Raw genomic sequence first — 84,550 nt, 5'->3', positions numbered from 1 at the left:
CTGCTCGCCGCGCCGGCCCCCGGTCCGCCCGCCGCCGCGCCCGCCTGGCCCGGCGGCACGCTGCCGACTCCGCCCCGCTGCACGCCGCTCGGGGCGCCCCGCTCGCCGAGTGGTCGCAAATGCCGGTCGTCGGCCGCACTTACCTGGAGAAGCGTGGGCGCTCTTGACCACTCGATGGCGGGTGTGCGCCGCGGCGAGCCGCCCAGCTCGCCGGGGCCCCCGTGGCGCCCCACCGAGCCAGCTCGCCCACTCGGGCTCCAGTCGGCCCGCTTCGGCAGCGCGCACCTCACCGCACGAGCGCCGCTCGGAGCGCCCCGCTCGCCGAGTGGTCGCAAATGCCGGTTCTCGGCGGCGGTGACCTGGGGAATTGTTGCCGTTCTTGACCACTCGACGGTTGACCGCGATGCCGTAGGGCCCGAGCGAGCCTCCGCAGCGCCGCTCCTCGGGACGGCGTGGCCCCACGATCGGGCGGCAACTGCCGCGCGACGAGCGGAAAGGCGTCAAGCGCTCCGCGTGGCCTGTGGACAACTCGGTGGGCTCTCCACAGATCGGCCGGTGGCTCTGGTCGGTGCGGTTCGTGAGCGACACGATCGGCGCATGGACTACTTCTTCGGAGACGGCGTCGGTGAACCGACGCAGTGGCAGGGCGAGCCCGACCTCACCCTCGGAATCGGCGCGCCGGACGCGCTGTGGCTGGACTTCGACGGCGACGGGTACGCCGATGACGCCCTCTGGGACTCGGACGTCGACGGCACCGCGGACCGTGTGGTGACCGACGTCGGCGCCGCCGGTCAGGTCGCCTACGCCGACGACGGCAACCGCGGCGTGTGGAACGTGCACGCGGGTGGCGTGGGGGCGCTCGCGGCGGGTTCTCTCGGCGCGGGAGCCGCGGGCGCCGGCTCGGTCGGCGCGGGCAGCGTCGGTGGTGGCTCGGTCGGCGCAGGCAGCGTCGGCGGTGGCTCGGTGGGTGCGGGCTCGGTCGGCGGTGGTTCGGTCGGTCTCGGCTCCGTCGGCGCCGGCTCCCTGGCGGCCGGGTCGATCGCGGCAGGGGTGCACGGGTCGGACGGCCTCGTCGACGGTGCGTTGGCCGCAGGGTCGGACGCGATCGCCGCGGGCTCGCAGTCGTTGGGGGCGCTGCCGGACTGGGGTTCGCTGCTGTCCGATGCGATCGGCGCGATCCATCACGGCTCCGCCGCGGCTGCGGACTCGTCCAGATGGTCGACTCCCCCGGTCACCGAGCCAGCCCCGGCCCCGCCCCCGCCGGTACAGGGTGGCACGGTCCCCGAGCCCGCGGCCCCGGTCGTCGAGGAGGACGGATCGATCACGGTCGACACGGGCGGCGGGTGGCTGTCGGTCGCGGACGTCGACGGCAACGGTCGCCTCGACACCGCCCTGCCGTTCGAACCCCCGCGCATCGAGCTGCCGCACTTCGAACCGCCCCGCATCGAGCTCCCCACCATCGAGCTCCCGCATGTCGAACTGCCGCACGTCGACGCGGGGTCGGTGGCCGGCTCGGTGGACGTCGGGGCCATCGACGCGGGCGCGCTCGGAGCCGGCTCCGCGGCCGCGGGTTCGGCCGCCGCAGGGTCCGCCGCGACCGGGTCGGCCGGCGCGGGCAGCGTCGGGGGCGGCTCTGCGGCCGGCGGCTCGGTCGGTGCCGGAAGCATCGGCGCCGGGTCGGTCGGTGCGGGTTCGGTGGGTGGGGGCTCTGTTGGTGGGGGCTCAGTGGGTGGCGGCTCGATCGCCGCGGGCTCGCTCGGTCTGGGCTCCTGATCGCGTGCCCACCACCAGCGCGATCACGGCCGCGGCGGCGTACAGCACCGCCGGGACCACCATCAGCGACACCGACCGGCCGTCCGCGGGCACGAGCGGAAGCACTACGAGCATGCCCACGACGAACGCCGAGTTGAACAGCGCGTCCTGGAGGGCGAACACCCCGCCCCGGCGGACATCGGGGACGTCGGTCTGCATGGCGTTGTCGGCGACGAGTTTGACCACCTGCGCCCCCAGGCCGATCGCCACCGCGCCGACCACCAGGGCCGTCGGGTCGAGGGTCGGTCCGACGACGAGCTGGGCGAGCGCGGACACACCGGCCCCGGCGGCGACGACGAGGACGCGTCGGGCTCGGGCGATGGCCCACGGTGTGACGACCGCGGCCAGACCCATGCCCGCGGCCACGGCCGCCGACATCAAGCCGAATCCGCCCATCCCGGCGACGACCGGGCCGCCCGACCCGCCGGACTCGGCATCGCGCAGGAGCAGGATCGCCAGCATCGTCGTGATCCCGAACGCGGCCCGCCCGAGCGTCACGCCGGTCAACGACACCCACACCAGGGCCGAGGAACGGGCGGCCCGGACGCCCTCGGCGAGTCCCCCGGCGAACGCCCGGGCGGCACGGCGGGTGACGGCCTCGACCGGGTGGGAGCGGACCTCGTCGTCGTCGGGTCCCAGGTGGCGCCGCGGCAGGGCGAGGATCGCCCACACCCCCGCCAACGCGGTGACCACGGACGGCACGAGGGTCCACGAGACCGCGGTGTCGCCCGCGCCCAGGACGGCGAGCACCGCGAACGCCGCGACCGCGCCCACCGCGGTGATGACCGAACCGACCGTGACCAGCACCGAGTTGGTGGCCGCGAGGAGGCGGTCGGGCACCACCTTGGGCATGGCCGCGGTCATCCCGGTGTTGATGAGCCGGCCCAGGCCGATCGCCACGAGGGACAGGACGAACAGCGCCGTCAGACCCGCGCCCGAGTGGACGGCGCCGGCGGCGATGAGCGCGATGGTCGCGACGATCGCGAGGGTCCGCACCAGGGCGGCGACGGCCACCACGACCCGGCGGTCCCACCGGTCCAGCGCGGCCGCGGCGAAGGGCCCGACGATCGAATAGGGCAGCAGCATCACTGCGAACCCGCCCACGATCGCCGCCGGAGTGGTGCCCGACTCGGGGCTGAACAGCACGATCCCGCCGAGGGCGGCCTGATGGATGCCCTCGCTGAGCAACGCCGCCAGCCGTGCCGTCGACAGCCGACCCAGACCATCGGATTCGCGCAGGGCGGCGGCCAGGCGGCCCCGGGTGGGAACGGCCGGGTCGGTGGGCGGTGAGGTCACGGGAGTCACGGTAGCGCTCGCGGCCGGGCCGCCGATCACCGCGGCGAGACCCGATCGAGGGGACGCGCGTGTGGCCCGGCGACGACGGGGGCATCATGGATACATGGACACGGGACCGGATGATCTGAGCGGCGGAGGCCTGTTCGGCGACCGCCTCTACGACGCCATGGACAAGCGGGATCCCGTCGCCGGTTCACTGCTCATCGCCGCGCCCGACATGCCCGACCCGAACTTCCGGCGCGCGATCATCTACATGATCGAACACGACCACTCCGGGTCGCTGGGCGTGGTGATCACCCGGCGCAGCGAGACCGATGTCGAGGAGATCCTGCCCGCCTGGTCCGAGTTGTGCGCTCCCCCGTCCGTGTTCCACATCGGAGGACCCGTCAAACCCGACACCGGCATCGCCCTGGTCGTGCTGAGCGCCGGCGTCGACGGCCACCGGTTCAGCGGGCTCCAGCAGATTGAGGGCCGCGTGCACGTCGTGGACCTGGACAGCGATCCCGACCTCCTGCGGGAGCACATCGACGGCATGCGGGTGTTCGTCGGGTACACCGGCTGGGCGCCCGGTCAGCTGCAGGACGAGCTCGACCGCGGCGACTGGTACGTCGCGCCCAGCCTGCCCAGCGATCTGCTCGCGCCCGCCCGCGTCGACGTATGGGGCGCGGTGCTGCGCCGCCAGGAGATGCCCCTGCCCCTGTACGCCACGTACCTGCAGGACGGCGACCTCAACTGACATCGCCGCCTCGCGCTGTCTCACAATGTGGTACGATGTTTCCGTATTCTGGGCAGTGACATATGCTCCTGCAGGTGGAGACGGTAGGCGGCGAGTCGACGACGGTGACGGCCCGGCACTGGCTGGTGCTGGCCGTGGCCACGTTCGTCGCCGCGTCCGGATCGGCGTTCGTGATCGGCGTCGGCTTCCTGCTCCCTCATCTCACGAGCGTCATGGGACTGTCCCTCTCGCAGGGCGGGATCCTGGTCGCGATGCCGCTGGTCGGCATGGCCGCGGCGTTGATCGCGTGGGGCTGGCTCGTCGACCGTGCCGGGGAGAAGGTCGTCCTGGTCGCCGGGTCGGTCGGTGCCGCCGTCACCCTCACCGCGGCACTGTTCGTGGAGTCGTTCGTGTTGCTGGCGGTATTGCTGCTGGTCACGGGCGCCTTCACCGCCTCGGGTAACTCGGCGAGCGGGCGACTGGTCGTGAGCTGGTTCCCCGCGCACCGCCGCGGGCTCGCCATGGGTGTCCGCCAGATGTCGCAGCCGGCCGGTTCCGCGGTCGCGGCCATGACCATGCCGCTGCTCGCGCAGTCGTACGGTCTGGGCGCGGCGTTCGCGCTCCCCCTGGCGATGGCCGCTGTCTCGGCGGTGGCGGCCCTCGTCGTCGTCACCGATCCGCCTCCACCCGAGGCCACGCGCGACGCGGGCGCCGAGGCGATGAGTGGCGCGGCGACAGGCGCCGACGGTGAGGCGGTGAGTGGCGCGGCGACGGACGGCTCGCCGTACCGCGGGTCCGGCTACCTGTACCGCGTCCACGGGGTGTCGGTGCTGCTCGTGCTGCCGCAGGGGATGCTGCAGGCGTTCCTGCTGACGTGGCTGGTGCTGGGGCACGGCTGGTCGGCGGTGTCCGCGGGCGTCGTGGTGACGGTGAGTCAGGTGCTCGGCGCGGTCGCGCGGATCGTGGCGGGCGCGGTCTCGGACCGGGTGGGGTCCCGCATGACGCCCATTCGCGGCGTGGCGATCTCGGTGACCGCCGGACTGGCCGCGCTGGCGGCCGCGGAAGCTCTGGGCGCGCCCGGGGTCATCGCGGTGACGCTCGGCGTGATCGCGACCGTGCTCTCGGTGTCCGACAACGGCCTGGCGTTCACCGCTGTCGCCGAGTTCGCCGGGCCCCGGTGGAGCGGCCGGGCGCTCGGGGTGCAGAACACCACCCAGTTCGTGGCGATCTCGGCGTCCACTCCCCTGGTCGCCGCGGTGATCGACGCCGTCGGCTACTGGCCGGTGTTCGCCGGCGCGGCCGTGATCGCGGCGCTGGCGATTCCGCTCGTACCCGCCGCCGACCAGCGCCGGGCCTGACCGCCGCATCGCGAGATCGTCAGGGCAGGGGCGCGCCCCGGTACTGCCCCACCGACCACACGTTGCCCTCCGGGTCCCGCACGGAAAAGGTGCGATCCCCGTAGTCGGTGTCCTGCAGCGCCAGCACCACCTCGGCTCCGGCGTCCACGGCCCTGCGGTACACCTTCTCCGCGTCGGCGGTCACGACGTAGGCCAGACCGGTGCCGGGTGGCGAGGCGTGCGGATCGTCCGCACCGCGCCCGCCCTCGCCCAGCATCACGCCCCCGCCCTCGGGCCACAGGAGCTCCGCGTGGGTCACCACGCCGTCCTCGGAGTAACACGCCGTTTCCACGAACCCCAGGGTCGCGACCAGCCAGTCGATCACCGTCCGGGCGTCGGAGCACCGGAAACAGTGCCACACCGTCGGCGCGGGTGGCGTGCCCGTCTGATGTGCGTCCATGGGTCGAGTCTGCGCCGGCCGGCCGGGCGGCGGTAGGCCTCTGTCGGGGGTGATGCGAAATCGTGGCTGGCTAGACTGCCCGGCGTGTCGACCAGCCCCTCCGCCAGCGCAGAGATCCGCGCAGAGATCCGCAAGGGTCTGGCCGACTGCTCGACGGTCGGGCTCGGACTGGTGCCGCTCGGACTGGCGTTCGGGGTGCTGATGACCCAGGCGGGGTTCGACTGGTGGTGGGCGCCCGTGTTCTCCCTGGTGATCTACGCCGGGTCGATGGAGTTCCTGGCGATCGGCCTGCTCACTGCCGTCACCCCCCTGTATTCGCTGGCCGCCGCGGCGTTCCTGGTGAACTTCCGCCACGTCTTCTACGGCCTGAGCTTCCCGCTCGAGGCTATCCGTTCACGGCTGGGTCGGCTGTACGCCGTGTACGCGCTCACCGACGAGGTCTACGCGATCACGTCGACCAAGCGGCGCGCGGAGATGAGCGGTCCGCGGACGCTGACCATCGCGATCACCTGCCAGTCCCTGTGGGTGATCCCGGGCGTGATCGGAGCGCTCGTCGGCACCGCCCTCCCCGAGGGGCTGGACGGACTGCAGTTCGCGCTGACCGGGCTGTTCGCCGTGCTGGCCGTGGACGCGTGGCGGTCGTCCGGCGACCTGCCCGCGCCGGTGATCGGCCTGGTGTGCGGGCTGGTCGCCGCCGTGGTGGCTCCCGACCAGATGCTCATCGTGGGTCTGTGCGCGTTCGTGGGCGTGCTGTTGGTGCGGTACGCGTGGCTGCAGCGGACCGGGCGGGCGAAGCACGCCGAACAGACGCAGCGCACCGGGGGTGATGTCGCGTGACCGCCGTCCCCGGGACCGCCTACCTGCTTGCCGGGTTGGGCGTGATGTTCCTCGTCACCGTGGCGCTGCGGGCCGCCCCGTTCCTCGCGCTCACCCGCCTCCGCGACTCGGGCGTCGTCCGCTATCTCGGCCGCACCATGCCGGCCGGCGTGATGGTGGTCCTGGTGGTCTACACCCTGCGCGACACCACCACGGCGCTCGGCTCGTGGCTGCCGGCGACCGTCGCGCTCGCGCTCACGTTGGGCGTGCACCTGGCGTTCCGGCGCGCCGCCGCGAGCATCGTGCTGGGCACGGCGACGTACATGGTGCTGCAGGCGTGGCTGGCCTGAGCGGGCTGGTCAGCTCGCCACGGGGCACACGCCCAGGTCGACCTTCCACTCGGTGAGGCCGTTGAGCCACCCGGAGCGCAGGCGCTTGGGATCGCCGAGCGCGGTGAGGTCCGGCAGGTGGTCGGCGACGGCGTTGAAGATCAGTTCGAGCTGCATCTTCGCGAGATTCGCGCCCAGGCAGTAGTGCGGGCCCTGGCCGCCGAAGGTCACGTGCGGGTTCGGGTCGCGGAGGATGGTGAACGTGAACGGGTCGTCGAAGACCTCCTCGTCGAAGTTCGCCGATCCGTAGCAAATCAGCACACGGTCGCCCTTGGCGATGGAGACGCCCCCGATCTCGGTGTCCTCCATGGCGGTGCGCTGGAACTGGGTGATCGGCGAGGCCCAGCGGAGGATCTCGTCGTAGGCGGTCTCGGGCCGCTCACGCTTGAACAGTTCCCACTGCTCGGGGTGTTCGAGCATCGCGACCATGCCGTGTGTGGTGGCGTTGCGGGTGGTCTCGTTCCCGGCCACGGCCAAGAGGGTGACGAACCAGCCGAACTCCTCGGCGGAGAGGTGTTCGCCGTCGACGTCGGCCTGGACGAGCTTGGTGACGATGTCGTCGCGCGGGTTGGCGGCACGGTCCTCGGCCATGGCGTTGGCGTACCCGATGAGCTCCATTGACGCGATGGCGGGCGCGTCGGGGTCTCCGCCGGCGTCGTAGCTGGTCATGATGTTGGACCACTCGAAGATCTTGTGGCGGTCCTCCTGCGGCACACCCAGCAGGTCGGCGATCGCCTGGAGTGGCAGCTCGGAGGCGATGGAGGTGACGAAGTCGTCGGCGTTGCTCTCGGCGGCGGCGGTGACGATCTTGCGCGCCCGGTCGGCGAGTTCGTCGCGCATGCCGGCGACGCCGCGGGGGGTGAAGCCGCGGGAGATGATCCGGCGGTGCTTCTTGTGGATCTCGCCGTCCTCGTTGACGAGCATCGCGCGCTGGGCCTCGATGATCTCGCGCGGGGTGCCCTCGGCGAACCGCGGGATCATCGTGTTCTCCCCCGCGGAGAAGATCTCGCCGGTCAGCCGGGAGATCTCCTTGACGTCGGCGTGCCTGGTGACGAGCCAGTAGTGGTCGTCGTCGAACCCGTCGGAGCCGGGGCGCTTGTCCACGCGGTGGATGGGTTGTGTCCGCCGGAGCTGGCGCCACTCGTCGTGCGGGAGCCGTTTCTCGAACAGGTCCGGGTCGGTGAAGTCGAAGCCCGCCGGGATGGTCACGTCCATGGTGTCTCCTGAGACTGGTCGCCCACCGGCCCCCGGCGGGGATGAAACCGTGAATAGTGGTAACTATATACACGTGGCACTATCGTCGAGGGAAGTTCTCGATCGCGCGTTGATGCTCTCCGAGCAGATGGCCGGGCACATCGCGCGCGCGGCGGCGAACTACGGGCTGACGGTGCCGCGGCTGGAGTTGCTGTTCGTGCTGGGCCTGCAGGGTGAGTGCAAGCAGGTGGAGCTGGCGACGTACCTCGATTGCTCACCGCGCCAGGTGACGGCGCTGGTGGACGGCCTGGTGGCGAGTGGTCACGTCGAGCGAACGATGCCGCCGGATGACCGCCGGGTGCGGTTGGTGAGCCTGACGGAGAAGTCGCGACGGATCGTTGATGAGGTGGTGACGGCGCGCGTCGGCCTCGCCGACTGGTTGTTCGAGGGATTCGACGACGACGAGCTGCAGGCGTTCGGGGCGGTCGCGGAGAAGCTGATCTCCCGGATGAGTGGGCGGGCGCTGAGCCGGCTTCCGGAGCAGTGAGCCGGGCCCGCTCGTTGGATCACGCAGTGCAGGCGTAGCAGCCAGTGCCGGCTCGGGCGTATTCGACGAACCCGCGGGCGAGGTAGTTGGGGATGGCGGCGGGGGAGTCGTCGTCGCAGGTGTGAAGCCACACTCGACGGCAGCCCGAAACGTTCCAGGCGATGCGGCAGACCTCGGAGAGGAACCAGCCGCCCAGGCCGCCGCCGGCGAAAGCGGGCAGGATGCCGAAGTAGACGATCTCCACGTCGACTCCGTCACCGGCGGGTCCGATCCCGGCTGCGGTGGCAGCGTCGGCTGCGCTGTCGCAGGGGCTCATGCGCAGTTCTGCGTAGCCGACGACCTCGTCGCCCAGTCTTGCTCGAAGGGTGCTGACGCACGGGTCGGAGCAGTAGGAGTCCCAGCGACCCTGCGACCAGTCGAGGCGGTCGCCCCACTTCCAGTCGCTGCCGATCTCGCGGTACATCCGCTCATTGAAGGTGGGCTCGGCGGGAAAGACGCGCGTGATGGTGAGGTCGACGGGATCGGCCGGCCGTAGCTGATCCGCGGTGGTCTGCTGAAGGTAGGTCACGCTGGTCACCGCCCAATTGAAACACTGTGGCCCCGCTGGATCCGATCTGAGTCGGGATCCGGCGGGGCCGAGCGCTGATCGGCGGGTCAGTTCACTTGAATGTGCACGCCGGGGATGTTGAGGCCGTTGACGGCACCCGCGACCGACCCGACCGCATCGTTGTACATCTGGGCGCCGGCGTTCTGGAGGCCGCCGGCCACATGGGGATTGGTACCGGCGGCGCCGGCACCGACGCCGAGCGCGCCGAGGCTGCCGGCACCGCCCAGCGCCGCCGCGGCAACGCCGGCGACCGCGGGCGGGCCGGCGGCGATGGCCGGCCCGGCCACGGACGCGGCAGCGGGTCCGAGACCGACGAGGGCGGCCGTGATCGTGGTCCCGATCGCGGCGATGGCGGCGAGGATTCCAGCGGGGATCATTGTGTTTTCTCCTTGATATTCCGATTTTTCTCTGGCGAGATTCAGCCGAGGGTGACGTGCCGCGGCTGGATGGGTGGCTGAGGATTGACGGGTAGTAGTGGAATGTTGATCGGAGGCAGCTCAGGCGCTGCTGGCACTATCGGTGCGGGCGCCGGCGCCCGCGCTGGTGCGGGTGGCGGCACAGGCTGCGGCGCGGGAGCCGGCGTGTACCGCGGCCGCACGGGTGGTTGTACGGGCGCCACTGGCACGCGGACGGCGGGCGCGGGTGCGGAAGCAGGCGCCGGCCCGGGCGAGGGCCCCTCGGATCTCGAAGACTCCGGCGATTTGGCATCTACGCGTGCTGTCGACGTCGCCGGAGTCGATGTGGCCGCTGTGGACGTCGGGCCGGTTGTCGTCGGAGAGACCAAACCCGCTTGCGCGACGGAAGGATCCGCGCGGTGGTTCGTGGATGCTGAGGCGGTAGCCCCAGTCATCCATGCGATTCCCGCCCCTGCCGAGAACCCCAGCAGTGCCAGACCGGTCAGGACGGTGAGTGGAGCAGTGCGACGGAGCAAGACGGGCTTTGTGGCCAACGAGAACTCCTTCAATGCACCGGGAGGGGCCCGGGTCACCCCTCGACTCGCGTGAGCCGCTCAGCTCATGCCGCGTGAACGCTAAGGGTCGCCCCACCGCTCTTCAACGTTTTGCTCCCTAAGCAGCCTCCCGGACCGCACCCGTCCTGACCTGCTGATATGTCGCCAATCGCTCGCGCGGCAGAAAGGTGCTGGTAGCGGGATCGCGAATGTCATCCTCTGTCACATGTGGTTCAGGTGAAGATGTATATATCTGTGGGCGAGGTCACGCGCGAGGTGACTCGGTGAGACCACTTGCGAGGCCGTCTCGGATCAGTAGGGTCGCGCTCATGGTGAACGTACTGATGATCCTGTCCGCAGCCGACCACTGGACTCTCAAGGACGGTTCCCAGCACCCGACCGGCTTCTGGGCCGAGGAGTTCGTGGCCCCCTACGAGGTGTTCTCCGACGCCGGATGGTCCATCACCGTGGCCACGCCGGGCGGCCGCACCCCCTCCGTCGACCAGGCGAGCCTCGACGAGGGCGCGGGCGACCCCGAGACCCTGCAGCACGTCCGTGCCTCCCTCGACCGTCTCGCTCAGGTTCTCGAGGCGCCGACCGACCTGGCGAGCGTCGACCACAACGAGTTCGACCTGGTGTTCTACCCGGGCGGCCACGGCCCGCTGGAGGACCTCGCCGTCGACAAGACCTCCGGGGCGATCCTCCGGGAGCGCGTCAGCGGGGGCAAGCACGTCGCGCTCCTGTGCCACGCGCCGGCCGCGGTGCTCGCCGCGTCCGATGACCCGGCCTCCTCTCCGTTCGCCGGCTACACGATGACCGGGTTCTCCAACGACGAGGAGGAGCAGGTGGGCTTGGCCGCCAACGCGCCCTGGCTGCTCGAGGACAAGCTCGTCGAGCTGGGAGCGAACTACTCCAAGGCCGCTGAGCCGTGGAGCTCGCACGTTGTCGTGGACCGAAACGTCTACACCGGCCAGAACCCGCAGTCTTCCGAGGAACTGGCCAAGCGCATCGTGTCCGACCTCGGCTGACCCGGTGCCGGTGCAGCACACCGTCGACCGCGACGCCGTCATCGGCCGGCCACCGGATCGAGTTCGGCGTCCACAGCGAGGGCGAACCCGTCGTCCTCAACCACAAAACGCCCTCGTCGTCGGACATCTAGCGGTCGTGGTGCCCGGTCGCACCGAGGCCGGGTACCGCACCCACGTCTTCGGGCTGCTGGGCTACGGACTGTCCGAGCACCGCGAGCACTTCCGCGACTGGCTACTGTCCACGCACGGCGACCCGGAGAACTTGCAACCCGACGCACTCCACGCCCACCGCGACTTCATCAGCGGACCGATCGGCCGGACGAGCTTTGTCCGGCACCGGGTCGCCCACTGTGACCCCCCCGGCACGCGCTCGAGATCACGATCGTTTAGTGGAGTTCGTCTCCGCCGGGCGCAGCTGGTCTGTCAGTGCTCCAGATCCGCGAGCATGGTGCCCTTCGGGGTCAGGGCGAACACCACGAACGCGAACGTCAGCAGGATCGCCCCGCCGATCAGTCCCGTCACCCCCAGTCCGGAGGTGAAGGCCTCGCCCGCGCGGACCGCAAGGTCCGGCAGTCGAGCGGCCTCGGCCACGGCCACGGCCCCGCCCAGCGAGTCGCGGGCAGCCTCCGTCGCCTCCTGGCCCAGGACCAGTGCCTCGGCCGGGGTGCCGAGCTCCCGACGGTAGAGGAACGAGGCCAGAGAGCCCAGGAGAGCGATGCCCAGGACGGCGCCGAACTCATACGCCGTGTCCTCCATGGCGGCGGCGTTTCCGGCCTTCGACCGCGGGACACCGCCCATGATCATGGAGGAGGCCAGCGCGAGCGCTCCGATCCCGGCCCCGATCAGGGCCAGGGCGATGGACACCGAGGTCAGGTCCAGGTCCTCGCCGCGGAGGCCGAGGAAGACCATGCCGGCGCCGGTGACGAACAGGGCGAGGAAGATCGTGGAGCGCATGCCGATCCGCTCCGAGGCCACCGGCGCCAGCAGCGAGGTGACGGCGGCGGCCAGCGCCAGCGGCATGAGCTGCAGGCCGGACTCGAACGCACTCGCGCCGTTGACCAGCTGCAACCACTGGGCCAGCAGCAACAGGCCGGCGGACATGGAGAAACTCGCGACGAGGGCAGCCAGGACGCCGGCCGAGAAGATGCGGTGGCGGAACATCGTCACGTCCAGCAGTGGCGAGTCCGAGCGCAGGCAGCGCCGGACGAACCAGGACAGCGCCCCCAGGCCCACGGCGAGGGCGATCCACGCCGGCACGTAGGTCATCGACGCCTCCTCACTGAACTTCTTGACGGCCCAGATAGTGGTCGACATCCCGATGAGGGTCAGCGCCGCGGCGAACGGGTCCCAGGGTCCGGGCTCGGGGACGCGGGATTCCGGGACGGTGACGACTGCGCTGACAAAGGCGATGACCATCATCGGCACGCTCACCAGGAACGCCGCCTGCCAGTGGAATGTCTCCAACAGGAACCCGCCGAGCAGCGGGCCCACGGCGGCGCCGATGCCGGCGACGGCAGCCCACACGGCTAACGCGGTGGCGCGTTCACGGGTGTCGGTGAAGGTCACTCGCAGCAGCGACAGCGTGGACGGCATGACCATGGCCGCGCCGACGCCCAGGAGAACGCGCAGCGCGATGACGTACCCGGGGGACTCGGCGAGCAGTACCAGGGCCGAGGCGAGCGCGATGAGCACGTACCCGGTCATGAGCATCCGCTTGCGGCCCCAGCGGTCGCCGATGGAGGACATGGAGATGAGCAGACCCGCCATGACCAGCGAGTAGGCGTCGATGATCCACAGCTGTTCCGAGGCGGTGGGTTGCAGGTCGGCCGACATCGCGGGGATCGCCACGTTGAGGATGGTCATGTCCGTGGTGATGGCCAGCAGGGAGAAGGCCAGCGTGGCCAGGCCGAGCCAGCGACGCGACGGGTCGTAGGAACCCACGATATGCGGGTCGGCGTGCATCGCGTCGCGCGTAGGGGCGGAGGTGCCGCTCATGCGGAGGGGTCCTCGTCGGGTGCGTCGGTGATGTCGGGCATGGTGGTCAGGGCACGGATCGTCGCCTCGAGGCGGACGGCATCGGGCGGGGTGACGGTGAGTGCGGTGTTGATGTAGACCCCGTCCAGGCACATGGCCAGCATCTCGGAGCGGGCGCGCCCGAAATAGGGGGCGAGGAGCTCGGTCAGGCCGGTGTACCAGCGCAGGGCGAGATCACGGAAGTCCTCCTCGAACAGGCCCGCGTACTCGAGCGAGCACTCCGCCAGCACCGTCTGATGATCGGAGAGGTCGGCGTGGGCGGCGGCGGCGAGGTAGGCGATGGGGTCGTCGGTGACGGCCAGCCCCTCGGCGAGCTCGGCGAGGTCGCGGTCGACCCGGTCGGCGAGGTACTCCAGAGCGTGGCGGCGCAGGTCGTCGATGGCCGCGAAGTAGCGGGTGGTGGTGCCCACGGCCACGCCGGCCCGGGCCGCCACCGCGCGGTGCGTGAGCGCCTCCACGCCGTTCTCGGCGATGAGGTCGGCGGCCGCGCGCCCGATGTCGCGGATGCGTTTTTCGGGGTCGCGGGTGCGTCCGGAGGCTGTCACGAGATCTCCCATCGTTGCCGTACAAAAGTACGCGTACGAATGTACAGCAGTCTCCCGCTGGCGTGAAGCCGGCAGAAGGGCCTGACAGACTGAATGGGCAGCGCGGCTCAGGCGGGCGTCGCCTCGGTCGCTCGCCCGTAGCGACCGGCCAGCCACGCACACACGATCAACTGGATCTGGTGGAAGAGCATGAGCGGCAGCACCATGAGGCCGATCGGCTGCCCGACGAACAGCACGGCGGCCATCGGCAGTCCGGTGGCCAGCGACTTCTTGGAACCGCAGAACTGCACGACGCGCTTGTCGCGGTCCTCGAAGCCCAGAGCGCGGGAGGCGAGCTCGGTCAGGCCCAGCACCACCGCGAGCAGGACGCAGCACGCGACGAGCAGCCACGCGAGCTCGGCGGCGCCGATGGTCGACCAGATACCGTCGGCCACCCCGTCGGAGAACGCCGCGTAGACCACCAGCACGATGACGGTCTTGTCGAACAGGGCGATCCGCGTGATCCTGCGGATGACCGGCAGAACCCACCGCCGCAGCAGCTGACCCACCACGAACGGTAGCAGCAGCTGCAGCGCGATCGACCCCACCGAGTCCCACGTGATGATCACCGACCCGTCCGTGGTCATGAGGGCGAACACCAGCAGGGGAGTGACGAATACGCCCAAGAGGTTGGACACGGACGCCGACACCACGGCGGCGCTGACGTGCCCGCGCGCGATCGCCACGAACGTGATGGAGGACTGCACGGTCGACGGGACCAGCGTGAGGAACAGGAACCCCGCTGCGAGCGCCGGGCCGAGTACGGGCGTCAGGATCCACTGCCCGAGGAGGCCGAGCAGGGGGAACAGCAGGAACGTCGCCACGAGAACCACCGAGTGCAGCCGCCAATGCGTGAGGCCGACCAGCAGTTCGCGGGGCTCGAGTCGCGCGCCGTAGAGGAAGAACAGCACGGCGATGCCGATGGTCGTCACCCAGTCGAGGGCGTCGGCCGCGCCGCCGGTGGCGGGCAGGAACGCGGCGACGACCACCGCGGCGAGGATCGCCAGGATGAACGGCTCGACCCGGAGACGACGCAGAAGGCCCATCCCCCTATTGCATCACTCGCGCCGCGCGAGGCGCCCGATAGGCTCGGGTCATGACGGAGCACGCCGGATGACGGAGCAGGGGTGGCGGCCCAGGGCGCTGCGGGACGGCGAGGAACCGGATCCTCGCTTCACGCTCGCCAACGAGCGCACGTTCCTGGCGTGGATCCGCACGAGCCTCGGGCTGACGGCAGGGGCGGTGGCGCTGGAGGCGTTCGCGGGTGACGAGATCCCGGAGATCATCCGCACCCCGCTCGCGTGCATCCTGTTGGTGCTGGCCGGGCTGCTGGCGATCGTGGCTTTCCGGCGCTGGATCCGGATCGAGGTGGCCATGCGGCACCAGCGGCCGCTGCCCATGCCACAGGCGTCGATCCTGCTGGTCCTGGGCATCGCGGCGGGTGCGGTGGTGCTCATGGTGGCGATCCTGAGCGGGACCTTCGGGTGACCTCGCCGCGCCCGCGCCGGATCGGCGTGGAGCCCGAGGCGGTGCCGCCGGACGCCGGGCTCCAATCCGAGCGCACCAGCCTGTCGTGGGCCCGCACCTGGGCCGTGGTGGCGGTGAACATCATCCTCGTCGCCAAACTGGTGGGGGAACTGTCGTGGGCATGGGCGGCCGCGTTCTCGGCGCTCGTGGTGGTCCCGCTGCTGGCCCTTCTGCGGGTGCAGCGTCGGCACGAGCAGCGGGTGGACCGGTTCGTCCGCGCGGGCGAGGTCGAGCAGACGCAGGCCCGCCACAACATCGGGCTGGTGGCCCTGGTGATCGTCATCGCCGCCTGCGGGTTGGCCGCGATCGTGGTGACGTCCCTCCGGTGACCCGGCCGGGCGTAGACCGCCGATCACCCTCGCCGGCGCCGTAGGGACAGACCTCCGCGGACGTGGACGCAGCCAGGCAGGGAATGGACGTAACCATGTAGGCGAAACGGCCGCCAGGCCGACATGGTTGCGTCCAAAACGCCCCTCGCTGCCCCGCGCCGCCTGCCGCCCCGCGCCGCCCCTCGCTGCCCGCGCCGGCGGCGCGGGCGTCAGGTGTTCTTCATCCGCCCGCTCAGCGCGTCACGCAGCCGGTCGACCATCCCGACGCCCGCGCCGATCGTCTTGTGGAACAGCTCGGAGTGGGGGGCGCTGGGGTGCGGCCGCGTGGGGGCGATCTGCTTGGCGGCCTCGACCTTGCGTCCCAGGTCGAGCAGCGTGTCCCTCGAGAGGTGCTCGCGCAGCTTGGGGAACTGGTCGGACTCCTCGTCGTCGGCGTGGTGGTCGAGCAGGCCCTTGAGCTCGCGGACGAGGCCCATGAACTCGGCCTCCTGCGCGTCGACGTTCTCGAGCTTCTTCATCACCACGACGATCTCGTCGTGCTCTTCCTTGTCGTGCTCGACCTCGTCCTTGCCGCCGGGGATCTCGCGTTCCATGACGGGGTAGACGAACATCTCCTCGGCCACGGAGTGGCGCATGACCTCGGCGGTGACGGCGTCGGCGAGGGCGCGACGCTCGGCGGGGTCGGTGGTGGCCTCGATCTGGTCGAGGAGCTCGATCATCTCGCGGTGATCGGCGGTGAGGATCTCGGTGACGTCCCGGGTCGTGTCTGTGGCGGCCATGTCGGTCTCCTTCCACGGTGGCGACTGATGTGTCCCACACCGTAGGGGCGACCGTGGGGCCGGGCCACCGGTCCGCTCAGCGGGTGGCGCTCTCCGTCTCGCACATGCCCTGGAGGGCGCACGAGCCGCATCCGCCGGTGACGCCGCAGTCGGCGGCGGGGTCGCCGGGGGCGCCGGGCCCCGCGTCGGTGGGGGAGCAGGCGCCGGCGGGGGAGTCGGCGGAGCCGTCCGCGCAGCCGGTGTCGGCGGCGTTCGTGCCGGAGTGACCGCCGCAACCGTCGGGGCCGCAGCCACATCCGGCCTGGTCACCGTCCTCGGCGGCGGCCCAGATCGCCGCCGCGCGTGCCCCGGCGAGGCCGGCGACGCTGAGCAGGGCGAGGGAACCGACGACGGAGACGACGACGACGAGGCCGCCCACCCATCCGCCGATCAGTCCCAGGGCGAGCGCACCGAGCAGGAGCACGAGACCGGAGCCGAGGAACGCGGGACCGGCGGCCCGGTTGGCGAGTTCCCACGCCTCGGGGGAGCGGCGGGTCTCCGGCGTGCGGACGCCCAGGACCCCGTTGCCGGGGAGCATGCCGACCAGGGCGGCGACGCCGGTCCCGGCGATGACGAGGGCGAGCCCCGCGAGGAGCACCATGACCACCACGGACACTGCGTTCACGCCCCTGAGGGTACGCCCGCGCCGGCGGATCGCCGAGTCGCCTCAGCCCCGTCGGCGCCCCGCACCTTGGCGAGCAGCCGGGCGAGCTCCCGCTTGTCGTCTTCGCCGAGGCGGTCGAGGAATTCCCGACGCACGGTGGCGACGTGGTCCGGGGCGGCCTGCTCGATGGCCCGCATCCCCTCGCCGGTAGCGGAGACGAACGCGCCCCGGCCGTCCTCGGGGCAGGTGGTCCGCTGCACGAGGCCGCGCTTGATCATCCGGCTCACCTGGTGGGAGAGGCGGCTGCGCTCCCACATGAGGACGTCGGCGAGGGCGGTCATGCGCTGCGGGCCGTCCGCCTCGCTCAGGTAGACGAGCACTTCGAACTCGGGTTCGGTCAGGTCGGACGAGGCCTTGAGGTCTCGCTGGATCTCCAGGTGGAGGCGGCCCTGGACGGCGAGGTAGTCCCGCCACAGGGCCTTCTCCTCGTTGTCCAGCCATCGCACCTGGTGATTCCGAGCCTGATCTGCCATAGCCCCACTATAGCGGCATAGTTGACACGACACGTAATGAGTCGGCGCCCCCGGGGCCACGGCCGCCACCGCCGTCGTCGGCGTGATCGAGCTCGTGGGAGGCATCCTGCTCATCCTGGGACTGCTCACCCCCCTGGTCGCCGTCCTCGTCGTCGTCGTCATGATCGGCGCGTTCTTCACCGTCCACCTCGGCTCCGGCGTCCACGTCTCCGACAACGGCCGGGAGCTCATCGCCGTGGTCGGACTCGCCGCCGCCGTCTTCGTGCTGGTCGGCCCCGGCCGCTACAGCGTCGACGCGGTCCTCGCCCGTGGGCGCGCGGACCGCGCCTGACCTGATCCGGCGCGGCACCCGACCCGATCCGGGGCGGCCACCACCTGATCCACGCCACCCGGCACGCGGCCGGACGCCGCCACGCGTCCGGCCGCGCGGGTCCGACGCTGACGCGGCCCCGCCCCGGCCAGGGTTTAGGCTGGACACGGCCTGCGTGCGGGCACCGGCGAGACCAGGGAGAGCAGACGACGTGAGCAGCAGCGACCAGAGCGCCACCGGCGCGCAGCCCGAGACCGCGGCGGCGTCCGGGAGCGGGACCCAGCCCGAGGGAGGGCCCGCCCACCGCTACGGCGCGGCGCTCGCCGGCGAGATCGAGTCCCGCTGGCAGCGCGAATGGTCCGAGCGCGGCACGTTCGAGGCCCCCAACCCCGTTGGTCCGCTGGCCGCGCCCGACGGCGAGCTGCCCGCGGACAAGCTCTTCGTCCAGGACATGTTCCCCTACCCGTCCGGCGCCGGGCTGCACGTCGGCCACCCGCTGGGCTACATCGCGACCGACGTGTTCGCCCGCTACAACCGGATGCTCGGCACCAACGTGCTGCACACCCTCGGCTACGACGCGTTCGGCCTGCCCGCCGAGCAGTACGCCGTCCAGACCGGACAGCACCCGCGCGTGACCACCGAGTCCAACATCGCCAACATGGAGCGCCAGCTCGGCCGCCTCGGCCTGGGCCACGACCGCCGCCGCGTCTTCGCCACCACCGACACCGACTTCTACCGCTGGACCCAGTGGATCTTCCTGCAGATCCACGGCTCCTGGTACGACCCCGACGCCCCCGCCCGGACGACCGACGGCGGCGACCACCCCACCCGCACCGGCCGCGCCCGGCCCATCGCCGAGCTCGTCGAGCAGTTCGCCTCCGGCGCCCGCCCGCTGGCCGCCGGACTGCCCGCCGATCTCGCCGCCGACCTCGCCGGCCGCACCTGGGGCGAGCTGACCCGCGCCGAGCAGGAGAAGGTCCTCGACGCGCACCGGCTCGTCTACCTCTCGGACTCCACGGTCAACTGGTGCCCCGGCCTGGGCACAGTCCTGGCCAACGAGGAGGTCACCGCCGAGGGCCGCTCCGAGCGCGGCAACTTCCCCGTCTTCCGCAAGAACCTGAGCCAGTGGATGATGCGGATCACCGCCTACGCCGACCGGCTCGTCGACGACCTCGACCGGCTCGACTGGACCGACAAGGTCAAGTCCATGCAGCGCAACTGGATCGGTCGCTCGCAGGGCGCCCGCGTCCGGTTCGCCGTGGCCGACCAGTCCATCGAGGTGTTCACCACCCGCCCCGACACCCTGTTCGGCGCCACCTACATGGTCCTGTCGCCCGAGCACCCGCTGGTCGACGAGCTCGCCGGGCCGTTCTGGCCCGAGGTCCCGGCCGGCGCGCCCGGCGCGGCCCCCGGCGAGTCGACCCCCGGCGCCCTCGACCCGCGCTGGACCGGCGGACACTCCTCGCCCGCCGAGGCCGTGTTCGCCTACCGGCGCGCCGCGTCCATGAAGTCCGAGCTCGAGCGCCAGGAGAACAAGGACAAGACCGGCGTCTTCACCGGCGCCTACGCCGTCAACCCGGTCAACGGCGAGCAGGTCCCGGTGTTCGTCGCCGACTACGTCCTCATGGGCTACGGCACCGGCGCCATCATGGCCGTGCCCGGCCACGACGCGCGCGACCACGAGTTTGCCCTGGCGTTCGGGCTGCCCATCCGGCAGGTCGTGGCGCCCGCCGACGGGCGCGAGCTCGACGTGCAGGCCGAGGCCTACGCCGGCGACGGCGTGGCCGTGAACTCCACCAACGACGAGGGGCTGTCCCTCGACGGCCTGGGCGTGGACGAGGCCAAGGCCGCCACCATCGCCTGGCTCGAGGGGGAGGGCACCGGCGAGGGCACCGTCCAGTACAAGCTCCGCGACTGGCTGTTCGCCCGGCAGCGCTACTGGGGCGAGCCGTTCCCCGTGGTCTACGACTCCGACGGCGTGCCCCACGCGCTGCCCGAGGAGATGCTGCCCGTCGAGCTGCCCGAGGTCGAGGACTACAAGCCCGTCTCGTTCGACCCCGACGACGCCGACTCGGTGCCGTCCCCGCCACTGGCCAAGGCGACCGAGTGGATGACCGTCGAGCTGGACCTCGGTGACGGGCTCAAGACCTACACCCGCGACGCCAACGTCATGCCCAACTGGGCCGGCTCCAGTTGGTACCAGCTGCGCTACATCGACCCCACCAACTCCGAGCAGCTCTGCGCGATCGAGAACGAGCGCTACTGGACCGGCCCGCGCCCCGAGATCCACGGCGCCGGCGACCCGGGCGGCGTGGACCTCTACGTGGGCGGCGTCGAGCACGCCGTGCTGCACCTGCTGTACTCGCGGTTCTGGCACAAGGTCCTGTTCGACCTCGGCCACGTCACCAGCGAGGAGCCCTACCGGCGCCTGTTCAACCAGGGGTACATCCAGGCCTTCGCCTACACCGACTCCCGCGGCGTCTACGTGCCCGCGGCCGAGGTGACCGAGCGCGACGGGAAGTACTACTGGACCGACGCCTCCGCCGGCGCGGACGCCACCGAGATCGAGGTGTTCCAGGAATACGGGAAGATGGGCAAGTCGCTCAAGAACTCCGTCTCCCCCGACGAGATCTGCGACTCCTACGGTGCCGACACGCTGCGCGTGTACGAGATGTCCATGGGCCCGCTCGACACCTCGCGCCCCTGGGCCACCAAGGACGTCGTGGGCGCGCACCGCTTCCTGCAGCGGCTGTGGCGCGTGGTGATCGACGAGTCCACCGGTGAGGTCCGCGTGACCGACACGGATTCGACCGACAGCGCACCCGGCGAGGACGTGCTCAAGGCGCTGCACCGCACCATCGCCGGGGTCCGCGACGACTACGCCGGCCTGCGCGACAACACCGCGATCGCCAAGCTCATCGAGTACGTCAACACCCTGACCAAGGCGTACCCCACCGAGGGGCCGGGTGCGCCCCGCTCGGTCGTGGAACCGCTCGTGCTCATGGTCGCGCCCGTCGCCCCGCACCTCGCCGAGGAGCTGTGGGCCCGGCTCGGTCACACCGGGTCGCTGGCCCACGGCCCCTTCCCGACCTTCGACGAGTCGTACCTGGTCGAGGACTCGGTCGAGTACCCGGTCCAGATCAAGGGCAAGGTGCGCTCGCGCATCACCGTGCCCGCCGACGCCTCGCCGGTCGACGTCGAGGCCGCCGCCCTGGCCGATGCCAAGGTGCAGGAGAACCTGGGCGGGGCCGCGCCCAAGAAGGTCATCGTGGTGCCGGGCAAGATGGTCAACATCGTGCCCTGACCTCGAATGCGAAGTCGGCGGTGACCGATGGGACGCTCTCCAGCGGCTAGTGTCGTGCGTGTGAAGTAGTTTTACAGTTGGGTTTGTGAAATCATGGGGCATGGCGAATCGACCTGCCCCGGCATTGATGTTGCGTCCCGGCGATCGCGAGAAGCTTGAGAGAATGACGCGCTCGCAGTCGATGTCGGCAGGCATGGTGCAGCGAGCTCGCATCGTGCTGCTGGCTTCGGAGGGCCGGCGTAATGCGGAGATCGCCGAGTTGGCCGGGGCGTCGCGGCCGAAGGTGAACCTCTGGCGGTCCAGGTACGAGGACAAGGGCATCGGGGGCCTGGCTGATGAGAAGCGTTCTGGTCGGCCGCGCACGATCGATCACGCGGAGATCGTGACGGCGACCTTGATGCCGCCGCCGAAGTCTCTGGGCGTGACCCACTGGTCGTCGCGGCTGCTGGCGTCCCGGTTGAAGGTCTCGGCCTCGACGGTGGTCACGGCGTGGCGTGCCTACGGGATCAAGCCGTGGCGCTCGGAGTCGTTCCGGTTCTCCACCGATCCTGAGCTGGTCGGCAAAGTCACCGACATCTGCGGCCTGTACCTGGCGCCGCCGGAGAACGCGATCGTGTTGTGCGTGGATGAGAAGTCCCAGATCCAGGCACTGGATCGTACTCAGCCGATCTTGCCGATGCAGCCCGGCCTGATCGAGCGGCGCAGCCACGACTACGTCCGGCACGGCACCAGCACCCTGTTCGCGGCGCTGGACATCGCCACCGGTCAGGTCACCGCCGCACTCAAACCGCGTCACCGGAACCAGGAGTTCCTGGCGTTTTTGAAGCAGATCGAGCGGGCGTACCGTCATGTCGTCGATGCCGACGGTCAGCCAGTTGAGCTGCACCTGGTGATGGACAACTACGCCGCCCACAAGCACGCAAACGTCAAGGCCTGGCTGGCCGAAAATCCCCGGTTCAAGGTCCACTTCACACCCACCCACGCGTCGTGGATGAACCTGGTCGAGGTGTGGTTCGGCATCGTCGAACGCCAGGCCATCCGCCGTGGGATCTTTACATCCGTCAAGGACCTCAACGCGAAGATCCGCGCCTTCATCGACGGCTGGAACCACCGATCCCACCCCTTCGTCTGGACGAAAACCGCCGACGAAGTCCTCAAGAAAGCCAACCGTAAGAAGACTTCAAATGCGGACCACTAGCTGGCGACTGTGAAGTTAGGCTGACACTCAGTAGCTAAGGGGATTCGGTACACCCGACGTCTCAAGCAGCGCGTCTATGGGGATGTAATCGCAGATCTGACGGTAGAGCTCGATCAGCGAACGCTCTTCCAGCTCTTTCTCCAACTTCGAGTGGAGGCGCTCTAAGTGCGCTACGTCGTCCAGAGCGTATCGAATCTGCGAATCGCTGAGTGACCTAGCCGACCAGTCACTCGTTCGGGCCTCGCCTTTTGTGATTTCGACCCCAAGCTTCCTGAGAAGCAACGCTCTCAGGCTATGTTGCTTTGGATCTAATTGCGGGTCTAACAGCTTAGAGGCCGTCTTGGTGCACCGGATGTTTTGGGCTTGCGCCACTCCTAGTTGGGTTATAAATCGAAGATCGAAAGGCGCGAAGTGGAAAATTTTGACTACATCTCGAGATTCGAGCAGGTCCTTTAGTAGGGGCGCTGCGCCGGCAGAAAGTCGGACAAGCGAGCCGCCGACTGACTGTGCCGACAGTTGTATGAGATTCAGTCGGTCGGCAGCCCACGAGAGTCCGCTCGTCTCTGTGTCGACCGCGATGCGCCCAGCGGATATATATGCCTCGAAGGTCGGTGCGTCTATATCGCCTTCGAGTATTTGGTGCGTGTGACTATCGCTCATCGGAATCCTCGCTACTACCAGCGGCGAAGTTCCAATCCGCCTCATCGAACACGTCGCGTTGGTCGGAATGGGCAATCATGCGCACAAGGAGTCTAAGGTGGGGCGGTGCGTCTGGTCCGTTTACTCTGAGAGCGCGGAACTCAATGCTCTCGCCCCGGTCGATTACTGATCGAACACCTCTTACGAGCACATCGGGGACATATCCGAGCGGTACATCATCGGATGAAGTCAAGATGGTCGCCTGAGGATTGCTCTTGTTTCCCGACTCAATGCGATGACCGAGTCTATCCCCTCCTTGAATGTTCCTAAGCGCTCTCTCGTGCTCTATGCCAGAGACACTGCGCGAGCCATCTTCAAAATTGAGAGGGCGCGTGGGGATGTGACGAACTCCGTGCGCCAAGAACGTTGACTCAATTGCGCCGTTCAATGCTCGCGGAACCTCGAGGAGTTGAATCGTGTCGGCGGCTCTTCTCCCACCTGAGTGCACGATTTGCTCAAGCGGTGTCGAAGCCTCGTCGAGACCGAGCTGTTCCAAGTGGCGAGTAAAGTCCGATCGCGCAGGATCAAGAGTCCGCTGCGAGAACACCTTGAAAAGACTCTCGGACCTATAAATCCGGCCCCGTGCGCGGAGCCCTGGCAGGCCGCGGAATCCGTTATCGAATGACTCCTCGGCGCTGTTGGTATATCCAAAGGTGTACGTCCGTCCATCGAATTGGAGGCGTCCAACGACTTTGATTGCGCGCGTCACTGGGTGCTGCCAGAGTACGAGGAGGTCCCGACCAGTAACCTTGTTTCCGCGGACGACAGTGCGCTCACAGGTTGGCGATGGCATCGCAGAACCTCCTCTGGTTGATCTCTAGCAGTCTGGTGATCATGGTAGGTACGAGGTCTGACACTTGCGGGCAGGCAGCCCCGTCAGCCTGGGGTATCGCGGGAGGAAGCTGCTGCGAGAAATCGGCGACGTCGAAGCTAGCCACGGCTTCTGACCAGTGGGTTCTGGCAGCCGGGGTCGCTAGTCTCAACGCCGTGACTGCTGCCTCTAAGAGGGTGAGAGGTCCAGGCGGTTTCCGGTGCTCTAGGCGGTACGCTGTGCCCCTCTCCACCCATCGCATCAGGCGGTCAGTGTCAGCAAGGAGACGCTGGCGCTGCTCGGACGTTAGGTTGTAGCCCAAAGCGCTTCCGTGGTCGAAAGACGGCGCAAGTTCTAAGTCTCCTCCAGTCAAGCGCGGCTCGAGGACCGCCCAGTTTTGCTCGTGCCGGTCTCTGTTGGCGACCAGTGCGTCGAGGCATATGTACCCGGCAAACACGTCGAAGGCCGAGAAGTCAGCTGGGCCTACGAAGGTGCTGGGCGGCCGAACACCGTTCAAGGCTGCTTTGATGTTCTCGAGTGAGTGCCCGGTTCGAACGAACGTCGAGCCGCCCGACTTGCGTGATTTCTGTACGTCTATGTTGAGAACATCGAGGAGCAAAAGAGTCCCCTCGATAAAGTCGTGAGTTTCTGGGTTGTTGACCTGCAATGAAATTGACCCGTTGACGCCCCTGCGGGAGCTAAGTCGTGTGCGGGCTGCGGGAACCGTAAGCCGATCCGCGACAGCTGTGGTCGCGACCTCTGCCCAGTCTTCGCCGTCTACATGGGTAGCGTGCGTACGAACCCTCTTGTGCAGCCACCGTCTGCCCGAGGGATCCACGAGCCATTCCCCAGCATCGCTGCCGAGGGTCTCCCGTGCGGAAATGCTCCAGTCGCTTACATCAATTCGGTCCCGAAGTGAATCGCTCAATTGGCTGGGCTTTCGGACACTCATCTACTGAGATTACTACCAGACGAATCGCGTGTTTTCGGTGCCGCCCTCAGCCCCGCTGGACGAACACCGCCGAGGACGAGATGAGCAGGTACGCGGTGGTGACCATCCACATCGCGTAGGTCGCGTACAGCCACGGCCGCCAGCGAATCCGCGCCTGCCACCGCCGGTACGTCTTCACTGCGGACGTGATGGCCAGCGCGATCGAGAGCAGCAGCGGGATGATGACCACCTCGACGCGGTCGGAGGTCAGGCACAGGGCACCCTCGTCAGCGCACTCGTCCCCGACGCCGCCGCGTATCAGCACGATCGCGACGACCAGCGCCACGATCGCCAGTACCGACAGCAGCACGAACCGGAACGCCTGGTTGCCCTGACGCTCGTTCCGCTCCAGTCGCTCGAGCGGGTCGTCGAGCTCCCCGAACTCGGGGGATGTCATTCAACCCTCCTTGGTGAATCCGTTGTGTCCGCCCGCCGCGGCCACCTCGTCCACTGTCTCGATCCCCAACTGCTCGTCCGTGACAGGCGGGAAGAGCGGGCCCCCGCCGAAGGCACCCCGGTGCGACAGCGGAACCTCGCCGTCGTCGTTCCGGATGCCCTTCTCGCGACCGTACTCGGCCGTGATGACGGTCGAGCCGCTCATCCGTCCGAGGTCCGGGTCGTCGGCGAGGGCGGCGATGACGCGACCGACGAACGCGGGGTCCTCCGCGCGGGCCAGCGGGAAGCCGTTGAAGTCCTCCATGCCGGTGGACAGCAGCACCTCGGTGCGGATGAGGCCCAGCCACAGGGACAGGGTCGACACACCGGTGCCAGCGAGCTCGTGCGCCATGTCGGAGGCCATCTTGTCCAGGGCGGTCTTGCTCATGCCGTACAGGACGGTGTGGAACGGCGCGCGCGAGCCGAACGACGAGATGTTGACCATCAGCCCCGACCCCTGCGGCACCATGACCTTGGCGGCCTCGCAGCTCGCGACGTAGTGCGCGCGCAGGCCGACACCCATGAGCGCGTCCCAGTCGGTGGCGGGCCGCTCCCAGAACCGGCCGTTGAACCCCATGAAGCCCTTGGGGTTGGTCCACACGTTGTTGACCAGGAGGTCCAGGCGGCCGGTCTCGTCGGCGATCCGGGCGACGACGGCGAGGATCTCCTCGTCCCGGGAGTGCTCGCACTCGAGTGGACGGATCCGGCCCGGGGCGCCGTCGGCTGCGTCGACCGTGCTCTGCAGTCGCTCGGCGGACCGTCCGGTGACGTAGACATCCCACCCCGCGTCGGCGAGCGCGGTGGCCACCCCGCGGCCGACCCCACGGCTGCCACCTGTCACCAGTGCGACCCGGGCGCTCACGAGTCGGCTCCCTCGGTGGCCGCACCCGGGACGACGCTGACCTCCGGGTAGGTCACGGTGGCCTCGTCGAGGGTGCGGGTGATGGACCAGCCGGGCGTGAACAGGCACTCGGCCATGACCCAGCGCTCGTCCTCGCCGTCACCCTCCAGGACGTAAACGTCCGAGTACTCGCCGGTGGAGAGGGTCTCCGTGCCCTTGTCCCGGTCGATCTGACGGAACTGCAGGGTCCACGTGCCGGTGGCGCGGTTCGGCGGGCTGCTCGGTCCGCCGGATTCGATGGTGATGGAGGGCATGAAGCCGTGGTGCATGTCGAGGATGCGGGGCCCGCCGTCGGCGGCGGTGGCCAGGGCGATCTGCCGGAAGATGCCGACCATGGTGTCGGGGTCGGTCCGGCCGAGGGGGCCGAAGTCGAGTACTCCGCCGGTCGCCACGAAGCACGAGCGGAAGCCGTCGGGGTCCTTGGCGTCGCATGCCCGCCAGTAGCGGTACTTCAGCTGCTCGATAGCCTCGCGGGCGCGCCTTTCCTCCTCGTACTGCATACGGCCACGTTAGCGTAGGGATCATGAGCCGAACACTGGTCGAGTTATCCGACCGCTGGGACCTGCAGGACCTCGTGACCAGGTACGCAACCTGCATCGACGCCCGCGACTTCGAGGGCCTGGACCGGGTCTTCACGCCGGACGCGCGGGTGAGCTACGAGGCCTCCGGTGGGCCCGACGACGCCTACCCGGCGATCCGCGCGTGGCTGGCCGAGATGCTGCCGGTCTTCACGGCCACGCAGCACCTCATGGCCAACCTCGAGGTGAGTCTGGACGGGGACTCGGCGACGGGCCGGTGCATGTGCTTCAACCCCATGGCGCTGCGGCCCGTGGAGGAGAAGGACCAGCAGGTGTTCTTCTACGGGCTCTGGTACGTCCTCGAGTTCGTCCGCGCGGACGCCGGCTGGCGGATCTCGCGGCTGACGCAGCAGCAGGCGTACCACCACAATCTGCCCTGAGACCGCCGCGGCGCGCGGTCGGTCAGACGGTCCCGCAGGAGTTCGGTGCGGGATGGTCGTGCACCCGGTCCATGAGGTAGCGGGCGTTGGTCGCGCGCTCGGACAGCATCGGGATCGCGTGGTCGATCACCAGGCCTGGGGCCAGGGCGGGCGCCTCGGCGGTCCGCAGCTCGACGGTGGTGCCCTGTGCGCACCAGTCCCGGACGAGGTCGACGGCGGTGTCGTGCGGGACCACGTCGTCGTTCCGCCCGATCAGCACGAGCGACGGGACCGCCGGCGCCTCGTCGCCCAGGTTGTAGCCCTCGAGGACACGCATGATCTCCGGCTCGGACCGGGCCGCGTCGGCGAGGGAGCGGCCGTCCCGGGTGAACTCGGTGGTCCGGCGCAGGCCGTAGGCGAAGCCGGTCTCGGCGACGCACTGCCCGGCGGTCACCTCGAGCATCCGACGGCCCTCGTCGTTGAGCTGGCGGTCGAACGCCTCTCGCAGCTCGGGGTGGACTTGCAGGATCCCGTTGATCGCGTAGCCCACGGCGCCCGTGAGCAGGCCGCCGTCAACGCGCTCGAGCGTGCCGATCATGTCCGACGGCGGTGCGCCCGCGGCGATGCCCACGAGGGTGACGTCCGGCGCGTAGGTCGGCTGCATCTCACCGGCCGCCGCGGCGGCGCCACCGCCCTGGGAGTAGCCGCTGATCACGGTCTTGGAGTCGGGAGCGAGATCCGTGCCCGGGAGGCGCAGCGCGGCGCGTGCGGCGTCCAACGCGGAGCGGCCCTGCGAGTCGCGGTTGACGTACGGGTGGTGGCCGGGAGTGCCGAGGCCCTCGTAGTCGGTGACGACCACGGCGAAGCCCTCTTGGACCATCGTCAGGGCGTCGATCACCGCGTAGCCGGCGGCCGCCGACAGCGGTGCGGTCTGCACGCCGAGCCCGACCTCCATGGACTTGGACGGCGCGCACTGGTCGCCCTGGCCCTGGGTACCGGGCGTGACCACGGCGAGCGGCCGCGGGCCCGGCCCGGTCCACGGGGCCTTGGGCTGGAGATACGTGCCGGTGACGGCGATCGGCCCGCCCGCCGCACCGGTGGAGCGGTACATGATCCGCTGCGCGTCGGCGGGCAGTGCGCCGCCGTTCGCCAGATCGGGGAAGCTGGGCGTGATGGTCATGGGCTCGGTGCGGATGACCGTGCCCGGCTCGGCGGGCAGGTCGGCCGGCGGCGTGTAGAACGCGCTGCGGTCGGGCGTGTTGGACGAGCCCTGCGCGGCGGCCTCCGGGGCGGCGGGCGAGACGGCGGGGGCCAGCGCCATCGCGACGCCCAGGGCGAGCGCACCCGCGGCGGCGGACAGTCCGGGCGTTCTCCTGCGGCGGCTGGTCGGTGATCTCACAAGTGCTCCCCGGGGGTCGAGACGGTAGGTGGTCCGCGAGGACCGTGAACTGGACAAAACCCTAGCGTGTGTCATGTTCGGCCGGTGGTGCACCTCAGGAGTCGATTCTGATCACCGTGAACTTCACGGTGGCCACTGTCGTACGCCGCTGTTACGGTGAGTCCGTGCCGAAAGATGTGCTGATGTGCTGGCGACGCGTACCGGAGAGGTCCCGCGTCGCCCACGCCGTCATGGCGTAGCACGGACGACGCGCGGGCCCACCGGAGAAGGGCGGGCCGCGGTCGGTATCAGCGGCGGTCCGCGCCGGAACCCGGGTCCATGCTCATGACCCCACGGCGGCGGAAATCAGATCCGCGCCGGCTCACTTCAGGAGAGTTTCCAGGTGACCGTAAGTCCCGACACCACGTTCCACGCGCTGGAGGACACCGATGTCCTCGTGAGCGCGCGATCGTTGGCCGAGTACACGGACATGTTCGGTTTGAACGGGGCTGACCTGGAGGGCCGGATCGTGGACTGCCCGGGCGGCGCGGCCAGCGCGGTGGCGGAGATCTGCGCGGCCGGCGGGGACGCGATCGCGGTGGACCCCCAGTACGCCCGGGGTGCGGACGACCTCCGCGGCCGGATCCTCGCGGACGTCGACCGCTCGGTGGCGCAGAAGCAGGCGCGCGAGGTGGACTTCGACTGGGACGTCCGCGGCGGCGTCGTGGGACACGAGGCGATCCGGCGCACGGCGGCGGACCGCATGCTCACGGACCTGGAGGCCTCGCCCGAGCGGTACATCGCCGGTGCGCTGCCGTCGCTGCCGTTGGCCAGCGACTCGTCCGACCTCGTGCTGTGCTCGCACCTGTTGTTCACGTACGCCGACCGGATGGATCTGTCCGACCACGTCGACGCGATCGTCGAGATGGCGCGGATCGCGCCGGAGGTGCGGATCTACCCACTGGTCGACCACCTCGGCAACCCGCTGCCGGAGCTGGTCCGCAGCGTGATCGCCCGGCTCAAGAAGGAGCGGCTGGCCAGCCGGATCGAGCCGGTCATCCGGCCGTTCCAGCTGGCGGCCACGACGCGGCTGGTGGTGGAGCGGATGAACCGCCAGCGGCCCTGACCGTCAGCCCCTCGGGCCGGGTCCGCGCCGCGGCGCCCGGGCCCGGCGCGTGCCGGTCAGCCCCTCGGGCCGGGCGCGAGCCGGAGGATCTCCTGGCCGGTGAAGGGGGAGACCTCGGCGCTGGCGACCAGCGGTTGCGGCCCGCCCACCTCGATCGTCTGGCCGGGCACGAGCACGGTGTCGGTGGCCAGCGAGTAGGCGACGAGATTGCACATCTCGGAGTACACGGCCGCCGGCGGCGCGTCCACGTCCAGGCGCTCGAGGTCCATCCGGCCGAACCGGCCCATCCCCGTGGTGTAGACGCACGACGTGGACTCGGACTGCATCCCCGCCCGCACCCCGACGAGAGCCGGCGCCGGCACCGGGTTGCCCGTGACGAGATCGCGGTACGGGCCGGCCGGCAGGGTCATCGCGGCGCCGCCCACGGTGACGGCCACCGCGCCGGGTAGCGCGGTCAGTGCTGCCGTGACGTTCGCGACCGCCAACTCGCAGCGGAGCGTATCGAGCCGCGGGTCCAGGTACTCGGGATCGGTGGGCTCGCCGTCGTCGCCGACCGGTCCCCACCGGAACGCCGCCACCACGACCTGGGACCGGTGCGTCTCCACCACGGCCTCGCCGCCGTTCCACGCGGCCAGGTCGCGCGTGTACTGGGCGGCCTCCGCCACGGGGGCGTCGATCGAGGAGACGATGACCGTCGCGTCCTCGATGTACACCGCCGTGGCGGGGTCGTCCTCGGTGCCGCGCTCGACCTCGTAGGAGCCCTCGAAGATCTCGGCGAGCAGTTCACCGATCTCGTCGTAGCCGGGGGCGGGCCGGTCGAGCAGCACGATCGCCACGGGCGTCTGCTTCCACGACAGGTCCTCGCCGGTCCGCGGGTCGACGGCGGGCGGCTGGTCCTGCGGCTGCTCGGGCTGGCCGGGCTGCGGGGAGTCGGTCATGCACGACAGGCTAACCCGCGTCCCGGCGGCCGCGACACGTCCGGCCCACGACGCGACCGGACGCCACGCGCCCGGCCGCCACATGCCCGGCCGCCCGGCGGGCGCTCAGTTGAGCAGGAAGTCGATCACCAGGCGCTCGAACTTGTCCTTCTGCTCGATCATGGCCCAGTGCCCGCAGCGGGAGAAGGCGTGCAGCTCGGCCTTGGGGAGCTGGCGGAACGCGAAGTGCGCCTGCTCGTAGGGGAGCATGCGGTCGTCGCGGCCCCAGATGAGGAGCGTCTCGTGGCGGATCTGGGAGGCGCGGGTGTACAGCGGGGTGTAGGCGTTCTCGGGCTTGAGGATCGAGCCGAAGATCGAGTACATGCGCTCGACGGCGCCCGGCGCGGTCGCGGCCTCGGTGCGGGCGCGGATCAGCTCGGGGGAGACGACCTTCTTGTTGCCCACCATCGTGTCGACCCAGGCGCTCATCTTCTCGTCGGTCGGATCGGCGAGGAACTCGAACAGGCGGCGCGAGCCCTCGCTGGGGTCGGGCGCGAACAGCGGCGCGGCGAGGCCGCCGGGGCCCATGAGGGCCATCTTGCGGACGCGGTCCGGGTAGGCGAGGGCGGTCTCGCACGCGACGTTGCCGCCCATGGAGTTGCCGATGATGTCGACCTTCTCGATGCCCTTGGCCTCGCAGAACGCGTCGATCGCCTCGGCGGCGATCATCGGGTAGGCCTTCTCCCACTCGAGGTCGGAGCTCTTCCCGAAGCCCGGCATGTCGAGCAGGATGGTGTGGAACCGCTCGGCGAAGACCGGGAAGTTGCCCGAGAAGTTGGACCAGGCGGTGACGCCCGGACCGGATCCGTGGAGGAACAGGACGGGCACCGCGCTCTCGGGCTCGGCCGTGCCCGCTGCGCTCGTGGCCCGCCCTGCCTCGTGGTAGTGCAGCTCGAAACGGCCGGCGGTGATGGTCTTGCTGGTGGACTCGAAGTCGAGGGCGCTCATGGCCTCAACGGTACTAGAACGCGTTCTAGGAATCGCGCTGTCCCGGCAATCTAGCGGCCCGGCGAACCCGGCGTCGCCTCGAAATGATGTCAGCCGCGCGGGGAGTCCCTGAAACATCCCCGCGCGGCGATGGCGAGACTCTAACCCGTGACAGCGCGATGTGACAAGTCTGTAACGATTATTGTGCAGGTCACACTGTGAGCACTCGAGCGCGCGCCCTGACGTGCAGGAATGCGCGGTGCTAAGTGGACGACCGCACCGAACGGGGTGTTCGGGGTGATCTGAACCACCCCATCACCCGGTCATCCCATCACCCGCGCCAGGAACGCGGTCGCATCCGGGGTCGCGGCGTACACGGTCCCGCTGTGGTCCCTGTCCGGGTAGACGCGCAGCTCGAGCGGCTGCCGGTTGAGCGTCATCTCCGCGGCGAGCGACAGGGCCGACGGCGCGGGCACGTCCAGGTCGAGCAACCCCTGGCCGAGGAACACGGGTCGGTCGTACCCGGTGGCCGGCGTGCCCATGTAGCGGCGCAGGTGGCCGAACACGTCGGGGATCTCCTGGAGGGGCCGCGAGAGCGCCTGCGAGATCTGGAATCCGCCCACCTTCTCGCGCATCGCCGCGTAGCAGAGGGTCTCGGCGGCGTCGACCATCTCGCGCCCGGCCGGCGTGAGGTAGCCGTTGATGTCGAGCTCGGGGTGCTGGTCGCGGAACCCGGCGAGGATGTACATCGCGTAGACGTTGAGTCCGGTCGGTAGCTGTACGGGCGGGAAGCCGGGCGCGCCCCACTGGAAGATGTGCTCGATGTTCGCCGGGGCCCCGGTGGCCACGACGCCGCGGTAGTCGAGCCCGGCGGGCGCGCCGAGTTCGGTGGCGCGGACCGCGGTGTTGAGCGCGGCCCCGGCGCCCTGCGACTGGCCGACCAGTGCCCAGGTGGGGGAGAGGGGCAGGCCGGCGGAGCGTGCGGCGATGACCGAGTCGACGATCGCCTGGCCGGTGGCGGGCCCGTTGAGGTAGCTGAGCAGCCCGGGCGTGCCCAGGCCCACGTAGTCGGAGGCGACCACGGCGTAGCCCCGGTCGAGCCAGTGGCCGAGGTACTCGGCGTCACGCTCGGAGCGGGGTTGGGTGGACGGTGCGCAGTCGTCGCCCAGGCCGGTGGTGCCGTGCGCCCACGCGATGACCGGCCAGCCGCCCTCCGGCGCGGCGCCGTGGGGCAGGAAGACCGCGGACCCGGAGATCGCGGGCCGGCCGTGCTGGTCGAGGGTGCCGTAGACCTGCCGCACCGCCCGCCCGGCCTGCGGCAGGGAGAGTGACGGGTCGAGCGGGACGGTCTCCGCCGCGGCCCCCGGCGCGGGGATCGGCCGAGCCCATTCGCGGGTGTCGAGTCCGGACCAGGTGGGTGCCGGGTTGGTCGCCGCGGTGGGCGCCGCGCCGGCGGTGGGGACGGTGAGAGGGGCGACGACGACGAGGGCCGCAGCCGCCGCGCAGAGCGTCCGCCCGATTTTCGGGGAGGTGAGGGAGTTCATACCCGGAGGGTAGTCCGCCGCCCGCGCCTCTCCAGGCGGGTTCGTCCGGTCCCGCAATCGGCGGGCCGCGTTCGTCCCGGCTTCACCCAGCCCCGCAAGCGGCGAGCCGGTTCTCTTCCCGAGCCCCGCAGTAGGGTGCCCGTGCCCGTCGTCGCTAGGTCAACTGGCCCGCCGTTTCGACACGTGACCACACACTCGCCGGTCCATCGCGCAGCTGGTCGTCATCATCGATTTCTTGGACGTCGCCATCGTGGCCCCGGCGGCGTTTTGCCCACATGACTACGACCTTTTCTGCGGTGGTTACGACCGGATCGCCGGCCGCAGCCCCACGCGCGGCGTCTCATGGGGCTGGTTCGCGCTGCCGGCTCCGCTGCGAAGTGGCGCGGGCGCGCGGATCCGGGTCGTACGCTTCGGCCGTGGCGCGAAAGCAGATCGATATCCCCGACCTCACCGGCCAGACGTGGCTTGTCACCGGATCGACCAGCGGGGTCGGGCTCGAGACGGTTCGGTCGGCGTCCGGGCACGGGGCGCGGGTGATCCTCGCGGTCCGCGACACCGCCCGCGGTCGTCAGGTGGCGTCCGAACTGCCCGGCGACGCGCGGGTCGTGGAGACGGATCTGGCCTCCCTCGCGAGCGTGCGACGCGCGGCCGGCGAACTGACCGGCGAGGACGGCCGCGGCCGCGAGGAGATCGACGTGCTGGTCAACAACGCGGGAGCCATCACGCCTCGTCGGCGGGAGACCGTGGACGGGTTCGAGATGCTGCTCGGCGTCAACGTGCTGGGCCCGTTCCTGCTCACCAACCTGCTGCTGCCCGTGGTGCGTCGGCGCGTGGTGATCGTCGCGTCCAACGCCCACCACGCGGGCACCTTCGACGGCGACGACCCGCATTTCCGGCGTCGGCGGTGGACGTCCGCGGCGGCGTACGCGCAGTCCAAACTCGGGGACATGCTGTGGGGGCTCGAGCTCGAGCGGCGGCTGCGCGACGGACGTGCCGAGGCCGGCAGGGTCGGGGTCGACGTCCAGCTCACGCACCCCGGGTGGGCGGCCACCGGGATCTCCAACGCGACGGGTAACGCGACGCTGGACAGGATCGTCACCGGCGTCTGTTCCCTGTTCGCCCAGCCCGCGGCGCAGGCGGCGCTGACGACGATGAGCGCCGCGACTCGACCGCTGCCGCCGTGCAGTTACACCGGTCCCGACGCGATGAGGCACCTGCGCGGCATGCCCACGCTCATCGGTCGGAGCGCCGAGGCCTCCGACCCCGCGGCGGCCGCGCGGTTCTGGGAGTTCGCCGCGGCCGAGACAGCGCTTAACTGCAACTGAATGGTTGCACCCGGGCGCGCGGCGTGTCATCGTGGGAGGGCAGGTGCAGCCGCGACACCACCTCACCGAGCGGGAGGCACCGCGGGGGAGAGGAGAGCCCGATGAGCGAGAACACCGTGCCCGTCGACGGCGATAGCGCGCCCGGAGCGGGAGTGACCAGCGATGACGTGCCCGACGAGATCGTCCGCAGTATCCACATCGAAGCCGAGGCGCAGACGGTCTGGGCCATCGTGTCGGAACCGGGATGGTTCATCAACGACGGCACATGGACCGAGCACGAGATCACCACCGACGGCGACGTGTCGCGCGTCGTCGACCCCGTGCACGGCGAGTTCACGATCGGCACCGTCGAGCTCGACCCGCCGCGTCGCGCGGTGTTCCGGTGGCTCGGCGGCATGGCCGGAGAGATCGACGAGGCGCAGGCCAATCTGGTCGAGTTCACGATCGAGGACCACGGATCGGGCGTCGTCCTGACGGTCCGCGAGACCGGCTTCGCGGGGCTGCACGACGACGCGGCCGTCCGGCGCCGGCGGTTCGAGGAGAACTCCGAGGGCTGGGTGTCCGAGCTGGAGCTCGCGCGGGTGCGTGCCGAGGGCGGCGGATGAGCAGCCCGAGGGGAGAGGTCCCGCACGACCGGCTGCTCAGCGAGGAGGCGGACGGTGTGTTCGGCGCCCTCGCGGACCGGACGCGTCGCCGGGTCCTCGTCCGACTCGCCGATCGGCCCGACGACGCCGGCGCCGTGGCCCGCGATCTCGGCGTGAGCCGCCAGGCGGTCGCCAAGCACCTGCGCATCCTCACCGACTCAGGGCTCGTGCACGCGCGACCGCATCACCGTCGACAGGTACACGCCGTGCGGCCGGACCGTATCCGGGAGATCTCCGACCTCCTCGGCGCGGTGTCGCGGGGATGGGATCGTCGGCTCGCGCAGGTCAGGGAGCGCGCCGAGCGCCTGGATCGGGCCGAGGCGGCCGAGCGCGGGGAGGGTGCCGCGTCCGACGAGCGCGGCGACGTCGCCGAGTCCGCCGAACGCGGGTCGGGCCCGGGCGCCCCTAGGTGAGGTGGTCGTACTCGCCGTCGACCCACGCCGCGTAGCGCTCGGCCGACCGCTGCACGGCGGCCCGCGCGTCCCGGGGGACGCACCCGCCGAAGTTGCTGTAGAGCCGGTCGAAGTCGTACCGCGAGACGTGGTCGGCGATCCGGCGCACCACCGCCCCGGACAGCGGCATCCAGTTGGGGAACGACCGCATGAACGTCACCCACTCCGGGTCGGCGACCGTGCCGATCGTGTCGCCGCTGAACAGCACGCCGCGGCCGTCGGGGGCGGTCCAGTGCACGACCACGCTGCCGGGGAAGTGGCCGCCCGGCTGCGACGCCCGCACGCCGGGCAGGATCTCTATCTCGCCGCCGTCGGACGGGTCCGCCGCGTGGCCCCCGCCCCACACGATCGTGTTGCGCGGTCGCAGGCCCAACCACTCCTCGTCCGGGGCGGAGACGTACACCGGGCAGTCGTCGAACGCCGCCGACCACAGCGACTGCAGCCCGTACATGTGCGGATGCGAGGCGATGATCGCCGACAACCCGCCCCACCCGCGGATCGCCGCGACCGCCTCGTCGCTGATGTAGTTCGGGACCTCGACCAGGACGTTCCCGTGGTCGGTCCGGATGAGCGACGGCCGCTGGCCGATCCCGGGGCAGTTCTTCTGCTCCAGACCGATCACGTCGGTCTCGCGCTCGGTGAACTCGATGGACGCACCCGCCGCCCGCGACTGCTCGGGGGTGGTCCAGCGCTGCCCGGCGACGGGCACGTACTGGCGTTCGTCCGCGCAGATCGGGCACACCTCGGGCAGGGGCTCCGCCCGCTCGACCCCGCACGTCGCGCACTGGGTCACCGAACCCGGTTCCGCCCCGCCCGGTCCGCCATCGGCCCCGGCACCGCGCGCCGCGCTCACGGCATGTCCCCCTCGATATCGACGGGGTGCCACGACTCGCCCACCTGAACCTCGAGGGACCCGTCGGCGGACCGGGTCTCGCGATGACCGGACACGGCGGACTCGAGGGCCTGCTGGGCGGTCTCGTGCTCGCCGAGATCGATCGTCTGGTCGGGGGTGCGGAGGCGGTAGTGGGGCATGCCCCCAGTGTCCCCCCGCCGGGCGCCGGCCGCATCCCTCGCCGGGCGCATACCCCGGGCGCCGGGCGCACCCGTCGTCGGCCGCCTCCCCCGGGCGCCGGGCGCACCCGTCGGCGCGGGACGGTCCACACTGCTGCTCGGCGGGTCTTCCCCTCATCCCGACCACGGCGCACACTGGGAGGAGGCACCTCGTCGTCGGAAGGGCACACCATGTCGTCGTCATCCTCTTCGTCACACGATCAGGCGCCGACGGCGCCGGCCGACCCCCCGTCCGGTTACCCCGACCTCGGTGCGGACCCGATCGACGGGATGCGGGTGCTGCGCGCGCCTGCCGTGCCCACCGCGGTGGTCCGCGTGACGGGCGTGCCGATGTCGGAGCTGACCGGGGTGTTCGACTCCGTCTTCGGGACCGTGCTGCCGCGCGCGTTCGAGGTCGGCCTGGCTCCCGCGGGCCCGCCCATCGCGCTCTACACCGCCGCGGTCGAGGGGCCCGACTCGGTGGTGGACCTGGAGATCGGCTTCCCGCTCCGCGCCCAGCTGGCCGAGCAGGTGGGCACGGAGCCGATCGAGGCCGACGGTCGACAGCTCGTCGCCTCCGAGCTGCCGGCCGGCGAGATCGCCGTGATCAGCCACGTGGGCTCGTACGACGACCTCGGGCGGGCCTGGGGCGACTTCATGGGCGAGATCGCGGGGACGGGACGCGCGCCCGGGCTGCCGTTCTGGGAGTCCTACGTCACCGAGCCGTCGCCCGACATGGACCCGGCCACGCTGCGCACCGACCTGTTCTGCGCGGTGGGCACGCCCGACGACGCGGCCTGACCCGCCCCGGCGCCTCCCGAGAGGGTTTCGCGCGTCAGCCGTCGCTTGTGTACGTTCCACCGGGAGGCGACCTGGGCGAACGCGGGCCGAAGTGACGGCTGGCGGAGTCCAGTCACGGTGAGGGTCCGCGGGGCGGGTCGCGGGGCGGCGGGTGGGGGCGCGGGTGGCTACTCCATCTCCTCCAGCGAGCGGCCGGTCGTCTCGGGGATGAACCGCGCCACGAACAGCAGCGAGAGTAGCGCCGCGACCGCGTAGAAGCCGTAGGTGAACGGCAGGCTGAACTCGGCCATCGGCGGAAAGGCGGTCGACACGGCGAAGTTCGCCAGCCACTGCGCGGCCGCCGCCAGTCCCAGCGCGGTGGAGCGGATCCGGTTGTTGAACATCTCGCCCAGCAGGACCCACACCGCCGGGCCCCACGACATCCCGAAGAACACGACGAACCCGTTGGCCGCGATCAGCGCGACCAGCCCGGAGGTGTCGCCGAGCTGTGGGGCGAGCGCGCCGTCCGGGCCGGCGACCATCGTGGCCTGACTGAACATCGCCGCCATCACCGCCAGGCAGACCGTCATGCCGACGGAGCCGATCATGAGCAGTCTGCGACGCCCGATCTTGTCGATGAGCGCGATCGCCACGACCGTGACCACGATGTTCGTCACGGAGGTGATGACCGACTGCGTGAACGCGTCCTCCTCGGCGAAGCCCACCGACTGCCACAACGTGGTGGAGTAGTAGAAGATCACGTTGATGCCGACGGCCTGCTGGAACACCGACAGGATGATGCCGATCCACACGATGGGCAGGAAGTTCCATCCGCCCGGGCGGATCAGGTCCCGCCACGACTGCCGGCGGTCCTCGCGGACGGTCGCCCGGATCTCGCGGATGCGGGAGTCGATGCCGCCCTCCTGGATCGACCGCAGCACGCGTTTGGCCTCGTCGACCATCCCGCGGCCCACCAGGTAGCGCGGCGATTCGGGGATCATCAGCGCCAGCACGCCGTAGGCCACCGCGGGGATCACCTCCGCCCAGAACATCCACCGCCAGGCCGCCGCCCCGAACCACAACTCCTCGATCGCGCCGCCGGCCACTCCCGCCAGCCACGCGTCCGAGAGCAGTGCCACGAAGATGCCCGAGACGATCGCGAGCTGCTGTAGCGAACCGAGGCGACCTCGGACGGCCGGCGGCGCGACCTCCGCGATGTACGCCGGCGCGATGACCGACGCGGCGCCCACCCCGAGCCCGCCGAGGACACGCCAGGCGATGAGGTCCCACGGGCCGAACGCGAGCCCCGATCCCAGGGCGCTCGCGAGAAACAACACCGCCGCCAGGACCATGACGCGGGTGCGGCCCCACCGGTCGGCCAGTCGCCCGGCCAGGTAGGCGCCGAGGATGCATCCGAGCAACGCCGAGGACACCGTGAACCCGATCAGCCCGGCACCGATCCCGAAGTCCTGCTGCACCGCGTCGACCGCGCCGTTGATGACCGCGGTGTCGAAGCCGAACAGGAACCCGCCGAGCGCGGCGACCAGGGAGATGATCACCACCCGGCCCGTGTGGAACGACTCCTCGTCGGACGGCTGTCGGGACGTCTGCTGTGTGGACATGCGTACCCCGCTCCCCGGGCCCGCCGGCCCTGTGACAGTGGTGAGAGGAGGGTAGGGCTGGGGCGGGAGAGGCGCCACCGAAGGAGGGCCCACCGGGAAATACGCCGGTGCGCGGCCGCAGTGCGAGAACACGTTCTAGGCTCGGGTCACCTCGTCGTCGTACCGAAAGGCCACCCACCATGAGCGCCGCAGTCACAGCACCCGAGCAGATCCGCGCCACCGCGCAGTCCTACGTCGACGCGCTCGTCGCCGGCGACCTCGAGGCCGTCATGGCCCTCTACGCCGACGACGCCACCGTCGAGGACCCCGTCGGCGGCGGCACCGTGCACGAGGGTGCGGACGCGATCCGCGCCTTCTACTCCACCGTCACCGCGCTGAAGATCGAGGCGAAGGTCCTCGAGACCCGCGTGTGCGGCAACGACCTGCTGTTCAACTTCGAGATCACCACCCACTTCGACGGCGGCTCCAAGGCGACCATCAACGTGTGGGACCTCATGGTGCACAACGACCAGGGCAAGGTCGCCTCGATGCGCGCCTACTGGACCCCGGAGAACATGAGCTAATCGCGGCCGCTCGCATACCAACATGGTGCGCGTCGACAAGTGGGTACTGACCTGCATGTTCGACACCCGTTTCGCACCGGGCGCAACCACCGGAGGCTAACGCAACGACGGCGCGGTGCTCGCCGAAGCCTGGCCACGCAATGGCGAGCCCTCGCTACCCGCCATGACGAGCTCCGACCACCTGCCGCCCCGGCGTCACCTCTGCGCCATACCGACCTGGCTACGCCATGTAGTACACAAGCCCTGGCGGTTTCACCATTGTCGCTCCCGGATAAGCGGCCGCTAGCATAACCGGTATGTCCAGCGACCGCGATAACAGCACGGCGGCCCCCGACCTCGTCGATGCTGCACGGCTGGGTGCCCAGCCGCAGCCGCAGACGGAGCGTGGCCGGCGCACCCGTGACGCTCTGATCGCGGCCGCGCGCACGGTGTTCGAGCGCGATGGTTACGTTGATTCCCGGCTCGTAGACATTGCCGCCGAGGCCAAATGTTCGATTGGCAGCTTCTACACGTGGTTCGACAGCAAGGACGAGGTTCTTGCTGCTGTCCTGTACCAAGCGCAAAGCGACATGCTCCATCCGGGGACGGGCCGTATCGAGGCGAGCGATGACCCGGTCGCGATCATCGCCGCCAGCAACCGCGCCTACTTCGAAGCCTATCGGCGCAACGCCCAGCTGAACGTGCTCCTGCAGCAGGTGGCGGCGCTCAATCCCCGATTCCGCGAGCTGCGCAACGCCCGCACGATGGCCTTCGTCACGCGTAACGCGCGTGCCATAGCGGATCTGCAGGAACGGGGCCTGGCAGATCGTGGTGTCGACGCCTCGATGGCGGCGATGGCGCTGTCCGGCATGGTGGCCCGATTGGCCTTCGAATCCTTTACCGGGGGCGCGGTGGTCGAGTCCATCGACGAACTCGTCGAAACAGCGACCCGGTTGTGGACCAATGCCCTGGGCCTGACGACGCCGGAGTTGCGCGCGGACTGAGGCGTCCAGCGCGCAACTCCGCGCGGTCAGCGGGCGATGTTGACCCCGCCGTCGACGGCGAGAGTGCTGCCGACGACGTAGTCGCCGGCGTCCGAGGCCAGGTAGATCGCCGCGGCCGCCATGTCCTCGGGACGGCCGATACGGCCGGAGGGGATCTCGCCGGCGATCTCCTCGGCGTGGTCGCGGGCCCCCTTGTTCATCGCGGACGCGAATGCGCCAGGGGCGATCGCGCTGACGATGATGCCCTCGGGAGCCAGGCGCACCGCCATGCGCTTGGTCAGGTGGACGATGCCGGCCTTGCTCGCGTGGTAGGAGTACGTCTCCATCGGGTTGAGGGAGAGCCCGTCGATCGAAGCGATGTTGATGACCTTGGCGAGGTGGCCCGTGCTCTCGCGTCCTGCCAGCAGCAGTTGCTTGGCGGCCTGGGTGAGGAAGAAGGGCGCCTTGACGTTGAGGTCCATCACCTTGTCCCAACCGCTTTCGGGGAAGTCGTCGAAGGCCTCTCCCCACGCTGCACCGGCGTTGTTGACGAGGATGTCGAGATGGTCCTCGTTCTCGCGGAATGCGTTGAGCAGGGCGGCGATGCCAGCGGTCGTGGAGATGTCGTACGGCAGGGCGACGCACCGCCCCTCGCCGTAGGTCGCGGACAGCTCGTCGGCGGTGGTCAGGCAGGCCTCTGACTTGCGCGCGGTGATGTAGACGGTCGCGCCCTGGGCGAGCAGGCCTTCGGCGATCATGCGGCCGATGCCGCGGGACCCGCCGGTGACGAGGGCGACGCGTCCATCGAGAGAGAAGAGGGCGGGAATGTCCATTGTTGTCCTTCGTTCGGGTGCAGTGGGTCGACTCGAGATTCGATTGAATCCCGATTCATACTAGTTGAACCTAGATTCAGATTGTGGGAGGCTGACGAACAAACCCCGCACCGAACACAGGAGTCGACCTATGTCCCGGACCTCGCAGGAGATCCGTCTCGCCGCCCGCCCGCAAGGCCGCCCAGACTCCAGTACCTGGGATCTCACCAGCACCGAAATCCCGGACCCGGGTCCCGGTCAGATCCTCGTACGCGTCGATCTGATCTCCCTCGACCCGGCGATGCGCGGATGGCTGAACGACGTGCGGTCCTACATTCCCCCGGTCGGGATCGGAGACGTCATGCGGGCACTGGGCGCCGGCGAGGTGATCGCCTCGGAGCACCCGGACTTCGCCGTCGGCGACCGGGTCACCGGCAGTTTCGGCGTGTGCGAGTACGCGCTGTCAGACGGCAAGGGGGTGGACCGTATCGACACCGACATCGCCCCGATGGGCACCTGGCTAGGCGCGCTCGGCATGCCCGGCATGACCGCGTACTTCGGCCTCCACGACGTCGGCCGACTCCGGGCCGGTGACACAGTCCTGGTCTCCGCGGCGGCCGGGGCGGTCGGGAGCACCGTCGCGCAGCTGGCCAAGGCGAAAGGGGCCCGCGTCATCGGCGTCGCCGGTGGTCCGGACAAGGTGTCCTGGCTCCGCGAGCTCGGACTCGACGAGGTCATCGACCGGCGGGAGGGCGACCTCCTGCGCCAGGTCCGCAACGCCGCCCCCGACGGAATCGACATCTACTTCGATAACGTCGGGGGCGAGCTCCTCGACGCGGCACTGGCCAACCTGCGCCGCGGCGCCCGGGTCGTGCTGTGCGGGGCTGTGTCGACGTACAACGACGAGACCCTCGCCGACGGCCCGCGGCGGTACATGTCCCTTCTGGTCTTCCGCGCCACGATGCAGGGGTTCGTCGTGTCCGACTACGCGGACCGCTACGCCGAGGCCGTCGCCGAGATCTCGGAACTCATCGCCGAGGGGCGCCTCGTCGCGACCGAAACGATCCTCGAGGGCGGGGTGCCTGCTTTCCCGGACGCCCTGCTCGGCCTCTTCGACGGGGTCAACACCGGCAAGCTTCTGCTGAGAATCCGAAAGGGCTGACCATGCGCGCCATCCACATCTCCTCTCTCGATGGCCCGGACGCCGTCGAGGTCGTCGAGCTCCCCGACCTCCGCGACAACGAGCTCGTGACCATAGAGGTCAAAGCGGCCGGGGTCGCCTTCCCCGAGTTGCTCCAGACCCGAGGCCTGTACCAGCTCAAGCCCGAGCTCCCCTTCGTCCCGGGGGCGGAGGTCGCCGGTGTCGTCACCGCTGCGCCCGAGGGCAGCGGCCTGGCTGTCGGTGACCGCGTGGCGGCCCTGACGCTGCTCGGTGGCTTCGCGGAGCAGGCCCTGGCGCGCCCCGACCTCACCTTCGCACTGCCGGACGAGGTCGGCTTCGAGGAGGCGGCATCCTTCACCTTCAACTACGCGACGGTCTACTTCGCCCTCGTCGAGCGCGGTCACCTCGCCGAGGGTGAGACCGTCCTCGTCCACGGCGCCGCGGGCGGGATCGGGACCGCGGCCATCCAGATGGCGAAGGCGTTCGGGGCGGGCAAGGTCATCGGAGTGGTCTCCACGCCGGAGAAGGGCGAGATTGCCCGCGCTGCGGGCGCGGACGAGGTGGTCCCGGCCGACGGCTTCCTCGAGGCGGTCGGCAAAGCGAGCGTCGACATCGTCGTCGATCCCGTCGGTGGTGAACGGTTCACCGACTCGCTGCGCTCCCTGCGGGAGCACGGCCGTCTTCTCGTCATCGGCTTCACCGCCGGATCCATCCCCGAGGTGAAGGTCAACCGGCTCCTGCTGAACAACGTCTCCGTCGTGGGAGTCGGATGGGGTGCCTACGCGTTATCCCGCCCCGGCCATGTCGGCAGGGAGTGGGAGGCGATGCTGCCGCACCTAAGAAGCGGGGCTCTGCGGCCCGTCGTCGGCGCCACTCATCCACTAGAGGACGCCTCCGTTGCACTGCGCTCCCTCGAGGGGCGTTCGGTCACCGGCAAGGTCGTGCTGGTGCCGTGAAACAGAACCTGCCCTCCGTGGAGGAGGTCGACCAGATCCCGGCGGCGTGCAGTACGGTCGCCGGAGGCGAGTGGGAGGACGGCAACGGCCACGTCAACGTCGCTCACTTCTACGGCTTCCACATCCGAGGGGCTGAGGAGGAGTTACGTCGAGTGGGAATCGACGAGGCCTACCGTGCCAGCCGGCGGATGGGGGTCTTCAGTATGGAGCAGCACCTCAAGTTCTTCGACGAAGTGCGGATCGGTGAGGAGATCTCGGTCCACGTCCGGTGGCTCGACCGCGGGGACAAGGTGTTTCACGGCATCTCGGTGATCGTCAACCGTACTACCGGGCGGATCGCCAACACGCTCGAGATGATTGAGGGCCACGTCGACCTCACCGCGCGACGGACGGCGCCCTTCCCCGCCGGCGTCGCGCAGCGGATCGATGAGCAGGTAGCCGCCCACCGAGGTCTCGGGTGGCAGCTCCCCCTCTCGGGGGCTATGGCCGTGCGCCACTAGGTCGAACCCGGACCGGGAAACAGAAAGGGACCGCACCTGCACTGCAGATGCGGTCCCTTTTCGTGCGAGTTACGGGTCAGACCGTGAAGCGGCCGATCGACTCGGCGACCAGGATCGGCTTGTCGATGCCGTCGGCCTCGACGGTGAGCGTGGTGACGACTTTCACCGCGCCCGGGGCTGTCTCCTCGACCGAGGTCAACGTGGCGCGCATCCGGATCCGAGAGTCCACCGGCAGTGGGTGGATGAAGCGGACCTTGTCGTAGCCGTAGTTGAGGCTGTGGGCGAACCCGTCGAAGGCCATCAGCTCTTCGAGAAAGGCGGGCGTGCGCGACAGGCTGTAGAGACCGTGCGCGATGGTCGAGCCGAACGGCGAGTCCGCCGCTCGCGCGGGGTCGACGTGGATCCACTGATGGTCGCCGGTGAGCTCGGCGAATCCGTCGATTCGGGACTGGTCAACGGTGTGCCACGCGGTGGGGCCGAGCTCTCGGCCCGAGAGGTCCTTCAGGTCCTGCACAGAAGTCGGGCGGTGTCGGGCGGTCTGGGTCACGCGGAACTCCTTGGGTCATGAACGTTGTGATTTCAACCATAGTTGAACCTGAAACCGGATTCAACTAACGTGTGAGATAGATCGCAAATACGGATACAGGAGAGCTCACATGACCACTGATCATCAGCGTGTCGCCGTCGTGACCGGCGCCGCGCGGGGTATCGGCGCGGACGTCGCCCGGCGACTGGCCGGCGACGGAATGGCGGTGGCAGTACTGGACCTGGACGAATCCACCTGTGCGGACGTCGTCGAGGACATCGTCGCCAACGGGGGCCGGGCGCTCGCGGTCGGCGCCGACGTGTCGGATCCCGACCAGGTCGAGGCACGGTGCTGGTCAACAATGCCGGCATCATCCGCGACAACCTGATCTTCAGGATGTCGGTCGAGGACTGGGACTCCGTCATGGCGGTCCACCTGCGCGGTGCCTTTCTCATGACCAAGGCCTGCCAGGCGTACATGACGCAGGAACGCTTCGGTCGTATCGTCAACCTCTCCTCGACATCGGCGCAGGGGAACCGGGGCCAGGTCAACTACTCTGCCGCGAAGGCCGGCATGCAAGGTCTGACCAAGACCCTCGCCATCGAACTCGGGAAGTTCGGCGTCACCGCCAACGCGATCGCCCCCGGATTCATCGAGACCGAGATGACCGCGGAAACCGCCGAGCGCATCGGGATCTCGTTCGACGACCTGAAGAATATGGCGCGCGACCAGGCGGCCGTCGGTCGCACGGGCACGCCCCACGACATCGCGCATGCCGTCTCCTTCTTCGCGAGCGAGGGCGCCGGCTTCACCACGGGCCAGGTTCTCTACGTTGCGGGCGGGCCGTGCGACTGATGGGCGTCCCGATGCAGGTACACGACAAGGTGGCCGTGGTCACCGGCGCTGCCGGTGGCATCGGTGCCGCCCTCGCGGAAGCGCTCCTCGAGGCCGGCGCGCGGGTGGTCGTCTCCGACCTCGACGAGAACCGGCTGACCGCTACCGCTGAGCGTCTCGGCGCGATCGCGGTCGCGGGGGACGCCTCCCGCGAGGAGACGATCAGCGAGATGATCACCGCAGCGCAGAATCACTACGGCCCGGTCGATCTCTTCTTCGCCAACGCCGGGGTCGGCGACGGCTCCGGCCTGGCTGCCACGGACGAACAATGGCAGCTCGCACTGGACGTCAACCTGCTCGCCCACGTGCGCGCGGCTCGGCAGCTCGTACCGGGGTGGGTCGAGCGGGGGAGCGGGTACTTCGTCTCCACCGCCTCGGCGACCGCAGGTTGCTCAGATCCTCGGCGGTGACGTCGGTGTCGGCGTGGAGCATGGCGTTCCACATCGTCAACCGGGCTCGAGCAGCCACAGTCCGAGGACGCCGCAGTGCTGCTCTACACCTCAGGGACCACCGGTTCGCCGCCGCTGGAAGGCTCACCGCGGTGAGCAGGCTCCGGCGGGCTATTCGGTCGCTGACGAGGCGGGCGGGCACGACCCCGTGCGGCCGCCAGCGCGAACGCAGGACCGCGGTGGGTCCGCAGACGAGTAGGAGCGCGCCACCTGCGGCCGCCACGATCGGGCCCAGCGTCGCTGCCTGCAGGGACATCACGGCGCCGATAGCCGCGCCCCCGATGAGGGCGACTCCGGCGGGGTCCAGCGTCGCGCCCTGCTGGCGATCTGTCGGCAGGTCGCGCCTCACGAGAGGAACGATGAGAAGGGTGAGCGCCGGGATGGCGACGACCGGCCGCCAGCCGAAGGGGTCGACGAGCAGGGCCCCGGCCACCGGACCGAGTGCGTTGATGGTCGCTCCGATGCCTGAGTACGTCGCCATGGCGCGCGCTCTCGAGTCGCCCGCGAATAGCGCTTGGACTGCGGCGATGGTCAGCGCCGGGACGGCTGCAGCTCCCAGTCCCTGCAGGGTGCGTGTAGCGATGAGGGCGGGTAGAGAATCGACGAGCGCACCCGCGCAGGCCGCGGTGACCATGATCGATATGCCCACGAGAAGGGGCAGCCGGATGCCGAAAAAGTCGCCCAGGCGTCCGAAGATCGCGCTGCCCACCGCAAGGGCCAGCGAGTAGCAGCTGACGACGAGAGCGGCACGACCAGCTGTGAGGTTGAGATCGTTCGCGATCGCCGGCAGGGCGACAGCGACCGCCGCGCTGCCGAGGCCGGTCACGCCGAAGAGCACGGCGATGGCCCAGGCGAGCGTCCCGCGGTGCGGTGCCGGTGGCGGGCTGGCGCTGGAGATGGTCACTCCTCAGGCGAGGCGGCAAAGACTTGAAGGCGAATCAGGGTTCAAGTATACCTGTAGTCAGATGAACCGTGAAGGAGTCCCGCTTTGACGTCTATGTCTCCGGTGACGGCCCCGTCCGACGAGCGCCGTGTGCGGGCACTTCTGATCGACTACGGGGGAGTGCTCACGGTCCCGCTGGGTTCAGCCTTCCGCGGAATCGCCGAAGACGCCGGACTCGAACCGAATCAGGTGCTTGGCGTGCTCGGCACCCATGAAGGGGCACGCTGTGCGCTGGTGGAGCACGAGGTGGGACAGCTGGATGACGAGGGTTTCGAGGATGCGTTCGCGGCAGCCCTTGTCGAGGCAGGGGGGAAGGTCGAGGCGCGGGGGCTGCTGGCCGGCCTGGGCGCCCACCTCGAGCTGGACCTGCCGATGATCGACATGGTCCGCCGGATTCGTGCTGCAGGCGTACCGGTGGCGCTCGTCTCCAACTCCCTCGGTCGGGATTGTTATTCCCGCATCGACCTCGACGAACTCTTCGATGTCAGTGTGATCTCCGCTCAGGTGGGTGTACGTAAACCATCACGCGAGATCTACCGCATCGCGTGTGCTCGGCTCGGTGTGGCACCGGATGAGTGCCTGCTCGTTGACGACCTCGAGCACAACCTCGTCGGTGCTGCCCGTTTGGGGATCACCGGCGTCCTCCACCGAACCGCCGAGGAGACGATCGGCGTCGTTCACGACCTCTTGCACCTTCCTGCCCCATCCGTCGCCCGCGAGTAGCCGGCACGCCATCAGAAAAGGACCACCACGATGTTTGAACTCAGCGAACGCGGACAGGACTACCGCGACCGTCTCCTCACCTTCATGGAAGAGCACGTCTACCCGGCCGAGAGCGTCTACCGCGAGCAGATGCGTGCATCGGGCGATGCGAACCACCAGCCGCAGGTGCTCGAGGACCTCAAGGCGGAGGCTCGTAGCCAGGGTCTGTGGAATCTGTTCCACCCGCATCCGGAGTGGGGGCCGGGCCTGACCAACCTCGAGTACGCGCACCTGGCCGAGATCACCGGCCGCAGCCTCGAGATCGCCCCCGAGGCCATCAACTGCAACGCCCCGGACACCGGCAACATGGAGGTGCTCACCCTCTTCGGCACCGACGAGCACAAGGAGAAGTACCTCAAGCCGCTGCTCGCCGGCGAGATGGCCTCCGCCTTCGCGATGACCGAGCCCGCCGTCGCGAGCTCCGACGCGACCAACATCGAGACCCGCATGGAGCGCGATGGTGACGAGTACGTCATCAACGGCCGCAAGTGGTGGACCTCCAACGCCTTGCACAAGAACTGCAAGGTCATGATCGTCATGGGCAAAACCGACCCAGACGCCCCCATTCACCGGCAGCAGTCGATGATGGTCGTGCCGATCGACACCCCGGGTATGAAGATTGAACGCGGTCTCCCGGTCTTCGGGTACATGGATCGGGAAGGTCATGCGGAGGTGACGTTCACCGATGTGCGCGTGCCCCGCTCCGCTCTTCTCGCCGGCGAGGGGGATGGCTTCATGATCTCCCAGGCACGACTCGGCCCGGGTCGTATCCATCACTGCATGCGAGCGATCGGTGTGGCCGAGCGTGCTCTCGACCTGATGATCGACCGCGCACAGTCGCGGGTGACGTTCGGCGAGCCGGTGGCGAACCGGGCCAACATCATGGATTGGGTCGCCGAATCGCGCATCGAGATCGAGATGGCCCGCCTGCTCACCCTGAAGGCGGCACACATGATGGACACCGTCGGCAACAAGGTGGCGCGCACGGAGATCGCCGCGATCAAGGTCGCGGCCCCAGCTGTCGCGTTGAAGGTCATCGACCGCGCCATCCAGGTGCATGGCGGTGGCGGCGTGAGCGACGACTTCCCTCTCGCGCTCTGGTACGCCAATATGCGCACCCTGCGTCTCGCCGATGGTCCGGACGAGGTGCACAAGATGACCATCGCGCGTCGCGAGTACCGTCGCCGCGATCCCGAGTGGGGGCGGAAGAAGTGATCGAGGGCATCGACACGGAGGCGATGACGGAGTGGCTCGCCGAGCGAGTGGAGGTCGAGCAGCCGTTGACCTACGAACGTGTGGGTTTGGGTCAGTCCAACCTGACCTACCTGGCGACAGACGTCAGGGGCCGCCGGTTGGTGTTACGCCGTCCACCGATGGGCGAGATCCTCGCCTCCGCGCATGATGTCGCGCGGGAGCACCGGATTCTCTCGGCTCTCCAGGACACGCGGGTACCCTTGCCTGTCGTCCACGGATTGTGCGAGGACCCGGCGGTCGCCGACCGTCCGGTACTCGTCGTGTCCTTCGTCGACGGGCTCGTGCTCGATGATCGAGCGGATGCGGAGCGGCTCTCCGCGGCTGCTCGGCACGCCGTGGGGCTGTCTCTGGCGGAGACCCTGGCACGCATTCACGCTGTCGATCTGGAGGAAGTCGGTCTCGCCGACCTGGCCAGTCACAAGCCGTATGGCGAGCGACAGCTGCGTCGGTGGTCGCGGCAGTGGGAGCTCTCCCGCACCCGTGACCTGGCTGAGCTGGACCGGCTGACCGAACGCCTCACCGGGCTCGTCCCGCAGGCGGGCGAGATCACCCTCGTCCACGGCGACAGCCACCTGCGCAACATCATCATCGACCCGGATGACGCGCAGGTGCGGGCGATCCTCGACTGGGAGCTTGCCACCCTCGGCGACCCGCTCGCCGACCTCGGCACCTTGCTGGCCTACTGGCCCCAAGAGGGAGACCCGCCGACGATGCGCTTCGACGCCTCGACCCTGCCGGGCTTCGCAACACGGACCGAGCTGGTCGAGCACTACGCCGAGGTGTCAGGACGTGACGTTTCGGACTTGCCCTTCTGGCATGGCCTCGGACTGTGGAAGCTCGCGATCATCCTCGAGGGGGTGCGACGGCGCCAGCTCGACGATCCGCGCAACCTCACGGCGATGGGTCAGATCCCGGCGGAGGCGGTCGATGAACTCGTCGCCTGCGCTCATGCGGTGCTCGATGAGGCAGGCGAGATCTGATCCACGGGAGGGTCGTTCGCGGCTCGAGAAGCTGACCCCGGCTGAGCGAAGGCCTCCGGTCGGAGGAGTGGGCCCGTGCGGTTCGCCGCTCCACCATCCGGAGGTTTTCGCACCGGACACCGCCGCCCCTTGGCCGCTCGACTGCACTAGCCTTGGGCCCATGATCACCGCAATCGTCTTCGTCCACGCCGAGACGGCGCGGATCCCCGAGGTCGCCTCCGCCATCGCCGAGATCGACGGCGTGTCAGAGGTGTACTCCGTCACCGGCACCATCGACCTCATCGTGTTGGTCCGGGCGCGGCGCAACGAGGAGATCGCCGACATCGTCTCCGACCGCCTCAACAAGGTCCCCGGCGTGCTGGACACCGAGACGCACATCGCGTTCCGCACCCAGTCCAAGCATGACCTCGAGGCCGCGTTCTCGATCGGTTACGAGGACTGACCGCTCATCTGCTGGAACGGGCGAGCCGGCGTGCCCGGCGCCGCGCGCGCTGCAACTCGGCGAGCAGGTCGGGGCCACCCCACCGACGGCGGTTCTCGCCGTCGGCTTCCGCCTCGCGCACCAGCTCCACCATCCGCTCGCAGGCCGGCGCCGATAGTCCGAGCTGACGGGCCATCTTCACGACCTTGCCCTGCAGGACGTCGATCTCGGTGGGCCGGCCGCGCAGCAGGTCGTCGTTCATGGACGAGGTGCCGTCGGCGTCGACCCGCATCACGGCCCGACCGAGTCGGCGGAACAGCGGGGTGGGCAGGCGCATCACGATCGGGAGGGCGCCCGCGGGCACGGCGAGCGGCACCCGGGGCACCACGCCGGCCGCGGTGAACACCCGGTTCGCCTCGGCCTGGCACAGTGCGACGCAACACCGCAGGTCGCGGTCGAGCAGCTCGGTGCGCAGCGGCAGGCCGGAGAGGGCCTGGACGGCGCTGTTGAGGTTCATGAGGATCTTGCCGTGCAGGACGGCCTGGATGTCGTCGGTGGGACGCAGCGGCAGGCCGGCCTCGGCGGCCGTGCGCAGCAGTGGGGTGAGCCTCGGGTGCTCGGCGATCCGGATCTCACCGGTGGACGTGCGGCGGTAGGTGGCGGGCCCGGTGCGCGCGACGTTGAACGGCACGACCCCGGCGATCACCGGCGCGGAGTCCACGCCTTCGCGGATGAGGTCGGCGGAGTGCAGCCCGTTCTGCAGCCCGACCACGAGGGTGGTGGGGCGCAGGAGCGGCGCGAACTCCGCGGTGGCGGCGGCGGTCTGACCGGCCTTGGTGCACACCAGCACGACGTCGGCGCGGCGGACCGAGTCCGGCGTGGTGGCCAGGGTGAGCATGTCGGCGGGGACGTGCAGGCGGCCGCCCTCGTTGCCGCCCGCCTCCACGGTGAGGCCCAGTTCACGGATGGGGTCGAGGACGTGGGGTCGCCCGACGAGGGTCACGTCGGCGTGGCGGGCGAGCCGGCCGCCGAGGTAGCAACCGACCACGCCCGCGCCGATCACGGTGATCCGCAGAGGGGAATCGGGGCTGGTCATGGTGGTGCAGACGTTACGACACGCACGGCCGCGCGGCAGGCGTTCGCGGCACGCGGGCGTGCGGAAAGAGCGCGAGGGGGTGGGCGCGGCGCGTAAGGGGGTGGCCGGCGGGCGTCAGCGGGGCCGGGGTCGCAGGACGACCTCGGTGGGGTGGGCGTCGGGGGTCGACTCCAACGCGTGCCGGACGGCGGTGGCCACGGAGTCGGCGCTGAGGTAGGCGCCGGGGTCGTAGGTGCCGCCCTCGTGCGCGACGATCGCGCGCTGCATGTCCGTGTCGACGCGGCCGGGGTGGATGGAGGTGACGCGCAGGTCGGGCTCCTCGCCGCGGAGGGTGTCGGTGACGGCGCGCAGCGCGAACTTGGAGGCGCTGTAGGAGCCCCAGCCGGGCTTGGCGGTGGTCCCCGCGCCGGAGTTGACGACGACGAGGTGTCCTCGTGCCGCGCGCAGCGCCGGGAGCAGTGACCGGGTCAGCTCGACCACGGCCAGCACGTTGACCTCGAACGCCCGGCGCCACTGCTCGGCGTCGGTGTGTTCGATCCGGCCGAGATCGGCGACCCCGGCACAGTGGACGAGCCCGTCGAGCGTGCTGACGCCGTCGGCGACGCGGGCGACCCCGTCGGCGGTCGTGAGGTCTGCCTCGACGATCTCCACGGCCCGGCGGTCGCCCGGGTGTGCGGAGCGGCAGTCGGCGGCGACGGCCCGCAGCGCGTCGGCGTCGCGGCCCACCAGGACCAGGTCGTGGCTGCCGGCCAGGGCGCGGGCGGTCGCCGCCCCGATCCCGTGGGAGGCGCCGGTGATGACGACTGTGCTCATGCCCGCCGAGGCTAGTCGGGCAAGGCGGGGGAGTGGGCCGCGCGGGTCCAGGCGGGGGCCGTGCGTCGGGCGGGGGCCAGGTGGGTTCAGGCGGGTCCGGCGGAGTCGGCGTCGAAGGCGTCGAGGAGGGCGTTGAAGGCGGGCACCGCCGCCGACAGCAGCTCACGCTGCTCGCCGGTCAGCCGCCCCAGGTGTTCGGCGAAGTCGCGGTCGCGGTCTGCCAGCACCTGCTCGATGCGCGCACGGCCCAGGTCCGTCAGACGAACGCAGACACCACGCCGGTCCGACTCGTCGGGCTCGCGCTCGACGTACCCCATGGCCTCGATGACGCTCACCGAGTTGCTGGTGGTCGGCACCCGCACGTTCTCGAGACGGGCGAGGTCCGTCATGCGCAGCCGCCCGTGGCAGGCCAGGGTGTGCAGTATCGACGTCTGCGCTCTACTCAGCGCGTACTGGGTGCTCTGCCGGCGGACCAGCAGGTCCAGCCGGAGGAGGATGGGCCGGAACTGTTCGGCGAGACCCAGAGCGGGCCCGACCTCACCGGTGTCCGGTTCCCTCGTCGTCGTCACCATGACCCCAGCCCCCTCGAGACCGGCTCCCCCCCGGGAGCCTCGCGGCACCGAATGTAAGCCCTTCCTCTCCCGCCGTGGGGCGTCACGTCGAGGCACTGGTGGGGGGGCGTGTGGTGGTGGACACTGAAGGCATGGGTTTGTATCACCAGATCACCGGATCCGGACCGACCATCGTCCTCATCCACGGCGTCTGCCACCGCGCGCACGCCTGGGACGCCGTGGTGCCGCTGCTCGCCGACCGGTTCCGCGTGGTCGTCGTCGACCTGCCCGGACACGGACGCTCCGCCGACCTGCCGGACGATGGGGACGTGCTCGACCACTTCGTCGGTGAGCTCGTCGACCTGATCGAGGCGGTCGTCCCGGCCGGCGAGCGGCCGCACATCGCCGGCAACTCCCTCGGCGGCTTCCTCGCGCTGGAACTCGGCGCGCGCGGGCTGGCCAGCAGCGTCACCGCGCTCTCGCCCGCCGGGTTCTTCCGCTCGCACGCCGAGTGGCGCTACACGATCACCGTCTTCCGCAGCCTCCGACGCGCGGCCGGCAGACTCGGCCGGCACATCCCCGCCCTCACCGAGCGGGCCGCCGGACGCGCGGTGATGATGGCGGTGTTCTGCGCCCGCCCGTGGCGGTACCCCGCCGAGGCCGCCGCGATAGACAGCGAGGCGATCGTGTCCAACACCGTGCTGGACCGGGCCGACCGCCGGACCTTCCTGTTCTCCGCGCCCGTCGACGAGAACCTCCCCATCACCATCCGCTGGGGCCGGTTCGACATGGTCCTACCGGTCGGTCAGATCAAGCTCGCCACGCGGCTGTTCCCGCAGGCGAAGGTGGAGATCACCGCCGACGGGCACGTGCCGATGTCCGACGACCCCGAGGGCGTGGCCGCGTCGATCGCGGCCTGCGCCGAGCGCGGACTGGCGTACACGGGCGCGGCACCGGCGGTCGCGAACGCGGGCGCACCCGCCGGGCGGTAAGCCGCGCCGCCCGCCTGCCCGCCTGTCCGCCGGCCCGTCGAGAAGAGCGTTTGCCCCGCATTGTCCGAGTGGAAATGTGCGAAACGGTCTTCTCGACGGCGGCCTACGCCCCGGTGCGCAGGGTCAGAGGCCTACGCTCCGGGGCGCGGCGGGGTCAGCGGCCGAGTGGGGTCAGCGGCCGAGCGAGCCCGTCGGCAGCGACCCCGAGCCCAGGGAACCCCCGCCCAGGGAACCCGAGCCGAGCGAGCCCGTGCCGCCGGAGAAGCCGTCGCGCCAGGCCACGACCGTCGACGGGCGCGGCTGGGAGTCGCCGCCATCGGGCCAGTGCGAGGCCGGGTTCTCGATCGACGCGCCGTCCATCTCGCCCGGGTGCTGGACGTTGACGATCGCGCGATCCTTGAACACCAGCGGACCGCAGGTCTCCGCCCCGATCGGGACGGTGAGGAACAGCTTGGTCTCGCCGCGGTTCGACCCCTCGGTGGCCACCGAGTAGAGGCCGTCGTTGAAGCCGAGCGCGTTGCCGTCCGTCGACACCCACAGTCCGCCGGCGGGGTCGAACGCGACGTTGTCCGGGCACGAGATCGGGCTGACCTTGGACTTGTCGAAGCCGCCGAAGTAGGAATCGGCCTCGGCGGGATCACCACACACGAGCAGCAGGTTCCAGCCGAAGGTGGTGCCTTCGTGGTCGTCGGTGATCTCGACGACCTGACCGTGCTTGTTGTTGTGCCGGGGGTTGGCCTCGTCGGCCGCGGCCCGGCCGGTGCCGCCGCGCTGGGAGTTGTTGGTCAGCGCCATGTACACCTTGCCGGTGGTCGGGCTGGGCTCCACGTCCTCGGGCCGGTCCATCTTGGTGGCGCCGACGCGGTCGCCCGCCATACGCGTGTGCACGGCGACCTGCTCGGGCGTCATGCCCTCGACGTGAGAGACGGCCTTGCCGTCGGCGTTGACGGTCATGAGCGGGATCCAGGTGCCGGAACCGTCGAACGCGCCGTCGGACGGAAGCGTGCCCGAGCCGTCGATCTCGGACGCGGGCGAGTTGCCGGAGAAGGTGGCCACGTAGAGGGTGCCCTCGTCGAGGATCCGCATGTTCTGGGCCCGCGCGGCCCGGGTGTTACCGGGGACGATGCGGCGGCTGGACACGAACTTGTAGAGGTAGTCGAAGCGCTCGTCGTCACCGGAGTAGGCCACGACGGTCCCGTTGGCGGTCACGTGGATGCTCGCGCCCTCGTGCTTGAAGCGGCCCATGGCCGAGTGCTTGACCGGCGTCGAGTCGGGATCCCAGGGATCGACCTCGACGACGTAGCCGAAGCGGTTGACCTCGTTGGGCTCCTTCGCCAGGTCGAAGCGGTCGTCGAACCGCTCCCACAGCCGGCCGGAGGGGGAGACGCTGATGCCGTAGCGGCTCAGCTGCGCGCGGCGCTCGGTGTCGGTGACCGAACCGGAGGTGCCGAAGTACTGGTTGAAGTTCTCCTCGCCGGAGAGCACGGTGCCCCACGGGGTGTGCCCGCCCGCGCAGTTGTTCAGCGTGCCCAGGACGCGCGTGCCGGTCGGGTCGGCGGTGGTCCGGGTGAGCGGGCCGACGGCGGGACCGCGCAGCTCGAACGGGGTGGTGGCGGTGATGCGACGGTTGTAGGAGCCCATGACGGGGTCGAGGCCGCCGTCGGAGGAGCGGGTGGCCAGCTCGACGACGGTCAGCCCGTGTGCGGCCCATGCGATCTCGACCTGCTCGCGGGTGGGGTTCGCGGAGTCGTAGCCACGGAACATCGTGGGCTCGGTGGTGTACTCGTGGTTGACGGTGAGCAGGTAGCGGCCGTCGCGGTCGTCCATCGGGAACATCACGGCGAGGTCGCAGTTGTAGCCGTACTGCATGGCCTGGGCGGCCGCGGTCTGGTTCTCGAAGTCGAACTCCGGGGCGCCGGGCAGCACGGGGTCGCCCCAGCGGATCACGACGTCACTGGAGTAGCCCTCGGGGACGGTCACAGCGTCGGCCTTGTTGGGCGCGACCGGGGTGAATCCGGTGTCGATCGCGGCGCCGCCGGTCGAGCCGGTGGCCCCGAGCGAGCCGGTGGCCGCGGAACCCTGCGCGGCGGCGGTCGCGGGCAGGGCCTGCGCGGCTCCCACCGCCAGCGCCACGACGCCCGCGGCCTTGAGCGCCCCGCGGCGGCTGATCTCGGTGGCGATGTCGCCGAAGTAGGCGTTGTCGGAGGTGTTCGGCACCGGGGCGGCGCACTGGTCTCCACACTTGTACACACAGGTCACGTGCTGGCGGTTGGAGATCCCCGGAGTGGCGATCGGAAGCAGGCGGCGGACGGACATTCGAGTCTCCCTGAAGACATCTACGGCTCAACGGACGCTGTGACGCTAGGTGCGCAGAACCACCGGACGGACGCGCCCGGTGAACGTCCGGATGAACTGTGGGCGCAGTGCCGGTGAACTCCGGCGCGGGCCGCTACAGTCGTCGTGTCCACCCTCTATCTCGGATCGTCCGGCACGTTCCTGCCGGTGAAGGGAAAGACCCGCTCATGGCCTCGGTGACCTTCGAGAACGTGTCCATCGTCTATCCCGGGGCCGCGCGGCGCAGCGTGGACCGGCTGGACCTGGAGATCGCCGACGGCGAGTTCCTCGTCCTGGTCGGGCCCTCCGGCTGCGGCAAGTCGACCACCCTGCGCGCGCTCGCCGGTCTCGAGGACGTGGCCGCCGGCCGCATCCTCATCGGCGACAAGGACGTCACCGGCACGGAACCCAAGGACCGGGACATCGCGATGGTGTTCCAGAACTACGCGCTGTACCCGCACTACACGGTCCGCGAGAACATGGGCTTCGCGCTCAAGCTGGCCAAGGCGAGCAAGCAGGAGATCGCCGAGCGGGTCCAGACCGCCGCGGAGATGCTCGACCTGGTGCCGTACCTGGACCGCAAGCCCAAGGAACTCTCCGGTGGTCAGCGGCAGCGTGTGGCGATGGGCCGGGCGATCGTGCGCAACCCGCAGGTCTTCCTCATGGACGAGCCGCTGTCCAACCTCGACGCCAAGCTCCGCGTAGCGACGCGTGCGCAGATCGCCAAGCTGCAGCGGGACCTGCGCACCACGATGATCTACGTGACCCACGACCAGGTCGAGGCCATGACGATGGGCGACCGCGTCGCGGTGCTCAAGGACGGGGTGCTCCAGCAGGTCGACACCCCGCGGGAGCTGTACAACAACCCGGTCAACGCGTTCGTCGCCGGGTTCATCGGCTCGCCGTCGATGAACCTCTTCGAGGCGCCCGTGGCCGACGGGGCGGTGGACCTCGAGGGCTTCCGCGAGCCGGTGCCGGCCGGGTCGGGTCCGCGGGTCACGGTGGGCGTGCGGCCCGAGCACCTGCGGATCGCCGAGGACGGTCACGGGTTGCAGGTGACGGTCGTGCTGGTGGAGGAGCTCGGCGCGGACAGCTACCTGCACTGCTCGACCGCCGACGGCCACCCCGTGGTGTACCGCGCCGGGTCCGGCGAGCACGCGCGCAAGGGCGACACCGTGTACCTCGAGGCGCTCGACGGCGAGGTGCGCTTCTTCGACGTGGAGACCGGCGACCGCCTCCGCTGAACCGTCAAGCGGCGCAACATCTGTTGTTGTTACAGTTAACGCTGTGACCTCGCCTGCGTGAACCCCACGTGACGGCGGGAGCGAGCGACGCGGCCGATGATCGCCGTGGTCCCGCGCCGCCGCCGTCGTGTGGGTTACGCTCAGCAGGTCCTCAGTGAGATCCGCGTCACAGTCGACGTCGATCAGCTGCCCCTCGGCGCGCGCCGACGGGAGTCGAGACACGACAGTAGGAGAGAGCGCATGGCCGTTCACGGCAGGTTCCTCAAGGCGGCGACGGCCGCCTCCATCGTCGCGGTGGTCGCCGCGGGTTGTTCCTCCGGGGGCGGGGAGGACAGCGAACAGGCGAGCTCCGGCACCTCCGGCGTCGGCCCCATCACCTTCGCGATGGGCAGCAACGACACGGACAAGCTGCGCCCCGTCATCGAACAGTGGAACGCGGAGAACCCCGACCAGGAGGTCACCCTCCACGAGCTCCCCGCCGAGCAGGACGGTCAGCGCGACACCCTCGTGCAGTCGCTGCAGACGGAGAGCGGCGAGTACGACGTGTTCGCGCTCGACGTCACCGACACCGCGTACTTCGCGGCCAACGGCTGGCTCCAGCCGATCGAGGGTGAGACCGAGGTCGACACCAGCGGGCTGATCGAGGCCGCCGTCGACTCGGCGACCTACAACGACACCCTCTACGCGGTGCCGCAGAACACCAACGCGCAGCTGCTCTACTACCGCACCGACCTGCAGCCGGAGGCCCCCGCCAACTGGGGCGAGCTCGTCGAGTCCTGCGGCGCTGCCGTCGAGGCCGCCATCGACTGCGTCAACCTGCAGCTCAAGCAGTACGAGGGCCTGACCGTCGCGGCCACGCAGTTCATCCACAGCTGGGGCGGCAGGATCGTCGGCGACGACGGCCAGACCCCCGAGCTGGACAGCGAGGAGACCCGCGCCGGCCTCACGGCCCTGGTCGACGCGTACAAGAACGACGTCGTCGCCATGAAGTCCGACAGCTTCACGGAGGAGCAGACCGCGCAGGCCTTCCTGGGCGGCCGCACCATGTACGCCTACAACTGGCCGTACATGTACGACTCGGGCCAGACCGACCCGACCTCGGAGGTCGTGGACAAGTTCGACGTCGCGCCGATCCTCGGCCCGGACGGTCCGGGCAAGTCCGTGCTCGGCGGCTACAACAACGGCATCAACGTCTACTCCGAGAACAAGGCCACGGCCAAGGCGTTCCTCGAGTTCCTCATCTCCGAGGACGTCCAGATGGGCTTCGCGCAGGAGTCCTTCCCGCCGGTGCTGTCCTCGATCTACGACGACGCCGCGCTGCAGGAGCAGTTCCCGTACATGGAGGCCCTCAAGGCCGCCCTGGACAACGCCGAGCCGCGCCCGGTCTCGCCGTTCTACCCGGCTCTGTCGAAGGCCATCCAGGACAACACCTTCGCGGCCCTGAAGGGCGAGAAGACCGTCGAGCAGGCGCTCACCGACATGAGCGCCGCGATCGAACAGGCTCAGTGACGGGCCCTCTCTGAACAACGGCCGATGGGCCCCGGGTGCGAGCCCGGGGCCCAGCGGTCTCCCTGACAGGGTGTGGCGCACCCGGCGAGGAAGCGGCGAGATGACGACGAGCGAGAAGTCCCAGGCTCCGCTGGTGGCGAAGAGATTCGACTGGCGACCGGTGTGGATGGTGGGCCCCGCCCTGATCATCCTCGCGGTGGTGATCGGCTACCCGATCGTCCGCGCGGTGTACCTGTCCTTCATGGCCGACCGCGGGCTCGACCCCGCCACCGGGATGTTCACCTCCGGCGGGTTCGCCGGCTTCCAGCACTACCTCTACTGGCTCACGCAGGCGTGCCCGGCCCCCGGCGGCGGCACCGTCACCTGCCCCGACGGCGTCTCGGCCACCGACTTCTGGCCCGCCATGGGCAACACCCTGTTCTTCACGGTCACCACGGTCTCGCTCGAGACCGTGCTCGGCTTCGCGATGGCCGTCATCATGGGCAAGAGCATCTGGGGCCGCTCCCTCCTGCGGGCCGCGGTGCTCGTCCCCTGGGCGATCCCCACCGCCGTCACCGCCAAGCTGTGGGCGTTCATCTTCGATCCCAACGGCATCGCCAACACGATCCTCGGCACGAACATCGCCTGGACCACCGACCCCTTCTACGCCCGTGTGGCCATCATCGTCGCCGACGTGTGGAAGACCGCGCCGTTCATGGCCCTGCTCATCCTGGCCGGACTGCAGATGATCCCCGGTGACGTCTATGAAGCGGCCCGCGTCGACGGCGCCTCCCGGTGGCAGCAGTTCGTCCGCATCACCCTGCCGCTGGTCCGGCCCGCGCTCATGGTCGCGATCCTGTTCCGCACGCTCGACGCGCTGCGCATGTACGACCTGCCCGTCATCCTGGTCTCGGCGAACTCCAACTCGCCCACCGCGACCGTGTCCATGCTCGTGGTCAACGAGATGAGGATGGGCAACTTCAACAGCGCCTCCGCGATCTCGACACTCGTGTTCCTGCTGGTCTTCGCCGTCGCGTACATCATGGTGAAGTTCCTCGGCGCGAACGTCGTGGAAGATCGCACAGGCAAGAAGGAGGAGATCCGGTGAGCCACCGAGTGCCTGACCACAGCACCTCGCCGGCCACGCCGACGACCACCTCGTCGTCGTCGACCTCCGGCCCCCACCGACGTCCCGACGACCGGGACCTCAAGCCCCCGCGCAAGCCCCTCGGCCGCACCGCGGGCACCTACGTCGGCGCCCTGCTCATCCTCATCTGGGGGCTCGCGCCGTTCTACTGGATGCTCGTCACGGCGTTCCGCGACAACAGGTTCGTGTTCTCCGCCAGCCCGCTGCCGTCGAACGTCACGCTGGACAACTTCCGTGAGGCACTGTCCACGGACGGCGGCAACAACTTCCTGGGCGCGATCATCAACTCGGTGATCATCAGCTCCGTCACCACCGCGCTCGCCCTGACGTTCGGCGTGTTCACCGCCTACGCGCTCGCCCGGGTCGACTTCCGCGGCAAATTCTTCGTCACCGGCCTCATCCTCGCCGCGTCGATGTTCCCCGGCGTCGCCCTGGTCACGCCGCTGTTCCAGCTGTTCACGGACATCGGCTGGATCGGCACCTACCAGGCGCTCATCATCCCCAACATCTCGTTCGCGCTCCCGCTGACCATCTACACGCTCACGTCGTTCTTCAACGACCTGCCGTGGGAGCTGGAGGAGGCTGCCCGCGTCGATGGTGCGACCCGCGGCCAGGCGTTCATCAAGATCATCCTTCCGCTCGCCGCGCCGGCCCTGTTCACCACCGCGATCCTGGCGTTCATCATCACGTGGAACGAGTTCGTGCTCTCGCAGCAGCTGTCCACGACCGCGACCGAGCCCGTGACGGTGGCGATCGCCCGGTTCTCCGGGGTCAACCCGTACCTGCCGCCGCACGCGGCGATCATGGCCGCCGGCGCGCTCGTCACCGTGCCGCTGGTGATCATGGTGCTGATCTTCCAGCGACGGATCATCTCCGGCCTCACCGCCGGCGGCCTGAAGAGCTGATCGGCGGTGGCTCGGAGCGGCGGTGACGCCCTGGGCGCCCGGCAGCGGCTGGAGGTCATCGGCGGGTTCGTCGGGTTCTTCACCGTGCTGGCGTTGGTCAACGCGGTGGGCTTGATCCTCACCGGGCGACCGTCGATCTTCGCCTCGCTCGTGCTGGTGCTCATGCTGGTGGCGTCGTGGTACACCTACCGGACGTGGCGCCGGGTCGACCGGGCGGTCAAGCGGGGCTGACCCGCCGCGGTCTGCGCCGACACGCGCCCGCCCCAGCCCGCCCGGCCCGCCCGGTTCCCTCCCAACCCGAAATCCGCTACTCGGAATGCGGATTCGCTACGCCGATCGGGATAGCGGATTCGGAATCCAAGTAGCGGATTTCCAGCGCCAACGGGCAGGCTCGGCGCCGACGGGCAGGGTCAGCGCCGAGTCAGCGGCCGTCGCGCCAGGCCACCAGCGACTCGACCAGGTCCAGCGGGTAGTCGGGGCCGTTGAGCCCGACCGTGAAGAGGGTGACGCCCTCGGCGTGCAGGTCCTCGGCGAGCCGCTTCGCCTCGTCGGGTGAGCTGGCCCCGCCGATCTCCGTCGACCGCTCGATCTCGCCCGGATCGCGCCCCACGTCCGCGCAGTGCCCGGCGAGCACCTCCGACTTGTGGCGGTAGGTCTCCACGTCCACGAACGAGTGCCAGATGTCGGCGTGGCGGGCCACGTGTCGCAGGGTCTTCTTCTCACCGCCGCCACCGAGCAGCACGGGGATGTCCCTCGTCGGGGCGGGGGTGAGCGTGGCGAAGCGCTGCTCGATCCGCTCGAGGGAGTGCCCGAGGTCGTCGAGCCGCGAGCCCTTGGTGCCGAACTCGTAGCCGTACTCGGCATAGTCCCGCTCGAACCATCCGCTGCCCAGGCCCAGGATGAGGCGGCCGCCGGAGATGTGGTCGACGGTCCGGGCCATGTCGGCGAGCAGGTCGGGGTTGCGATAGGTGTTGCAGGTGACCAGGGCGCCGATCTCGACGCGTTCGGTCTGCTCGGCCCACGCGGCCAGCATCGTCCAACACTCGAAGTGGGCGCCGTCGGGATCACCGTAGAGCGGGAAGAAGTGGTCCCAGTTGAAGACCACGTCCACGCCCGCGTCTTCGGAGCGTCGGACGGCGTCCCGGATCAGTCCGTAGTCCGGCGAGTGCTGCGGCTGGAGCTGGACGGCGATGCGGACCGGGCGCGTGGGGTTCGGGGTCATGCGCCCCATTGTGGGGCGTGGCGCCGCCCCGCGCACCCGGCCCGTGCGTCTCAGCGCTCGCGCTCCAGGACGAACCAGAAGTGCTCGCCCTCGTGCACGGTGCGGCGCCCGTTCATCACCGCGAGGAGGGTGTCGGGTCCGACGACGGCGAAGTGGTCGATCACCGGCAGGCGGTCGTACACCATGGAGGCGGTCGGGCGGCCGCGGAAGGAGACCTCCCACAGGGACGCCCCGCCCCCGCCGGTCGCCGAGGTGTCCGGCACGACCTCACCGGAGTCGTCGGTGACGAGGATCGGGTCCACCTTGCGGGCCTCGGTGAAGTCCTTGCCCCACCAGCGCATCTGCCCGAGCATGCCGAACATGGGGTGCCCGGTGTCCAGGCCGATGCCCTTCCAGCGGCTGCCCGCGATGTCGTCGCGCGGCGACACCCGCGGTCCCTGCGGTCCCGGCCGCCCCGGCTGTACCGGCGGTGCTCACAGGCCGAGCGTCTTGCCGATGATGTCCCGCTGGACCTCGTTGGTGCCGCCGTAGATGGTGGAGACCACCGCCTGGCGGACCAGACGTTCCATCCCGTACTCGGTGGCGTACCCGTACCCGCCCATGGACTGCATGCACTCGAGCGTGACCCGCTTGCTCAGCTCGGACGCCTTGAGCTTGGCCATGGAGGCCTCACGCGGGAACAGGGCCGTGGGGTCGGCCTCGTCGACCTTCCTGGCGACCGCGTAGACGAGCAGGCGCGTGGCCTCGATCTCGGTGGCGAGGTCGGCCATACGGTGGCGGAGCACCTGGAAGGAGCCGACGGGGCGGCCGAACTGCTCGCGCTCCTTGATGAAGGTCAGGCAGTCGTCGAACGCCCGCTGGGCCACGCCGAGCTGCATGGCGGCGAGGATGAGGCGCTCGGTGTTGAGCCCGGTCATGAGCTGCGCCCAGCCGCCGCCGACCTCTCCGATCACGGAGTCGGCGGGCAGGCGGACGTCGGTGAAGTAGAGGTCGTTGACCTCCTTGCCGCCCATGGTCTCGATCCCGGTGATCTGCAGGCCCTCGATGTCCGCGGGCACGTCGAACATCGTGATGCCCTCGTGCTTCTTGCCCGACGAGTCGGTGCGGGCGACGAGCAGGATGCGGTCGGCGAAGTGGGCGTTGGAACACCAGGTCTTCTGCCCGTTGATCACCCAGTCGTCGCCGTCGCGCTCGGCCTTGCAGCGCAGGGCGGCGACGTCGGACCCGGCGCCGGGCTCGGACATCGAGATGGACAGGGTCCCGCCGTTCACGACCAGCTCGAGGGCGCGCCTGCGCTGCTCCTCGGTCCCGAACTTCTGGTACGCGGCGGCCGTGATGAGGGTGGGGCCGATGCCGCCGATCGGGGCGAGGCCGCGCAGGGAGTGCTCGAGCAGGAGGCACAGTTCGACGGCACCGACGTCGGAGCCGCCGTACTCCTCGGGGACGGTCAGCCCCAACCATCCGAGCTCGGCCATCTTGGAGTAGATGTGCGGCGAGTGGGTGCCGCCCTCGGTGGTGAGCTCGCGTCGCTTCTCGACGCCGCCGACCTCGCGCGCGCAGAAGTCATCGATCGACTTGGCGAAGTCACGCTGCTCTTCGGTGAGGATGTCGAACACTTCTCGCCTCGTTTTTCTGTGTGGCTGCCCCGGTATCTGTCACGGGGTGTCGGTTGGGTGCACACTGGACTACTGTGGCCCGTATCACGGCACGCTACATCAAATATATGTGATCGGAAGCGAGAGGACCTCAGATGACGACAACCGAGCCCAGCAAGACCGGCCCCACGTTCGCGAGCCTGGACCCCCGCGACGGCACCGTCCTCGCGGAGTACCCCGTCGCCGGTCCCGAGGAGGTCGCCCTCGCCGTGGAGCGTGCGCGTGCCGCGGCCCGCTGGTGGGCGAACCAGGGTCCGCGGGGTCGCCGTGAGTGGCTGCTGGAGTACAAGCGGGCGATCTCGTCCAGGGCCGAGGAGTTGGCGTCCCTGATCTCCGCCGAGACCGGGAAGCCGGACGAGGACGCGACCCTCGAGGTCATGCTCACCGTCAGCCATCTGGAGTGGGCGGCCAAGAACGCGGACAAGGTCCTGCGACGGCGCTCCGTCTCGGCCGGGCTGCTCATGAGCAACCAGGCCGCCTACGTGGAATATCAGCCCTACGGCGTGGTCGGCGCGATCGGCCCGTGGAACTACCCCGCGTTCACCCCGATGGGCACGCTGTCCTACGCCATGGCCGCGGGCAACGCGGTGGTGTTCAAGCCCAGCGAGCTCACGCCGGGTGTTGGCGTGTGGCTGGCGGAGGTGTGGGATTCCCTGGGCGCCTCCCAGCCGCTCATCCAGACGATCACCGGTGACGGCTCGACGGGTGCGGCGTTGTGCCGGGCGGGCGTGGACAAGCTCGCGTTCACCGGCTCCGCCGCGACGGGCCGCAAGGTCATGGCCGCCTGCGCGGAGACGCTCACGCCGGTCGTCATCGAGGGCGGTGGCAAGGACGCCCTGCTCGTCGACTCGGACGCGGATCTCGACGCGGCCGCCGACCAGGCGGTCTTCGGCGCCATGGGCAACGCGGGCCAGACCTGCGCGGGCGTGGAGCGGATCTACGTCCACTCGGACGTCCACGACGCGTTCGTCCAGAAGTTCACGGCCAAGGTCCGCGCGCTCACCCCGGGCAACTCCATCTCCTCCAGCTACGGGCCCATGACGCTGCCGGCACAGGTCGACATCGTCCGCAGGCACGTCAAGGACGCACTCGCGAAGGGGGGCAGGGCCGTACTCGGCGGCGAGGACTCCGTCGGCGAGAAGATCATCGAGCCGGTCGTCCTGGTCGACGTCCCCGAGAACTCGTCCGCGATCACCGAGGAGACCTTCGGCCCCACCGTCGTGATCAACCCTGTCGCGGACCTGGAGGAGGCGATCGAGAAGGCGAACGCCAGCAGCTACGGCCTCGGCGGTTCGATCTTCACCGGCAACAAGAAGCGGGGGCTGGCCCTCGCGGAGAAGTTGGACGTGGGCATGGTGTCGGTCAACTCGTTCCTCGCGTTCGCCGGTATCCCGGCGTTGCCGTTCGGCGGTTCGGGTGACTCGGGCTTCGGCCGTATCCACGGCGCCGACGGGTTGCGCGAGTTCGCCCGCCCCAAGGCCATCACCGCGCAGAAGTTCGCGGCCCCGCTGAACCTCATGACCATGACCCGCAAGCCGCGTGACATCAAGATCGTCAAGTGGATGCTCGCGAACGTCCAGGGAAGGATGTGAGGTGAGATGACCGCCACCTCCGAGAGAACCGAGGAGATGACGACGACGACGAGGGCCGCGGCCACCGAGCGGTCCGCCGTGCCCGGGGTGTTCGGACCGATCCCGGCCGACCTCGTCGCCGACTCCGCCGTCGACCACCCGCTCACGGCAGGGGTCCCGTTCAGGCCCGGGCGCTGGTACTGGCGTGATCTCATCGCGACTCTCGATCCGGTGGCGGACGCGGCGGAGATCCACCGCATCACCTCCGCGTACGAGTTCCCGTGGGACTATCAGCGGGCGCTCGAGCTGGCGCTGTACCGGACCTACTGCATCCCTTCGGTGTCGGCGGTCCTGGAGCAGGCGGGCAACTTCCGCGATCACCCGCAGAAGCGGTACGACGACACCGCGCTGCTCATGGTGGAGCTGGTCGAGCACGGGTACGACTCGCCCCGCGGCAAGGAGGCGCTGCGGGTGATCAACCGCCAACACGCGATGTACGAGATCACCAATGACGACATGCTCTATGTGTTGTCGACGTTCATCTACGAACCGCTCGAGTGGATCGATGCGAACGGCTGGCGGCGTCTGCATCCGAACGAACGGCTCGCGGCGTTCCACTTCTACCGCGCAGTCGGGGAGCGGATGAAGATCAAGGGGATCCCGCAGGACATCGGGGAGTTCCGGCGCTGGCGGGACGACTACGAGGCGCGCACCATGCGCTACGCCCGGACCAACGAGCTCATCGGGACGTACACGCTCGATCTCATGTGTTCCTGGTACCCGGAGCCGGCCCGGCCGGTGGTCCGCAAGGTCGTGCAGGCGCTGATCGACGACGACATGACCCGCGCCTTCGGCTTCCCGTGGCCTCCTCCGGCGTTCCGCGAGGCCGCCTACGCGGCGCTGCGGATGCGGTCGAAGGCTGTGCGGTGGCTGCCGGTCCGCCGCCGCGAGCTCGGGTCCCGTCGGACCGAGAACCGGACGTACCCGGGATACCCGGAGGGTTACCGTCCCGCCGACCTGGGGGCCTGCCCCATCCAGCCGCGCGACCGGGTGGTCGCCTGCCCGGTCGTGCACGCTCCAGCCGCCGGCTCCACCGGAGCCGCCTAACCCGGCGGAACTGCCGCCGCGCCCCGCGATTTCCGCACGTCGGGACGCCGAACCCGATGCCCGGAGAGGGTGCGTGACCCACGAGGGCGTGAGGGGCACATGGGTGCGCTTTCCGGGTTAGGTGGAACACGGTGTGATCTTGACAACACCGGCTACAGTGGGCATCGCGTAGCGACACTTACACATATATGTGATCGGATCCATGGTCGTTCTGGAGGGACGACGTCATCGCGGTCGGTTGCAGAAGGGATCAGTCGCCCGTGCCAAGTCCTGAGGCCACCTCCGGTGGCACCTACGAGGAGGTCCAGCCGTGATCCGCACCCGATTCACCGAGGAGTTCGGCGTCCGTCATCCCATCGTCCAGGGCGGCATGATGTGGGTCGGCCGCGCCGAACTCGCCGCCGCCGTGTCCGAGGCCGGCGCGCTGGGGATCATCACCGGACTCACCCAACCCACGCCCGAGGACCTGGTCAAGGAGATCGCGCGCTGCCGGGAGATGACCGACCAGCCGTTCGGCGTCAACCTCACGATCCTTCCCGCGATCTCTCCGCCCCCGTACGCCGAGTACCGGCAGGCGATCGTCGAGTCGGGCGTGAAGATCGTCGAGACGGCCGGGTCCAATCCCAAGGACCACCTACCGGTGTTCCACGAGGCCGGCATCAAGGTGATCCACAAGTGCACCTCGGTCCGCCACGCGATCAAGGCCGAGCAGCTCGGTGTGGACGCGGTGTCGATCGACGGCTTCGAGTGCGCGGGCCACCCGGGGGAGGACGACGTCCCCGGCCTGGTGCTCATCCCTGCCGCGGCGGCGAGGCTGTCCATCCCGATCCTCGCCTCCGGCGGGATCGCCGACGCCCGCGGCATGGTGGCAGCACTGGCGCTGGGAGCCGACGGCGCCAACATGGGCACCCGCTTCATGTGCACGGCCGAGTCGCCGGTGGCCGAGCAGGTCAAACAACAGATCGTGGCCAACACCGAGCTCGACACGAAGCTGATCTTCCGGACACTGCACAACACCGCGCGGGTGGCCGCCAACGCCGTCTCCGCCGAGGTCGTGTCGAAAGAGGCCGAGGGTGCCGAGTTCTCCGACATCCAGCACCTCGTCGCCGGAGCCCGCGGACGCAAGGTCTTCGAGGACGGCGACCTGGACGCGGGCATCTGGAGCGCCGGCCAGTGTCAGGGTCTGATCCACGACGTACCCACCGCGGCGGAGCTCGTCGACCGGATGATGGCCCAGGCTGAGGAGATCATCACCGGCAGGCTGGCCGGGATGGTCGAGGCGGGGGAGACGGTCCGATGACCGCGACCGGACGTGACGCCATCAAGGTCGACCATGACGACCTGGGCGTGACCACGATCAGTATCAACCGGCCCGACCGGATGAACGCGCTCGACCACCCCACCGTCACCGCGCTGACCGAGCTCATCATCGAACACGGCAGCGATCCGGGCACCCGGGTCATCGTGCTTTCAGGGGAGGGCGGGGCGTTCACCACCGGAGCTGACTTGCAGGCGATCAAGGACGCCGGCGCGGACGCGCCCAGCCCCGACGCGACCATGGCCGGGGCCGCCGCACTGGTCCGCGCGGTCCTCACGGCCCCGGTCCCGGTAATCGCCGCCGTCACCGGCCCGGCGGCCGGGGTGGGCGTCTCGCTCGCGCTGGCCTCCGACCTCGTCCTCATGTCGGAGGACGCCTACCTGCTGTTCGCGTTCACCAACATCGGACTCATGCCCGACGGCGGCGCCAGCGTGCTGCTGCCCGCGGCCGTCGGACGATCGATCGCCTCGCGCATGCTGCTGCGTGGCGACGCCGTCTCCGCCGCGGAGGCCCACGACGTCGGACTGGCCATGGAGGTCCACCCGACCGCGGACCTCGAGCCCGCCGCCGCGAAGCTCGCCCGCCGACTGGCCCGGGGTCCGCGCCGCGCCCTGGAACTGACCAAGAGGGCCGTCACCGGGGCCACGCTCGCCGAGCTGGACGCGGCCCTGGCCAGGGAACACGAGGGCCAGTGCGAGCTGCTGATCTCCCCCGACTTCGCCGAGGGCGTGTCCTCGATCCTCGAGAAACGGCGCCCGAACTTCTCCTGAACCGTCCCTCCTGTCACCTGCCCCTCCCGTCACCCACCGCCCTACGAAAGGCCGAGATCATGACCACCGCCACGGATCCCATCGCCGAACTCCACGCGGCACGTCGCAACAACTGGAACACGTGGGTCGCCACCCACGCCGAGATGCAGCCCGACGCCGAGGCGCTGCGGTTCCTCGGCCAGACCTCCACGTGGTCCCAGCTGCACGACCGCAGCAACCGCTTCGCCGACGCGTTGGCCCGCCGCGGTGTGGGCAGGGGCGACCGGGTCATGCTCATCACGCTCAACAACCCGGAGTTCGTCGAGGCGGTCCTGGGCATCAACGAGCTGGGTGCCATCGCGGTCCCGGTGAACTTCCGTCTCACCCCCGGCGAGCTCGCCTACCTGGTCAGCGATTGCACGCCGAAGGGCGTCATCACCGACGCGATGCTCGCCCCGCTCGTCGGCGCGATCCGCGCCCAGGGCGAGGAGCCGGGCCACCACATCGTCATCGGCGGTGAACCGGGGACGCCCGACCAGACCACGTACGCGGACGCGATCGCGGAGGAGGGCCAGCCGCACGAGCCCGTCGACGTCCCCGAGGACTCCACCGCGCTCATCATGTACACCTCGGGCACCACGGGTCGCCCCAAGGGCGCGATGCTCTCCTACGAGAACCTCACGGCGCAGTCCCTGACCTGCATCCGGGTGTTCCGACTGTTCGAGGAGGACGGGCGCGCACTGTGCGCCGCCCCGATGTTCCACATCGCGGCGCTCGGCTCGATCGCGCCGAGCCTCCAACTCGGCGGCGTCACGGTGGTCCACCCGCTGCAGGCCTTCGACCCCGCAGCGGTCCTGGACACCCTCGAGGCCGAGCACATCACCAGCATCTTCCTCGTCCCCGTGCAGTGGCAGGCCGTCTGTGCCGAGCAGCAGGCCCGCCCGCGCAGCCTGGTGCTGCGCACCATCTCCTGGGGCGCGGCCCCGTCCACCGACACGATCCTGCGCGCCATGGCCGAGACCTTCCCGGACGCCCTGAACTGCGCGGTGTTCGGCCAGACCGAGATGAGCCCCATCACCTGTGCCCTCGACGGCGATGACGCGATCCGCAAGATCGGCTCCGTCGGCAAGGTCATCCCCACCCTCCAGGCCCGCGTCGTCGACGCCTTCGGCGAGCTCGTCGGCCCGGGTGAGATCGTCTACCGCGGTCCCACCACCATGTCCGGCTACTGGAACAAGCCCAAGGAGACGGCGGAGGCCTTCGAGGGCGGGTGGTTCCACTCCGGCGACCTGGTCCGCATGGACGACGAGGGCTTCGTCTACGTGGTGGACCGCAAGAAGGACATGATCATCTCCGGCGGCGAGAACATCTACTGCGCCGAGGTGGAGAACATCATCGCCGGGCACCCGAGGATCCGCGAGGTCGCGGTGATCGGCCGCAAGGACGACAGGTGGGGCGAGGTCCCCGTCGCAGTGGTCGCCCAGAACGTGGAGGACGGCGTTGCCGATCTCACCCTCGAGGAGCTCAGCGAGTGGCTGCGGGACAAGCTCACCGGCTTCAAGCTCCCCAAGCATCTGGTCCACGTCGACGAACTCCCCCGCAACGCCAGCGGCAAGGTCGTCAAGGGCACACTGCGTTCCGAGCACGGCACCGTGGGCGTCTGAGCTGGTGTCCCGGCTCCCGTCCGACCACTCCGGGAGAGCAGGGAAGTGCTCACCAGCTCTATCGTCGGGCCGGATCCACAGGTGCGCGACCACCGGCTTCCTGCAGCGACCGTTCCGGGATGAACTCGGAATCCCGTGGAGTTCGCACGCGGCCCGACGAACTCCCCCGGACGGTTCGGACGGCCACCCACCGCATCCTGTTCAAACCGATCTGAGGTGGAGAGTGCGGACGGACCGATCACTGAAGTGGGACTCAGTGCTCGGGGTCGAGTTCCGGTGCGCGCTCGTCGTCCCACACGCCCGCTCGCTCGAGATGGGCGATGAGCAGACTCGCGCCACCGGTGAACTCGGCGTCCACCACTTCGTGGGCCGTCTCGACGTCGCCGTCACGCAGCGCCTCGAGCATGCGGCGGTTGTCCGTCAGTGCGCCCGCACGCCACTCGGGGTCGTCCGCGTACAGCCGGTAGGGCATGTAGCGGGCGGCGTTGGACAGGAACCGGGACAGCTTGTCCGAGCGGGAAGCCCGGTTGAGGCACCGGTGGATCGCGTACTGGGCGTGCACCACGCCGTCGGTGTCATCTGACGCGGATGCCTTCTCGAATTCGTCGATCAGACGACCGTGGAACTCGAGAGTTTCCGCGTCGTAGCGGGTGATGGCCCGGTCGACGATGCGCTTGGAGAGTTCCGCTTGGAGCCAGAAGATGTCCTCGATGTCCTGGCGGCTCATCGGCGAGACCAGGTAGCCGCGCCGCGGCACCAGATCGACGAGGCCCTCGCCGCGCAGGGTGAGTAGTGCCTCCCGGACCGGGGTCACGCTCACCCCGAGTGCGGAGGCGGTCTCGTCGAGCCGGATGAAGGACCCCGGGCGGACATCGCCGCTCATGATCCGAGTCCGCACGTGGTCGGCGACCTCCTCGGAGAGCTGCGGGCGCTGGCCGAGTCGTGTGGGGGCCACGTCCGCCACCTCATTCCACGAGAGAAGGGCACCCACCCGGAGCGCCGAGACCGATGATCTAAATCAAATATATCTGTAGTGGCTCACACTACCTCGCCGGGGGCGGGGCATCCACCCACCGCCGAGAAGGGTTCACGTGAAACATCTCTCGCTCGCCTTCGTTTCGGTTATGACAACCCTCGACCGGCCCGTCTCCTCGGGGCGCTGCAGCGCGGGTCGGAATCGGCGACAGTTCGGCGGTGGCCCCGCGGCGACCGTCGGCGACCCGCGAGTGGCGCCCCCGACCCGCGACATGGAGCCCGACCGGCGGGGCACGGTGCCCGACCGGCGGGGCGCCTGGGCCCGCCCGCACCGGGACCGGCCGAGGGGAAGGATGCGTTTACGCGCAGCGACGTCGGCCGTGCCACTCGAGCGTGCGATGCGCGGACATCCGCACGAACCTTCCTGCGGAGAGGGCCGAATAGCGCGGAGGGGCTGCGTGGCAGCCACCGCCGGGCGAGACTGGGCCCATGACGTCAACCGAGAACCGTCCCGCCGTCCGTACCGAGCGCCGGGACCACGTCCTACTCGTCACCCTCGACCGCCCGGAGGCCCGCAACGCCGTCAACGGCGAGGTCAGCACGCTGCTGGGCAACGCGCTGCACGAGGCGGACACCGATCCCGAGATCCGGGTCGTGGTGATCACCGGCGCGGGAGAGCGGTCGTTCTGTGCGGGCGCCGACCTCAAGGCCATCTCCCGGGGTGAGGACATCTTCCCGGTCGAGAACCGGTGGTGGGGATTCGCGGGGATGATGCAGCAGTACGTCTCGGTCCCCGTGATCGGCGCGGTCAACGGCACCGCACTGGGTGGGGGCTGCGAGATCGCCCTGGCCTGCGACCTCGTGGTGGCCGCCGACCACGCGGTGTTCGGTCTGCCGGAGGTGCGGCGTGGGCTCATCGCCGCCGCCGGTGGCGCGTTCCGGCTGCCGGCCCAGCTGCCCCACCGGGTGGCCATGGAGATGATGCTCACCGGCGAGCCGATCACCGCCGGGCGGGCGCTCGACCTGCACCTGATCAACCACGTCGTCCCGGCCGACCGGCTGCTCGACACCGCGCTCGAGCTCGCCGGGACCATCGCCGCCAACGCGCCGCTGGCGGTCCAGGGGACCAAGCGGGTCGCGCTCGGTATCACCGACGGCGGGCGTCCGGCGGAGGTCGACCAGTGGAAGGTCAATGACACGGAGATGATCACCGTCATGACCTCCGAGGACGCGGCGGAGGGCCCGAGGGCGTTCGCGGAGAAGCGTGCCCCGGTATGGAAGGCGCGCTGAACCCGGATCCGATGAGACCCATCCCACAATCCGACCGGATGTGAACTCCGCCCCCCCGGCCCTACACTTCCTTTATGGAAGCAGTGTTGAGGTCGATGGTCGTCGAAGAGGACCTGCACGTCCTCGACACCGCGAGCAGGGAGTTGACGCCCCGGGCGGCGGAGCTGCTGGCCCTGCGGGGTGGAGGTGGCGCGGGAGAGGAACTGCGCAACTGCGTCATCCGCGCCGCGACCGCCCCTGCCGGGTCCGCGACGGAGCTGCGGTCGGCCCTCCGCGCGGAGCGGGCGGGGCTCAACGGGGCGGGGGCCGAGCTCGGGCTGGCGGTGGTCGCCGCCGGGGCCGTCCCGCTCGTGCCCCCCGGGTCCGCCCTCGTCGACGAGACGCCGAGGACTCGTCGACTCCTGGCCGACTACGAGTACCTGGCCCGGGATCAGATCTACTGTGGCGTCCGGATCCGGGTGGAGGCCCATGGCGCAGACGAGGCGGTCGCGGTGTCCTGCCGGATCGCTCCGTACCTGCCGGTGTTCCTCGCGCTCACGGCGAGCTCGCCCTTCCTGAGGGACGGGTCGGACTCCGGCTACGCGAGTTGCCGCTCGGTGGCGGCCTCGCAGTGGCCCACGGCGGCGCCCGTGGCGGGCGTGTGCTCGGCCGCCGAGTACGACGAGCTGGTGGCCGACCTCGTGGCCAGCGGGGTGGTCGTCGATGCGTCGATGGTGGACTTCGGTGTGCAGCCCGGGGCCGACCGGCGGTCCGTGGAGCTGCAGGTGGGCGACGCCTGTCCCTCCGCCGACGCCACCGTTCTGGCCGCCGCCCTGTTCCGGGCCCTCGTCGAACGCGAGGCGACCGCCGTCGCCGACGGCGCCGGGTCGGCGGCCCCCGCCGAGACGAGGCTGCGGGCAGCCCTGTGGCGCGCGGCCCGGTCGGGCCTCGAGGGTGATCTCGTGGACCCCGTCACCTTCCGGGCCCGGCCCGCCACCGACGTCGTCTCGGATCTGGTGGAGTCCCTGACCGGCGAGTTGAGCCGCTCGGGCGACCTCGACACCGTGCGCACCCTCCTCGACAACGCGCTCTACAACGGCAGCAGTGCGTTCCGGCAGCGCCAGGCCCTCCGTCGGCGGGGACACCCCCACGACGTGGTCGACCTGCTCGCGGCGGAGACCGCCGGGATCAGCGGTCCCCGGTCGGCGGTCCCCGACGCCCACTCCCGACTGTTCGGCGTCTACGAACCGATCGAGGGCCTCGACGCCGACCCGAGCTGGGACGAGGCGGTCGAGGAGGGGGGTGCCCCCCGTGAGGCCTACGCTCCCGTGATGTCGGCCCTGGACCGGGCGGGCACCGTGCGGCTCCGGTCGCGACAGGTGACGGCGGAGAAGGAGGCCTCGGTGGCCGGGGTGACGTTCCGGGTCACCGGACAGGAGCGGCCCCAGGCGTTCCCCATGGACTTCGTACCCCGCATCATCTCGCCCGAAGTGTGGCGGGTGCTGGCCGCCGGCACGGAGCAGCGCGCCCGCGCCCTGGACGCCTTCCTCGACGACATCTACGGCCAGCGCGAGTTCGTGCGCGCGGGGCACATGACGCCCGAGTCCCTGGACCGCGCCCCCGGTCACCGCAGCACGGGACGCGTACAGCGGCCGGGTCGGACGCGGGCGCACATCTGCGGGATCGACCTGGTGTGCGGGGACGACGGCACGTGGTTCGTGCTGGAGGACAACGTCCGGGTGCCCTCCGGGATCGCCTTCTCCCACGCCCTGCGACAGATGACCACCTCCCTGTTCGGCGACCTCACGGGCGGGTTCGATCTCCACGCGCCGGACGAGGCGTTCGGCATGATCCGCGAGACGCTCGAGGCGGCCGCCCCGCCGGCCGCCGGGGACGAGCCGCAGCTCGCGGTCGTCTCCTCCGGGTCGGCAGATTCGGCCTGGTTCGAGCACCGACTCATCGCGCAGCGCACCGGACTGCCGCTGGTCACGCCAGACCGGCTCACCTTCCGGGACGGGGTGCTGCACCATCGCGCGGGCCGCGACCTGCACCGGGTGGATGTCATGTACGCCCGGATAGACGAGGACATGCTCCTCAGCTCGCCGGGCGACGACGGCATCCCGCTGCGCGACGGGCTGCTGGACGCGCTCGGCGCCGGTCGGCTGACCATCGCCAACGCCCTCGGCAACGGGGTGGCCGACGACAAGGCCGTCTACGCCTCCGTCCCCGCCATGATCGACTTCTACCTGGGGGAGACCCCGATCCTCGAGCAGGTCCCCACCTACCTGTGTGCCGACCGGACGCAGCGGGACCTCGTGTTGGACCGCCTCGGCGAGCTGGTGGTCAAGCCGATCGACGGGTACGGCGGACTCGGGATCACCATCGGGCCGGAGTGCTCGGAGGCGGAGCTGGCCGCCCGCCGGGAGGACCTGCTCACCCGGCCGGAGGGGTTCATCGCCCAGGAGGTCGTGCCCCTGTCCACGTTGCCGACCTTCGACGGCACCCGGATGCAGCGCCGACACGTGGACCTCCGCGCGTTCGCCCACGTCCGACGCGAGGGGGGCAGGACCACCGCACACGCGGTCCCGGCCGGGCTCACCCGGGTCGCGCCGGCGGGATCGATGATCGTCAACTCCTCGCGGGGCGGCGGCGGCAAGGACACGTGGATCATGCGGTGACCCCCGCGCCGGGCCCGGAGAGCTGCTGCGGGTGCGGGCTCGCCCGGGTTCGCTTAGCGTGGGAATGATGACCGACGCACAGCGATGGATCAGAGTCGAAGAGGAACTCCACCTCGTCGACACGAGGACCCGGCGACCGGTTCGGCGGGCAACGGAGGTGCTCGCCGCTCTCGGCGACACCGGGCAACGGGGACAGGAGGGCCACGTCCGGCCGGAGCAACACGGCGCGATCGTGGTCGCGGACGCGGGCGCCCACACCGGGCTCGGCGAGCTCGGGGACACCCTCCGCCGCAACCGGACCCGCCTGGCGGAGGCCGCCAACGGACTGCGGACCGGGGTGGTCGCGGCAGGGTCGCTGGCCTCGCCCGGCGTGGAGTTCGACCCCGCCCCGCAGGACCCCCACCCCGCGCCGGGCCGCGAGTCGCAGACCCGCGCCTCGGCCGGCTTCCGGGTGGTGGTCGAGACCGCCGACGCCGACGAGGCCCAGTACGCGGCCCGACGGGTCGCCGCCCTCGCGCCGGTGCTGCTGGCACTGTCGGCGAGTTCCCCCTACTGGGCCGACGGCACCGATTCCGGGTACGCCTCCACCCGCTACTTCGAGAGCCAGTGGTCGCCCGCACACCTGCCCGCCTATGCCGCCGACACCGCCGACGAGGCGCTCGCCTGCGAGGACGAGATCGTCGCCACCGGCGTGGTCGCGGGACGGGAGGGGATCGCGGTCGACGTCCGCCCCGCCCGGGACGGGGACGGGATCGAACTCGTGGCCTGCGATTCCTGCAGCACGATCGACACCCTCGTCGTCGTCGCCGCCCTGTTCCGCGCGGCGGTCGACCGCGTCCTCGCCGAACGGGACGCCGGTCAGGACTCCGGATCCGGTGGGTGGGACGGACCCTCCGACGCCGTGCTGGCCGCGGCGTTCTGGCGCGCCGCACGCTCCGGACTCGAGGGGGACCTCGTGGACGTGGCGACCGGGCGCCCCCGCCCCGCCACCGAGGTGCTCACCGGACTGGTCGACGACCACGTCGACCACCTCCGGGCCGGAGGCGAACTCGACCTGGTGCTGAACCTGCTCGACGGGGTCCGCGGTTCCGCGACCTCGGCCACCCGCCAACGCGCGGCGCACCGCCGACGGGGACGCCGCAGCGACGTGATCGCCGTCCTGCTGGCCGAGACCGTCGAGCGGATCCGCCCCCGGGACACCGCCGACGACCGCGGGATGCGACACATGCTCGCCTCCTACTCGCCGCTCGGGGAGGCGGTCACCGAGGAGGTGCACGACGAGGCCATCTCCGAGGACGGCACCCCGCGGCCCGAGTACGTGGACCTGCTCAAGTCCGTGTCCGACATGGGCCCCGAGGTCCTGTGCGAGCGTAAGGAGCAGGTGGACGACACGCTGCGCTCCATGGGCATCACGCTCAAGGTGTACGGCAAGGACGAGCCGCAGGTCTTCCCGCTGGACTCCGTCCCGCGGATCGTCCCGGCTGACCAATGGGCGCGGATCTCTGCGGGCATCGAGCAGCGGGCGCGCGCGATGGAGATGTTCCTGCGCGACATCTACGGGGCGGGCGAGATCAGCCGGGCCGGCGTGGTCCCCGCCGAGGCGCTCCAGCGCGCACCGGGGTTCCGTCCCACCGGACGCGCGGTGCCCGAGGGCGTCCTCCACGCCCCGGTGTGTGGCGTGGACCTGGTCTCCACGGCGCCGGGCGAGTGGATCGTGCTCGAGGACAACCTGCGGATGCCCGGGGGGATGGCGATGGCGGTCGCACTGCGCGACCGGATCGCCGAGGGTTTCCCCGAGTTCGGTGCGCGGTCGGAGGTCCACGACCCCCGCGAGGCGCTGGCGATGCTGACCGACACCCTGCGGGCGGCCGCGCCCGAGGGGGTCGACGATCCCGCCATCGGCGTGGTGGTCGCCGAGGACGAACTCGAGGCGTACGACCTCAAGAGTGTCACGGAGGCGGTCGGTGGCACCCTGGTGACGCCCTCGGACCTGGTGTGCGAGGACTCCGCCCTGTGGCGGGTCGAGGGCGGGGAGCGGCAGAAGATCGACGTGCTCTACGTCCGTATGGACGAGGAGATGCTCCTGTCCTCTACGGGCGCAGATGGCACCGCGCTGCGCAGTGGGCTTCTGAACGCGATGGCGGAGCACGGCGTCGCCGTGGTCAACGCGCCCGGCAACGGTGCCGCCGACGACAAGGCGATCTACGCCATGGTCCCCAAGATCATCGACTTCTACCTGGGCGAGAAGCCTCTCATCGGCCAGGTCGACACGTACCTGTGCGCCGACCCGGACCAGCGTCGACAGGTCCTCGACCGGCTCGGCGAGCTGGTCGTCAAGCCGATCGACGGCTACGGCGGGTCCGACATCACCGTGGGCCCGGAATGCTCGCCCCGGGAGCTCGACGAGCGTCGGGACGAGCTGCGCCGCCACGGGGACCGGTTCGTCGCGCAAGAGGTGCAGTCGCTGTCCACCCTGCCGACGTTCGACGGCCGCGAACTGCAGCGTCGCCACGTGGACATGCGGGCGTTCGTCATGTTGCGGCACGGTGAGGGGGGAGAGATCGCCGCCACGGCCCCGCCTGTCGCACTGACGCGCGTGGCCCCGGCGGGCACCATGGTCGTCAACGCCTCGAGCGGAGGCGGCGGAAAGGACACCTGGATTCACCGTGCCTGACACCACCGAGGTCGACGTCGAGGTCACCGAGGAGGCCGAGTCCCGCGACGTCGCGGGACCACCCGACGACGCCGCCGGGGGGGCCACCCAGATCCGCCACACCACGTCCCCCAACCTGTCGCCCGACGGGTCGATGTTGGCGTGTGTGGTCACCGAGCGCACCGGCTACCCGCGCGCCGTGCAGCGGCCGTTGGGGCCGGGTGGGCTGGACGGGGCCGGGCCGGAGCGCGACGTCGTGCTGCCCGTCGACGGCCCCGTGCGCCGCGTGGCCTACTCGCCCAACGGCAGGTGGCTCGCCTGCGAGGTCGCCCCGGACGGCGGCGAGCGCGAACGGATCTGGCTGGTCACCACCGACCCCGACGATCACGACGTCTACCCCGTCGACACCGTGGGCGACGCCACCGTCCAGATCGTCGGCTGGGACGGCGACCTGCTCGCGGTGACGGCGTTCGACTCCGAGGGCCTGGCCGAGGGCCGCCTCGTGGACCCCGAGACCGGGGAGCACACCGTCGTCGATCGACGGATGGGCGGTGCACTGGTCCACGCGTGGGACGGAGCCGCGCTGTTCCGGGTGGGTGCCCGCGGTAACCGCGAGTTGCTGCGCATCGTCCCCGACGGCCGGTGGTGGCCACTGCTACCCGTCGACACCGGCTCCACCACGGACGCCGGGGTCATCCTCGACGCGGGGGACGACGACCGTCCCATGCGGATGGTCGTCCGCAGCGACCATTCGGCGGACCGGATGGGCCTGCTCGCGGTCGAGGCGGACGAGGACTCCACCGAGTCCTGGCCGGTGGCGTTCCGCACCGACGCCGATCTCGACCGCGTCGAGGTGAGCCTGGACCGCTCGACCGCGGTGCTGCTGTGGAACGTGCGCGGTGGTCTGTCGGAGATCGAGGTCCTCGACCTACGGCCGGAGCGCCCCCGCGTGATCGTTCGGCCACCGCTGCCCGAGGTCGTGGCGACCTCACCCACGCTCACCGCAGACGGCCGGTTGCTCGCGCTCACCATCGAGAGCCTCGACCAGCCGCCGCGCGTGGTGATGTACGACGTGGACAACCGCAGGTGGACCGGGCGGCCGCCCGAGCAACCCGACCCCGCGCCGACGTTGGTCGAGTTCACCGCCCGTGACGGGCTCCAGCTCAGCGGCTGGCTCTACCGTCCCGACATCGGCGACGAACCGGGCCCGACCGTGGTCCACCTCCACGGCGGTCCCGAGGGGCAGTCGCGCCCCGGGTACAACGACATCGCCCGCCGCTACCTCGACATCGGCGTGAACTACTTCCTGCCCAACGTGCGCGGCTCCACCGGCTCGGGGCGTTTCTTCAGTCACGCCGACGACCGCTACGGTCGCTTCTCCGGCATCGACGATGTCGAGGACGCGTTGCTGCACCTGATCGACGAGGGCATCGCCGATCCAGGCCGGGCGGTGGTCTCGGGCCGGTCCTACGGCGGCTACCTGGTCAACGCCACCCTGGTCCGCCACCCCGGCAGGTGGCGAGGCGGAATCGCCGCGTGCGGGATGAGCGACCTGCAGACCTTCTACCGCACCACCGAGCCGTGGATCGCCGCGGCCGCCTACCCCAAGTACGGCAACCCGCTCCAGGAACGTGAGCTACTGCGGGAGGTCTCGCCCCTACGGCGGTACCACCACGTGGACGTCCCGATGCTCTTCGTCCACGGCGCGCACGACACCAATGTGCCGCTCAGCGAGACCGATCAGGCCGTGGAGTTCCTGCGCCGGCGCGGCGTACCGGTGGACGTCCTGCTGTTCGAGGACGAAGGTCATGAATTCGTGAAATTGGCCAACCGGCAGCGTCTCGGCGACCGGGTGGTCCAGTTCTGCCAGGAGGTGTTCGATGTTCGGACGCAAGAAGAATGAGACCCCCGACCCGACCGGGTTCGAGGGCCGGCTCGTCGGGTGGCGGCGGCACATCCACGCCCACCCCGAGCTGTCCTACGAGGAGCGGGAGACGACCGAGTACATCGAGGGCGAGCTCCGCTCGATGGGGCTCAAGCCCGAGCGGTTCGAGGTGGGCACCGGGCTGTGGTGCGACATCGCGGCCGCCGACGGGGCCACGTCGACCGACGTGGTGGCGCTGCGCGCGGACATCGACGCGCTGGCCATGAGCGAGGAGTCCGGCGAGTCCTTCTCCTCCGAGGTCGAGGGCGTCAGCCACTCCTGCGGGCACGACGGCCACACGGCGATGCTGCTGGGCGCCGCCGAGATGCTGGTCGCCGACCCGCCGCCCCGCCCGGTGCGCCTGATTTTCCAGCCGGCCGAGGAGACGATGCCCGGCGGTGCCAAGGACTGCGTCGAGGAGGGCGTGGTCAAGGGCGTCGACCGCATCCTCGCGCTGCACTGCGACCCGCACCGCCCGGTCGGCGAGGTGGGCGTGACCGGCGGGGCCATCACCTCGTCCAACGCCAAGATCGGCATCACCGTCCACTCGGACGGCGGGCACACCGCGCGTCCGCACGAGACCCAGGACACCGTCTTCACCCTCGCCCAGATCGTCACGGGCGTCACGGGCGTGATCGACCGGCGGATCGACCCGCGGTCCGGCACCGTGCTCACGTGGGCCTCGTTCAAGGCCGGCGGGTCCGCGCCCAACGTCATCCCCGACTCGGGCGAGATCTGGGGCACGCTGCGCAGTGCGGACCGGGATGTGTGGGCGACCGTCGAGCCGCTGGTCCGCGAGACGGTCGAGCGGATCGGTGCCCTGTACGGGGCGCGCACTGAGGTCGAGTACATCCAGGGTGTGCCGCCCGTGGTGAACGACGACGAGTGCGCCGACCTCGCGGCGAAGGCCGTCGAATCGGTACTCGGAACCGACGGGGTGGGCACCGCCGACCAGTCCAGCGGCGGCGAGGACTTCGCCTGGTACACCGAGGAGATCCCCGGCGTCTACCTGCGGTTGGGGGTGTGGGACGGCGAGTCCGAGGAGACGGATCTCCACCATCCGGGCTTCGTGCTGGACGAGCGGGCGCTGGCCCACGGTGCCCGCATCTTCGACGCGTTCGCCCGCCTCGACCGCCCCGCCTGAGCTGGCGGGGCGGATCCCGGCCGCGCGCGCTCACTCTCCCGCCCTCGTGCGCTCACCCTCCCGCCTTTGGGCGCTCACTCTCCCGCCGAGCAGAGGATTTCGCCGGTATCGCCCGAGAGCGGGTGTGCGAAACCCTCTGCTCGGCGAGGCGCGGGGAAACCGGCCCCGTCAGCGCACGGTGATCGCCGCGTCTCCGGCGGGGACGAGTTCGCCGATCACGGTGCCCCCCGGGATCTCCCCGGCCACGAGCAGCCCGCCGGAGGTCTGGGCGTCGGCGAGCAGGAGCAGCTCGTCCTCGTCCACGTCGGCCGCGAGGTGCGGACGTACCCAGTCGAGGTTGCGGCGCGTCCCGCCGCTGACGTATCCGTCGGCGAGCGCCTGACGGGCGCCCTCGAGGTAGGGCACCGCGGCGGGGTCGATCACGGCCGAGACGCCGCTGGCCCGGGCCATCTTGTACAGGTGGCCGAGCAGGCCGAACCCGGTGACGTCCGTGGCGCACTCGACCCCGGCGGCCAGGGCGTCCCGGGAGGCGACGTCGTTGAGGGTGGTCATCGTCTCGATCGCCTCGCGGCTCACCTCCCCGGTGTTCTTGTGCCGACAGTTGAGCATCCCGATCCCCAGCGGCTTGGTGAGCGACAGCGGCATCCCGGCCCGGCCCGCGTCATTGCGCAGCAGCCGGTCCGGGTCCGCCAGCCCGGTGACGGCCATGCCGTACTTGGGCTCGGGGTCGTCGACGCTGTGCCCGCCGGCCACGTGGCATCCGGCGGCGCCGGCCACCTCCTGGGCGCCACGCAGCACCTCTCCGGCCATCTCGTACGGCAGGACGTCCATCGGCCAGCACAGCAGGTTGATCGCCATGATCGGCGTCCCGCCCATCGCGTAGACGTCGGACAGCGCGTTGGCCGCGGCGATGCGCCCCCAGTCGTACGGGTCGTCGACGACGGGGGTGAAGAAGTCGGCGGTGCTGATGACGGCCCGGCCACCGGTGATCCGCACCGCCGCCGCGTCGTCGCCGTCGTCGAGGCCCACGATGAGTTCCGCGGCCGGATCGCGGACCGGGGCCCCGACGAGTCCGGAGACGACGTTCTCCAGCGCGCCGGGCGGGATCTTGCAGGCGCAACCGCCACCGTGGGCGTACGAGGTCAACCGGGCGGGGGACGAAGTGGTGTCGGTGGCCATGCCCCGACCCTAGCCACGCGAGCGGCCGGGCGGGTGACCACGAGAGCGGCCGGGCGGGTGACCACGAGAGCGGCTGGTGGGCACCCACGCGCGAGGATCACCGGGCGCGTCCGGCGACGAACGCCTACCCTCGTGGTGGCAGGGAGGCGTCCGGGCACCTGGTGGTCCCCGCGGTCTTCAAAACCGACGTGGCCGAGTATCTCGGTCAGGCGGGTTCGATTCCCGTCCGCCTCCGCCACAACCGTCCGTAAGGGGAGCGACGATCGCCGAGCAGCCGCCCGCGGGGCCCACGCGGACCGCCGCCGACGATCCACGCTCGGTGCCGCCCCGGCCCGCTTCCGACGATCCACGCCGACGCATCCCGTCCACCGACGTCCTGCTCCGCGATCCCCGGCTCGCCGCCGCCGTCGCCGACCTGGGCCGCGAGTTGGTCAAGACAGAGATCCGGCGCGCGCAGCAGCGGGCCCGCTCGGGCGACCTCGACCCGGCGAGCATCGTCGACGCCGTCGTCGCGGCCCTGCCCACCGCCGCGGTGACCCTGACCCGGGTCCTCAACGCCAGCGGCGTGCTGCTGCACACCAACCTCGGCCGCGCGCCGCTGTCCGATGCCGCGGTGCGGGCACTCGCCGAGGCGGCGGGGACCAACGACGTGGAGCTGGATCTGGCGACGGGACGCCGCGGCAGGCGGGGCCGCGGGGCGCTGGACGCCCTGCGCGCGGCGGTCCCGACGGCCGGTGACGTGCACGTGGTGAACAACGGCGCGGCCGCCCTCGCGCTGGCCGTGACGGCGCTGGGCGGCCCGGGCCGCACGGTCGTCATCGCGCGCGGCGAGATGGTCGAGATCGGCGACGGCTTCCGTCTGCCCGAGCTGCTCGAGTCCACGGGCACGCGCCTGCGGGAGGTCGGTACGACTAACCGCGTCAACGCCGAGGACTACGCCCGCGCCATCGACGACACCACCGCGTTCGTCCTCAAGGTGCACCCGTCGAACTTTGTGGTGAGCGGCTTCACCTCGTCCGTCCCGCCCGCCGATCTCCGCGGTCTCGGCGTGCCGCTGGTCGTCGACATCGGCTCGGGCCTGCTCACGCCCCATCCCGCGCTCCCCGACGAGCCGGACATGACGACCACGCTCGCCGCGGGTGCGGACCTCGTCACCTCGAGCGGCGACAAGCTGCTCGGCGGCCCGCAGGCCGGGGTCCTGGCGGGCGACGCCGAGCTCGTCCACCGCCTGCGGCGCCACCCGCTCGCCCGCGCGCTGCGGGTCGACAAGCTCACCCTCGCGGCGCTTGAGGCGACGTTGCGGGGGCCTCGCCCGCCCGTCGTGGCGGGGCTCGAGGCGGACCCCGTCGAGCTCATGTCGCGCGCCGAGCGCATCGCCGGCCGTCTGCACGACGCGGGGGTGGACGCGCGGGCCGTGCGGTCGGTCGCGGCCGTCGGCGGCGGCGGTGCACCGGGCGTCGAGCTCCCCAGCGCCGCGGTGTCCCTGCCGGACTCCTTCGCCGACGCGCTGCGCGCCGGCCGCCCCGCCGTCCTGGGGCGGGTCGCCGCAGGCCGGTGCCTCCTGGATCTGCGGGCGTTGCCTCCGGGTGACGACGACGAGCTCGCGACGCTCGTGCTCCGCGTGGGGGCGCTCGCCTGATGTTCGTCGTGGCCACCGCCGGGCACGTCGATCACGGCAAGTCGACGCTCGTCCGCGCGCTGACGGGCGAGGAGCCCGACCGGTGGGACGAGGAACGGCGCCGCGGACTGACGATCGACCTCGGCTACGCCTCCACCACCCTCGAGGACGGCCGGACCGTCGCGTTCGTCGACGTGCCCGGGCACCGGCGGTTCGTCCCGAACATGCTCGCCGGAGTGGGGCCGGTGCCGGCGGTGATGTTCGTCGTGGCGGCCGACGACGGCTGGATGCCGCAGTCCGCCGAGCACCTCGACGCCCTCGCGGCCCTGCGGGTGCGGCACGGGATCCTGGTGATCACCCGCAGTGACCTGCTGGAGCCGGAGCTCGCATTGGCGGAGGCCCGCGAGGCGCTCGCCGGGACCCCGCTCGCCGACATCCCGGCCGTGTGCGTCTCCGCGGTCACCGGCGAGGGCATGGACCGACTGCGCGCCGAGCTGGCCGAGCTCGGCTCGCTCTTGCCCCGGCCCGACCCCGATGCCGACGTGCGCCTGTGGGTGGACCGCTCGTTCACGATCGGCGGCGCCGGCACGGTCGTCACCGGGACCTTGCCCGCCGGCACGATCCGCGTGGGCGACTCGCTCGAACTCGGTCCGTCGGGCCAGCGCGTCACCGTGCGTGGCCTGCAGTCGCTCGGGCACACGCGGGACGAGGTGACCGCGGTGGCGCGGGTGGCCGTGAACCTCCGCGGGGTCGCCGCCGACGACGTCCCGCGGGGCAGCACCCTGGTCGCGCCGGGCCGCTGGCGGGCGGTCGACACGGTCGACGTGCGGGTCGACGGGCGGACCGACGCGCTGCCCGAGCAGATCATGGTGCATCTCGGCTCCGCGGCGGTGGCCGCCCGCGTCCGGCCCCTCGACGAGCGCCACGCGCGGCTGGCGATCTCCGCGCCGCTGCCGATGCGGATCGGGGACCGCCTGATCCTGCGCGAACCGGGCGCGGACCGGATCCCCTCGGGTGCCGTCGTCCTCGATCCCGCGCCGCCGGAACTGCGTCGCCGCGGCGCCGCCCGCCGGCGGGCGG

Annotated in this window: 79 protein-coding genes, 1 tRNA gene and 3 pseudogenes; 48 read left to right on the top strand and 35 right to left on the bottom strand. The window is 70.3% G+C overall.

Annotated elements, in window-relative coordinates:
- The first annotated feature begins 597 nt into the window (after positions 1 to 597).
- Entirely contained in the window at positions 598 to 1,773 is a 1,176-nt protein-coding gene (locus DCI01S_RS06080; RefSeq protein ID WP_061228391.1) for a hypothetical protein, read from the top strand.
- Here DCI01S_RS06080 and DCI01S_RS06075 read toward each other — a convergent pair.
- Entirely contained in the window at positions 1,723 to 3,108 is a 1,386-nt protein-coding gene (locus tag DCI01S_RS06075) for an MFS transporter (protein ID WP_061228390.1), read from the bottom strand. The genes DCI01S_RS06080 and DCI01S_RS06075 overlap by 51 nt on opposite strands.
- A gap of 103 nt (positions 3,109 to 3,211) precedes the next feature.
- Between DCI01S_RS06075 and DCI01S_RS06070 the strand changes: the two genes are divergently transcribed.
- Both DCI01S_RS06070 and DCI01S_RS06065 read left to right on the top strand, forming a co-directional pair.
- Positions 3,212 to 3,844 (top strand): YqgE/AlgH family protein, encoded by a 633-nt coding sequence (locus DCI01S_RS06070; protein ID WP_007633273.1) that lies wholly within the window; start codon positions 3,212 to 3,214, stop codon positions 3,842 to 3,844.
- A 104-nt stretch (positions 3,845 to 3,948) separates the two neighbouring features.
- Positions 3,949 to 5,181, top strand: a complete 1,233-nt coding sequence (locus DCI01S_RS06065) for an MFS transporter (RefSeq protein WP_082767667.1) — start codon at positions 3,949 to 3,951, stop codon at positions 5,179 to 5,181.
- A gap of 19 nt (positions 5,182 to 5,200) precedes the next feature.
- Here DCI01S_RS06065 and DCI01S_RS06060 read toward each other — a convergent pair whose 3' ends face one another.
- Complete coding sequence (locus DCI01S_RS06060) at positions 5,201 to 5,620, bottom strand: VOC family protein (protein WP_061228388.1); 420 nt, start codon at positions 5,618 to 5,620, stop codon at positions 5,201 to 5,203.
- 84 nt (positions 5,621 to 5,704) lie between these two features.
- On the opposite strand from DCI01S_RS06060, the gene DCI01S_RS06055 reads away from it, so the two are divergent.
- Both DCI01S_RS06055 and DCI01S_RS06050 read left to right on the top strand, forming a co-directional pair.
- On the top strand, positions 5,705 to 6,457 hold the full coding sequence (locus DCI01S_RS06055) for an AzlC family ABC transporter permease (RefSeq protein WP_061228387.1): 753 nt from the start codon (positions 5,705 to 5,707) through the stop codon (positions 6,455 to 6,457).
- Between the two features lie 44 nt (positions 6,458 to 6,501).
- On the top strand, positions 6,502 to 6,786 hold the full coding sequence (locus DCI01S_RS06050; protein ID WP_061228395.1) for a branched-chain amino acid transport AzlD family protein: 285 nt from the start codon (positions 6,502 to 6,504) through the stop codon (positions 6,784 to 6,786).
- A 9-nt stretch (positions 6,787 to 6,795) separates the two neighbouring features.
- Here the strand turns inward: DCI01S_RS06050 and DCI01S_RS06045 are convergent, their stop codons facing one another.
- A complete protein-coding gene (locus tag DCI01S_RS06045) occupies positions 6,796 to 8,040 on the bottom strand; it encodes a cytochrome P450 (RefSeq protein WP_061228386.1) in 1,245 nt (414 codons plus the stop codon).
- A gap of 112 nt (positions 8,041 to 8,152) precedes the next feature.
- Here DCI01S_RS06045 and DCI01S_RS06040 point away from each other — a divergent pair, with 112 nt between their 5' ends.
- Entirely contained in the window at positions 8,153 to 8,566 is a 414-nt protein-coding gene (locus tag DCI01S_RS06040; protein ID WP_061228385.1) for a MarR family winged helix-turn-helix transcriptional regulator, read from the top strand.
- A gap of 19 nt (positions 8,567 to 8,585) precedes the next feature.
- Here DCI01S_RS06040 and DCI01S_RS06035 read toward each other — a convergent pair whose 3' ends face one another.
- On the bottom strand, positions 8,586 to 9,143 hold the full coding sequence (locus DCI01S_RS06035) for a GNAT family N-acetyltransferase (protein WP_061228384.1): 558 nt from the start codon (positions 9,141 to 9,143) through the stop codon (positions 8,586 to 8,588).
- A gap of 77 nt (positions 9,144 to 9,220) precedes the next feature.
- A complete protein-coding gene (locus tag DCI01S_RS06030; protein ID WP_061228383.1) occupies positions 9,221 to 9,550 on the bottom strand; it encodes a hypothetical protein in 330 nt (109 codons plus the stop codon).
- A 901-nt stretch (positions 9,551 to 10,451) separates the two neighbouring features.
- On the opposite strand from DCI01S_RS06030, the gene DCI01S_RS06025 reads away from it, so the two are divergent.
- On the top strand, positions 10,452 to 11,150 hold the full coding sequence (locus DCI01S_RS06025; protein WP_061228382.1) for a type 1 glutamine amidotransferase domain-containing protein: 699 nt from the start codon (positions 10,452 to 10,454) through the stop codon (positions 11,148 to 11,150).
- A gap of 423 nt (positions 11,151 to 11,573) precedes the next feature.
- On the opposite strand, the gene DCI01S_RS06020 is transcribed toward DCI01S_RS06025, so the two are convergent.
- From DCI01S_RS06020 to DCI01S_RS06010, 3 genes are all read right to left on the bottom strand, one after another.
- The gene (locus tag DCI01S_RS06020; protein WP_082767663.1) at positions 11,574 to 13,145 is read right to left on the bottom strand and encodes an MFS transporter; all 1,572 of its coding nucleotides are present in this window, start codon (positions 13,143 to 13,145) and stop codon (positions 11,574 to 11,576) included.
- Positions 13,142 to 13,729, bottom strand: coding sequence for a TetR/AcrR family transcriptional regulator (locus tag DCI01S_RS06015; RefSeq protein ID WP_061228381.1), 588 nt, complete (start codon positions 13,727 to 13,729; stop codon positions 13,142 to 13,144). The genes DCI01S_RS06020 and DCI01S_RS06015 overlap by 4 nt, the downstream gene beginning before the upstream one ends.
- A gap of 107 nt (positions 13,730 to 13,836) precedes the next feature.
- Positions 13,837 to 14,814, bottom strand: coding sequence for a bile acid:sodium symporter family protein (locus tag DCI01S_RS06010; RefSeq protein WP_061228380.1), 978 nt, complete (start codon positions 14,812 to 14,814; stop codon positions 13,837 to 13,839).
- 67 nt (positions 14,815 to 14,881) lie between these two features.
- Here DCI01S_RS06010 and DCI01S_RS06005 point away from each other — a divergent pair, with 67 nt between their 5' ends.
- Positions 14,882 to 15,256, top strand: a complete 375-nt coding sequence (locus tag DCI01S_RS06005) for a YidH family protein (protein ID WP_061228379.1) — start codon at positions 14,882 to 14,884, stop codon at positions 15,254 to 15,256.
- The gene (locus DCI01S_RS06000; RefSeq protein WP_061228378.1) at positions 15,253 to 15,624 is read left to right on the top strand and encodes a DUF202 domain-containing protein; all 372 of its coding nucleotides are present in this window, start codon (positions 15,253 to 15,255) and stop codon (positions 15,622 to 15,624) included. Before DCI01S_RS06005 ends, DCI01S_RS06000 begins: the two co-directional genes overlap by 4 nt.
- 209 nt (positions 15,625 to 15,833) lie before the next feature.
- Here the strand turns inward: DCI01S_RS06000 and DCI01S_RS05995 are convergent, their stop codons facing one another.
- The 3 genes from DCI01S_RS05995 to DCI01S_RS05985 all read right to left on the bottom strand — a co-directional run bounded on the left by DCI01S_RS05995 (position 15,834) and on the right by DCI01S_RS05985 (position 17,579).
- Positions 15,834 to 16,403, bottom strand: coding sequence for a hemerythrin domain-containing protein (locus DCI01S_RS05995; RefSeq protein ID WP_061228377.1), 570 nt, complete (start codon positions 16,401 to 16,403; stop codon positions 15,834 to 15,836).
- A 76-nt stretch (positions 16,404 to 16,479) separates the two neighbouring features.
- Positions 16,480 to 17,067, bottom strand: coding sequence for an SdpI family protein (locus DCI01S_RS05990; RefSeq protein ID WP_061228376.1), 588 nt, complete (start codon positions 17,065 to 17,067; stop codon positions 16,480 to 16,482).
- On the bottom strand, positions 17,064 to 17,579 hold the full coding sequence (locus DCI01S_RS05985) for a MarR family winged helix-turn-helix transcriptional regulator (protein ID WP_061228375.1): 516 nt from the start codon (positions 17,577 to 17,579) through the stop codon (positions 17,064 to 17,066). Before DCI01S_RS05985 ends, DCI01S_RS05990 begins: the two co-directional genes overlap by 4 nt.
- Before the next feature lie 55 nt (positions 17,580 to 17,634).
- Between DCI01S_RS05985 and DCI01S_RS05980 the strand changes: the two are divergent.
- The 3 genes and pseudogenes from DCI01S_RS05980 to DCI01S_RS05970 all read left to right on the top strand — a co-directional run.
- Positions 17,635 to 17,910: pseudogene (locus DCI01S_RS05980) on the top strand (DoxX family membrane protein); the annotation flags it as partial.
- 190 nt (positions 17,911 to 18,100) lie between these two features.
- Positions 18,101 to 21,193, top strand: a complete 3,093-nt coding sequence (locus DCI01S_RS05975; RefSeq protein ID WP_061228373.1) for a leucine--tRNA ligase — start codon at positions 18,101 to 18,103, stop codon at positions 21,191 to 21,193.
- 100 nt (positions 21,194 to 21,293) lie between these two features.
- The gene (locus DCI01S_RS05970; protein ID WP_081470573.1) at positions 21,294 to 22,391 is read left to right on the top strand and encodes an IS630 family transposase; all 1,098 of its coding nucleotides are present in this window, start codon (positions 21,294 to 21,296) and stop codon (positions 22,389 to 22,391) included.
- Between the two features lie 27 nt (positions 22,392 to 22,418).
- On the opposite strand, the gene DCI01S_RS16730 is transcribed toward DCI01S_RS05970, so the two are convergent.
- From DCI01S_RS16730 to DCI01S_RS05950, 5 genes are all read right to left on the bottom strand, one after another.
- Positions 22,419 to 23,051 (bottom strand): ribonuclease D, encoded by a 633-nt coding sequence (locus tag DCI01S_RS16730; protein ID WP_007631577.1) that lies wholly within the window; start codon positions 23,049 to 23,051, stop codon positions 22,419 to 22,421.
- 812 nt (positions 23,052 to 23,863) lie between these two features.
- Positions 23,864 to 24,568, bottom strand: a complete 705-nt coding sequence (locus DCI01S_RS17160) for a HipA domain-containing protein (protein WP_131885644.1) — start codon at positions 24,566 to 24,568, stop codon at positions 23,864 to 23,866.
- A gap of 331 nt (positions 24,569 to 24,899) precedes the next feature.
- Positions 24,900 to 25,289, bottom strand: a complete 390-nt coding sequence (locus DCI01S_RS05960; protein WP_061228372.1) for a hypothetical protein — start codon at positions 25,287 to 25,289, stop codon at positions 24,900 to 24,902.
- On the bottom strand, positions 25,290 to 26,189 hold the full coding sequence (locus DCI01S_RS05955; RefSeq protein ID WP_061228371.1) for an SDR family NAD(P)-dependent oxidoreductase: 900 nt from the start codon (positions 26,187 to 26,189) through the stop codon (positions 25,290 to 25,292).
- A complete protein-coding gene (locus DCI01S_RS05950) occupies positions 26,186 to 26,728 on the bottom strand; it encodes a nuclear transport factor 2 family protein (RefSeq protein WP_007631584.1) in 543 nt (180 codons plus the stop codon). The genes DCI01S_RS05955 and DCI01S_RS05950 overlap by 4 nt, the downstream gene beginning before the upstream one ends.
- A gap of 23 nt (positions 26,729 to 26,751) precedes the next feature.
- On the opposite strand from DCI01S_RS05950, the gene DCI01S_RS05945 reads away from it, so the two are divergent.
- Positions 26,752 to 27,186 (top strand): nuclear transport factor 2 family protein, encoded by a 435-nt coding sequence (locus DCI01S_RS05945; RefSeq protein ID WP_007631585.1) that lies wholly within the window; start codon positions 26,752 to 26,754, stop codon positions 27,184 to 27,186.
- A gap of 22 nt (positions 27,187 to 27,208) precedes the next feature.
- On the opposite strand, the gene DCI01S_RS05940 is transcribed toward DCI01S_RS05945, so the two are convergent.
- Positions 27,209 to 28,564: a lipase family protein gene (locus DCI01S_RS05940; protein ID WP_244881661.1), complete on the bottom strand. Its 1,356-nt coding sequence runs from the start codon at positions 28,562 to 28,564 to the stop codon at positions 27,209 to 27,211.
- Between the two features lie 382 nt (positions 28,565 to 28,946).
- On the opposite strand from DCI01S_RS05940, the gene DCI01S_RS05935 reads away from it, so the two are divergent.
- Complete coding sequence (locus tag DCI01S_RS05935) at positions 28,947 to 29,669, top strand: hypothetical protein (RefSeq protein ID WP_007631588.1); 723 nt, start codon at positions 28,947 to 28,949, stop codon at positions 29,667 to 29,669.
- A gap of 56 nt (positions 29,670 to 29,725) precedes the next feature.
- Here the strand turns inward: DCI01S_RS05935 and DCI01S_RS05930 are convergent, their stop codons facing one another.
- The 3 genes from DCI01S_RS05930 to DCI01S_RS05920 all read right to left on the bottom strand — a co-directional run bounded on the left by DCI01S_RS05930 (position 29,726) and on the right by DCI01S_RS05920 (position 33,117).
- Entirely contained in the window at positions 29,726 to 30,607 is an 882-nt protein-coding gene (locus tag DCI01S_RS05930) for a DUF4261 domain-containing protein (protein ID WP_007631589.1), read from the bottom strand.
- Positions 30,608 to 30,712: 105 nt separating this feature from the next.
- On the bottom strand, positions 30,713 to 31,594 hold the full coding sequence (locus DCI01S_RS05925; protein ID WP_061228369.1) for an alpha/beta fold hydrolase: 882 nt from the start codon (positions 31,592 to 31,594) through the stop codon (positions 30,713 to 30,715).
- Between the two features lie 302 nt (positions 31,595 to 31,896).
- Positions 31,897 to 33,117, bottom strand: a complete 1,221-nt coding sequence (locus DCI01S_RS05920) for a lipase family protein (RefSeq protein WP_007631592.1) — start codon at positions 33,115 to 33,117, stop codon at positions 31,897 to 31,899.
- Positions 33,118 to 33,533: 416 nt separating this feature from the next.
- Here DCI01S_RS05920 and DCI01S_RS05915 point away from each other — a divergent pair, with 416 nt between their 5' ends.
- The 3 genes from DCI01S_RS05915 (at position 33,534) to DCI01S_RS05905 (ending at position 35,499) form a co-directional block, all read left to right on the top strand.
- Positions 33,534 to 34,442 (top strand): SDR family NAD(P)-dependent oxidoreductase, encoded by a 909-nt coding sequence (locus tag DCI01S_RS05915; protein ID WP_007631594.1) that lies wholly within the window; start codon positions 33,534 to 33,536, stop codon positions 34,440 to 34,442.
- A gap of 101 nt (positions 34,443 to 34,543) precedes the next feature.
- The gene (locus DCI01S_RS05910; protein WP_007631596.1) at positions 34,544 to 35,047 is read left to right on the top strand and encodes an SRPBCC domain-containing protein; all 504 of its coding nucleotides are present in this window, start codon (positions 34,544 to 34,546) and stop codon (positions 35,045 to 35,047) included.
- Positions 35,044 to 35,499, top strand: coding sequence for an ArsR/SmtB family transcription factor (locus DCI01S_RS05905; RefSeq protein ID WP_007631598.1), 456 nt, complete (start codon positions 35,044 to 35,046; stop codon positions 35,497 to 35,499). The genes DCI01S_RS05910 and DCI01S_RS05905 overlap by 4 nt, the downstream gene beginning before the upstream one ends.
- Here DCI01S_RS05905 and DCI01S_RS05900 read toward each other — a convergent pair.
- Positions 35,492 to 36,391 carry an MBL fold metallo-hydrolase gene (locus DCI01S_RS05900; protein WP_007631600.1) on the bottom strand — a complete coding sequence of 300 codons (900 nt, stop codon included), beginning with the start codon at positions 36,389 to 36,391 and terminating at the stop codon, positions 35,492 to 35,494. The genes DCI01S_RS05905 and DCI01S_RS05900 overlap by 8 nt on opposite strands.
- Entirely contained in the window at positions 36,388 to 36,570 is a 183-nt protein-coding gene (locus DCI01S_RS05895) for a hypothetical protein (protein WP_007631602.1), read from the bottom strand. Before DCI01S_RS05895 ends, DCI01S_RS05900 begins: the two co-directional genes overlap by 4 nt.
- A 210-nt stretch (positions 36,571 to 36,780) precedes the next feature.
- On the opposite strand from DCI01S_RS05895, the gene DCI01S_RS05890 reads away from it, so the two are divergent.
- The gene (locus DCI01S_RS05890) at positions 36,781 to 37,389 is read left to right on the top strand and encodes a GyrI-like domain-containing protein (protein ID WP_007631604.1); all 609 of its coding nucleotides are present in this window, start codon (positions 36,781 to 36,783) and stop codon (positions 37,387 to 37,389) included.
- Positions 37,390 to 37,556: 167 nt separating this feature from the next.
- Here the strand turns inward: DCI01S_RS05890 and DCI01S_RS05885 are convergent, their stop codons facing one another.
- Complete coding sequence (locus DCI01S_RS05885) at positions 37,557 to 38,990, bottom strand: sugar porter family MFS transporter (protein ID WP_007631606.1); 1,434 nt, start codon at positions 38,988 to 38,990, stop codon at positions 37,557 to 37,559.
- Positions 38,991 to 39,169: 179 nt separating this feature from the next.
- Here DCI01S_RS05885 and DCI01S_RS05880 point away from each other — a divergent pair, with 179 nt between their 5' ends.
- Both DCI01S_RS05880 and DCI01S_RS05875 read left to right on the top strand, forming a co-directional pair.
- Positions 39,170 to 39,553 (top strand): SgcJ/EcaC family oxidoreductase, encoded by a 384-nt coding sequence (locus DCI01S_RS05880; RefSeq protein ID WP_061228368.1) that lies wholly within the window; start codon positions 39,170 to 39,172, stop codon positions 39,551 to 39,553.
- 296 nt (positions 39,554 to 39,849) lie between these two features.
- A complete protein-coding gene (locus DCI01S_RS05875) occupies positions 39,850 to 40,536 on the top strand; it encodes a TetR/AcrR family transcriptional regulator (protein ID WP_061228367.1) in 687 nt (228 codons plus the stop codon).
- Between the two features lie 26 nt (positions 40,537 to 40,562).
- On the opposite strand, the gene DCI01S_RS05870 is transcribed toward DCI01S_RS05875, so the two are convergent.
- The gene (locus DCI01S_RS05870; protein ID WP_061228366.1) at positions 40,563 to 41,348 is read right to left on the bottom strand and encodes an SDR family oxidoreductase; all 786 of its coding nucleotides are present in this window, start codon (positions 41,346 to 41,348) and stop codon (positions 40,563 to 40,565) included.
- A gap of 130 nt (positions 41,349 to 41,478) precedes the next feature.
- On the opposite strand from DCI01S_RS05870, the gene DCI01S_RS05865 reads away from it, so the two are divergent.
- The 3 genes from DCI01S_RS05865 to DCI01S_RS05855 are packed head-to-tail and all read left to right on the top strand — an operon-like array spanning position 41,479 to position 43,945.
- Positions 41,479 to 42,489 carry an NADP-dependent oxidoreductase gene (locus tag DCI01S_RS05865; RefSeq protein WP_061228365.1) on the top strand — a complete coding sequence of 337 codons (1,011 nt, stop codon included), beginning with the start codon at positions 41,479 to 41,481 and terminating at the stop codon, positions 42,487 to 42,489.
- Positions 42,490 to 42,491: 2 nt separating this feature from the next.
- A complete protein-coding gene (locus DCI01S_RS05860) occupies positions 42,492 to 43,445 on the top strand; it encodes an NADPH:quinone oxidoreductase family protein (protein ID WP_061228364.1) in 954 nt (317 codons plus the stop codon).
- Positions 43,442 to 43,945 carry a thioesterase family protein gene (locus DCI01S_RS05855; RefSeq protein WP_061228363.1) on the top strand — a complete coding sequence of 168 codons (504 nt, stop codon included), beginning with the start codon at positions 43,442 to 43,444 and terminating at the stop codon, positions 43,943 to 43,945. The genes DCI01S_RS05860 and DCI01S_RS05855 overlap by 4 nt, the downstream gene beginning before the upstream one ends.
- A gap of 76 nt (positions 43,946 to 44,021) precedes the next feature.
- Here DCI01S_RS05855 and DCI01S_RS05850 read toward each other — a convergent pair whose 3' ends face one another.
- Positions 44,022 to 44,492 (bottom strand): MaoC family dehydratase, encoded by a 471-nt coding sequence (locus DCI01S_RS05850; RefSeq protein WP_061228362.1) that lies wholly within the window; start codon positions 44,490 to 44,492, stop codon positions 44,022 to 44,024.
- A gap of 109 nt (positions 44,493 to 44,601) precedes the next feature.
- On the opposite strand from DCI01S_RS05850, the pseudogene DCI01S_RS05845 reads away from it, so the two are divergent.
- Positions 44,602 to 45,326, top strand: a pseudogene (locus DCI01S_RS05845) (SDR family oxidoreductase).
- Between the two features lie 11 nt (positions 45,327 to 45,337).
- Positions 45,338 to 45,745, top strand: a pseudogene (locus DCI01S_RS05840) (SDR family oxidoreductase); the annotation flags it as partial.
- Here the strand turns inward: DCI01S_RS05840 and DCI01S_RS16725 are convergent.
- Positions 45,654 to 46,652 (bottom strand): MFS transporter, encoded by a 999-nt coding sequence (locus DCI01S_RS16725; protein WP_082767666.1) that lies wholly within the window; start codon positions 46,650 to 46,652, stop codon positions 45,654 to 45,656. The pseudogene DCI01S_RS05840 and the gene DCI01S_RS16725 sit on opposite strands and share 92 nt — an antisense overlap.
- 168 nt (positions 46,653 to 46,820) lie before the next feature.
- Here DCI01S_RS16725 and DCI01S_RS05830 point away from each other — a divergent pair, with 168 nt between their 5' ends.
- From DCI01S_RS05830 to DCI01S_RS05815, 4 genes are all read left to right on the top strand, one after another.
- Positions 46,821 to 47,480, top strand: a complete 660-nt coding sequence (locus tag DCI01S_RS05830) for an HAD family hydrolase (RefSeq protein WP_244881660.1) — start codon at positions 46,821 to 46,823, stop codon at positions 47,478 to 47,480.
- 30 nt (positions 47,481 to 47,510) lie between these two features.
- A complete protein-coding gene (locus DCI01S_RS05825) occupies positions 47,511 to 48,734 on the top strand; it encodes an acyl-CoA dehydrogenase family protein (RefSeq protein WP_061228359.1) in 1,224 nt (407 codons plus the stop codon).
- A gap of 23 nt (positions 48,735 to 48,757) precedes the next feature.
- On the top strand, positions 48,758 to 49,753 hold the full coding sequence (locus DCI01S_RS05820) for a phosphotransferase family protein (RefSeq protein ID WP_061228393.1): 996 nt from the start codon (positions 48,758 to 48,760) through the stop codon (positions 49,751 to 49,753).
- Positions 49,754 to 49,913: 160 nt separating this feature from the next.
- A complete protein-coding gene (locus DCI01S_RS05815; RefSeq protein ID WP_061228358.1) occupies positions 49,914 to 50,195 on the top strand; it encodes an Lrp/AsnC family transcriptional regulator in 282 nt (93 codons plus the stop codon).
- Positions 50,196 to 50,199: 4 nt separating this feature from the next.
- Here the strand turns inward: DCI01S_RS05815 and DCI01S_RS05810 are convergent, their stop codons facing one another.
- From DCI01S_RS05810 to DCI01S_RS05800, 3 genes are all read right to left on the bottom strand, one after another.
- Positions 50,200 to 51,270: a 2-dehydropantoate 2-reductase gene (locus DCI01S_RS05810; protein ID WP_061228357.1), complete on the bottom strand. Its 1,071-nt coding sequence runs from the start codon at positions 51,268 to 51,270 to the stop codon at positions 50,200 to 50,202.
- Between the two features lie 114 nt (positions 51,271 to 51,384).
- Positions 51,385 to 52,083 carry an SDR family oxidoreductase gene (locus tag DCI01S_RS05805; RefSeq protein WP_061228356.1) on the bottom strand — a complete coding sequence of 233 codons (699 nt, stop codon included), beginning with the start codon at positions 52,081 to 52,083 and terminating at the stop codon, positions 51,385 to 51,387.
- 86 nt (positions 52,084 to 52,169) lie between these two features.
- Entirely contained in the window at positions 52,170 to 52,655 is a 486-nt protein-coding gene (locus DCI01S_RS05800) for a MarR family winged helix-turn-helix transcriptional regulator (protein ID WP_061228355.1), read from the bottom strand.
- Between the two features lie 131 nt (positions 52,656 to 52,786).
- On the opposite strand from DCI01S_RS05800, the gene DCI01S_RS05795 reads away from it, so the two are divergent.
- Positions 52,787 to 53,626 (top strand): alpha/beta fold hydrolase, encoded by an 840-nt coding sequence (locus DCI01S_RS05795; protein WP_061228354.1) that lies wholly within the window; start codon positions 52,787 to 52,789, stop codon positions 53,624 to 53,626.
- A 171-nt stretch (positions 53,627 to 53,797) separates the two neighbouring features.
- On the opposite strand, the gene DCI01S_RS05790 is transcribed toward DCI01S_RS05795, so the two are convergent.
- Entirely contained in the window at positions 53,798 to 55,942 is a 2,145-nt protein-coding gene (locus DCI01S_RS05790) for a PhoX family protein (RefSeq protein ID WP_061228353.1), read from the bottom strand.
- Between the two features lie 206 nt (positions 55,943 to 56,148).
- Between DCI01S_RS05790 and DCI01S_RS05785 the strand changes: the two genes are divergently transcribed.
- The 5 genes from DCI01S_RS05785 to DCI01S_RS05765 all read left to right on the top strand — a co-directional run bounded on the left by DCI01S_RS05785 (position 56,149) and on the right by DCI01S_RS05765 (position 60,975).
- A complete protein-coding gene (locus DCI01S_RS05785) occupies positions 56,149 to 57,204 on the top strand; it encodes an ABC transporter ATP-binding protein (protein ID WP_061228352.1) in 1,056 nt (351 codons plus the stop codon).
- A 240-nt stretch (positions 57,205 to 57,444) separates the two neighbouring features.
- Positions 57,445 to 58,713: an ABC transporter substrate-binding protein gene (locus tag DCI01S_RS05780; protein WP_007627184.1), complete on the top strand. Its 1,269-nt coding sequence runs from the start codon at positions 57,445 to 57,447 to the stop codon at positions 58,711 to 58,713.
- Positions 58,714 to 58,813: 100 nt separating this feature from the next.
- Entirely contained in the window at positions 58,814 to 59,800 is a 987-nt protein-coding gene (locus tag DCI01S_RS05775) for a carbohydrate ABC transporter permease (protein WP_061228351.1), read from the top strand.
- 8 nt (positions 59,801 to 59,808) lie between these two features.
- Positions 59,809 to 60,744, top strand: a complete 936-nt coding sequence (locus tag DCI01S_RS05770) for a carbohydrate ABC transporter permease (RefSeq protein ID WP_106385294.1) — start codon at positions 59,809 to 59,811, stop codon at positions 60,742 to 60,744.
- 6 nt (positions 60,745 to 60,750) lie between these two features.
- On the top strand, positions 60,751 to 60,975 hold the full coding sequence (locus DCI01S_RS05765) for a hypothetical protein (RefSeq protein ID WP_007627187.1): 225 nt from the start codon (positions 60,751 to 60,753) through the stop codon (positions 60,973 to 60,975).
- Positions 60,976 to 61,165: 190 nt separating this feature from the next.
- Here the strand turns inward: DCI01S_RS05765 and DCI01S_RS05760 are convergent, their stop codons facing one another.
- From DCI01S_RS05760 to DCI01S_RS05750, 3 genes are read right to left on the bottom strand one after another with little or no spacing between them, the layout of a single operon-like run.
- Entirely contained in the window at positions 61,166 to 61,966 is an 801-nt protein-coding gene (locus DCI01S_RS05760) for an LLM class F420-dependent oxidoreductase (RefSeq protein WP_061228349.1), read from the bottom strand.
- Positions 61,967 to 62,016: 50 nt separating this feature from the next.
- Positions 62,017 to 62,394, bottom strand: a complete 378-nt coding sequence (locus DCI01S_RS05755; RefSeq protein ID WP_007627189.1) for a DUF4334 domain-containing protein — start codon at positions 62,392 to 62,394, stop codon at positions 62,017 to 62,019.
- Between the two features lie 45 nt (positions 62,395 to 62,439).
- Positions 62,440 to 63,582 carry an acyl-CoA dehydrogenase family protein gene (locus DCI01S_RS05750; protein WP_007627190.1) on the bottom strand — a complete coding sequence of 381 codons (1,143 nt, stop codon included), beginning with the start codon at positions 63,580 to 63,582 and terminating at the stop codon, positions 62,440 to 62,442.
- Between the two features lie 134 nt (positions 63,583 to 63,716).
- Here DCI01S_RS05750 and DCI01S_RS05745 point away from each other — a divergent pair, with 134 nt between their 5' ends.
- From DCI01S_RS05745 to fadD5, 5 genes are all read left to right on the top strand, one after another.
- Entirely contained in the window at positions 63,717 to 65,213 is a 1,497-nt protein-coding gene (locus tag DCI01S_RS05745) for an aldehyde dehydrogenase family protein (RefSeq protein ID WP_007627191.1), read from the top strand.
- Between the two features lie 6 nt (positions 65,214 to 65,219).
- Entirely contained in the window at positions 65,220 to 66,299 is a 1,080-nt protein-coding gene (locus DCI01S_RS05740) for an oxygenase MpaB family protein (protein ID WP_007627192.1), read from the top strand.
- A gap of 313 nt (positions 66,300 to 66,612) precedes the next feature.
- Positions 66,613 to 67,599: an NAD(P)H-dependent flavin oxidoreductase gene (locus DCI01S_RS05735; RefSeq protein ID WP_174521532.1), complete on the top strand. Its 987-nt coding sequence runs from the start codon at positions 66,613 to 66,615 to the stop codon at positions 67,597 to 67,599.
- Complete coding sequence (locus DCI01S_RS05730) at positions 67,596 to 68,387, top strand: enoyl-CoA hydratase-related protein (protein WP_007627195.1); 792 nt, start codon at positions 67,596 to 67,598, stop codon at positions 68,385 to 68,387. The genes DCI01S_RS05735 and DCI01S_RS05730 overlap by 4 nt, the downstream gene beginning before the upstream one ends.
- 59 nt (positions 68,388 to 68,446) lie before the next feature.
- On the top strand, positions 68,447 to 70,030 hold the full coding sequence (gene fadD5, locus DCI01S_RS05725; protein WP_007627197.1) for a fatty-acid--CoA ligase FadD5: 1,584 nt from the start codon (positions 68,447 to 68,449) through the stop codon (positions 70,028 to 70,030).
- Between the two features lie 253 nt (positions 70,031 to 70,283).
- Here fadD5 and DCI01S_RS05720 read toward each other — a convergent pair whose 3' ends face one another.
- Positions 70,284 to 70,994, bottom strand: coding sequence for a GntR family transcriptional regulator (locus DCI01S_RS05720; protein WP_007627198.1), 711 nt, complete (start codon positions 70,992 to 70,994; stop codon positions 70,284 to 70,286).
- Between the two features lie 500 nt (positions 70,995 to 71,494).
- On the opposite strand from DCI01S_RS05720, the gene DCI01S_RS05715 reads away from it, so the two are divergent.
- The 5 genes from DCI01S_RS05715 to DCI01S_RS05695 all read left to right on the top strand — a co-directional run bounded on the left by DCI01S_RS05715 (position 71,495) and on the right by DCI01S_RS05695 (position 80,673).
- Positions 71,495 to 72,295 (top strand): crotonase/enoyl-CoA hydratase family protein, encoded by an 801-nt coding sequence (locus DCI01S_RS05715; protein WP_007627199.1) that lies wholly within the window; start codon positions 71,495 to 71,497, stop codon positions 72,293 to 72,295.
- Between the two features lie 74 nt (positions 72,296 to 72,369).
- Complete coding sequence (locus DCI01S_RS05710; RefSeq protein ID WP_100086214.1) at positions 72,370 to 74,952, top strand: carboxylate--amine ligase/circularly permuted type 2 ATP-grasp protein; 2,583 nt, start codon at positions 72,370 to 72,372, stop codon at positions 74,950 to 74,952.
- Between the two features lie 67 nt (positions 74,953 to 75,019).
- Positions 75,020 to 77,626, top strand: coding sequence for a carboxylate--amine ligase/circularly permuted type 2 ATP-grasp protein (locus DCI01S_RS05705; RefSeq protein ID WP_050797105.1), 2,607 nt, complete (start codon positions 75,020 to 75,022; stop codon positions 77,624 to 77,626).
- A complete protein-coding gene (locus tag DCI01S_RS05700; RefSeq protein WP_007627203.1) occupies positions 77,619 to 79,508 on the top strand; it encodes an alpha/beta hydrolase family protein in 1,890 nt (629 codons plus the stop codon). The genes DCI01S_RS05705 and DCI01S_RS05700 overlap by 8 nt, the downstream gene beginning before the upstream one ends.
- Positions 79,486 to 80,673 (top strand): M20 family metallopeptidase, encoded by a 1,188-nt coding sequence (locus DCI01S_RS05695; protein WP_007627205.1) that lies wholly within the window; start codon positions 79,486 to 79,488, stop codon positions 80,671 to 80,673. Before DCI01S_RS05700 ends, DCI01S_RS05695 begins: the two co-directional genes overlap by 23 nt.
- Before the next feature lie 168 nt (positions 80,674 to 80,841).
- Here DCI01S_RS05695 and selD read toward each other — a convergent pair whose 3' ends face one another.
- Complete coding sequence (gene selD / locus DCI01S_RS05690) at positions 80,842 to 81,852, bottom strand: selenide, water dikinase SelD (protein ID WP_007627206.1); 1,011 nt, start codon at positions 81,850 to 81,852, stop codon at positions 80,842 to 80,844.
- 142 nt (positions 81,853 to 81,994) lie between these two features.
- Here selD and DCI01S_RS05685 point away from each other — a divergent pair.
- From DCI01S_RS05685 to selB, 3 genes are all read left to right on the top strand, one after another.
- Positions 81,995 to 82,090 (top strand) — tRNA-Sec (locus DCI01S_RS05685).
- A 138-nt stretch (positions 82,091 to 82,228) separates the two neighbouring features.
- A complete protein-coding gene (selA, locus tag DCI01S_RS05680; protein ID WP_061228392.1) occupies positions 82,229 to 83,491 on the top strand; it encodes an L-seryl-tRNA(Sec) selenium transferase in 1,263 nt (420 codons plus the stop codon).
- On the top strand, positions 83,491 to 84,550 hold a 1,060-nt coding region (gene selB / locus DCI01S_RS05675; protein WP_174521531.1), incomplete at its 3' end, for a selenocysteine-specific translation elongation factor. The genes selA and selB, both read left to right, overlap by 1 nt.

Source organism: Dietzia cinnamea NBRC 102147 (assembly GCF_001571065.1).
Taxonomy (GTDB): Bacteria; Actinomycetota; Actinomycetes; order Mycobacteriales; family Mycobacteriaceae; genus Dietzia; species Dietzia cinnamea.
This window is presented reverse-complemented; position numbering and strand designations above follow the sequence as displayed.

Coding starts and splice junctions, on each gene's coding strand:
- DCI01S_RS05870 (WP_061228366.1), bottom strand. CDS start 41,348: ATGGACATTCCCGCCCTCTTCTCTCTCGATGGACGCGTCGCCCTCGTC.
- DCI01S_RS05775 (WP_061228351.1), top strand. CDS start 58,814: ATGACGACGAGCGAGAAGTCCCAGGCTCCGCTGGTGGCGAAGAGATTC.
- DCI01S_RS05995 (WP_061228377.1), bottom strand. CDS start 16,403: ATGGCCGCCACAGACACGACCCGGGACGTCACCGAGATCCTCACCGCC.
- DCI01S_RS05745 (WP_007627191.1), top strand. CDS start 63,717: ATGACGACAACCGAGCCCAGCAAGACCGGCCCCACGTTCGCGAGCCTG.
- DCI01S_RS05925 (WP_061228369.1), bottom strand. CDS start 31,594: ATGAGCGCCCTCGACTTCGAGTCCACCAGCAAGACCATCACCGCCGGC.
- DCI01S_RS05945 (WP_007631585.1), top strand. CDS start 26,752: ATGAGCCGAACACTGGTCGAGTTATCCGACCGCTGGGACCTGCAGGAC.
- DCI01S_RS05815 (WP_061228358.1), top strand. CDS start 49,914: ATGATCACCGCAATCGTCTTCGTCCACGCCGAGACGGCGCGGATCCCC.
- DCI01S_RS16730 (WP_007631577.1), bottom strand. CDS start 23,051: ATGAGCGATAGTCACACGCACCAAATACTCGAAGGCGATATAGACGCA.
- DCI01S_RS05950 (WP_007631584.1), bottom strand. CDS start 26,728: ATGCAGTACGAGGAGGAAAGGCGCGCCCGCGAGGCTATCGAGCAGCTG.
- DCI01S_RS05695 (WP_007627205.1), top strand. CDS start 79,486: ATGTTCGGACGCAAGAAGAATGAGACCCCCGACCCGACCGGGTTCGAG.
- fadD5 (WP_007627197.1), top strand. CDS start 68,447: ATGACCACCGCCACGGATCCCATCGCCGAACTCCACGCGGCACGTCGC.
- DCI01S_RS05740 (WP_007627192.1), top strand. CDS start 65,220: ATGACCGCCACCTCCGAGAGAACCGAGGAGATGACGACGACGACGAGG.
- DCI01S_RS05810 (WP_061228357.1), bottom strand. CDS start 51,270: ATGACCAGCCCCGATTCCCCTCTGCGGATCACCGTGATCGGCGCGGGC.
- DCI01S_RS05885 (WP_007631606.1), bottom strand. CDS start 38,990: ATGTCCACACAGCAGACGTCCCGACAGCCGTCCGACGAGGAGTCGTTC.
- DCI01S_RS05760 (WP_061228349.1), bottom strand. CDS start 61,966: ATGACCCCGAACCCCACGCGCCCGGTCCGCATCGCCGTCCAGCTCCAG.
- selD (WP_007627206.1), bottom strand. CDS start 81,852: ATGGCCACCGACACCACTTCGTCCCCCGCCCGGTTGACCTCGTACGCC.
- DCI01S_RS05790 (WP_061228353.1), bottom strand. CDS start 55,942: ATGTCCGTCCGCCGCCTGCTTCCGATCGCCACTCCGGGGATCTCCAAC.
- DCI01S_RS05905 (WP_007631598.1), top strand. CDS start 35,044: ATGAGCAGCCCGAGGGGAGAGGTCCCGCACGACCGGCTGCTCAGCGAG.
- DCI01S_RS05730 (WP_007627195.1), top strand. CDS start 67,596: ATGACCGCGACCGGACGTGACGCCATCAAGGTCGACCATGACGACCTG.
- DCI01S_RS05875 (WP_061228367.1), top strand. CDS start 39,850: ATGTCCAGCGACCGCGATAACAGCACGGCGGCCCCCGACCTCGTCGAT.
- DCI01S_RS06070 (WP_007633273.1), top strand. CDS start 3,212: ATGGACACGGGACCGGATGATCTGAGCGGCGGAGGCCTGTTCGGCGAC.
- DCI01S_RS05930 (WP_007631589.1), bottom strand. CDS start 30,607: ATGACCGACTCCCCGCAGCCCGGCCAGCCCGAGCAGCCGCAGGACCAG.
- DCI01S_RS06050 (WP_061228395.1), top strand. CDS start 6,502: ATGTTCCTCGTCACCGTGGCGCTGCGGGCCGCCCCGTTCCTCGCGCTC.
- DCI01S_RS05705 (WP_050797105.1), top strand. CDS start 75,020: ATGACCGACGCACAGCGATGGATCAGAGTCGAAGAGGAACTCCACCTC.
- DCI01S_RS06045 (WP_061228386.1), bottom strand. CDS start 8,040: ATGGACGTGACCATCCCGGCGGGCTTCGACTTCACCGACCCGGACCTG.
- DCI01S_RS06020 (WP_082767663.1), bottom strand. CDS start 13,145: ATGAGCGGCACCTCCGCCCCTACGCGCGACGCGATGCACGCCGACCCG.
- DCI01S_RS05910 (WP_007631596.1), top strand. CDS start 34,544: ATGAGCGAGAACACCGTGCCCGTCGACGGCGATAGCGCGCCCGGAGCG.
- DCI01S_RS06010 (WP_061228380.1), bottom strand. CDS start 14,814: ATGGGCCTTCTGCGTCGTCTCCGGGTCGAGCCGTTCATCCTGGCGATC.
- DCI01S_RS06025 (WP_061228382.1), top strand. CDS start 10,452: ATGGTGAACGTACTGATGATCCTGTCCGCAGCCGACCACTGGACTCTC.
- DCI01S_RS05820 (WP_061228393.1), top strand. CDS start 48,758: ATGACGGAGTGGCTCGCCGAGCGAGTGGAGGTCGAGCAGCCGTTGACC.
- DCI01S_RS05715 (WP_007627199.1), top strand. CDS start 71,495: ATGACGTCAACCGAGAACCGTCCCGCCGTCCGTACCGAGCGCCGGGAC.
- DCI01S_RS06030 (WP_061228383.1), bottom strand. CDS start 9,550: ATGATCCCCGCTGGAATCCTCGCCGCCATCGCCGCGATCGGGACCACG.
- DCI01S_RS05960 (WP_061228372.1), bottom strand. CDS start 25,289: ATGACATCCCCCGAGTTCGGGGAGCTCGACGACCCGCTCGAGCGACTG.
- DCI01S_RS05865 (WP_061228365.1), top strand. CDS start 41,479: ATGTCCCGGACCTCGCAGGAGATCCGTCTCGCCGCCCGCCCGCAAGGC.
- DCI01S_RS05890 (WP_007631604.1), top strand. CDS start 36,781: ATGTCGTCGTCATCCTCTTCGTCACACGATCAGGCGCCGACGGCGCCG.
- DCI01S_RS05880 (WP_061228368.1), top strand. CDS start 39,170: ATGAGCGCCGCAGTCACAGCACCCGAGCAGATCCGCGCCACCGCGCAG.
- DCI01S_RS05895 (WP_007631602.1), bottom strand. CDS start 36,570: ATGCCCCACTACCGCCTCCGCACCCCCGACCAGACGATCGATCTCGGC.
- DCI01S_RS05970 (WP_081470573.1), top strand. CDS start 21,294: ATGGCGAATCGACCTGCCCCGGCATTGATGTTGCGTCCCGGCGATCGC.
- DCI01S_RS05805 (WP_061228356.1), bottom strand. CDS start 52,083: ATGAGCACAGTCGTCATCACCGGCGCCTCCCACGGGATCGGGGCGGCG.
- DCI01S_RS06040 (WP_061228385.1), top strand. CDS start 8,153: ATGCTCTCCGAGCAGATGGCCGGGCACATCGCGCGCGCGGCGGCGAAC.
- DCI01S_RS06060 (WP_061228388.1), bottom strand. CDS start 5,620: ATGGACGCACATCAGACGGGCACGCCACCCGCGCCGACGGTGTGGCAC.
- DCI01S_RS05800 (WP_061228355.1), bottom strand. CDS start 52,655: ATGGTGACGACGACGAGGGAACCGGACACCGGTGAGGTCGGGCCCGCT.
- DCI01S_RS05985 (WP_061228375.1), bottom strand. CDS start 17,579: ATGGCAGATCAGGCTCGGAATCACCAGGTGCGATGGCTGGACAACGAG.
- DCI01S_RS05795 (WP_061228354.1), top strand. CDS start 52,787: ATGGGTTTGTATCACCAGATCACCGGATCCGGACCGACCATCGTCCTC.
- DCI01S_RS05780 (WP_007627184.1), top strand. CDS start 57,445: ATGGCCGTTCACGGCAGGTTCCTCAAGGCGGCGACGGCCGCCTCCATC.
- DCI01S_RS05710 (WP_100086214.1), top strand. CDS start 72,370: ATGGAAGCAGTGTTGAGGTCGATGGTCGTCGAAGAGGACCTGCACGTC.
- DCI01S_RS05920 (WP_007631592.1), bottom strand. CDS start 33,117: ATGAACTCCCTCACCTCCCCGAAAATCGGGCGGACGCTCTGCGCGGCG.
- DCI01S_RS06005 (WP_061228379.1), top strand. CDS start 14,882: ATGACGGAGCAGGGGTGGCGGCCCAGGGCGCTGCGGGACGGCGAGGAA.
- DCI01S_RS05825 (WP_061228359.1), top strand. CDS start 47,511: ATGTTTGAACTCAGCGAACGCGGACAGGACTACCGCGACCGTCTCCTC.
- DCI01S_RS05785 (WP_061228352.1), top strand. CDS start 56,149: ATGGCCTCGGTGACCTTCGAGAACGTGTCCATCGTCTATCCCGGGGCC.
- DCI01S_RS05860 (WP_061228364.1), top strand. CDS start 42,492: ATGCGCGCCATCCACATCTCCTCTCTCGATGGCCCGGACGCCGTCGAG.
- DCI01S_RS06080 (WP_061228391.1), top strand. CDS start 598: ATGGACTACTTCTTCGGAGACGGCGTCGGTGAACCGACGCAGTGGCAG.